Genomic DNA, 115,343 nt, shown 5'->3' on the forward strand with positions numbered 1-115,343 from the left:
TGCGACTGCGTGATGGTGGTCGCGCGGTCGGATCCGACGTTCGTCTCGATCCGCACGACCGTGACCCGCTCTTGGGTGGTGGGGTTGTGGAAGATCTCCAGGAAGCGCGCCCAGCCCTCGTCGGTCGGCACGTACACCTTCCGGGTGACCTCGAGATCGCCGAGGAGCGCCGGCCCGTGGACGAACTGCCGCCCGTCCATCTCCTCCACCCGGGCCGAGGCAGGAAAGGCGACCCCGTCCACCCGAAGCAGCATGCCGCTGTCGAAGGCGTCATCGGTCCCGTCGCTGATCACCCCCTCCGTCCCGACGTCCCACCGGAAGCTGAGACCATCGACGAGCGCCTGAACGGGCCCCGTGACGGTGCACTGCGCCGCCGCGCTCCGCGGCGCCGCCGCCAGGGCCAGCGTGGCGCCGACTGCTGTGGCCATGAGGGTTCGCTTCATCATCATCACTCTCTCGCTCCCCGGGCCGCGCCTGACGGCTTGACCGCGCTCGTCAGCGCTCGGACGTCGCCCGCCGGCTATCTCTTCTCCAGGACGAGGAGCTGCACGCGCCGGTTCTTCTCCCGCCCGGCCGCGCTCCTGTCGTCCGAGATCGGCTGGCTCGCCCCGTATCCCTTCGCGACCAGCCGCTCGGCCGCGATGCCCTTCCCGACGAGCCACCGGCGCACGGACTCCGCGCGAGCGGTCGAGAGCGTCTCGTTGAACCTGGCGTTGCCGGCGCCGTCCGTGTGCGCGGAGACCTCGATCTTCACCCACTCCGGGTGCTGCTCGATGACGTCGCGCACCTCGGCGAGCACCGCCTCGCTCTTCGGATCGATCGGCGCCGGGTCATTCTTCAGCACGCGGAACACGACGGGCTCCAGCAGCACGATCTGCTCGCCCTGCACCCGCACCCGCGTCGGGCAGCCGCTCGAGCGCGCGTCGCCGCTCGCCGGGCCCTTCTCGCGCGGGCACGCGTCGGCGTCGTCGGGCAGGCCGTCGCCGTCCTGGTCCGTGGGCTGGCGAGGAGCAGGGGGGCAGCCAGGGCGCGTCGCGCTGCCCGCTGCGTCGCCGTTCTCCGTCGGGCACGCGTCGAGCGCGTCGGGCAATCCGTCGCCGTCCTGGTCCGCGGGGCAGCCGCGCCGCGACGGGTCGCCGCCCCGGGAGCCGGCGGCCGCGTGGGGGCAGAGGTCGTCCGGATCGGCGACGCCGTCCTCGTCCTCGTCCTCGACGGGGCAGCCGTTCCTCTTCGCGTCGGCGCTGGCCGGGCCGTGCGCGTACGGGCACGCGTCCCGCGCGCCGGGGATGCCGTCCATGTCGGGATCCGCGTTCGCGCCGGCGTCCGCCGCCGCGCTGGCGGGCGGCGGCGCCGGGGGAGCCCACGCCACCGTGCCCATCGCGCGGAACGACGGCGTGCCGATCGCGTCGCCGATGCCCGGCCCGGCGGCCGCCCCGACGACGAGGCCAGCGAGGGGGCGGAACGGGCGGAACCGCGCGCCGAGCAGGAGCTCGGCGCTCGTCGTCCTCTCCACCTCGACCCGCTCGCGCGCGGTGAGCGACAGGGAGCCGCCCTGGAGCATCGTCTCGGCGTACACCTCCGGGCCGAGCTGCAGCCGCTCGTCCCAGAGGAGCACGCCCGCGCCGCCGCCATAAGCGAGCGTCGAGGGGCTCTCGGAGCTCCGCATCACCGCGCCGGCCGCGACGCTCCACACGACGCGCGCGATGCGCCCGCCGAGCAGGAGCTGCGGCGTGACGCGGACCGCGCCCTCGCCGACGTACGCGTCCGAGCTGCCCGTGGGCAGGTGCAGCGACGCGCTCGTGCCGATCTGGAAGGGGTCGCCCTCGTCGCCGAGCAGCCGGACGCGCACGCCGAGGCGCAGATCGCCGAGCGCCGGGGAAGAGGGCGCCTCGGGCGCGCCTGCGCCGGCCGCCGCGGCGGCGCCGTCGCCGCTCTGGGCGAGCGCGAGCGGCAGCGAGGCCGAGACGAGCAGCCGATCCCACAGCGAGAGGGAGCCGCCGACGTGGAGGAGCGACTGGCTGCCGACGATCGCCCGCTCGGGCGAGGCGCCGCCTCCGAGCGTGAGCGGATCCTCCGCGTGGTCGAACAGGGCGAGCCCGCGCGGGACCAGGTGCCCTCCGATGAACGGCGACGGCACACCGAAGAGCGGATCACCCGCGGGTGTCGGCTCGAACCGGCTGAGCGCGACGGCGCCAGGCCCCTCCGCGCGCGCGGAGGACGGGCCGAGGGCGATGCCGAGGAGCGCGCCTGCGAGCGCCGCGCCCACCGTGATGAGGCCTCTCATGGGCGCCGGATGGTATCCCCGCAAGCGCAAGCGGAGCAAAGGCGATTTGTCCGAGACGTTTCCAACAGTTGCTTGCGCGGCGTGTGCATCGGGTACCATCGCGGTAATCCGAGGTGGAGCGTCGGAGAGTCGGAGAGTCGGAGAGTCGGAGCACGGCCATCGCGGTGTGCCTCCGCTAGCAAGGAGCATCGATGCGAGGGAAGCAGCTGGGCCATTGGGGGCGCGCCATCGCGGCCGCGCTCGGCGTGGGGCTCGCGGCGGGGGTTGCCGCGGCCCAGCCGGCGCGCTCCGCGCCCGCAGGGACGCCGCCCGCCGCGACGCCGCCCGCGGAGACCCCGCTCGCGGAGTCGCTGACCGGGATGGCCAGGGCCGAGCACGGGGCGGGCGCGGCGCTGTTCGACGACGGCGACTACGCGGGCGCGCTCGCGCGGTACGAGCGCGCCTACGAGCTGTCGCGCGATCACCGGCTGCTCTGGAAGGTCGCGCTCTGCCAGAAGAACCTGCGGCGCTACGCGAAGATGATCGCGACGCTGCGCCGGATGGAGGCCGAGGCAGGCGCCGCGCTGTCGGCCCGCGACAAGCAGGACATCGCCGACCTGATCAAGGCGGCCGGGGCGTTCGTGTCCTTCCTCGAGATCACGTCGAGCGAGCCGGGGGCCGCGGTGTTCGTGGACGACGAGCCGGTCGGGACGACGCCGCTCGCGGCGCCGGTGCCGATCGACATCGGCGAGCGCCGCATCCGCGTGTCGAAGCCGGGCTTCGTCGATTTCGTCCGGCAGGAGAAGGTCGTGGGCGGCGGCAGCGTCGCGCTGGTGGCGCGGCTCGACCGGGCGGTGCACCGGGGGCGGCTCGCCATCGCGGCGGGGCAGGACGATCTCATCGCGATCGACGGCAAGGTGGTGGGCAAGGGCCGATGGGAGGGCTCGGTGCAGAGCGGGACCCACGCGCTGCGGGTGACGGCGCCGGGGATGACGCCGCACGAGGCGCAGATCCTGGTCCGGGACGACGAGCGCCGCCGGATCGACGTGTCGCTGGAGCGCGCCGCGCAGCGGGGCGGCGCGAGCAAGTGGCTCTGGATCGGCGGCGGCGCGGCGATCTTCGCGGGCGCGCTCGTCGCGGGCTCGCTGCTCTTCGAGCCGGGGACGCCGGCGGAGCAGGGCAGCCTTGGCACGGTCCCGCTCGGCTTCGGAGGGAGACGTTGATGCGGATGAAACGGACGAAGCGGACGGGGCCGATGTCGGCGGTGGTGTTGCTCTCGCTCGCGGCGGTGGTGGGGGGTTCGGCCTGCGGCGGGGAGAAGGGGCAGCTCATGGTCGTCTTCCAGACGGACATGTCGCTGCCGAAGGACATCGACACGGTCCGGATCGAGGCGACGCTCGACGGGTCCGTCGTCTACGACGAGACGTTCGAGCGGCTCGGGAGCGAGGGGTCGATCCTCCTGCCCGCGACCCTGGGCTTCCTCACGCCCGACGACCCGTCGCAGGCGCTCCGGGTGCGCGTCATCGCGAGCCGCGGCGGGAAGGACGGGGTGCGCCTGCTCCGCGAGGTGCTGACGACGGTGCCCGAGGGGCGCACGGCGACGCTGCACATGCCCATCCAGTTCCTGTGCGACGGTTCGGCCGAGGTCGAGCGCGACGCCCAGGGCAACGCGCTGCGCGACGCGGAGGGCAACGTGCTCGTCAAGAACAGCTGCCCCGAGGGCCAGAGCTGCGTCGCGGGCTCGTGCGTGCCGCGCGAGGTCGACTCGCGCGCGCTGCCCGATTACGAGGCCGTGGCCGTGTTCGGCGGCGGGGCAGGCGACGGCGACGGGCTCTGCTTCGACACCCTGCGGTGCTTCGCCACCGCCGCGTCGGCGCCGGTCGATCTCGAGGCGTTCGCCGCGGACGGCACCGTCTGCCGGGCCGCCGCGCCGAGCGGCGACGTGAACGTCGCGCTGCTCACCCAGGGCGGCGGGATCTGCGGCGAGAGCGCGTGTTTCGTGCCGCTCGACGCGGAGAGCGACGCGGGCTTCCGCGTCGAGGAGGGCAACGTGCTCCGGCTGCCGGTCGAGGTGTGCCGGCGGGCGCAGAGCGGCAAGCTCGCGGGGCTCGCGATAGCGGCGGCGGGCGAGGGGCAGTGCCGCAGGAAGGGCACGGATCTGCCGACGTGCGGCCCTTGGTCGGCGCTGCTGGGCGGCGAGTCCACGAGGCCTGACGCGTCGGCGCCCGTCCCCGTGGCGGTGGCGCAGGTCCACCCGGTGTCGCTGCAGGTGGCGGCGGGCGGCGTGACGTGGATCGCGGGCGCCACGTTCGACGGCGAGGGGATGGCCCAGCAAGACGGGGAGCTGAAGACGGCGCCCGTGGACGGCGGCGAGCCGCGGATCCTCGGCGCGACGCAGGCCTCGCCGCGGGATCTCGCGATCGACGAGGCGCGGCAGGTGGCCTTCTGGACGAACGCGGAGGACGGCACGCTGAGCGTGGTCCCGCTCGCGGGCGGCGATCCGCGCGTGCTGCTCGCCGATCTGGAGCAGCCCGAGGGGCTCGCGCTCTCGGGCGACGCGCTCGCGTGGACCGAGCTCTGGGGAGGCGGCGTGTTCCGGGCGCAGCTGAGCGGCAGCGGCGCGGAGGTCGCGCTCGGCGCGCCGGAGGAGCTGACGCCGCCCGGCACGGCGTTCTCGTCGCCCTACCGCGTGGCCAGCGCGGGGGACACCGTGTGCTGGACGTACCAGGGCACGCTGGGCAGGACCGACGGGGCGGTCGCGTGCCGCGTGGGAGAGGCCTCGGTGACGATCGCCGCGGAGCAGCTCACCCCGCGGGAGATCGCGCTCGACGTGGACGGGGAGGGGAACGCGGCGGCGGTCTACTGGGCGAGCTTCGAGGGCGGCAGCGTCTTCCGGGCGGATCTGAGCGGGGCGGAGATCGGCGCGCCCGAGGAGATCGCGTCGGATCAGGGCCAGCTGAACGGCCTCGCGGTGGACGAGGGGCACGTGTACTGGACGCGGCGCGACGCGGGGACGGTCGTGCGCATGCCGAAGGGCGGCGGGGAGCAGGAGGTGCTGGCCTCGGGGCAGGCGCGGCCGGGCGACATCGCTGTGGACGAGGCGACCGTCTACTGGATCAACGAGGGATCGCCGGACGGCAGCGACGGCGCGCCGGTGAGGGACGGGGCGGTGCTGAAGCGCGCGAAGTGACGGGGGCGACCTGAGCGCCTGGCCCGCGCTGGCCAGCGCACTGGTCGCCGGACCCCAGCTGTCCAGCGGGCTCGACCCTACCCTGCGGAGGCGAGCCCGCGCTGCGCCTGCTCCGCGCGTCCGGAGAGGTGACGGATCCGACCCGGTGTCATGGCCTCAGGTACTTGTCTATCGTGTCTCGCACCACGTGGCCGACCGGATCGAACCCGGAGGACTCGAAGAGGAAGTTCTGCCACACAGCGACGAACTCGCGGCCCGACGCGTGTTTGAGGATCGAGCCCTCCGAGTAGACGTTGCTGCCGCCGTTCACCGGCTTGAGCTGGGCGAGCCCCACCTTCGTGTGGGTCACCGTGAAGTTGAGGGGCGGCGAGGCGCGGTCGATGAAGACCTCCGGCACGGCGACCGCCTTGGCCAGGAGATCCCGCATCTCACCGCTGCTGATGCCGCCGACCAGCGTGCCGTCGTACATCAGCGTGTACATCCGCGCGAGGTGAATCGCGGTGGTCGCCTGGGCGACCTTCCCGTCGTTCACGGAATCGATGCGGAAGTAGGGGTACTTCGCAGTGTAGTCCCCCGCCAGCCAGATACCGCTGTTGGTGCCCGCGTCGAGGAACCCTCCCGACACGAGCGCGCCGTTCAGATAGCCGTAGCCGGATCCGTGCACGCACTGAGCGGCGCTGGCGTTGTCGCTGACGGCGATCATCTTCTCGAGGTGGCCCTCGAAGGCGCTCGAGAAGTTCACGGTGAAGCCCGGCCCCGGGGGGCTCACCGGGACCACGCCAAACGTGCTGGCGTACTGCGGCACCGCGTGGAGCTTGAGGACGCCCTTGAGCGCCGGTATCGATGAGACCCGCGTCAGGATCGCGGGATCGAGGTACAGCGCGGCGTCCTTGAGCAGAGCCGTCTTGGTCGTGCTCCCGCCGAGCTCCGCCGCGATGTCCCGCAGCGTGCGGCGGAGCTCGAAGGCCGAGTACATCGCCGCGACCTTGAGCAGGCTGGCCGAGAAATGTACCTCGTTGCCTTTGAAGTGTGCCATCGGGCGAGAGCCATCGGGCTCCAGCGAGACGATCGCCACGGCCGTCCGCCAGCTCGTGCCGGGCCCGGCCGCGACGGCGTCGTCGAGCGCCTTCTGGAGCTTGGCGTTCGGCCTCAGCGGGTCCGCATACGCGCTCGGGAAGGGTGGCGTCTTCAGCGCCAACACGCGCGCAGGCACGGTCGGCCTCGTCGAGCGATGCCACCGGCGTCGCGAGCGTGCCGTGCGCCGCGACGAGCGCGAGGTGCGTCGACTCGTCGAGCGTCCCGGTCGCGGAGAGGCCGATGTCCCATTGAAATGCGCGTACCGCGGCGTCAAGAGGATCGCTGTCAGGATAGCCGATGTTGTGCAATCGCTTTCTGGCCTGCTCCTCGATCGTGCCGATATCGTAGTTCACGTACAGCTCCAGGCGGAAGGGCGGTGGCCCCTCCACCTGGTCCATGCCCCGGTCCTCGGTGCGGCCCCACTCGACGAGGCAGCGCTCCGGGACGCCTGGCACCGTGATCGTCACCACCCCGTCAGGCGCGCGACCGACGCGCGAGCGACCGGCGGCCTGGATCCGGTAGGGGGCGTCCGCGATGAGCTCCGCCCAGCGGTTGCGGAGGGTGACCGTGATCTGGGTGTACGTCCGACCCTCGCACGGCGAAAAGCGCGCGAACCGATCGTACCAGGTGCACGCCATGGTGCGGTGATCGTTTCGATACTCGCGAGCTTCGAGGCCCGGGCGGCGGCGCTGGTCTCCGTCGGGCCAGAACATCGTGCGGCAGGCGGCGGAGCCCTCGTCGGCGCGGGGGCACGGCCAGGCGCTGGCGGTCACCGGAATATCGCCGGGGAAGAGGAACACCATCGCGCGGCGGTTCGACGCGTTCCGCGCGTCACGCTCGGCGCGAGGAGCCGCACCGGAGTCGTACTTCCGCTGATCGGCTTGAGAGAGGACGAGCACCGGGTTGAATTCGCTGCACCCCTGGTGCGCGCCCTTGCCCAGCGGATCCTCGCCCCTGCCGACGAACCTGTCGGGCGTCATCGAGAACGGCTGTCCGGCGGCATCGGTGCATACCGCATCCATGTAGGCCGCGAAGAGCTCTGCGCGCGTCTTCGGCCCGGCGTCCCCGTCCGTGGCGAGCCCACGATCGGCCTGGAAGCGCCGCACCGCGGCGATGGTGGGGCCGTCTTCGATGCCGCTCGGATCTCCCGCGTAGTAAGGACGCTCGGGATCGACAGCGGGATCGAGCAGCGCGCCCAGCATCATCTGCACCGCGCGCGTTCCCCAGCGGTCGTTGCCGAGCGGCTCTTTATAGAGCTTTTCCCAGAGGGCCACGTCGCGGGTGAGGAGCCCGTAGAGCGCCTGGGCGCGGCGAACGCTGAGGCCTCGGTTGTAATCGTCGAGGCCTGACGCGTCGGCGTGGCCGAAGACCGCCGCGAGCGATCCCTCGTTGGCGCGCAGGGGCGCCGCGAACCGAGGTGCGCTCGCCCGCACCCCCGGCTTGAGCAGCGAGGAGTCGAGATCGAACAGCGCCTCGTTGAGGCGCCAGCACGCGATGGGCGTGACCGATGGGCGCACTGTATTGAACCGCGTGTCGGTCGCTGGCGCCACGTGGAACGGCAGCCTCACGCGAGGGCCCTGGGTCGAGACCAGCGCGTCCTGCGTTGCGAAGCCTTCCGGATCGTCGTCGAGCCACTCGGATTTGTGATTCAATGCGGTGCCGGCATCCAACGGTAACCGCCCTCCTGGACGACCTGATCCGAGTTTTCATGGGCCCACTCGATGCCGGGCGCGCCCTCCCTCGGAGCGGCAAACACGAGCGGCCATTCTCGCGCCGAGTAACGGATTCGCCAGCTCGCCGGGGCGCGATCCAGCGCGAGATCGCAGCGCAGCGCCTCGACCCGCGTCCGCGATGAGGGCTGCCATCGCGCTGTCGTCTTTTCGTCTCCGTCCGTCTTCTTACCTGGCATCAGGGCCGCGCCCGCTGAAAGAACCGAGACATGTTCGGGGCGGCATTGGAGGCCCAGGGCACCTGGCATCACTCCGCACGCGGTCTCAGTGGGGCCGGCCGTTGCGGAGAGACGATAGGAGCGTGGGTCCTCGGAGGCGCGCGCGCCGGTGTATACGGTCATGGTGGGTGCAGGCCACCGCGTCTCGTCGTTCTCGTCACCGTTGAGTGACATCCCGAGCTGCGTGGGAGGCCTGCCCACCTGGCAGAATACCTTCAATCGCGCGCGCGTCGCGCCGCGGAAGAGGACCCACGTCAGTCGAGTCGGCGGGTAGCGCAGCGCTCCGACCAGGACCTGCCGGAAGACCCGGCGATCGAGCATCGCGTCGTCGAGTGCCTCGGCCGCCACGCTCGGCTCCGCGGTGAGACCGGCCCCCGCACCCGTCGCGGTCGTCGATGCGGGCGGCGCCGACGCGTCCGGCACAGCGTCGCCCGTCGAATCCGGGGGCGCCGGAGACACGGCCGCCGGCTGCGATCCTCTGCCGCTGGGCGGCGGCTCCGATCGCGTGCTGCCGCACGCACCGAGCGCGGCCAGGGTGATCAGGACAGAGCAGCGAGCGAGACGTCCTCCCGCGCCCCGGCGTCCGGACGCCGAGCCGCGCCGTGCGCCGCCCTCAGCACCCATAAGCATCTTCGACGGCTGCCTCCAGCGACGGCGTGCGCTCGCCGTCGACCGTCAGCCCGTGATCGTACTGGAAGAGCTCGATGGCGAACCGGAGCATGTCTTCGTCCGCGTCGCCAGGATCGCCCGCCCAGTAGCCCATCGCGTTCAGCCCCGCCGGCGCTTCGACCGGATCGAGGTGTCCGATCGCGAGATCGTAGCCCACCCCTCCGTACGTGAGCGTTGCCCGCCGGGCGTCGCGCGGGATCCGCTTACGAACGATGCCGTCACCGTCCGTCGTCATCTCCTCGGAGGTGCCGTCGATCGCGAGCTCGCAGCGAGCGCCGTGAAGCGGCTGATCTCGCCAGTCGAGCAGGCGCACGGCGAGCTGGAGCCACGCGCGTTTCAGGACGAAGCGGTGCATCCGCCCTGTGCTCGCCTCGACCTCCTTCGCATCAGCGTCGGGGATCGCGAGCGTGTCGCCCGGCGCGAGGACGTACGGCGATCGCCGTTTCCGCCTGAGCTCCGCGTTGTCCGGGTGCTGCCAGATCACATCGTCGTTCGCGAAGCCGTAGCGCGCTGCGATGGACGCCAGGTGCTCTCCCTGGCGGACGACGTGCTTCTGAGGCATTCGGCCGAACCTACCAGGGCCATTTCGGAGCGGCAACCCTGCACGTCCGGCTCTCGGGCCCTGCCTCGGCGCTTTACCCCGCAGGCACAGCCAGATACATCTGTGCTTCGGAGTGAGCTGATTCAACAATGCATCCTAGCTGGCATGTCGGCTGCTTCCCTGAGAAGGTGTGGATCGTACGGCGCCTCGGTGGGTCGCTGCACGAGGGGGCTGAAGTGCTTTCGGCGCTGGAAGCGACGTGGCGGCTGGACGCGTGGTTCGCCGATGAACCCTGGGGCAGGCTGCTTCTCATCGACATCTGCGAGGCGCTCGGCCATCCGGTGGCCGTGGGCGTCGGGCTCGATCCGGGCAGGCTGCGAGCGCGGCTGCGGGAGGCGTTCGTCGACGGCAGGCTCCACGCGTACCGCGTGCGACGCGTCTCGGCGGGCGCGCCCCTCGTCACGAAGCCCGAGTCCTCCAGGGGCGAGGGGCCCGAGCCCCCGGCCAAGGGAGACAAGGACTGGATCGCGATCCAGCTCATGGACGACGGAGCTCCGCCGAAGCCTGTACCGTTCATGAAATATCGTATCGAGCTACCCGATCAGTCGGTTCGTGAAGGGCTGCTCGATCAGAATGGGCAAGCGTTGCTTCAGGGGATCGATCCGGGCACATGCAAGGTGTCGTTCCCTCAGCTCCACGGCGGCGACTGGCGACCCGTCGCCTAGGTCCGCCCGCCCGAAGTCCGGCCAGGGATGTCCGGCCGTGCAGGGTCTGCGCGCTCGCCGCCGCGTGTGCTATGGCGCGATCCGTGAAACGCACGGCGCTTCTCCTGCTCGCCCTCGCGCTCCCGGCGTGCGGATCGAGCTACGCACAGCAGGGCCCGAGCGACACGCTCCGGGCCTACGCGCAGGCGCTCCAGGAGGGGCGCGTCGACGCGGCCTACCGGCTGCTCTCGGACGAGGCCAAGCGGTCGATGTCGCTCGAGGCCTTCCGGCGCGCGGTGCGGGACAACCCGGACGACGCGCTCGAGATCGCCCGGGCCATCGCGCGGCCCGCGGCCGATCCGGTGGTGACCGCGACGGTCACCATGCCGAACGGCGAGGAGCTCCTGCTCGTCTTCGAGGGCGGCCGCTGGCGGCTCGACGCGGCGGCGGTCGATCTCTACGGTCAGGCGACGCCCCGGCAGGCGCTGGTGGGGTTCCTGCGGGCCTTCGAGCGCAGGCGCTACGACGTGATCATGCGCTACGTTCCCGACGCCGAGAAGGAGGGCCTCGTCGAGCCCGCGGGCGCCGCGCCCGATGAGGCAGGCGCGCCTGGCGAGGCCGGCTCCGCGCGCGCCGGCGGCGAGGGCCCGGCGCAGCCGGCCGGACCTGGAGCCGCGCCGGGGACCGCGGGAGCTGACGCGGCGCAGAAGCCTGGCGGTCGGCCCGGGACGGTCAAGGCCGCGGCCGACGCGGGGCAGCTCACGCCCGAGAAGCTGAAGAGCGCCTGGGAGGGGCCGCAGAAGGAGCAGATCAACCGGGTCGTCCAGGCGATCAAGGCGGCGCTGCCGACCGCGACCATCGAGGAGACCGGGGACAGCGCGTCCATGGCCTATGGCGCCGGCGGCACGGTCGCTTTCACGCGCGAGCACGGGGTCTGGAAGATCAAGGACTTCTAGCGGCGCGCCCGCGTCATGGCTTCGAGAAGAGCGCTGTACTAGGGTTGTCTGCATGCCGACCGGCGATCCTTCTTCGCGAACGCCCCCCTCGCCCGACGCGGATAGCGTCCCGATCCTCCCGCTGCGCAACTCGGTGCTGTTCCCGATGTCGGTCGTGCCGATCAACGTCGGCCGGCCGCGGAGCGTGCGCCTCGTCGAGGATCTCCTCGGCCGCGAGCGCGCGCTGGTCGGCGTGATCAGCCAGAGGTCGCCCGACGTGGACGAGCCGACGTTCAAGGAGCTCTACTCCGTCGGGACCGTCGCGCGCGTGGTGAAGGTCATCCGGCTCGGCCCGAACAACTACTCGGTCGTGCTGAACGGGCTCGGCCGCTTCCGGGTGAAGTCGGCGTTCTCGCTGGAGCCGTACATGCGCGCGCGGATCGAGCGCATCCCGGAGTCGCTCGTGCGCGACGTGGAGCTCGAGGCGCTCGGCGCGGGGCTGCGCGAGGCGACGCGCGAGGTGCTCGGCCTGATGCCGAACCTGCCGCGCGACACGGCGGGCATCCTCGACAACGTGCGTGAGCCGGGCGCGCTCGCCGATCTGATCGCCTCGAACTTCCCGCAGGCGCAGGCCTCGGTCGGCGACAAGCAGGAGATCCTCGAGGCGTTCGACGTGAAGGCGCGCGTCCGCCTCGTGCTCGCGATGGTCGGCCGCCAGCTCGAGGTGCTGCGGGTCAAGAAGGAGATCTCCTCCATGGTGCAGGAGGAGATGGGCAAGTCGCAGCGCGAGTACATCCTCCGGCAGCAGATGAAGTCGATCAAGGAGGAGCTCGGCGAGGGCGGCGACGACGACGAGATCGAGGAGCTCCGCGAGCGCATCCGGCGCGCCAAGGTGCCGGCGGAGGTCGACAAGGTGGTCCGCAAGCAGCTCAGCCGGCTGCGCTCGATGGCGCAGCAGTCGGCCGAGTTCAACGTGACCAAGACGTACCTCGAGTGGATCGCGGATCTGCCGTGGTCCAAGACGACGGTGGACAAGCTGAGCGTCGAGAGCGTGCGGCGCTGCCTCGACGAGGATCACCTCGGGCTGGAGAAGGTGAAGAAGCGGATCGTCGAGTACTCGGCGATCCGGCAGCTTCGCACGGACAAGAAGGGGCCGATCCTGCTCTTCATCGGGCCGCCCGGCGTCGGCAAGACGTCGCTCGGCAAGTCGATCGCGCGCAGCATGGGGCGCCGCTACGAGCGGATCGCGCTCGGCGGCGTGCGCGACGAGGCCGAGATCCGCGGGCACCGGCGCACCTACGTGGGCGCGCTGCCCGGGCGCATCCTGCAGGCGCTGAAGAAGGCGGGGACCAGGAACCCGGTGCTCGTGCTCGACGAGGTCGACAAGATGGGCGTCGACCTGCGGGGCGATCCGGCGGCGGCGCTCCTCGAGGTGCTCGATCCGGAGCAAAACTCGACGTTCCAGGACCACTACCTCGACCTGCCGTTCGATCTGTCGCAGGTGATGTTCCTCGCGACCGCGAACAACTGGGACGGGATCCCGGGGCCGCTCGTCGACCGCATGGAGGTCATCGAGGTGCCCGGCTACACGCGGACGGACAAGCTGGGGATCGCGCGGGAGTTCCTGGTGCCGAAGCAGCTGTCGGCGCACGGGCTCACGGACGAGCGCCTGGAGTTCACGGAGCCGGGCATCGAGGCGGTCGTCGACCACTACACGCGCGAGGCGGGCGTGCGCGGCCTGGAGCGGCAGATCGCGGCGGTGTGCCGCGCGACGGCGGTGAAGGTCGCCGAGGGCAACGACGTGCGCGAGGTGGCGACGCCCGAGCACGTGGAGCAGGTGCTCGGCCCGCACAAGCACCGCCCCGAGATCGCCGAGCGGACGCTCCAGCCCGGGGTCGCGACCGGCCTCGCGTGGACGCCGGCGGGCGGCGAGATCCTCTTCATCGAGGCGACGAAGATGCCGGGCAAGGGCAACGTGGTGCTCACCGGCAACATGCGGAACGTGATGCAAGAGTCGGCGAGCACGGCGGTGAGCTTCGTGCGCAGCAAGGCCGATCGGCTGCACCTCGATCCGGAGTGGCTCAAGGAGATCGATCTGCACGTGCATATCCCGCAGCACGGCACGCCGAAGGACGGGCCGAGCGCGGGCGTGACGATGTTCGCCGCGGTGGCGTCGCTGCTGCTCGGGGCGTCGGTGCGCAGCGACGTCGCGATGACGGGGGAGATCTCGCTGCGCGGGCGGGTGATGCCGGTCGGCGGCGTCAAGGAGAAGCTGCTCGCGGCCCACCGCGCCGGGATCCGGCACGTGCTCATCCCGACGAAGAACCGACGCGACCTCGAGGACGTGCCGCAGGACGTCAAGGATCAGATCAAGATCACGATGGTGTCGTCGATGGAGGAGATCCTGCCGCTCGTGCTGGAGCCGCCGCGGCGCGCTCCGGCGCAGAGCGCGTCGCAGGAGGAGCTCGAGGAGCAGGCGGGGGTGTAGCGGGCGGGCGCTCCACGAGCGCCTTCCCGCCTTCGTTCGATTTCGAGCGCGTTCCGGGGCCGCGGCGACGCTAGCCGTGGCAGGCCCTCACGAAGCCGCAGCGCAGCTTGCGGCACGCCTCGACCGGGACGCCGTCGAAGCGATCCTCGGCCCTCGCCTCGGCGAAGCGATCGGCGAGCCGGGCGAGCTCGCGCTCGAACCGCGCGTGCTCGTCGTCGGTGAGGGTCCCCATGGGGCCCGAGGCCGCGAGCCACACGGGCTCGACCTCGGCGCCGATGAAGAGCACGCCCGCGCGGACGGGGCGGTCGGGGTGGCGCCTCCTGAGCGCGAGCGCATACGCGCGCAGGCGGAGCTCGTACGGCGAGAGATCCGCCCGGGGGCGCGCGCGCTTGTACTCGACGACGTCGATGAGGCCGCCCGGGTGCAGTACGGCGAGATCGACGGCGAGCGAGAGCGCGAGCCTCGCGCCACGCCGCCGTCCGGAGCGCTGGGGCTCGACGTCGAGCACGAGCGCCTCCTCCCGGATGAGCGACGCCTCCTCGGCGCGCACCTGCCGCGCGTAGGGGCCGTCCAGGAAGCGCGCGACGCGCTCCGCGGTGCGCAGCACGTCCGGGCCGTGCGGCGGGAACCCTTCGAAGGTGAGGCGGGCGACGACCTCCTCGGCCTCGGTCGGCTCACCCCAGCGCGCGCGCGGCCAGCGCTGGAGCACCCGGTGCACGGCGCGGCCAGGGGGGCGAGGATCCGCGCCGTCCTCCAGCTCGACGCGCTCCTCGCCCGGGAGCTCGGGCGGGCCCTCGACGTCGAACAGGCCGAGCTGGCCCTCGCCGGGAGGCTCGCCGATCCCGAGGAGGTGGCGCAGCCGGAAGCGGCGCGGGCACGCCTGGAACGCCGCGAGGGACGCGGCCGCGACCAGCACGGTCTGCGCGCGCGCGGGCCCCGTCGCCGGCGGCGCCCGGGGGGGCGGCGCGGCGCGCGCGTACGCGTCGGTGCCAGGCGCGGGCGCCTTCGCCCCGGCGAGCAACGAGCTGGCGTCGAGGGTCGCGCGGATGGCGCCGGCGAGCGGCGTGGAGGCCTCGAGGCCGAGGTCCGCCGCGGCGCTGCGGGGCTCGCCGTCGGCCGCCGCTGTGGCCCGGGGCTCGGCGTCGATCGCCGCCTTCAGCGTGAGCCACGCCGAGCCGCTCCGCGGCTTCGCCTCGGCGCCGACGAGCACGAGCTCGCGGCGGGCGCGCGTGATCGCGACGTACGTGAGCCGCTGCCGCTCGGCGCGCTCCCGCGCCCGCACCTCGGCGCGCGCCGCCTGGAGCGCGGGCGTGCTGACGGGCAACAACGGCCCGCGCGCCGACGCCTCGGCGTCGTGGAGCGAGCCGGTCCGCGACCACCCGTCGATGACCCGCGCGAAATGGCGCACGAGCAGGGCGGCAGGCCGGTCCCCCGCGGCGGGGACGTAGCTCAGGCCAGGCTGAGCCGCGCGGGGCTCCGCGTTGAGATCCAGGAGCACGACGGCCGGGAAATCGAGCCCCTTGCTGGCGTGGATCGTCGTGAGCCGCACGGCGTCGTCCTCGGGCGAGAAGACAGCGGCCTCGGGCTCGTCCGCCTCGTCGCGGATGCGGCGGTCGAGCCAGCGGACGAAGCTCGCGAGCGAGCCGCCCCGGCGGCGGGCGATGGAGACGAGGCGGTCGACGTTGCCGAGGCGGGCCTGGGCGCGAGGGAGCGCCGCGATGACGCGGTCGAGATCGAAGGCGGTGACCGCGGCGCGGATCGCCTCGCCCGGCGTCGAGCGGAGCGCCGCGCGGCGCAGGCCGGCATAGCGGGCGCGGAACGCCTCGAGCCGCTCGCGATCCCCCGCGGGCAGGCGCGCGAGGACGGGGAGCGGGCGCCCGTCGTCGAGCTCGGCGTCGTCGGGCGAGGGCGACCAGACCCCCTGCGCCAGCGCGGCGGCGGGCCAGCGGCCCAGCAACGGGACCGCGAGGCCGCGGCCAGGAGGCGCGAGGAGCGCGAGCGACGTATCGGAGAGCGCCACCACCGGGCCGCGGAGGACGGTCGCCAGGGCCAGGCGATCGCGCGGATCGAGCAGGAGGCGGAGGATCGCGGCCAGATCGCGGACCTCGGCCGCGTCGAAGAGCGCGCGGCCGGCCACCACGTACGGGATCTCGAGGCGCGCGAGCGCCAGCTCGACGAGCGGGATCGTGCTCCTCCGGCGGGTGAGCACGGCGACGTCGCGGAAGCGCAGGTCGCCGGTCGCGGCGCCGTCCCCGCCCGCGGCGCCGTCGCCGCCCGCACCGCGGACGCGCCGCGCGATGTACGCGGCCGCGATCAGCGCCTCGCGCAGCTGTCCGCGCGCGTCCCGGACGAGGGCGTCGACCCCGTCGGGAGCGCCGCCGCCGTCGCTGACGAGCACGACGTCCGTCGGGCCCTCCGCGGCCCTGCCCGGCGCCGCGACGAGGTGCTCGGCCGCGCTGTAGGCGATCTCGAACTCGCGCGGCGAAGCGTGGGGCGCGCCCGCGTCGCCGTCGCCCGCGCCGCGATCCTGGGCGAAATCGCGCGCGGAGAAGGCGTTGATGAACGCGAGCAGCTCGGGCGTCGACCGGCGGCTCTCGCGGAGCGCCACGAAATCGGCGCTCGGATCCGGCGACCAGAGCGCGGGCGCGAGCTCGAGCGCGCGGCCCGCGGCGGCGCCGGCGAGCTCCGCGCAGACGCGGCAGAAGATGGAGACGTCGGCCCCACGGAACCCGTAGATGGATTGCTTGCGATCGCCGACGAGGAACAGGCCATGACCGGACAGGCTGGCCGCCGTCGGGGCCACGCCGGCCGGGCGCGCGAGGGCGGCGTCGTCCCGCTCGCGCAGGAGGTACACGAGATCGCGCTGCACCGCGCTCGTGTCCTGGAACTCGTCGACGAGCAGCACGTCGACCGAGCCGCGGACCGCCGCGCCGATCGCCGGATCGTCCCGCAGGCCGTCGCGGGCGGCGCGCAGGAGGTCCCCGAACCCGAGGCCGCCCTCGGTGCGGCGGATCGCCGAGAGCCGCTCGCGGATCTCCTCCAGCAGCTCGACGATCCGCGCCTCGCGGCGCGACAGGGCCGGGGCCTCGCGGAGGAAGCCGAGCAGCTGCTGCGCCTTGTCGCGGTGGGTCTCGCCCGGCAGCGCCTCGCGGAAGGCGATGAGCGCCTCGTCGGCCGGCGTGGACTTGCTCTTGTGCGGCTTGCGCTGCGTGAGGAGCTCGATGAGCGGGGCGCTCGCCGCGCTCGCCGGGAAGGGCGCGCCGCCGTCCTCGCGGCCGAGCGCCGCCACGAGCGCCGCCGCCGGCGCGCGGAAGGCGGCGCTGCCGAGCGAGGCGCTCCCGGCGGCGAGGCGGCGGAGCTCCCGCGCGAGCGCGCCGGCCTCGGCGGCGTGGTCGGACACGGCGAGCCGGCGCGGCGCGAGGCCGTCCTCGTCGAGCCGGTCGAGCAGCCGCGTGACCTCGCTCCGCGCGGCCTCGACGCCGCCCGTCGCGGCGATGAGCGCGCGCGCGGCCTCGGCGCGCTCGCCCCCGTCGGCGAGCGCGCGGCTCAGCGCCTCGTCGACGGCGAGGTCGCTGAGCGCCTGCGCCTCCTCCTCGTCGAGGATCCGGGCCGATGGCGAGAGCCCCATCGCGATCGCGTGCCGGTCCACGATCTGCTTGGCGACGCCGTGGAGCGTGTCGATGCGCGCGGCGGGGAGGCGGGTGAGCGCCTCCTCCGCGCGCTTGCGCAGCTCGGCGGCGGGCAGCGACGCGCCGGCGAGGCCGGCGACGGCCGCCTGCCGCGCCCGGAGGATGTCGGCGAAGGGGATGTCCGCCTCGCCGTTCCAGCGGGCGATCTCGCGGAGCGATCGCTCGACGCGGTGGGCGATCTCCCGCGCCGCGGCGCGCGAGAACGTCGTCGCGACGATGCGGTCCGGCGGCACGGGCGGCGCGGCGGACGCGGCGTCGGGCAGGCCGAGGGAGGTGAGGCCGAGCGTGAGCAGCACGTAGAGCGCCGTGAGGCGGTGGGTCTTGCCGGTGCCGGCGCTCGCGGCGACCACGACGTTGCGGCGGAAGGCGTAGATGAGCGCGTCGCCCTCGGCGAACTCCGCGCCGCGCGGGGCGGAGCTCACGCGACCTCCTCCGCGGCCTCGTCGCTCGGCACGACCGCGGGGCGGCGGCACACGTCGCGCGCGTCGCACCGCGCGCACATCGTCGAGAGCGCCGGCCGCGGCGCGGCCTTGCCCTCCCAGAGCGCGACGACCGCGGCCCGCGCCGTGCGCGCGGCCTCGGCCCAGCCCTCGGCGAGCGCGCGCTGCTCGTCCGCCGTGCGCGGCCACAGCTCGATGAGCCCGCGCTGGCGCACGCCGATGTAGACGGCCCGCACCTCCTCCGCGCCGAGCGCGCGCGCCGCGATGGCGCTGTACAGCGGCAGCTGGAGCGCCCTCCGCCGCTCCTTGGCGTCGGGGAGCTTGCCGGTCTTGTAGTCGACGACCCGCACGACGCGCTGGTCGGTCGATCGATCGAGCCTGTCGATCTGGCCGTCGACCCACAGGCTCGGGCCGTCCTCCTCGTCGGACAGCGGGGGGAGCTCGAGCGGCTGCCACGGGGGCGGCTCTCCGGCGCCGAAGCGCCGCTCGGCCAGGAAGAAGCGGAGCTCCGGCGACGCGTCCTCCCCGTCTCCGTCGAGCGTGCGGGCCACGACCTCCATCACGTCCGCGATCGCCTTCTCGACGGCCTCGCGGCGGAGCGGGGCCATGGGCGCCGAGGCGCCGAGCGCCGCCTCGGCCGCGGCGCGCGCCGCCGCGAGCTGCTCGGCCGGATCGCGCTCCGGGCCGAGCTCGCGCAGCGCCTCGAACGAGGCCTGCAGGGCGCGGTGGATCAGCGTGCCGCGCTCGCGCGCGTCGGCCGACTCGGCGAGATCCTCGGCGCGGCGCACGTGCAGGACGCGGCGGGCGAACGCGGCGAAGGCGCAGCCCACGGCGCGCTCGATGTGGGTGACGGCGATCGGCCTGCCGGGGTGCGCCCCGCCGATCGCGGCCCTGAGCTGCGCGGCGAGCGCGGGGTCGCGGTCGACGAGGACGCGGCCCGTGTGGAGGTCGATCGGCGCGCGCGGATCGAGGAAGAAGTCCGCGCGGGCGCGCTCGATCCGGATCCGCTCCGCGAGGTCCGCCGCCGGCCGCCCTCCGCCCGCGAGGGCGATGATCTCCGCGTCGCGCGGGCCGAGGGGCGCCGCGTCCGGGGCGACGCGCGAGGCGGGCTCCGTCCGCTGGGGCGCGCCGGCATTCCCGGCCGCGGTGAAGAGCGGGTGCGGCTCGTTCGGCTCGCTGTCGTCCCCGCGCGTGAAGCAGAGGGCGACCCGGCGGGCGCCGGCGAGCGTCCAGCCGAGCTCCGCGCGCTGGGCCGCCTGGCGCTCGCGCCCCGACGCGGGGCGGCTCGGCGCCGGCAGCCTCCCGCGGAGCGCCTCGCCGAGCAGCGTCTCGTCCGCGCCCGGGCTGCCGCCGTAGGCGCGCGCGTCGAGCCCGGTCACCACCACCACGTCGTGCTCGAGCGCCGTGAACCCCGCGGCGACGTCGATGCGCACCGCGCCGGCGCGGCCGGCGTCGCCGCGCGGCCCGGCGCCCTGCTCGGCCGCGGCCCGCTCGAGCTCCGCGTAGATCTCGGCCGCGGTGGCGGGGCGCTCCTCGCAGCCGAGGTCGTACGCGGCCCGCGCGAGCGCCTCGGCCTGCTCGCGGATCGCGCGCGCGGCCCGCGCGCCTTGACCCATCGCGCCCACCGCCTCGAGCGCGAGCGCGCCGCCGCTCCGCCGCTCGCCGCGCAGCGCGGCGCGGAGCTCCTCGATCCCGGGCTCGCCGAAGCCCAGCTTGTCGAGGAGCGACAGGAAGCGCCGCACGATCTCGGGCCGCGTCGTCGCCTCGCCGATCCAGCGGGCGCTGGCGAGCAGCCGCTCCAGCGCGTGCGGCATCCACGCCTCGTCGTCGCCGTCCTCGTCGCCGTGCGCGCCGCCCAGCACCGAAAGGCCCAGGGCGAGCTCCGCGTCGCTCAGCTCCTCCTGCGCGGTCGCCGGCGGCGTCCGCGCCGTCCCTGCGCGGCGGTCCGCGCGGCGGGCCGCCACGACCGAGATGAGGCCGTCGATGAGCAGCCGGCCCGTGCGATCCACCTCGACCGGCACGTCGCGCAGCCGGTGGGCGAGGTCGGCCGAACGCCGCTCCGCCTCGGAGGCAGACGTGCGATCCATCCAGGCGCCGGCGTGGACCCCGGGGGCGCGGAGGATCTCGATCGCCTGCTCGCGGCGCACCGGCCCGACGGCGAGGCGCAGGATGGCGAGCGCGACGCGCCCGTCGGGGCAGCTCGCGGCGGCGCGGCCGCGCGGCTCCGACGAGCGGACGCCCGCGTCGGCGAGGGCGGCGCGGAGGGGCTCGAGCGCGGCGTCGTCGAGCGCCGGCACGACGAGGGCGATCCGCTCGGGCGGGATCCCGCGGCCGAGCGCGGCGGCGACCTCGGCGGCGGCGGCGCGCGCCTCGCCCTCCGGGGTCCTCGCCGCGATGGCGGCGAGCGGCTCCGCTCCGCCGTCGGGCACCCACGCGATCTCGGGCGCGTCCCCGAGCGAGGCCCAGCGCCGCTCCAGGGCGTCGGCGACCGGCGCCGCGCCGTCGTCCGGCAGCGCGGGCAGCTCGACGGTGACGCCCGCGCCGCCGCGGGCGCGGACCGCGGCGTGGAGCGCCTCGACCCAGGCGAGATCGTCGGGCTCCCAGGCCACGGCGCCGCGGATCGTGACCTTGTGCGGGAGCGGGAGCGCGCCGGCCGAGCGGAGCGCCCGCGCGAGCAGGAACCCCGCGCAGCGCGGGTCGACGAGGCGCGCTGCCCGCAGGGCGGCGTCCGCCCGATCGAGGACCTCGGCGATGGCGATCGCGTACGGGGTCCCGAGCGCCCGCAGATCCGCCGGGGAGGTCCCGGCGCGCCGGAAGCTCCCGAGGGCGCGGTCGAGGGCGTGCGCGAGCGCGACGCGCGCGGCAGGCTCGGCCGGCTGCCGCAGCCGATCCGGCGGCAGGGCGTCGAGAGCGAGCCGGGTGGCGAGGCGGGTTGTGTGAGGGCTCGCTATGGCGGCGTCCGGCGCCAGCAGGGCGAGCGCCTCGGAAACGAAGCTCCACCGTGAGCGGATTTCCTGATCCGCGGTGCGCGCGTCGCGCAGATCGAGAGAGGCGAGCTCGCGTTCAACGTGCCGCTCGGTCGGGACAATGAGCAGCGATGTTCTGCTCACCACCGCGAGACGGCCGAGCGCCGCTCCCGGGAAGCGCAGGCGCCCGCCACGGCAGGGGGCTGAGAGGGCGCCGGCGCATCTGAATGCACGTCCAGCAAGGGGTACCTCACGGCAGACCCTTTACTTCATGCATCCGTCCCCTCGCAACCTCCGCCGGGGGCTCGCCTTGTTGAAAAAGTCTCGCGGAATGTGGGAATTCTTGTGGGGAAATCGGAATGCGTGTTGAAAAACCTGTTGGGAACCCTGGACGGTCCGGGCCGTAGCCTCCGTAGATCTGCGGAATTGCACCCAGCAAGCGCGCGCCGGAGCACGCCCGGGGCGCTCCGGGGTTTTCAACAGGCTCAGCGGTGAATGGAGGCGCCCGGAGGCGACCGGGCGTCACGACGGGCGCGTGAGCCGCCCCGGTAGAATCGAGCGGGGAAGGGCGGACGGAAGGGAAACGGAGGAGGGGTGGTTGGACCCTCTGTCGCGAGGCGCCCTGTCGGTTGGGTCGGTTGCCAGGAGAGCTAGCGGCGCGCCACGTCCTTGTCGCGGCGGACGCTTGTGTCGTCGGCCGGCGGCAGATCGGCCACGCTCGCCGGCAGCACGGCGGGGGCTGCCGTCCCGCTGCCCTGGTCGTCGCCTCGCGCGGCGGGAGCCGAGCCAGCGGACGCGGCGGCGGACGTGCTCGCTGCGGTGCCCGGCGGAACGTCGGTGGCGGCGGCGGTGGTTGCCCCGGCGGGGGGCGCCTCGGACTGTGCGCGATTCCGCACGGCGGTCACCGCCTTGTCGGCCGCCTTGACGAGCTGTGTCGTCACGACCGAGGGCGGGAAAGGGAGCTTCGGGGCGACGAAGATCTCGAGCTTCAGGATCGTGTGGTGCTCGTCGACGGCGCGGAGCCGCCAGCGGGCGCGGAAGTCGGCGACGTTGCCGCGCTTGTGGCGGCCGGAGATCACCTCGTCGGCGCCGTCCTTGGTGGGCGGCGACATGTCGGCGACCGTCCAGATGTGCGCGGCGCCGTTCAGGATCGGCACCTGGAGATAGACCTCGCTCGTTCCCTTGCGCTTCGTGAGCACGCGGCTCTGGTCGAAGGGGCCGATGAACGTCTTGTAGTTGCCGTAGGAGGTGACGATCTTCCGGACCGTCGACAGGGGCGCTTTCACGAGGATCGCCGCGCCCCCGGTGTCGATCGCGGCGACGGGCCCGGTGGTCTTCAGCGTGTACCGGAGCGCCTTCCCGAGCGACGCGAGCTTCTCCGACTCGGCGTCGGCGGCGCGGGCCGCGCGCGGCGAGAGGGAGAGGGCGAGGACGGCGAGCGAGAAGGCGATCAAGGACAGGGACCACAGTTTCTTCATGGACTCTCCTGTTCGAGCGACGTCCGTCAGCGCGGGCTCCCCCCCACGTCGCGGACATGCGCCTCGGGCGGCGAGACCGCAGCCCCTCGCTAGATGTAACTCCGTCAGCACGCGGCCGCACGCCTGCGCACTACAGAAAACATGCTTTCTTCGGACGAGGTCGGAATTCAGCGGTCGGCGTCGGCGCGCTCAACGCTCACGTGTGCGTTGCGCGCTGCCGCCGCTGTCGTCGATCGTGGGCGTCGTGGGCGCGGCGCTCGCGGCCTGTCCGGCAGCGTCGGCGTCGGGCTCGGACGACGCCGCGGGCGGCCGCAGGGGCCGCTCGCCTGGCTCCTCGTCGAGCGGGGCCATCTTGCAGGAGCCGTCGAACTGCACGCCGCGGTCGATGAAGATGGCGGGCGCGTGCAGGGCGCCGGTCACCTTGGATGGAGCGTAGAGCTCGATGGCATCGCGGGCGCGGATGCTCGCCTGGACCTCGCCGCCCGTGACGATGCACGTGACGACGTGGATCTCCCCGATCACGAGCGCCCCTTCGCCGATCACGAGCACGTCCTCGCCGCGGATCTCGCCGCGGAAGCTGCCGTCGATGCGCACGCGGCCCTCGAAGAAGAGCTTGCCTTCGAAGTGCGTACCGCGGCCCAGGAGGGCGTTGATCTCGGTGGGCCGGTGGCCCCCGCCGTCGTCGCCGCGGGGGCTTCCTGGGGATCGCGGCGAGAGGGGCGAATCCCTGTCGCCCGGGAAGGACATCGGCTCCATCGCCCGCTGGCTTACTTCAGGCATCGTCACATTCGCAACGGGGGTGCGCGTCAGCCCCGTAACGGGCGCGCGGCGGCGGCCGTGGTTGTTGAATGATTACCAATGCTTGGGTGGTCTTTGCGGCAGGGTACGTTTTCTGCAGAGGGGCGGACCGAGCAGGTGTCCCGGCGCGCTGACCGCCGGGGGCGCGCGGAGCGGGGCCGACGTTTGGCCAAGCGCGCGGTGGAGCGTGAGGGTCCGAGGCGACCAGGAGAGGGAGTGGAGATGACGTTCCGATCGTTGCTTGTGGCTGCCGGTGTCCTGGGCAGCATCTCGGTAGCGTCCGCGCAGACGCCGCCCGCCCAGCCGACAGCTCCGCCGGTCGATCCCACGCCGCTCCAGCCGACCGAGCAACCGGCCGCCCCGGCGCCGGCAGCGCCCGGCGCTCCTGCCGCTGCGCCCGGCGCTCCTGCCGCGGTTCCCGGCGCTCCTGCTGCTGCGCCGGTTGCCGCTCCGCCCGTGGAGCCAGCGCCCCCCGCGCAGCCTCCGGCGGAGGCGCCGTCACCCCCGGAGACTTCGCGGCCGGACTCAGGCGCGGTCTCCCCGGTGGTGCAGTGGAATCAGGCCACCGCAGCGGACTCGATGCAGGAGGAGGACGAAGAGACGAACCTGCGCTGGCGGGGGACGACGTTCACCTGGAACCAGGCCGGCAGCACGACCCTCTTCGGCGTCGGCGGCGAGTACGCGCCCGACATCCAGGTCTACGGCTGGGACTTCACGCTGAGGCCGAGCTACTACCTGCTCGACCGCCCCAAGGACAAGGTGTCCCTGTCAGCCGAGATCGGCTGGCTGGTCGAGCTCACGAACAGCGACATCACGGCGGACCGACGGGAGACGCAGCTCAAGGACACCTCGCTCGGCGCCCAGTACAGGCGCGAGCTCTGGCAGAGCGGCGGCGCGAACAAAGGCGATTACAAGACGGACGCCGCCATGCGGCTGCGCGTGAGCCTGCCGACCTCGCCGGCGAGCTGGAACTCCGGCAAGTACTTCACCCTGTCGCTCGGCCCGCAGATCACGCAGAAGGTCAAGCTGCTCGGCTCGAAGGCCAGCGGGCTCAACGCTGTGACGGCGAGGCTCGGTGTGACGTATGCGCACCTGTTCTCGAGCTCATTCACGCCGGTGAACGGCGACCTCAACCGGCCCCGGATGAACCCGAGCGGCGAGGTGGCCCCCGATGAGCAGCTGAGCGGGACCTCCTTTGTCATGGACCGATTGACCATGAGCCTCGACTTCGACCTGCCGCTCTACAAGGACCTCTCGATGGCGACGAGCTTCGCGCTGCTCCCCCAGTGGAAGCACGGGTTCGAGGACCTGTGCGCCAAGATCGCTACCGGCTGCGCCCCGGTCGAGTCCCGCGGCGAGACCTACCATCCGAGCACGTCGTTCGACATCAACCTGAGCTACCCGGTCTACGAGGTTGTCGACCTCACGCTCGGCTACAACAACACAACGAGGCAGCTCGGGGAGGGCGGCCAGCGGAGGAACTTCTTCTACAGCCCTGACGCTCAGTTCTATCTCGACATCAACGCCAACCTCGACGTCATCTACTCGAAGGTGACAGGCCGCGGGAAGAAGGCCAAGAAGGCGGGCACCGCCGGCGCTCCGCGCCGGCAGGCGCTCTGACGCGCGCGAGCCGTCGCGGCCCGTCAGCGTCCCGTCACGCGCGCCCGCGGCTCTCGCCGGTGGTCAGCCCGCCGGCGATGAGGTGCGCGGCGCGCAGGGGCTCGGGGAGGTGGCCGTTCACGGAGAGCCGCGCGATGAGCGCGCTCGCGTCGTCCAGCGAGATGCCGGCGCGCTGCACGTGCACGCCCGCGACCGGCTCCATCGGGCCGGCGCGCTGGATGAGCGCCCACTTGCGGCGTCCCCCCCGGACGCGCGAGAGCAGCGCGTCGCGGATCGCGTCGAGGTCGGGGAGGCGCCGCGCCACCACCACGACCGGCAGGGCGAGGGCTTCGTGCAGCGCCGCGAGATCGACGACGTTGAAGCCCGCCACCGCGATGCCCTGGAGCATGACCACCTGCGCCTGGGCGTAGAAGCGGGAGCCGCGGATCATCGCGGCGATCGCGGGCGTGGCGTTCCGCCCGTCGCGCCTCACGCGGGTGGAGAGGACGCCCTCGAGGCGCAGCCCCGAAAAGACGGTCCCGACGACCTGCACGTCGCCGCGGTGGTCGCGGGCGAACGGCGCGTCGTCGACGCCGATGACATGCGAGAAGCGTGGAGCGCGGGCCGGCACACGCGGAGCTTACCGTGCTGCCGCCTTTGCCGGGCCAGGCGGTCGTGCTGTACTGCTAGGATGCGACCTTCCAGGCACCTCTCGCTGAGCCTCTCGCTGGCCCTCGGCCTCGCCTCGTCGCTGGCCCTCGCGCAGGGCGCCACCGCCCAGCCGGCCCCGAAGGCCCCCGCGGCGCCGGAGAAGGCCGCGGCTCCGCAGAAGCCGGCGGTCAACAAGCCGCGCGGCGGCACCGCCGGCGCGCCGAAGCGCCCCGGGCGCGCGCGCAAGCCCAAGAAGGACGCGCAGGCGAGCCTCGCCGGGCGACCGGTCGCCACCTTTCCCGGCTTCCGCATGCTCCCGACCGGGGGCTCGCGCGTGTTCGTGCAGATCCACGGCGGCAAGGTCGACGTCGCCGAGTCGAAGGCCGCCGGACGCCTCGTCTACCGGCTGAAGGGCGCGGGGGCGATCCAGACGAACCGCTTCCCGCTCGTGACGTCGTTCTTCGCGACCCCGGTGACCCAGGTGCAGCTCGTCGGCCAGGGCAACGATCTCGACATGGTGATCGACCTGCGCACCCAGGCCGACGCGACCTACCGCGTGCTCGAGACCGATCAAGGGATGGTGCTCCAGGTCGACTTCCCCCCATCCGTCCCCGAGCAGCGCTCCGCGGCGCCGGCCGAGGGAGCGCGCAAGCGCTCCGAGCGCCGCACGATCTCGCAGGACCCCGGGAGCGACGAGGAGAGCTCGGATCTCTAGGGCTCCGGCTGGCCGCGGCGGGGGCCCGGGCCGCGGCCGAGCTCACCGCTTCAGGGCAACTAGAGGGCGACCGCCTCCCGCCGGGCCTTCTCCCCGGGCGGGCTCGCGTCCGCCGGCGAGGCCGACTCGCTCATCGCCGCCGCGGCGAACGTGACGAGGACCATCCACAGGAGATCGGCGAGCAGGAGGTGGACGAGCTGCATCCACACCGGCGCGAGCAAGAAGAGGTTGAGGACCCCCGCGCCGATCTGCACCAGCACGAGCGCTCCGGTCGCCGCCGAGAGCCGCGCGATCTCGGGCGAGGGGCGCCGGGCAGCGACGGCGCCGCGGGCGAAGAGGAGATAGACGCTCACGGCCGCCGCCACGGTCGGGTGCAGCACGCGCAGCTGCAGCAGGAAGTGCGCCGTGGGCGAGAAATCCTGCGCCAGGCCCTCGCGGAGCGACGCCGCGGCGAAGAGCGTGTCCCCGAGCGCGGCGATGGCCCCGGTCACGCCCACCGCCAGGACCCCCGCGAGCCCGGCGCCGAGCAGCGCGCCCGTCACCCCCTGGCCGCGCAAGCGCACGCGCCGGCCCCCGCGCGCCCAGTAGAGGGTGCAGGTCATGGCGCCCACCAGCAGGAACGTGTTGATGAGGTGCACGGCCATCCAGATCGCGCGGGCCGCCGACGCGTCGTGGGCGACGTACTCGAGCAGGACGATCCCGGCGCCGACCGCCGCCTCGGTGATCATGAACAGCATCGACGCGGCCGCGCCGCCGCGCACGGGGTGGCCCGACGGATACGCGACGAGGGCCCAGACGAGCTGCAGCGCGACGAGCAGGAACGCGACGCCCGAGGTGGCGCGGTGCGTGAACTCGATGAAGGTCGCCGCGCTCGGAGAGCGCGGGATGACGTCGCCGTTGCACGTCGGCCAGTGGCTGCCGCAGCCGGCCCCCGAGCCGGTCGCGCGCACGAACGCGCCCCACAGGATCACGCCGAGCGTGAAGGCCAGCGCGAGCGCCGCGAGCTTCCAGAACCGCGCCTGAGTCATGCCGGGTCCTTACCGCGAAACCAGCGCGACGGCAGCCCGCGCGAGATCGGCGACGCAGGGGCGACTTGCCCGGGCAACTCCCGCGATTGCCTTCGTGATTGCGCGCGACCGCGCGCGACCTTCGGCGAGGCGGCGTCCGCCGCAGCGCGATCTCGTTGCGCCCGGCCCCGGCTGAAGGGAGGATGTGCCGGTGCCGAACAGCGACGACCTCCGAAGCGCTCCGCTCTCCGCGCCGATCGAGCTCCCGAGCGGTCGACCGGCCAGGATCGTCGTCGCGGACGACGACCGCCTCGCGCGCCAGATGCTGGCGAGCATCCTCCAGAAGGCCGGCTTCCAGGTCGAGGCGGTCGACGACGGTCAGGAGGCGATCGAGCTGATCGGGCGGGGAGGGGTCGATCTCGTGCTCCTCGACATCGTGATGCCCCGGCTCACCGGCCTCGAGGCGTGCAGGCTGCTCAAGAGCATGACCTCCGAGTCGTTCCTCCCCGTCGTGCTGGTCACCGTGAAGAGCGACACGGCGAACCGGGTCGAGGGGCTCAAGATCGGCGCCGACGACTACGTCTGCAAGCCGTTCGAGGAGGAGGAGCTCCTCGCGCGGGTCGGCGCGATGCTCCGGATCAAGCGGCTGCACGACCAGGTCGCGGCGCAGCGCGCCTACCTGGAGCAGCTCTCCATCCACGACGAGATGACGGGGCTCTACAACTACCGTTACCTCTTCACGCGGCTCAACGAGGAGTTCAAGCGCGCGGAGCGCTACCACGAGCCGTTCGCCTGCGTGCTCGTCGACATCGATCGGCTGAAGGTGATGAACGAGACCGGGGGGCGCACGCTCGGCGACGCCGTGATCCGGCGCGTGGCCGATGGGATCCGCCGCTCCGTCCGGGAGGTGGACGTGGTCGCGCGCTACGGCGGCGAGGAGTTCCTCATCGTCCTGCCGAGCACCCACTTCGCCGGGTCGCTGACGGTGGCCGAGCGGATCTGGCGCGAGGCCGCCGGCAACCCGGTCGAGTTCGGCGGAGAGGCGAGGCCGTGCAGCGTCTCGATCGGCGTCGCGCTCTACCCCTCGCGCGACGTCCGCTCCAAGGACGGGCTGATCCGCGCCGCCGAGAGCGCGCTCAACCAGGCGAAGCGCGAGGGCGGCAACCGGATCTGCGTCTTCCAGCAACACGGCCAGATCTACACGCCGGCGGCGAGCGGCGAGCCGCAGTCCTCGCCGCCGCCGGGGAAGCTCCGCCGCTCCAGCGATCCCGCCTTCGCCGCGACGCACGCGGGGCATGCGCCCACGGACGAGCCGAGGGAGCCGCAGACGCGCCGGGGCACCGACCTCCCGCCCTTCGCCTCACGCAAGCCGCTGTAGTCCCGCCTCGCCGCTCCGCCTCGTGAACGCCGCAGATCGCGCCCGTATCCTCCTCGTCGACGACGAGCCGGCCCTGCGCCGCGGCCTGGCGCGCGCGCTCGTGCGCGACTTCGACGTCCTCACCGCGGAGGACGGCCCCGCGGCGCTCGGGCTGCTCGCGACGACCCGCGTCGAGGCGGTGCTGCTCGACCTCGCCATGCCGCGCATGAGCGGCGCCGAGGTGCTGGATCGGATCAGGGCCACGTACCCCGACGTCGAGGTCGTGGTGATGGCCGGCCACGCCGACCTCGACGCCGCGATCGCGGCCGTGCGCGCCGGCGCGTACGGGTTCGTGACGAAGCCCGTCGACGCGGAGGCCGCGGTCTCGATCGCGATCGAGCGCGCGATCGAGCGCCGGCGGCTCGAGGGCCGCGCGCGGGCCCTCGAGGAGCGGGTCGACGAGCACGAGCAGCTCGGCGAGGTGATCACGAGCTCGGCCGCGATGCAGGACGCCTACAGGAAGGCCCTCGGCGTGGCGGCCGTCGGCGCGCCCCTGCTGCTGATCGGCGAGCGCGGGACGGGCAAGGAGCTCGTCGCGCGCGCCGTCCACCGGCGCGGCCCGCGCGCCGCGCGGCCGTTCGTCGCCGTCGACTGCAGCGCGCTGCCGGGGTCGCGGGCCGAGGACGAGCTCTTCGGCGAGGGCGGCGACGCCTCGCCGGACGGGCGCGCCCGCGGGGGCCTGATCGAGGCGGCGGACAATGGCACGCTCTTCCTCGACGAGGTCTCGGCGCTGCCGCCCGCGGCCCAGGCCAGGCTGCTCCGGGTCCTCACGCACGGCGAGATCGCGAGGGCGGGGGGCGAGCCGCGCCGCGTCGACGTGCGCGTGATCGCGTCGGCGTGCGAAGGCCTCCGCGAGCTCGCCTCCGCCGGCCGGCTCCGGGAGGATCTCGCGTACCGGCTCGGCGTCATCGTCGTCGAGCTGCCGCCGCTCCGGCGGCGCAAGGAGGACGTCGCGCTGCTCGCGAGCCACTTCCTGAACCGGTGCGCGCGCAGGCACGGGCGCGACGTCAAGCGGATCGGCCCCGAGGCGGCGCGCCTGCTCCGCGAGCACGCGTGGCCGGGCAACGCGCGCGAGCTCGAGAGCGCCATCGAGCACGCCGTGATCTCCGCGCGCGGCGAGGCGATCTTGCCCGCGGATCTGCCGCCCTCGGTGTCCGGGCGCTCCGGGCCGCCGCTTCGCCCTCCGAGGGACGCGCTCGTCTTGCCGGCCGAGCTCTGCGATCTCGCCTACGCGGAGGCCAAGGAGCGCGCCGTCGACGCGTTCGATCAGATCTACGTCGGGCGCCTGCTGGAGCGCACGGGCAACAACCTCAGCGAGGCGGCGCGGCAGGCGGGGATGGATCGCTCGAACTTCCGGAGGCTGAAGAAAAAGGTCGCGTCGCGCGGAGACGAGCCGGCGCAGGGGGAGAGCGACGGGGCGGGGCCGAGCAAGGGCGGCGCGGGCTGACGCGCGGACACGTCGCGGCCCACGTCGCGCGCGCACGTCGCAGAAGCGCGCGGCCGGCTCGTGCTACGTTGCGCCGAAAATGGCCCGACGCGCTGCACGAGCTGCCCTTGCTGCCGCCGCCGTTTCCCTCGCGGTCCGGCTCGCGCCGCTCCCTGCTGCCGCCGCCGACACCGGCGGGGCGCCCGGGCGGCGAGCGGCGGTGGTCCACGATCTCCCCGGCGTGCTCGCGCTCGCCGACCGCAATCACCCGAACGTCGCCGCCGCGCGCGCGAAGCTCGACCAGGTCCGCGCGCAGCTCGACGAGGCCCGGTACGCCCCGTTCTCGCAGTTCAAGCTGACGGGCGGCGTCGCGCTCGCGCCGACCGTCCGAGGGAACAACGTCTTCAGCCCGAACACCGACGTCTCGCTCACCTCGAGCCTCGGGGTCGGCTGGCGCGTGAACATCGACGGCGTCGTCCCGCTCTGGACGTTCGGGAAGATCACGAACCTCTGGGACGCCGCCGAGGCGAACGTCCGGGTGAACCAGGCGAGCGTCGAGAAGGAGCGGGACGCGGTGCGGCTCGACGTCCGCAAGGCCTATTTCGGCCTCCAGCTCGCGCGCGACTCGCGGAGCCTGCTCGTCGACGTGAGGGCCGAGATGGACAAGGCCCTCCGGCGCCTCGAGGAGCAGGTCGAGCGCGAGGAGGGCGATCCCATCGAGCTGCTCAAGCTGCAGACCTTCGGGGCCGAGCTCGAGGCGCGCGGGGCCGAGGTCGACAAATACATCTCGGTCGCGCTGGCGGGGCTGCGCTTCTACACGGGCGTCGCGGAGCTCGACATCCCCGACGTCCCGATCCGCCCGCCGAACCACCGGCTCGGCCACGTCACCCGTTACCTGACCGCGGCGCGCCTGTACCGGCCGGAGCTCGCGCAGGCGCGCGCCGGCTTCGACGCGAGGTCCGCGCAGGTGCGGCTCGCGCGCGCGCAGCTGTTCCCCGACATCGGCATCGCCCTGCAGGTCGGGGTGAGCGCCGCCCCGGAGGTCGCGGATCAGCTGAACCCGTTCACCAGCGACCCCGGCAACTTCTTCCACTACAGCGCGGCGCTCGCGCTGCAGTGGAAGCTCGACCTCTTGCCGCAATCGGCGCGCATCCGCGCCGCCGAGGCGCAGCTCGAGGAGATGGCCGCGACGCAGCGCTTCGCCATGGGCGGGGTCGCGACCGAGGTCGAGACCGCCTATGCCGAGGTCGTGGAGGCCCAGAAGCGGCTCGACGCGTACACCAAGGCGGCCAAGTACGGGAAGCGCTGGCTCGTGATGGTGCAGCAAGGAATCGACGTCGGGACGATGGCGGACAAGGATCTCATCGATCCAGCCAAGGCATATGCCACGAACCGATTCAACCAGCTGAACGCGACGATGGATCTCGACATGGCGATGTCGCGGCTGGCGAAGGCGACCGGCTGGGACGCCATCGCGCCGGACGGCACCTGAGCGAGGGGGCGGCCGCGCTGAGGCACGCGCTGCGTCGCTCGGGCGCCGCTCGGCTCCGCGTCACCCCGGCTTGAACGCGACCGTCCTTGGCAGTACGGTGCGCGACAGCATGGGAGCCAACGTCAACGTCGAGCGGGCGCCGCACAAGGTGGCTTTGGCAGCGAACGGTGATGCGGCGCGGCGCGCGGCGAGCGGCGCATCCGCGGGCGCCAGCATCGCGTTTTACGTCCTGCTCGCGGCGTCGGCCCTCGCCGTCATCGGCACTCTCCACTTCGTGGCGTACGTCGTGCCGACCGAGGCCTCGATGGGGATCGTGCAGAAGATCTTCTACTTCCACGCCCCCGCCGGGTACGCGATGTACATCGGCGCGACCATCTGCTTCATCGGCTCCGCCGGCTACCTCGCGCGCGGCACCCAGCGCTGGGATTCGCTGGCGAAGGCCGGCGCCGAGGTCGCCGTGGCGATGGGGCTGATCGTCCTCGTCACCGGTCCGCTGTGGGCCGCCAAGGCGTGGGGCGTGTACTGGACGTGGGATCCGCGCCTCACGACGTCGCTGCTCAGCGTGCTTATCTACATCGCTTACGTCGTGCTCCGCGCCTTCACCGGCGACAGCGACGCCGAGCGCAAGTTCGCGGCGGCCCTGGGCGTCCTCGGCGCGGCCAACCTGCCGATCATCCATTATTCGGTGAAGATGTGGGGCGGTAACCACCCCACGGTCATCACGGGCAAAGGCGGCGGCCTCGGGCACCCTGACATGAAGATGGCGCTCGGCTTCGGCTTCCTCTCGTTCACCCTGCTCACCCTCGCGCTCGTGTGGGCGCGTTACCGCGTCGATCTCGCGTCCGCGCGGCTCGCGGAGCTCGAGCAAGAGGCCCTCGAAGCCGGCATCGGAGAGGACTGACAACATGCAATCCAATCATTCCTTGTTCTCCCATGCGGCGTTGCAGCAGCCGACGAGCACCACGACGGACGACCGAGCGCAGGCGTTCCGCCCCGTTCAGGGGGGGAACGACATGCAGAGCGGAGAGAAGCTGCTGGTCGAGGCGTACGCCGCGATCTGGCTCATCCTCTTCGCGCTGGTCTTCGTCTCCTGGCGCCGCCAGAAGCAGATCGACCGGCGCATCGACGCGCTCGAGGCCGCCGTGCAGAAGGCGCGGGCTGGAGCGGGCCAGGGGGCGAGCTGATGCCGAACCTGGGGGAGATGACCCCGCAGCACGCGCTCTACATCCCCGTGGTGCTGATGCTTGGGCTGATCGTCGGCTACATTCTGGGCAGCCGCGCCGTGCGCGCCGAGCTCGAGCGACGCAGGCGCAGAATGAAGGAGTGACGGGGGCGCAGGCCCTCGTCCCGCGTAGCTGGCGGGCCCGCCGAGCGCCGTCCCCGCCCCACTAGCCGGAGGTCACAAGGTGGTCGATTTCTCTGTGAGCGAAGAGCACAAGGCTCTCATCGATACGGCGCGTCGCTTCACGAAGGAGCGCATCCTCCCGATCGCGGCCGAGTGCGATCAGAAGTCGTACTTCCCGATGGATGTCTTCGTGGAGGGCTGGAACATCGGCCTCGTCAACCCGACGTGCCCGGCCGAGTACGGCGGCCCGGGGATGGGCGAGCTCGAGAACGCCCTCCTCGCCGAGGAGCTCTCGTACGGGTGCACCGGGATCCAGACGAGCTTCCTCGCGAACGGCCTCGCGCTGACCCCCATCAAGCTCGCCGGCAACGAGGATCAGAAGAAGAAGTACCTCGGCATGCTCACCGCCGAGCCGATCATGGCGAGCTACTGCACGAGCGAGCCGGACGCGGGCAGCGACGTCGCGGGCCTCAAGACGCGCTTCACGAAGCACGGGGACGACTACGTGCTGAACGGGCAGAAGTGCTGGATCACGAACGCGAGCTACGCGCGCTACTACGTGATCTTCGCGACGTCGAACCCGGAGCTGCGGCACAAGGGGATCGCGGCGTTCATCGTCGACCGCGACACGCCCGGCGTCCGCGTCGGCAAGAAGGAGGACAAGCTCGGCCAGCGAGCGAGCGACACCGCCCAGGTGTTCCTCGATGATGTGAAGGTGCCGAAGGCGAACCTGCTCGCGCCCGAGGGGCAGGGCTTCAAGCTCGCCATGGAGACCTTCAACCAGACCCGCCCCGACATCGGCGCGGCCGCGACGGGCCTGATGCGGCGCTGCGTCGACGAGTGCGTGGCCTACGCCAAGGAGCGCAAGACCTTCGGCCAGCCGATCGGCAACCACCAGCTCATCCAGTGGATGCTCGCGGAGATGGCGATCCGCGTCGAGGGGACGCGCCTGCTCTACCAGAAGGCCGCGTGGAACCTCGATCACGGGGTGCGCGACCCGATCGTCTCGAGCTTCGCGAAGGCCTACGGCGCTGACAGCGCCATGCAGACCGCCGTGGACGCCGTGCAGGTGTTCGGCGGCAACGGCTACGTGAAGGAGTACCCCGTCGAGAAGATGATGCGCGACGCGAAGGTCCTCCAGATCTACGAAGGCACGAGCCAGATCCAGCGCCTCGTCATCGCGCGCCAGCTCCTCGCGTAGCGCGCCGCGAGGGCGACCCGCGTCAGGTCTGCGGGTGCCAGACCAGCGTGAGCTCGGGGCCGAGCGTGAGCGCGAGGCCCTCGGCGGGCACCATCACGCGGCGGACCTTCTGGCCTGCGAACCTCGTCCCGTTCGTCGAGCAGAGATCGAGGGCCATGATCTCCGCGCCGTCCCGCAGGAGCAGCAGGTGGGTCCGCGAGATGTGCGTGCTCAGGACGGCGCGCAGGCCGCGGTCGAGGCAGTTGTCGGCGCGCCCGAGCAGCACGCCGTCGTCGAGCGCCTGCTGGGGCAGCTCGACCGCGGCGCTGCGCTCGCTCGATTGCAGCGTGAGCCGCACGTACCCGCTCTTCGCGCGCGGCGCCACCATCTCCTCGATGTGCGAGACGGGGCGCACCGACGTGATGTGCGAGATTTCTCCGCGGGCGAAGCGGTGGCTGGTCGTGATGCCCTCGGTCGCCGGGGGCGGCGCGGCGCCCTCGCTGACGGCCTTGCTCGCGACGCTCTCGAGGCCGCGCGGCGGCTCGCTCATCCCGCACGAGCTCACCTCGAGCACCCTCGACGAGGCGCGCGGCCCGACCGGGAGCCCGCCGACCACGTGCTTGCCGATGCGCACGAGCAGCGGGCCGCTGACGACGATCGACCGCCGCGGCACGTCGTCGTCCACGAAGAAGGGGATCGAGGTCTGCAGATCCATGAGCCGCAGGCCGAAGCCGCCGTCGGGGAGGTTGCAGCAGGTGGCGACCAGGTGGCGCACGCAGACGTCGTCGCCCGAGGCGAACTTCATGTCGCAGCGCGGGTGCGAGCCGAAGACGGCATATGCGCCGCTGTTCGCGGGCAGGTCCAGCCACGCGACGTCACCGCCTGACACCCGGAACAGCCGGTACCCCTCGGTCATCGGCGACTCGGGAGGGTTCAGCGCCATCACCGCCTCGGCGGTGGACAGCGCGCGCCGCATCGTGGCGACGTCGATCCGCGGTTCTACCGTCATCGCGCGCTCCACGAGCGGCGCGAGGTCGCGCGCCCCGCAGTCCGCGTCGGACCGCCGAGCTCGAGCGTGAACGGCGGAGTCGCTGCGCAGGCCTCCGGCAGAGCCGCGGCAGGAGCGAGCGTGGTGGATGTCAGGCAGCGGCGAGGCCTCATGCGGTCGAGCCGAATCCTACCGGAATTTTTCGTCTGGGGCTCTTCCGCTGCGCGCCCCGAATCTGCTGTGGCCGGCGGGGCTCAGGTCGAGACGACGGCTGTCCGGTTCAGCTCACGCCGACGCTGACCTCCGCAACGAGCTCGCCGCCCCAGCGCCAGAAGGCCACCGAGCGGCTGAACAGGACGATGACCTCCAGCCCGAGCCCTCCGCCGAATTCGAGCCGAAAGCGCCCGACGTCCACCTCGATGAGTTGCATGCTCCCCGAAGACGCGAGAGTCGGGCCAACCGTGGATCCGTGCGCGTTGCACGCTGGTGTGTCCGCCGGAGGCACGGCCTCGCCTCGGCCGGTGCGCAGGGCGCGCCGGCCCGCGTCAGCGGGGCCAGGGCGAGGCCCCGCTGCGCGCCGCCGCGCCAGGGGGGCAGCGGGGCGGCGACGTGGCGCGCGCTCGCGGCAGGGACAGGGGCGAGCGCCGGCCGACCCAGGCGAGCGGGCGTGGAGCCGCCGCGCGGTCGCCGACAGACGCGCCATTTTGACGCCGCCCGCACGGTGTCTATCCTGGTCGCGGTGTCCCGGATCCTCCCACGCTTCGACTATCGCATCGAGTTCGCCGCATCGACCGATGTCGGCCTCGTCCGCCCGAGCAATGAGGATCGGATCCTCTGTTGCCCCGAGCTCGCCCTCTTCGGCATCGCCGACGGGATGGGCGGCCACGCCGCGGGCGAGGTCGCGGCTCAGATCGCCGTCGACACGGTGCGCGGCGAGGTGCTCCGTCCGCCCGCCGCCGCCATCCTCGACGCGTACGTGGCCGACCCGAACATCGAGGCGCGGCGCGAGGTGTTCGCGCTGCTCCGGCGCGTGGCCGAGGCCGCGCACGCGGCCATCCTGGAGGCGCGCCGCACGGAGCCGAGCTACCAGGGGATGGGCACGACGCTCGATTTCGTCGTGCTCGCGCACAGCCGGGCGTTCTTCGCCCACGCGGGCGACAGCCGCGCGTACCTGGTTCGCCCGACGACCACCGTCCAGCTCACCCAGGACCACGCGCTCTACGATACGCTCCGCGCGGCCGGCAACCCGACCCCGGCCAGGAAGCCGCAACGGAACCCGCTCGTGAACGCGATCGGGCTCGCGGGCACCGTCGCGGTCGACACCGTGTTCGTCGATCTCTCGCGCGGCGACCGCATCCTCCTCTGCACCGACGGGGTGCACAACGCGATCGACAGCGAGGCGTCGCTCTCCCGCTTCTGCTCGAAGGGCGGGCCCGAGGAGGTCGCCGCGGGCCTCCTCGGCCACGCGCGCGAGCGGGGGGGCCACGACAACGCGAGCGTGATCGTCATCGACATCAAGGAGCGCTTCGTGAAGCGCGCGGACGACGCCGGCCCGTCCTCGCGCGATCTGTCGGTGCTCTCCGCGTGCCCGCTCCTCGCCGGCATGAGCCCCGCGGCGGTGCTCGGGGCGCTCGCGGCCGGCGTGGAGGTGGAGCTCGGCGCGGGGGATCGGATCCCGCGCGACGTCGCGAGCGATCTGGTCGCTTACCTGGTGCTCGACGGGGCCGTGAATCTGCCGGACGGGCGGCGCGTCGGGTCCTCCGGCCTGCTCTTCCCGGAGTCGCTCGTGGGCGCGCGGCGCAAGGGCGAGCTGCCGGTCGCCGCCGCGCGGACGCGGCTCATCCGGATCCGCAAGGACGATTTCGCCGAGGTCTGCGAGCACGACGCGGAGCTCGCAGCCGCCCTGTACCAGCGGCTCGCGCGGTACCTCGCGCTCGGGACGGGATGAGCGCGGCCGAGATGCAGCTCTCCCTGCTCCACCTGGACGATCGCGTCGCGGCCTTCGCGAAGCCGTCCGGGCTGCTCGTACACCGCGGCTGGGGCGACGCGCCGGTCGTGTTCGTCGATCTCGCCGAGCGCGCGCTGGGCCGGAAGGTCTACCCGGTCCACCGCCTCGACCGCGCGACGAGCGGCGTGCTGCTCGTCGCGCTCGACTCCGCCGCCGCGGCGCTGCTCTGCGCGCAGTTCGAGCAGGGCCTCGCGCGGAAGCGCTACCTGGCGCTCGTGCGCGGCGTCCCCCCCGAGCGCGGGTGCGTCGATCACCCGATCCCGCGGCGCGAGGGGGGGCCGCGCGTGCCGGCCGTCACCGACTTCGAGCGCCTCCATGCGCTCGAGCGCTACGCCGTCGTCGAGGCGCGCCCGCGCACGGGCCGCCTGCACCAGGTGCGGAGGCACCTCAAGCACATCAGCCACCCGATCATCGGCGACGTGAACTACGGCAAGGGCGAGCACAACCGCCTGTTCCGCGAGCGGTATGCGCTGCACCGCCTCGCGCTCCACGCGGCCGAGCTCGCCGTCGCCCACCCCGAGACGGGCGCGCCGCTGCGCCTCGCCGCGCCGCTGCCCGACGACCTGCGGGGCCCGTTCGATCAGCTGGGCGTGCCGGCGTGGATCGGCGCCGTCGGCGACGCGACCGCTAGCCCGCCCCTGGAGAACGGCGCTCCGGGGTGACGCCGTGGCCGGCGCGGATCTCCTCGAGGGAGAGCGCCGGGCCTCGCTGGACGAAGCCGCCGTCGAACGGGTTCTCGGCGAGGAACAGCGGCGTGTCGAGATCGACGAACGAGAACCCGCCGAGGCCGGCGGCGAAGCACGCCGACGCCGTCATCGCGAGCACCGACTCGACCATGCCGCCGATCATGAGCCCGAGCCCCGCGGCGCGGGCGACCGCCGCGATGTCGAGCGCCTCGGCGATGCCGCCCTTCATCAGCTTGATGTTCACCACGGTCGCCGCGCGCTCCGCCGCGACGCGGAGGACGTCCTCCGCGGAGGCTGCGCTCTCGTCGGCGGCCACGTCGACGCCGGCGCGCCGCGTGACCTCCTTCATGCCGTCCCAGTCGTCCCGCGGCACCGGCTGCTCCAGCAGCGCGACGTCCGCGCCGAGCCGGCGCGCGTGCGCGACGAGCGCGAGCGCCTCGCCCGCGGTGAGCCCGCCGTTGCCGTCGAGGATCAGCGACGCCCCGGGCGCGGCCGCGTGGATCGCCTCGATGCGCGCCGGGTCCGACGCGGCGAGGCGGCCGCCGACCTTCACCTTGAGCGCGCGGAAGCCCATGGCCGAGGCGCGCCGCGCGGCCTCCTCCGCGCGCTCCGGCGAGCCGGTGGTGATGGTGATGTCGGTCGTGAGCGCCGTCCCCGAGCCGCCGAAGAAGGCCCAGAGCGGCATGCCCGCGCGCTTCGTGAGCGCGTCGAGGATCGCGGTCTCGATCGCGCAGCGCGCCGCGCCGGCGCCGCCCCCGGACGCCTCGCGGAGCGCGCGCGCGACGGCGCGCCACGCGCGCGCGTCCGAGCCCACCGCGGCCTCGCGCAAGGAGAGGGCGGCGGCGCGCGACCCGTCCTGCGTCTCGCCGTTGAACGCGGGCAGCGGCGCCGCCTCGCCGAAGCCGAGCGTCCCGTCGGCGAGCTCCACGGTGACGAGGAGGTTCGCCGCGCGCTCCTGCGCGCCGCCGGCGATGCCGAACGGCTCGTGCAGCGGGATGTCGAGCGCCTCGACGGAGACGCGCCGGATCAGGGTGGGGGTCATCAAGACGAGCGTCGCCTCTTCGGGAGCGTCAAGGGGAGCGGGCCGCGCCCGGGCCGAGCAGCGCCTCGACCTCCCGGGAGATCTTGTCCTCCTCGCCGTCCTCGTAGCCCGCGTGGATATGGCGCACGACGCCGTCCCGATCGACGACGAACGCGGTCGGCATCCTCCGCGGCCTGTACGCCTCCTCCGCGCTCTGGTCCTTGTCCCAGAGGATCTTGAACCTGACGCCCGCCTCGTCCGCGAACCCCGCGAGCTGCTCCGTCGAGACGTCCTCGGGGGCGTCGAGGGAGACGGCGAGCACGGCGAGATTGCCGCCGAAGCGGTCGACGAGCTCCTGGTACTTGGGGAACGATCTTCTGCAGGGGCGGCAGTAGGTCGCCCAGAAATCGACGATGACCACCTTGCCGCGCGCGTCCTTGAGCGTCGAGGGCCCTTCGCCGCTCACGACCTCGGCCGCGAGCTCGGGCGCCGCCGAGCCGATCAGGCCGCCGCCCGTCTCGGGCGCCGGGGGCGCGATGGGCGCGGCGCCGCCGCAGCCGCCTGCGAGCGAGAGGGCGAGCGAGGCGCAGAGGGCCGCGAGGACACGGGCGAACGACGGCGATGAACTGGGCCTCATGACGAGATCTCCCTCCCCGATCAGGGCTCGCGATCCACGATGGAAGCGAGCATCTCTCCCTCGGCGCAGAGCGTCCCGTCGACGCTCGCCTCGCCGCGCAGCTTCCAGACGTTCGAGCGGTGGTGCAGCACCTCGGCGTAGAGATCGAGCCGGTCGCCGGGCGTCACGGTGTGGCGGAACTTCGCCTTGTCGATGCCAAGGAAGAACATGAGGTTCGACGTGGCGTCGAATGGATCCGACGCATAGGCGAGGATGCCGCCGAGCTGCGTGAGCGACTCCAGGATCAGCACCCCGGGCATGATCGGCCGCTGGGGGAAGTGCCCCTGGAACCAGGGCTCGTTGTAAGCGACGCACTTGTAGCCGCGGATGCACTTGTTGGCGGTGATCTCCGTCACCCGGTCGACCATCACGAAGGGGTAACGGTGCGGCAGGATCGACAGGATCTGGTGGATGTCGAGCGTGACGGGCGCTTGGGTTCGCTCAGGCAAGGCCGGCTCCTTTCCGCGGTGCGGAGCGCGCGGGCGGCGCGCTACTTCGCGTCGTCCTTCTTCTCTGCCTTGTCGCCGCCCGCGTCGTCCTCGCCGCCGCCGGTGTTGTAGAGCTGGATGACCTGCTCCGTCAGATCGAGATCGGCGCGGACGTACGGGGCCGCTTGCTTGTCGAAGATGATCTCGTAGCCCGACTTCTTCGCGATCCTGCCGACGATGAGCATCATCTTCTTGAGGATGGGCCCGGTGAGCTCGCCCTGCTTCTTCTGGAGCTCCTTGTTGTAGTCGACGAACACGGTCTGGAGCTCGACCATCTGGCGCTGCCAGTCCTCCATCCGCTTCTGGAGCGACTCGCGCGAGAGCACGCGCGACTGCTTCTCGATGTCCTCGCGCGCCCGCTGGAGCTCGGTCTGCTTCGCGTCGAGCTCCTGCTGCCGCCGGTCGAAGAGCTTCTTCAGCGTGGCCTGCGCCCGGATGCCGTCCTCCGTCTGCATGACGGCGTGCTGCACGTCGACGACGGCGATCCGGGTCTCGGCGGCGGCGACGCTCGGCACGACGAGGGCGAGCGACACGGCGGCGGCGCGGGCGATCCGAGCGAAGAGCGGCGCGGGCCGATGGACGGGAGAGCGGGAGACCATTGGAGGCGATTACCCGCCGCGTGACGGACGGTCAAGGTGTGCGGGGAATCAGAGGCACTTGCCCGAGATGCAGCTCTCGCCGTCGGGGCAAGGCTCGTCGAGCGAGCACTCCGGCGCGACCTCCTCCCGCGTCTTGCAGAACCCGTCCTCGCAGCCGACGAAGCGGCTGTCGATGAGCTGGCAGGCCCGGGTGTTCTCGCACGGGTAGTGGCAGTAGCCGTCCTCCATGCACTCCTGGCCCTGCGCCGCGCAGGCCTTGGCGCCGCAGCCGGGCTGAGGCGAGGGATCGTCCATGCACGCGCCGGTGGCCGCGTTGCACACCTCGCCGGGCGCGCAGTCCGCGTGCGTCGCGCAGCCGGTGGTGCAGGCGCCGTCGACGCAGACCGCGCCGCCCTCGCACGGGGCCGCGTCGCCGCACTCGGGGTTCGCGGGGTCGGGGACGCAGACCCCGCGGTCGCAGCGCGTGCCGGGCTCCGCGCAGGGCGCGGCGTTGGAGCAGCCATCGGCGCACTCGCCGTTCACGCACACCCTGCCGTCGCCGCACTCGTAGCTGAACTCGCACGCCGCGATGCAGAGCCCGTCGACGCACCGCGTGCCGTCCTCGCATGCGCCGTCGCCGTCGCAGGGACACGTGGTGAGCTCCGCGTCGCACTCGGCCTCCGCGCCCCCCGCGCCGCCCTGGCCCGCGCCGCCCTGACCCCCGCTGCTGCCGGTGTCGATGTCCGGCTCCACGGGGCGACACCCGTAACCGTCGCAGAGGAAACAGTTCTCGCCATCGGGGTCGCACTGGAGCGACGCATCGCCACAGCCGCCGCAGCCCGTCGAGGTCGCGGCGATCATCAGGAACAGCGCGCCTCGGCCCAGGATCTTCGCAAGGGGGGAATGAAGAAGCATCGAAGTCCTCCAGCGGCGGCCGGCACCGGCGCGGCCTTCCCGCACGACTACCATGACGCGCGCTAACACGCAGCGTGCCACGGGGCGGCAGGAGAGGAGCGCCGGGAAGCCCGACGAGGCGCTCATTTTGTGAACCCGCTTGTGAACCTGCGTTCACCTGCGCTCGTCGCGCGAGGTTCACTGATCCGCGGGGGTCGCGCGGTGTGAGGCGGGGGACGGCCGGCGCTCGGGGCCCGGGAGCGATGGGGAAGGCCGCAGCCGGCGCTTCCGGTCAGGGCGAAGGCGCGGGGGCGCTCCCTGCGAGCAGCCCGGCCGGTCACCCCGTGAGGATCAGGAGCGGTACCCCGCGTTCACGTCGACGTAGCCGTGTCCGAGGTCGCTCGTGAGGTACGCGAAGTCGCCGGGGCCGCCGCCGAGCACGAGCTCGATGACGTAGGTGTCGCGCGCGAGCACCTCGTTCGCCTTGAGCTCGGCTTCCGCCCCGATCGGCGCGCCGTTCCGCACGATCGGGATCCCGCCGACGAGGATCTGGGCCTCGCGCGGGTCGAAGGGGACGCCTGCGCGGCCCGCGGCGGCGAGCAGCCGCCCCCAGTTCGCGTCCTTGCCGAACAGCGCGGTCTTCACGAGCATCGACGTGGCCACCGTACGCGCGACGGCGCGCGCACCGTCGCGCGTCGCGAGCCCGCGGACGCGGATCTCGGCGACGTGCGTGCTGCCCTCGCCGTCGGCCACCATCGAGCGCGCGAGCTCGCCGCACACCTCGGTGAGGCCCGCCGAGAGCTCGTCGCGCGAGACGCGGCGCTGCGACGCGCCGGAGGACAAGAGGAGCACCGTGTCGTTGGTGCTGGTGTCCCCGTCGACGCTGCACGCGTTGAACGTCACGTCGCACGAGGCCGCCAGCGCGTCGCTCGCCTCGCCGGCGTCGAGCACGGCGTCGGTGAACAGGAAGACGAGCATCGTCGCGTGGGGCGGGCCCACGTCGGGGTGGATCATCCCGGCGCCCTTGCCGATGCCGAGCAGCGTCGCGCCGGCGCCGAGCTTGCGCTGCGCGAGCTTCGGCCAGCGGTCGGTCGTGCAGATCGCCTGGGCGAAATCGAGGTAGCCCTTCGGCGACAGGCGGGCCGACAGCTCGGGGACACGCTCGATGATCCGGTGCGCGGGCAGGACGGCGCCGATCACGCCGGTCGAGGCGGGGAGCACCTCGTCCTCCGAGGCGCCGATGGACTCGGCGACGGCGCGCGTCGTATCGAGCGTCGCCTTCCAGCCTGCCTCGCCCGTGCACGCGTTCGCGCACCCGCTGTTGGCGACGACGGCGCGAGCGCGCCCTGACCGGACGCGCTGCATCGCGATGTCCACGGGCGCCGCGCGCACCACGTTCCGCGTGAACATGCCGGCCACGATCGCCGGCTGATCGGCCACCGCGAGCGCGACGTCGATGCGCCCGTCTTTCCGGATCCCGGCGCTGACGGCGCCGAAGCGAAACCCTGCAACTGGCTCGAAGCTCATGAGGGCGCGGAGTCTACGCACGAACGCGCGCCGGGAGAAAGCGACAAGCGGAAGGCGCGCGCCCCGGCGGATGAGACGCCGGGAGGCGGCCGAGCTGAGCGCGGCATTTGCAATGCTCTGCCTCGATGATCTCGGTCCGGATTGTCGACATAAAGGGCCTGTATCTGCCGGGCTTTCCCGACAGCACGGCGCCGCCGGGGACGACGCGGGCGGCTGGATACAAGCCCGGTTACAAGAGCCTCGATAACCGGGGACGCGTCTACATCAACCGAGATCTCGATGGGCAGTGGGCAAAGAATACGCAGCTCGTCGAGATCACCGTCGAGGTGACGAGCTCCGAGGGCGAGCTGCCAGAAGGAGCCCGGATTCGCTGGAGCGCGCGCGATCCAGACGATCCCTCGAATGAGCGGCCGGAGGTGCACCCGGACTGGGCTGCCTCCCTCGACGAGAACGATTACGACGCCGCGGGGGACTATGTGGCCCCGGCTGAAGACGACAACGAGGGAACGCAGGACAGGGCACCTGGCTGGGAAGAGGTGGAGGGCTACGCGCTGTCCGACGCGACGGAGACCAGCGCGAGCACGGCGATCGTGGGGGCGCGGAGCACGATCCGGCGCCGCATGACCGATATCGCCGGAGACAACCTGATCGTGAGCGCCGAGCTCGAGGCCGATGGCATCGCCGAGGCGGCAGGCGACGAGACCGGGATCATGACGCTCTGGCGCCGGATCGACGTCGAGTACATCCGGATGGAGAGCGCGCCCGCGGTGCCCGTGGAGCAGGCGCCGGAGCACTTCGAGCCGGTCTTCACCCAGCTCGATTTCACCGAGGCGCGCGCGATCCAGGACCTGCAGCACATGGCGCTCGACGCGGGCACGCTCGGCGAGATGGCCTCGCGCTTCGTGAGCGAGCATTTCGAGCACGCCGGGGACCCTGGCTGGTTCTGCCTGATCGCCGCGCTCGAGCCGCACCCCGTGCCCGAGGTCCGGGGCGACCTGCTGTTCTCCGGGAGCGTCACGATCCTGGACGGCGGCGAGGGCGAGCGACGCGGCGAGTACGTGGAGATCCCCGGCGCCCACCCGGAAGCGAGCTACGTCACGTTTCGCTGGGACGGCTGGCAGATGAGCTTCTCGGTCGCGAGCGCGGCAGTCCTCGACGACCCGCCGCGGACCCGCCTCTGGCTCGCGCCGCACGACATCCAGAGCCAGTTCACCGCGGGCGACGGGTCCCTGGCGCACGCGTACGAGCGGCGCCTCTTCTTCTTCCCCCGGGCCCGCCGCAGGGACGGGGCGTGGGAGCCCCCGGGCTACGGCATCCCCGCGCGCGTCGAGGCCGACGTGCGGGGCCCAGGGGCCGCCTACACCGCCGGCATGAGCCCCACGATCGACATCGGGCCGGCGAGGTACTTCGCCGGCAGGACGATCCTCTTCACCCATCACAGGGCGTGGTGGGACCCCGAGGGGGCGCAGCCCCGTCGCGGCTACGAGCAAGCCACGCTCCACACCATCGTCCACGAGCTCACGCACGCGTTCGGGATGCCGCACAAGTGCGGCTACTTCGATTACCGGCAGCCGCGCCGGACGACGTGCTGCATGAACTATCGGTCCCACTGGATGGTCGACGCCGACCAGCAGCTCATCCCTGGAACCGACGGGCGGGTCGGGAACGACCTGTGCGGGCGCCACGTGAAGGAGACCCGGCGCGTGCGCCTCGAGAACAACAGGGGACTTCGATGGAGATGAGGGGCTATCATGTCCGATGAACACGCGCGGAGCGCCGGGGACCCGGTGGGCCCGCCTGGGCTGGTGCTCCGTTCACTCGATCACGATCGCCGCTATGTGCTCGGCTTTCCCCTGCACGTGGCCATCACGCTGTGCGCCGACCGCCCTGGGGCCTGCATCCTGCGGCTCCCGCGCCCGAGCTGGGCGGGTAACGCCGGCGCGATCGGCGTCCGCCTCGCGCGGGCGGGCACCGGCGAGGAGGTCGTGAGCACCGAGCCCGCGCCGGTCGTGCTCCCCGAGCACGGCACGCCGGTGTTCCGCCTGTGCCCGGGCGAGTGCAGGCGCATGCTCATCGACGTCTCGTCGTACCTCCCGGCGGGGCTCGATCCCGGGCAGTACACGCTGGTGATCGTCTACGTCGGGCCGCCGGACCGCGCGGAGAGCGCGCCGGCGCCGATCGAGCTCGCGGCGCCGAGCCCCGAGGAGCAGCGCGAGCTCGGGCGCCTCGCGCCCGAGGCCGCCCGCGCCGGCTCCTGGGGCCGCTGGACGAGCCTCCCTCCCGACAGCGGCGCGGCGGTCACGAGCCGCGTGGAGCCGGGCGACCCGCTCCGCTTCGACCACATCCTGCGTTATCTGATGTACGGGCCGCAGCCGCTCGGCGAGGTGGACCCGGCCCTCCTCGACGTGCTCCGCGGCGTCTACGAGCCGGAGGCCCACGCGCTCCGCGCCGAGATCTACGCCGCGCGGGGAGACGCGGCGCGCTTCGCGGAGGCGGCGGCGTTCATCCGGGCCACCACTCCGGGGCTCGCCTGGTGGATCGAGCGGATCGAGGCGGGGCACAGCGAGATCGGCTTCGTCCGGGCATGCCGGGCGAACCCGTGCGGCGGGTGAGCGGCGGCTCCGGTCCACGCCCGCTCACGGCCTCGCCGCCGCGCCGGCTCCACACGCAGATCACGCGATTGCAACGCGATGTTCACGTTGCGCGGGTTCAATGGTCGCCGAGCGATGCTTGACGCGATGCGAACCATGGCGAGGTGCTTCTGCAGAAGGACGCGGTCGTGAGCGCGCTGCCGCCCGACGCCGTGACGTCGCTCCCGGGCGCCGAGGCCGCCGCCGTCTCGTGGCGCACGCAGGGCCAGCGCTACATCACGATCATCGTCAAGGCGAGCTTCGCGTTCACGCCCGGCGCGGCCATGTGGCGGACGGAGCCGCAGGAGATCCTCCGCGCCGAGGTCCATCACGGCAAGAACCCCGCGCGGAGCGTGCGGTTCACCGGCGACCTCGCGCCCTACCTGGGCCGCGCGGACGTGCTCTTCACGGGCGACGCCCACGCCCCCGAGGGGGCGCATGTCGAGTGCTTGCCGGTGCGGCTCGCCGTCTTCGGCGCGGGCGGCTGCGCGCTCGACAAACGCCTCCTCGTCCGCGACAAGAAGCCGTTCCAGCGGATGCCCCTCGTGTACGAGAAGGCAGCGCGCGGCGCGAACGGGTGGGAGAACCCCTTCGGCATCGACGCGAGCGACGGTGAGGCCAGGGTCCTCGATCCCCAGGACCCCGCGCGGCCCGCGGGGCTCGGCCCGATCGCGCGGGCCTGGCCCGTGCGCAAGCGGCTTCTCGGCAAGACCCGGCGCGAGACGCTCGAGGGGCCGAACGCGGAGATCCCCGCTGGATTCGACTGGTCGTACTTCCAGGCGGCGCCCCCGGACCAGCGGATCGACTATCTGCGCGGCGACGAGTGGATCGTGCTCGAGAACCTGCACCCGGCCGCTCGCCGGCTGGAGATGCGCCTGCCCCGAGCGCGCGGCGTGGCGCGGATTCACGGGCTCGCCGCGCCTCCTGCGACAGGGGGCGACGTCATCGAGCTCAACGCGGACACGCTCAGGATCGACGGCGCCGAGCAGCGCTGCACGGTCGTGTGGCGTCAGATCGTCCCCGTACCCGACGGCCACGCCCTCGCGGCCGTGCGGATCGCCGCCGGCGTCGCGGTCGACGGCGAGGAGCTCGCGTGGCCCGACCTGCGGCCCGGGCGGGCCTCCGCCCCCGCGGGAGCGGCTCCAGGTGCGCTCCCGATCGGCCCGCGAGGGACCGTGCACATCGAGGACGCGCCCGGTCAGGCGCGCCAGCGGGACGGGGATCCGGGGCGCACCATCCACCTCTCGGACGACGAGATCGAGCTCATCGACCTGATCCAGCGCCCGTCGCCGCTGCAGACGGTCGCGCTCTCCGACGAGCAGGGCGAGGCGGCGGTGCGCGCGCCGGCGCTTCCGTTCGCGCCCGCGCCGGGATCGGCGCGGCAGGGCCGGCCCGAGCCAGCGCGACCGCAGATCGATGCCGTCGCGAGCGCGACGCTCGTGCTGTCGAGCGAGGAGGAGGTGCGCGTCGGCGAGCGGCCCGCGATCCCGTTCTTCTTCGACCCGGGGCCGGCCCCGCGCGTCGAGCTCAGGGCGCCGATCCCCGGCGCGCCCTGGTCTGGCGCGCTCGCTTCACCGGCGCCCGGCCCGCCCATGGGGCTCGCGACCCTCGCGCTGGAGGATGCTCCGCCGCCGCCCGCCGAGGTGGTGCCGCCGCCCGTCGAGTCTTCGTCTTACGCCGCCCCGGCCTCGGGCGTCCTCGCGCGCGAGCCCGAGCGACCCGCCGCGTCCCGCTTCTTTCACGTCCTCCGGCGCGAGGGCGAATCGCCCTCCGGGTCGCTCCCGCCGCTCGGCGACGGCGACGAGGTGAGCCTCGAGCGGTGCGCCATCGTCACGGCGGAGCTCGCCGAGAAGCCGGTCCCCCGCGCCGACGTGCTCAGGGCGCACGGCCTGTCGGAGGCGCGCTGGGCAGAGGCCGAGCGGCGGTGGCGGGAGTCGATGGCAGAAGAGGCCAGGCGCCGCGAGCGGGCGCTCCGCGACAGGTTCGACGCGGCCTACGTCGGCGCGTGGGAAGCCGTCTGTGGCCCGCTGCATGCGGCCGACTATGCCCGGCTCCTCGTCGCGACCGAGCGCAGCGGTGGCGCCGCGGCGCTCGGCGACCGCGCGATCCGACGCACCGTGTGGGTGCGCATGAAGCGGCTCTGGGCCAGGCGGCTCGCCGACGATCCGCGCCTCAGGGCCCGCGTCGAGGCCGAGATCGCGAGGCTGCGCGAGGCGCCCCGCCAGCGCGCGCAGGCCGGCGCACCCGCGGCGTACGCCGTCTGATCCGCGTCGCGCGCCGTGCCCCTTGACCGCGGCGCCCGGGGTTCCGAACATCATCGCTGGTGCAAGCGATGGTCCGTTCATGATCGACGCGTCGACGCTGGGCAAGGAGCTCGCGGGCCGGTACAGCGTGGAGGGGCTGCTCGGCGTGGGCTCGATGGGCGCCGTCTTCCGCGCGCGCCACCTCGCGCTCGCGCGGGTCGTCGCGATCAAGGTGCTCACCGGGCACACGGATCCGCACGCCGGGGAGCGGATGCTGCGCGAGGCGCGCATCTCGGCGCTCATCAAGTCGCCGCACGTGGTGAGCTGCTACGACTTCGGCTTCCTCTCGAGCCGATCGCCGTTCATGGTGATGGAGTACGTGGGCGGCCCGTCGCTGGCCGCGCGGCTCCAGGATGGGCCGCTGCCGCTCGACGATCTGCGGCGCTACATGCTCCATGCGGCGCGGGGGATGGCCGCCGCGACCGAGCTCGGCGTGATGCACCGCGACCTGAAGCCGTCGAACATGCTGATCGCGCCGTCAGGGGAGCTGAAGGTCGCCGACTTCGGCCTCGCGCGCCTGACCGCCACGACGGGGCCCTCGGCGCTCCGGGAGCAGCCCCTCACCGCGATGGGCACCGTGCTGGGGACGCCGTTTTACATGGCGCCCGAGCAGGCGTGGAGCCCGCAGGAGAGCGACACGCGCGCGGACATCTACAGCTATGGCGCGTCGTTTTACCACGCGGCCACGGGTCAGCGGCCGTTCGAGGAGCAGGAGCTCCTGCCGCTCCTGCTCGCGCACCGGCAGGACATCCCGGCCCGGCCGCGGGCGCTCCGTCCCGAGCTCGACGAGGACGTGCAGGCCGTCCTGGAGCGCTGCCTGGCCAAGGACCCGAAGGACCGCTTCCAGTCCTTCGACGAGATCGACGCCGCCCTCGTGGGCGCCCAGAGCACCCGCTGGGGGGACCCGCACGACCTGACGCTCCGCGTGTACATGGAGCAGTACACGCGCTTCCGGCCCGCCCTCCTGTCGGGTGGCGCTGCCGGGCTGGTCACGGCCTTCCAGTTCCACGGGGACAGGACGCTCTCGATCGTGCGCGCGAACATCGCAGGCGTGTCGGCCGACGCGCTCGTGAGCGCGGACGACGGGCAGCTCACCATGTCGGGCGGCGTGGCGCTCGCCCTGAACCACGCGAGCGGCGGCGTGTGCCACATGGAGACGCGCAAGTACGTTCCCGTGCGGCACGGCGGGGTGGTGGTCAGCTCCGGTGGCAGGTTGAACGCGCGGTTCGTGTTCCACGCGATCACGCTCGACTGGGATCACGTGGCGACCTACAGGCCGACGCGCGATCTCATCCTGCGGCTCCTGGAAGGGTGCTTCTATCACGCGGACACGATGAAGCTCCGGAGCATGGCGCTGCCGCTGCTCGGGGCGGGGCGAGCGGGCTTCTCGCCCGCCGAGTGCCTCGACACGATGGTCGAGTTCCTCGTGAAGGCGATGCTCCTCGGCGGGACAGGGCTGTCGCACGTGACGATCGTGCTCCGGGAGGGCGCTGGGCTCTGAGCGAGCGCCTTCCTCCGCGTGACGTCACGGCGCTGGCAATGCCACGATCCGTGCGCCGTCTCCGACGAGCAACAGGCGCGTCGGCGAGCCGGCGACGGCTTCGAAGCCGCCATGGATCCCTTCGGGCAACGGCACCTCGCTCCACGTCGCGCCGTCCGCCGAGGCGATGACGTCGCCGTAGGCGCTGATGGCGACGAAGCGCGTTCCGGTCCAGGTCACGGCGGTGAGCGTGTCGGTGACGCCGGTGGTCTGTGGCGACCACGCCAGGCCGTCGGGTGACGTGAAGGCGGAGCCCTGGCTGCCGACGGCGACGAGCCGTTCGCCTGACCAGGCGATGGAGACCAGGTCGAGCGTCGTGCCGGAGCTTGCGGGGCTCCAGGTGATGGCGTCGGGAGAGGTCGTGACCAGGCCACCCTGTCCGACGGCGACGAGCGTGCTGCCGGTCCATGCGAGATCGCGCCAGTCGTCGGCCGCGGCGCCGGGGTGGTGCCGCTGCCACGTCGCGCCGTCGGCGGACTCGTACACGGCGCTGTCGCAGGTCGAGGCGAACCTGCTGCCGGTCCAGACCACGCCGCTACACAGCGTTGTGACGCCGACCGACATGCGGTCGCTCCAGGTCAGCAGATCGGAGGAAGCGAGCAGGTAGGCCTGGCCGCTCACGACATAGCGAGCGCCGGAGGTGGCGATGTCGCGGCCGCTGTCGTTGGGATCGCCGGTGAACACGTGCTCCCAGCGGAGGCCGTCGCTCGACGTCGATACCACGCCGGCCTCTCCAACCGCCACGAAGCGATCGTCGAGCCACGCCACGCCCCGGTAGCGCATGCCGAACGATTCCGCACTCCAGGTCACGCCGTCCCGCGAGCTGAGCACGAGGCCCTGATCGCCCACGGCCACGAAGCGATCGTCGAGCCACTCGACGTCGTACAGGCTGAGCGCGGGCGGCGGGCGCTCGAGTTTGCTCGACCCAGGTCGCGGCATCGCTCGAGGTGAAGACCGCGCCCGACCCACCGACGGCCACGTACGTCGTGCCCGTCCAGAGCAACGCATAGGCTTCGTTCGGCAGGTGCACACCGGCCGGTTCGAAGTCCGTGCCGTCGATCGAGGTATGAACGTCGCTGAAGCCGCTGATCGCGACGAAGCGCCGGCCATCCCAGATCACGTCGTTCAAATGGCCAAAGAACGAGGAGCCGTGTGGCCGCCAGTCCTCGCCGTCGCTCGATCGCAGCATCTCGCTGCGTTCGCCCACCGCCAGAAATACCGAATCGCTGCGCGCCACGCCGTACAGCGCGTCCGGCTTTCCCTGTTGCACGACGCCGGCGGCGCCCGCGGACGTCGATGCGCCGCTTCCCCCGATCCCGCCCGAACCCGCGGCCCCACCGATGCCGAGCGTCGGCCCGTCGTCGCCGCCGCATCCGACCAGCGCGACTCCGAGCGCGAGCACGCTCGCCGTGCAAAGCAAGTTACGAGCTCCCATGCCGCGCAGGCTAACAGGCGGGTCAGACGCCGTGTCAACCGGCGCTCGCCCCGTGACTCCCCACTGCAGGCTCCGGACGCCGACTCGCCTCGGGCTAACCCATCGGATCCACGAAAACTTCGAGGGCCGGCCGCATGGGTCGATTGTGGAGGTATCGTCGATTTTTCAGGACAGTGAACGAATCAGGGCTCGATGATGGCTTCGATGAACGATGACCCACGCACGCCGCGCGACTGTGATCTTGCAAAATCTTGCGTGACACCGCTTGGCAAAGCGGCCACGATGAAGGAAGGACCCTTGACTTTCGCCTCATGGTCGTAAGAGTATTCCAAGCCCCCTTGCTCTTGCTTTCTCCGTGGGATGCCCGGCCCCACCGCACGGCGTATTCGTGTGTGGGCGTCTGTTTGATGAACGTCGTGAACGTAGGCATGTAGTCGGCGCAGGCTCGCAGGTGCATTCGTGATCGCCAGGATCATGAGCGCGCTGGCCGGAAATCTTGAATTTTAACCAATGATTCGAGGGGCACGCAGGCGTCTCGATGGTTCATCAATTCATCTCGAGCAGAGGCCTGCGGCTTCGCCTGTCCATCATGGAGAACCCTACAATGCGCGTCGCTCCCTTGCTTGGCTACCTATTCGCTTCGGTCGCATGCAGCCTGCTGGCGTGCAACCCCGAGCGCATCGTGGGCGAGGACCTCGAAGTCCTGGACTCCTCGTCGAGCATCTCGTCGTCGTCGAGCAGCAGCTCGAGCTCGTCGTCGAGCAGCAGCTCCGGGATGGGCGGCGGCGGGGCCGGCGGGGGCTCGTCGTCGAGCGGCAGCTCCGGGACGGGCGGCGGCGGGGCCGGCGGGGGCTCGTCGTCGAGCATCAGCTCGGGGACGGGCGGCGGCGGGGCCGGCGGGGAGGGTGGGGCCGGCGGGGCCGGCGGCGCACCCGACACGTGCACGACCTCCGAACAGTCGGTCTGCAGCAATCAAACCGGGGACCACTGCGGCTTCTACCATCAACTCTGGATGGACCGGGGGACCGGCTGCCTGACCAGCACCGCGGATGGCTTCAGCGTGGAATGGAGCGACATCAACAATTTGCTGGGCCGTAAAGGCCTGAGGCCCGGGTCGGGGAACCAGATCGTGACCTACGAGGCTGACTTTCAGCCAAACGGCAACGCCTACCTGGGTGTCTATGGATGGACGAAGAAGCCGGACGTCGAATACTATATCGTCGATGGCTGGGGCACCTGGCGCCCCCCTGGCGGTACAAGAACCATGGGCACCGTCACGAGCGACGGAGGCGTCTATGACATCTACAGAATCGATCGATCCGATGTGATTGGGATCGATGGCGTCAATGCCCCTCCCCAGTTCTGGAGCGTTCGCACGCAGAAGCGCACGAGCGGAACCATCACCGTCGCCAACCACTTCGACGCATGGCAGAGTCTGGGGATGAACATGGGGACCTTGAGCGAGGTCTCGATGTTCGTGGAAGGATATCAGAGCAGCGGAAGGGCTGATGTCAGCTTGTCCATGAGATGAGCGCCGGGGTTGGAGCCTCGATCCCTGCCCGCCCCCGGGCCGCTCGCCGAGCTAGCGCCCGTTCGCGCCGTCTCCCCGCGCGGCCACGGACACCCGCAGCGCGCCGATCCCGCGCGCCTCGGCCGTGGCGCCGGCGATGTCGATCACGAGCTCGTCGCCGGACACGATCGGCCCCACGCCCTGGGGCGTCCCGGTCGCGATGATGTCGCCAGGCTCCAGGGTCATCACCCGGCTGATGTACGCGACCAGCTCGGCCACTCCCCAGATCATCTGCGCCGTCATCCCGTCCTGCCGCACCTGCGAGTTCACGACTGCCCGCACGCGGAGCGCTGCGGGATCGAGCGCCGTCTCGATCCACGGCCCCACGGGGCAGAACGTGTCGAACCCCTTGCCCCGCGTGAATTGCACGTCCTTCCGTTGCAGATCCCGCGCGGTGATGTCGCCCACGCAGGTGTACCCGAGCACGTGATCCAGCGCCTCCTCCGGCCGCACGGCCCGGGCGCGGCGGCCGATGACCACGCCGAGCTCCGCCTCGTGCTCGACCCGCTGGCTCTCCGGAGGGAGCACGATGGACTGGCCAGGACCGATGAGCGCCGACGGCGGCTTGAGGAAGAGGAGCGGCTCGACCGGGACGTCGTTGCCCAGCTCCTGCGCGTGCGCGGCGTAATTGCGCCCCACACACACGATCTTCGTGGGGACCACGGGGCAGGCGAGGTCGATGTCGGTCCACGCCACGGCCTCCCCCGTGGTCTTGCCGCCGAGCCAGGGCGGAGCGTCCAGGACGAGCGCGGCTGCGCCGTCGAGGCGGGCGAAGAAGGCTGGGCGATCCTGATCGGGAGGCGCGAGGCGAGCGAAGCGCATGGCGCGAGCAAAGCGCGATCTTCGCGTCGCGGCAAGCCTCGGGACCCACGCACCGCGACGTGCGAGCGCCGGGCGCCCGCCAGCGCGGAGCTCGTGCGTCATGGTCGTCGCGCGACGTCGGCGGCGGGCCGCCGTCACGGAGGAGGCGCCGCGACGCCCCGGCGTCGCGCGACGAGGCGAGCCTCGTGATGCCCTTCCTCGAGCCACCCTTCCTCGTAACGGACCACCTCGAGCGCCTCGCCGAGGAGCCCCGGCAGCTCGCCGTCCTCGAGCAGCCAGCGCGCGCTCGGGTGCGCGTGCCGCAGCAGGTTCGACCGCGTCGGGTGCACGACGACGAGGTGGCCGCCCGGAGCGAGCTCCGCCGCGCAGGCCGCGAGCCTGCGCTCGAGGAAGTAGAAGATCACGAGGAGGTCCCACGGTCCGGCAGGGAGCGGATCGCGCTCCACGTCGAGCGCCACCGTGCGCAGCGCGAGCCCTTCTCTCGCCGCGGCGGTCCGCGCGATGCCGAGCCCGACCTCCGAGATGTCGGCCAGCGTCACGTCGAGCCCGCGCCGCGCGAGCCACAGGGCGTGACGACCCGCGCCGCCCGCCAGGTCGAGCGCGCGCCCGCGCCGGGGCAGGAGCGGATCGAGCGCCGTGAGCACGCCGGACGGCTCCCCCGGATCGCCGCCGCCCTCGCGGTAGCGGGCGTCCCACCTCGTGCGATCGTCGTCCGACACGCTGTCCTCCTGTCCTGTTGGCCGCGCCGGGGCGAACACCGGCGAGCGCCCCTCGCTGGCGCGGAGCGTACCATCCTCCAGCGGGGTCGCTCCGGCGCGGGGCGACGGCGCCGGCCGGCGTCTTCTGGACGCGCGGCATGACCTGGCCTAGCACGCCGGCGGTTTGCCATGCACGAGTGCCTGACCCTGGCCCCGACCCCGGATCCTCGCCGCTTCCGCGCGCCCGACGGCGCGCTGCTCTCGCCGCCCGAAGGCTGGGCGTGCCTGCCTCCGGGCGACGCCGGGCTCACCCGCCGGGTGAAGCTCGCGGGCCCGTCCTGGATGGTCGTCGAGAAGCGCGGGAGGAAGACGTTCTCCCGGGGTCTCTGGGCGCCGGCCGCCACCATCGAGGCCGCCCGCGCGGCGCTCGAGGCGGAGCGCAGCACGCCCGCGTACGCGAAGAAGCGGGAGGCGGACGCCCGGCGGAGGGAGCGCGACCAGGAAGAGTACGTGCGCGAGTTCGAGGCCGCGGTGGCCGCGTTCCTCCGGTTCTCGCCGCGCTACGCGGCGCTCGCGCGGGCGGTCGCGACCAAGGTGACGCTGCACGCCACGCCGGTCGGCAGCGGCACCGTCGCCCGCACGGAGCGGATCCCGGTCGCGCAGCGCGCCGAGTCGGCCGTGATCGCCTGGATGCGGCACCAGACCACGGCCTACGACTCGATGGCCATCCCGCGCGTGAAGGGGATGCGCCGCGAGGTGCGGCGCGAGCTCGCGCAGATCTCCCGCGCCATCCTCGATCTCCATCGCGGCGACGCGCCGCACGCGGGCGCGTCGTGCCCGCTCTGCGCGGCGCTCTGACGCGCGGGGCGGAGCAGAGCGAGCGCGCTACCCGCCGAGCAGCCCCTCGCCGACCAGCCGCGCGCGCAGCCCCGCGGCCCCGTCGAACACGTGCGCGCGCATCCCGACCGCGGCCGCCGCCTCGCAGTTCTCGGCGCGATCGTCGACGAACAGGCACTCGCCCGCGCCGATCCCGATGCGCGTCATGAGCCTATCGAAGAACTCGCGCGCCGGCTTGCGCACGCCCAGGTGATGGCTCGAATAGACCCCCTCGAACAGGACGTCGAGCGCGAACGCCTCGCGCACCTCCTCGACCCACACGGGGTAATTGCTCGCCACGAACCGGAGCGCGCGGCCCTCGAGCGACGCGACGATCTCCCGCACGCCGGGCAAGAAGCGATATCCCGCGCGGCGCACCCGGTTGAACGCGTCGAGGTCGAACGAGAACCCCTCGGCGCCTTGACGAAAGAACCGGCGAGCGAACTCGGCCTCATCGATTTCACCGATCTCGAACGCAGGCCAGCACGTGGGGTCGCGGTGCTTTGCAATCTCGGGGGGCGCGGGCGCGGCGGGCGCGGCGGGCGCGGCGGACCGGATCGCCGCGGCGAGCGCCTCCCGGTACGGGTCGTAGAGGACGGTATCCATCAGATCGAAACACACTGCGCGGACCATCAGTCGCGAACCGTAGCACCGGCGCGCGCCTGTGTGCGCACACAGGTCACACAGGCGCACAGGCGTGCGACCACACGGGTGAGTTGCGCTGAGGGCGCGCGAGCCAACGCGAGCCAGCGCGAGCCAACGCGAACAAACCCGATGTCACGAAACTGATACGAACTTTGAGAAAGCGCATCTCGCAATGCGCTGCGCGATGGCTTATACTGGGCATGGGTGGCGAGTTCTCAGGAGCGTGGTCCGGCGACGTGCCGGCTCCTGAGGTCGCGTGTGGTGGTCTGCTTTTCTACCGGCGCGCAGCGCCGGGACTTACTTAAAAAGGAGTCAGGCCATGAGATTGCCTGCGATGGGCATTGCCTTGTTCACGGTCGCCGTGGCCAGCGCGGCGTGCGGCGGCGGTGGTGACGACGAGAATCTCAATCAGAGCGGCTCGGGCGCCGGGAACAGCTCGGGTAATGGGAGCGGAGGCGACGACGGCGGCTTCGGTTCAGGGGGGGTGACCTCGGGCAGCGGCGCCGGCTCAGGCGGCCCCAGCAGCGGCGCAGGCCCTTCGACCGGGGCCGGCGAGGCGTGCGCCACGCAATCGGCCCAGGCCGGGCTCCAGCCCGTGTACCTGGCTGTCGCGTTCGACGTGTCAGGCAGCATGGGGATGAACGACAGGCCCTCGCACAGCAAGGAGCTCAAGTGGGATCCCGTCGTCGCCGCGACCAAGCAGTTCTTCAAGGATCCGGCGTCCGCGGGGCTCACCGCCTCGCTCACGTTCTTCCCCGGCGAGCGGCGGATGTGCGACGCCAGCACCTACCGCACGCCGGACGTCGAGATGACGCCGCTGCCCTCCGAGGCGTTCGGCGAGGCGATCGACGATGTCACGCCCGCGAACGACGACGACTGGGGCATGAGCACGCCGACGGCGTTCGTGGTCGACGGGACGGTCACCTTCATCAAGGCGCAGCGCCAGGAGAACCCCGGGAAGTACGCGCTCGTGCTCGTGACCGACGGCTACCCGCAGCGCTGCAGCAGAGACGCGGACAGCATCGAGGCCGTCGTCGAGCGCGTCGAGGGGGCGCGCCAGGACAACGTCCCGACCTACGTGATCGGGGTGGCGAACCCTCCGGAGGACGAGCCGGGGAACGTCGACAACCTGCGCGACATCGCGGTGGCGGGCGGCACGGGGAAGGCGTTCATCATCGAGACCGGCAACCCCGACGCGACCGCGACCGCGTTCAGGGCGGCGATCGACGAGATCCGCGGCGCCTCGGTGTCGTGCACGGTCGCGATCCCGGCCGCTCCCGACGGGCGGACGTTCGACAAGCAGCGGGTGCGCGTGACGTACACGAGCGGAGGGGGCCAGCCGAAGGCCGTCGCGTACGATCAGGAGTGCGCGAGCGCCGACGCCTGGCGCTACGACAATCCGTCGAACCCGACGCAGATCGAGCTCTGCGAGAGCGTGTGCGGCGCGATACAGTCGGATCCAGAGGCGTCCCTGGGAGTCGACTTCACCTGCGAGGACGTGATCGACATCCCGCAGTGATCGGCGGCGGGGGCGCTCCCTGATCCGGGCGCGCCCGCCGCTGACGTGGCGCGGGGCGCGCAGGCCCGCGTCGCGAGCGCTTCCCTCAGGGCGCGCAGGCGGCCTGAGGGCTGAAGAGCGCCGGGGCGAGGCCCCGGTAGTCTTCGTGGGGCACGCCGCCGCGGAGATCGCCGCCGAGCTTGTAATAGAAGCACCGCGAGGCGGGGATCCCGGCGGCCGTGTACGTCGCCACGTCGCTCGGCATGTTGCCGAAGCCGAAGGAGGGCACGATGCCCGTGCGCGCCTTGAGCCATCCGAGCTCGATCGTCTTGAACTCGGCCGCCGCGCCGCCGAACGCGCCGGTGACGCCGATGGTGGTGTGGAGGATGCCCGGCGGGAAGCCCTGCTCTCGCAGCCAGACCCTCGTGCTGCCGACGAGCCACTCGGGGCGCGCTGTCACATAGAAAAGGTAGATCCCGCTCTCGGCGAGGGCGCGCATCGCCTCCGCCGCGCCGGGGTGGGCGGCCGGCGGGCCGCCGCCGACGAGCTCGCTGACGACCGCCGCCTCGCTCGACGTGAGCGTCCCGTCGACGTCGGTCACGGCCACCTGAGCGCCGGACGGGAGGATCTCGATGAACAGATCCGCGCTCGTGGCGTCGCCGGCCACGGCGAGGTGGACGCGGTGCCGGCCGACCTCGAGGCGCCGGCCCGCGGCGAGGTCGATGTAGACGCGCCCGCCGGTGTCCGGGATCCCCTCCGTGGTCGGGTGCGGGTGGTCGTCGTCGCTCGTCCGGAAGGTGCCGAGCCGCTCCCAGGCGCCGCTGCAGCCGCGGAGCAGGTAGGCCTCGACGTCCTCGTCCTCGAGATCGTCGTCCTGCGGCCCGTAAGCGAGCTTCGCGATGGCCCACTGGGGCCCGTCGGCGCGGGCGAAGAGGTCGCGCCCGCGGTGGCGCGGCCACCCGGCCGCGACGAGGCGCGAGCGCGTGTGCCTGAACCCGCGCGGCAGGGCCGCCGGCGGCGGCGCGTCGCAGGCCGGACGGGCCGGGCAGGCGCCCGCCCGGGGCCGCGGCGGCACGGGAGCGTCAGCGTGGCGCGGGGCACCGGCGCAGGCGACGAACGAGACGGCGGCGAGGACCAGCGGGGCGAGCGGGGCGGGGCGCAACATGTCCACGTATACCGCGTTGGTCGTGGTCGTGAACGTGGTCGTGGTCGTGGTCGTGGTCGTGCGCCGGCCGACGTGAATCGTGGGAGTTGAGAGCGGCGATCTTCGGGTGACGTTCACGTTCACGATCGAGCCGTTGACGACCACGACCACGTTCACGACCACGTTCACGACCACGACGGTGATCGCTAAGGTTCAGGTCCAGAAGCCGGTCGGCTGCCCCAGGAGCGCGGCGCCGACCTGGCCGAACCAGCCCTCTGCGGCGGCGGCGTGCTGCGAGAAGGTGTGAATGTCCCGGAACCGCCGTTGGACGGGCGAGGCGTTCCGGGCGACTCCGCCTCCGCCCGCCTGATAGCAGGCGTCCACGGCCCGGGCGGTCACCTCCGTCACCCAGGCCAGTGCGCCCGAGATCCGCGGCGCCATCGCGACGGCGGCGCCAGGGTTGTTCACGCACCCGTCCCAGAGCTCGTCCCCCATGTCGCGCAGCAGGGCGCGCGCCGCGCGGACGCTCGTCTCGGCGCGGCCGAGGTTCACCTGGAACAGCGGTGAGTCCGCCAGCTGGGCGCGCGCATACAGCCGCTTCTTGCCCGAGCTCGCGAGCGTCACGACGTCGTCGAGCGCCCCCTGGGCGATCCCCACGGCCACGGCCCCCATGTGGAGCACGAAGTGCAGGACCGGCGCGACGAAGCCCGGCCCGGCCACCGACGGCTGGCCCCGGAAGATATCGAAGGTGTTCGCCTCGGGGCAGAAGGCCCCTTCCAGCGCGATATCGTGGCTCCCTGTGCCGCGCAGGCCGAGCACGGACCAGGTGTCGAGGATGCGCGCCTCGCTCGCCGGGAACAGCATGCCCCGCATCTCCGGAACCTCGCCCGCCTCGCCCGCCGGGCCCATCCGCGGGCGGCCGCCGTCCATGATCACGCAGTTCCCGAACAGCCAGCTGGCGTGCTCGCAGCCGCTCGCGAAGCTCCAGCGCCCGGTGACCCGGTAGCCGCCGTCCGTCGCGTGGGCTTCCCCCTGCGCGTTGAAGCCGCCGCCGATGATCACGTCCGGCCCGCCGGCGTAGATGGCGTCGAAGCGCTCGCGCGGCAGGAGCGCGAAGAGGTTCGGGCTCTCCGAGCCGATCATCACGGTCCAGCCGGTGGCCCCGTCCGCCCGGGCGAGCGCCTCGAGGACGTCCATCCCCGTGCGCAGATCGACCTCGTGGCCGCCGTGGCTCCTCGGCACGAACATCCGGAAGCAACCCGCCGCCTTGAGCTGGCCGAGGAGATCCGCGGGGAGGCGCCGCGCCTCCTCGATCTCCGCGCTCCGTGAGGCGATCGCGGGGGCCAGGTCACGGACGGCTTGCAGCACCTTCGCGGCGTCTTCGTTCTTCATCGCTCGCTCCTCGAGATGGGGGGTGGCGGAGCCCGTGAAGGCTCGGCAAAACGGCTCATCGTACGGCGGTTCTGGCGCTCCGCGCGGACTTTCGGCCCCCCTCCGCCGGGAGGAACGTCATCGCGGGTCGGTCACGCGGCCCATGAACAGCACGGTGCCTGTCGCGACGTCGCGGATCAGGAACACGAACGGGTGATCCGCGCGGAACACCTGGGGCAGCGCCGGGGCCGACCGTGTCGTCATGACGACCCCCGTGGCCGCGGCGGCCTCGGTCCCTTCCTCGTTGACCTCCACGAACGCCTTGTGGCGGACCTGGGAGATGAAGAGCGGCTCCGCCCTCGTGATCCCGGTGAAGTCGGCCTTCTTGTCGTCGAACGCGAGCGGCATGCCCAGCGCGCTCAGGGTCGCGGACAGCTCGAGCTCGGCGGTCATCTTGAAGCGCGGGAGCGCCACGTCGACCCGCGCCGGATGGAGCGCCTCCACGTACGCCTTGAGCTCCCCCGCTGCCAGGCGCTGCTCCACCTTCGCCAGCCCGTCGACCTGCGCGGGCAGGACGACGACCATGGCCAGCCGGCGCTCGGGGCTCTGCGCCTCGTACGCGAGCTCCAGCACCGACGCGTCAGCGGTCTTTCCAAAGCCCGCCTGGAGCGTCTTGCGCATCATCGGCACGGCCGGCGCCGTCCCGGGCTTGACCGTGAACGGCTCGTTCTTGGTGGCCTGCTTGTCGAAGGGCGTCGCCCACTTCCCCTTGAAGTAGACGGCGTTCGTGAGCACGAGCCGTGTGAGACCGGTGATGCTGCCGGCGGGCATCAGGTCCTTGATCTTCCCGTTCGTCTGCTGTTCGACCCATTGATTGATGCGCCCCCGCGCCGGCTCGCTCCCGCCCTTGAAATCGACGAGCTCGATCCCGGCCCCGTAGTGCTGCTGGGTGGTGCTCTGGAACGCGGGCTCGATCGGCAGCCCGGCCTGGCCCCACAGCCGGTTGGCGATCCGGAGCTCGGGCCCCTTGGGCCCGGTCGCCAGCGCCAGCTCCTTGAGGAGCCCGGCGAACGCGGGGTGGAGCGCCTCGGGCGGGAGGGTGAACTCGAGCGTCTTCGCCATCTGGGCCGCGGTCTCGCCGCGGGCGCCGGCGTAGGTCATGGCCAGCGCGGTCGAGATGCTCGCCGGCGAGAAGAAGAGCTTGTCTTTCGTGGCGGCGAGCTTGCCGTAGAGGCGCTGCGCGAACGCGGCGTTCGCGTCGGCGAGCGCCGTGGCCGGCGGCGGGGCCGGCTGCTCCGCGTCCGGCGGGGCGGGCTCGCTCGGCCCAGGGGCCACCGCCTCGGAGGCCGGCTTCGCGGCGGGACAGACGTGCTCCCACCGGCACGCCCCGCCCTCGGCGCGCGTGCACTGCGGGGTGCCGGTGGAGCCATCGTCGCAGACGCGGGCGATCATCGCGAGGGGGCCGCAGTCGGCGGGCTGGCACGCGGACGCGCTCGGGGACGGCGCGGCCGGCGGGACGCTTTCCCGGGCCTGACACCCGAGCCCCAGCAACGTGCACAGCGCGGTCGTGAAGAACGAGATCGGTCTGGCCATGGCGCTGCGGTACCAGCGCGCGAGGCCGGCGGGAAGCTCGACCGGAAGGAGGAAGGCGGCGAGGGCGTGTGCTCCTGCGGCGCCGGGCGTCGCCGCGCGGCGCGCGCCGTCAGAAGTTGTGGACGAACGTGAACCGGCCAGCGAGCTTGTTCCCGCCGATCTGGCTCTCCTCCTGCGTCTCGTAGCCGAGGTAAAGGAGCAGCTTGTTTCCCGTGCCGTAGTTCAGCCCGATCACGCCGCCGACCTGCAGGCTGGCGAGGCCGCTCTCGTCGACGTCCGCACCGGCGGTCAACGGGTCGTCCTCGAGCGTGACCTCGTTGAGGTCGACCGTGGCCTCGAGGTGCGGGCCGATGCCGAAGTCGTCGATGGGGTAGTAGAGCAGGAAGTCCCGCGTGTAGACGTAGTTCTGGACGCTCTCGTTGAACATGCTGGAGAACGACCCCAGGATCCACGACTCGAAGTAAACGGGCTTCGAGTCGACGAAGGTGAACAGCTGCGGGGCGACGAGCGCCGCCGGCTCCATCGTCATGAAGTTGAACGAGAAGCCCACCATCGGGTTGATGGTGACAGGGCCCATCGTGAAGGCGGGCCCGATGTCGAACTCCGCGGTTCCCAGCGTGGTGAGGTAGATGTCGCTCGAGAGGCTGATGGGGCCGACCTGGTGCGTGGCGCCGGCCCAGAGCTGGAGACCGAGGCTGTCTGCGTCGAAGCGGAACCAGCTCGGGATCGGCGCCGGCGCGGCGGGCTCCGCCGCGGGCGTCGGCGCGGCCGTCGCCCCGGCCGCGGCCGCTGCGCCCGGATCAGCCGGGGGCGGCGCGGGATCCTGAGCCCAGGCGGCCGGCGACGCGAGCAACCCCACGACGCAAGCGAGCGCCGAGCAACATCTCCGCATATCGTTCTCCATCATCGAATTGCCTCCTCTGCGCAGCATGAGGTGAAAGCAACATGAAACGTGAGAGCAACATGAAACGTGAGAGCAACATGAAACGTGAGAGCAACATGAAACGTAACGGCAGTCGGTCGACACTAACGTAATGGAGAGCGGTTAGGCAAAGCCGATGTGCACGGGAAGCCCCCGAGCGGCGCGCGCGGCGGCGTGGCCTGCCCGCGCCGGCGCACCTCGCTGGCCACAGGCGTCGATCGGGCAGGGGAGCGGCTTGAGCCGTCGGCGGCGCTCGACCGGGCGAGGGGGCCGTTCGCCGAGGGCCGGGGGCGCGCAGGGGGAGAGGGCCTGCGCCAGGTTGAGGATCACAGGGGGATGTGCTGGATGCCCGCGGCCGCCCCGAGCGACGCCAGCACGGCGGCCCCGACGAGGAGCAGCGTCATCTTCAGCAGCGTCCCCTCGATCTGGTCGGTGACGAGGCCGTCGACGCCCTGGGCGAGCTCGTCCCGCACCTTCAGCAGGTCGATGCCGCCTCCCTGGTTGGCCTCGTTGCGGAAGCGCGCCAGCGTCAGCGTCTCGATGGTCCCGAGCAGCTGCGCCTCGATCCTGCGCCGCAGGAACCCCCGCACGCCGCCCCCTGTCGGCGAGGCCTGCACCCTGTGGATCACGGCGAGGCGCAGGCGCTTCACCGCCTCGTTGAGCGGGACGCGCTCCACCGCCTGCGCCATCCGCCCGCCGCGGGCGCCCGCCTCGGCCTGCTCGGAGACGCCGAGCAGCCGCTCGAACACGGCGGTCACGAGCGTCCCGCCGAGGCGCTTCGCCCGCACGATCTGCAGGATGCCCGTGCCGAGCGCCCGCTTCCACGACAGCGTGAAGCCGATCACGGCGGAGAGCGCGAGCGCCGCGACGGCCGCCAGCCCCCCGCGCAGCGCCGAGCCGTCGGCCGCGATGGCATACGACGAGCCCGCGAGGACGAGGGCCAGGAACGACATGGCCGCGGCGGTCAGGAAGAAAGAGCGGAGCGCAGGTCCCAGCGCCCCGGCGACACCTTGCACGAACGGTCGAAGATCCATGACCGCTCAGCTGACCACGCCCGCCGCGCGGCGAAAATGCCGAACCTGGCGGGCGCGCGTCGATCACGTCGATTACGTCGAGCGCGGGGAGCGGGCCCGGAGGGCGCTCCTTCCGGCTCACCGGCTCACCGGCTCACCGGCTCACCGGCTCAGATGACGCCGAACTTCTTGCCGACCTTCTCGAACGCCTCGAGCGCGTGATCGAGGTGCTTGCGCTCGTGGGTCGCCATGTAGCTCGTGCGGAGGACCTGCTGCTTGGGCGGGACGCCGGGCGTGATGAACGGATTCACGTAGAGCGAGTAGTCGTCGAGGAGCGACTTCCACATCATCACGGTCTTGAGATCGTCGCGGATGTAGATGGGGATGACGGCCGTCTCGGTCTTGCCGAGCTCGAAGCCGAGCCGCTGCAGCTCCGTGCGCATGTACGTGAAGTTCTCGCGGAGCTTCTCCTGGCGCCAGGGCTCCTCCTGCATGACCTCGAGCGAGGCCATGGCGGCGGCCACGCAGGGCGGCGCGGCGCTCGCCGCGAAGAGGAAGCTGTAGGCGAAATGCTGAATGTAATCGAGCACCTTTCGCTCACCGACGAGCCAGCCGCCGATCGAGGCGAGCGACTTCGAGAAGGTGCCGCCGATGAGGTCGACCTCCTTCTCGAGGCCGAAGTGCGCGGCGGTGCCGCGGCCCCCCGGGCCGATGACGCCGAGCGCGTGCGCGTCGTCGACGAGGAGCCGCGCCTTGTGCTTCTTCACCACCTCGACGATCCCGGGCAGACTCGCGATCTCGCCCTGGGCGCTGAAGACGCCGTCGGTGATCACGAGGGCGCCCTCGGTGTCGGCGATCTCGGAGAGCGCGCTGTCGAGCGCGGCGGGATCGCTGTGCTTGTAGCGCACCATCCGGGCGCCGGACGCCTGCGCGAGCCGCACGCCGTCGTAGATGGATGCGTGATCGTCCTTGTCGATCATCGCGACGCTCCGCTTGTTGCTGAGCAGCGCCGAGATGGTCGCGATGTTCACCTGATAGCCCGTCGTGAACACGAGCCCCGCCTCCTTGCCGTGGAAGGCGGCGAGCTTCTGCTCGAGCTCGTTGTGGAGGCGCATCGACCCGTTCACGAGCCGCGAGCCGGTCATGCTGGTGCCGTATTTGTCGATGGCGTTCCGCGCGGCTTCCCGCACCTTCGGGTGGGTCGTCAGCCCGAGGTAGTTGTTCGAGCCGAGCATGATCACGGTCCGGCCCTCGAGCTGCGCCTCGGGGCCGTTGTTGAAGTCGAGCGGGCGGAAGAAGGGGTAGACGCCCATGGCGCGGGCGTTGTCCGCGGTCATGAACTTGTACGCCTTCTCGAACACGTCGCGCCCGCCGATCCGCGACAGCGACGTCCGCGCCGCCATCTGCGTCGCGAGCTGCTGCTCGGCCGCCGCGGCCACGTAGGTGCCGGCGCCGTTCGAGCCCGCGCCGTTCGAGCCCACGCCGTTCACGTGCGTGCGGGCGGCGGTACGCTCGCGCGGCGCGTCGCTGCTCGCCGTCTCCTCCACGACCGACAGCCCCGCGCCGCCCGCGCCGCCCGCGCCGCCCGCGGCGGGCTGGCGGGCCGCGGCGCGGGACGGCGTCGCCACGTGGACCCCGGCCTCGTCGTCGAGCGCGGGATCGATGTTCGGGAGCGCGTGCCCGTTGAGCAGGATGTCCCAGGCCTCGGCGGCCCGCTCCCGGGCGGCGCGCAGGCGGTTCTTCGCGTCCATGACCCCCGTGGCGAGCCGCATCACGCGATCGTTGCTGACGACACGGACGACCACGCCCGACGAGGTGAGCTTCTTTGCTTGGTCGACCAGACGATCCTTCATCCTCATGCCCTGGCTCCTCACGCGATCGAATTAAGGGGCGCGGTCCTGTCCGCGAAAGCCGCTCCGGCGTGCAGGATCGAGGCCTCTCGAGCCCCTGCTGGTTCCCTGCGCGTGTCGCCGCTAAAGCAGCCTGAGCGGGCCGCGTCAACTGCCACCACCGCGTCGCCCCGGCCCGCCGCGAGCGCCGCGAAGCGCCATCGCTGCGCACGCGCATTCCGCGTCGCGCAGGGGCGTTCGCGCGGTGCGCGGCGACGTTCGCAGAGCTCGCCCGCCGGGGGGCGCGCGCGCGCCGCGCTCGACTCCCAAACACCGCGGAGGACAGGCTGCGGCAGGGGCAAAGACGCAACTCGTTGCGGAGTGGTGCGCGCCGGTGTAGGAAAAGTTTTCAGGGTGTATGCGCCGTGTCCTAGTCGTTGACGACGAAGAAAACCTGCGCCTCGTGGTGCGCACCTTCCTCAAGCGGGATGGCTACGAGGTCGAGGCGGTCTCGAGCGGCGAGGAGGCGCTCGCGATGGTCGAGACGTTCGGGCCCGACGTCATCCTGACCGACGTCCGGATGCCCAGGATGGGCGGGCTCGATCTGCTGGCGACGCTGAAGGCCAAGGGCAACGAGGCCACGGTCATCGTGATGAGCGCCTACGGCAACGTCGACCTGGCGATCGAGGCGATGAAGGCGGGCGCGTACGATTACCTCCAGAAGCCGTTCAAGGCCGAGGAGGTGCTGCTCACGCTCCGCAAGGCCGAGGAGCGGGAGGCGCTCCGCCGCGAGAACCGCGTCCTGCGCCAGGAGATCCGGCGGGAGAACCTCTTCGAGGAGATCCTCGCGAAGAGCCCGCCGATGCAGGTGATCTTCAAGACGATCGCGAAGGTCGCCGACTACAAGACCACGGCGCTCATCACGGGCGAGAGCGGCGTCGGCAAGGAGCTCGTGGCCCGGGCGATCCACAGGCGGTCGGGCCGCCGCGGCGGTCCGTTCGTCGCGGTCAACTGCGGCGCCATCCCGGAGAACCTGCTGGAGAGCGAGCTCTTCGGGTACAAGCGGGGCGCGTTCACCGACGCGGTGAACGACAGGGCGGGGCTGTTCGAGCAGGCGAACCACGGCACGCTGCTGCTCGACGAGATCGGCGAGCTGCCGCTCCCGCTGCAGGTGAAGCTGCTCCGGGTGCTCCAGGAGGAGACGCTCCGCCGGCTGGGGGACAGCAAGGACATCAAGGTCGACGTCCGCATCCTCGCGGCGACCCACCGCGACCTGATGGCCGAGACGCAGGCCGGTCGGTTCCGTGAGGACCTCTTCTACCGGATCAACGTGCTCCCGATCGCGATCCCTCCGCTCCGCGAGCGGCGGGAGGACATCCCGATCCTCATGGATCACTTCCTCGCGAGGAACAACGCGCGGTTCGGCATCAACATCCGCGGCTTCGAGCCCGAGGCGAGGCGGCTGCTCCTGGAGTACCGCTGGCCGGGCAACGTGCGGGAGCTGGAGAACACCGTCGAGCGCGCCATGGTGCTCTGCGAGGGCGAGCGCATCGGCGAGGCCGACCTGCCCGAGCGGATCCGCGAGGCGCGCGATCCGATCCAGATGCAGCTGACGAGCGGCGAGCTGTCGATCAAGAAGACGTCCCGCGTCATCGAGGAGATCCTCATCCGGCGCGCGCTCCAGAAGACGAAGGGCAACCGGACCAAGGCGGCCGAGGTGCTGGAGATCAGCCACCGTGCGCTGCTCTACAAGATCAAGGACTACCGGATCGATCTCTGACGACGACGGGCCGGCTAGGACCACAACCGAGCGCGGGCGGCAGAACAGCTCTCTTGCGCCCGTCGCTTCAGGCGGCTACGTCGTCCCGCTCCCCCATGAAGAAGAATTACGTTCTCGACGCGAACGTCCTCCTCCACGATCCGCACGCGATCTTCAGGTTCGAGGACAACGACGTCATCATCCCGATCTACGCGATCGAGGAGATCGATCAGTTCAAGCGGGAGGGCTCCGAGCGCGGGCGCAACGCGAGGACGATCGCCCGGCTGCTCGACGAGGTCCGCGGCGCCGGGACGCTCGCGACCGGGGTGCTGCTCGAGAGCGGCGGAACGCTGAGGATCGCGATCCCGGAGCGGCGGCCGGAGCTGCTCGTGGGGCTGGAGTCCGGATCGCAGGACAACGCCATCCTGCAGACGGCGATCGACATCCGCGATCGGCACAAGGATCGGCCGACCATCTTCGTGACGATGGACACGAACCTCCGGATCCGCGCCGACGCGCTCGGGATCCCGGCGGAGACGTACGAGAACCAGCGGGTGCACGACCCGGCCATCGAGCAGTCGGTCGTGGAGCTCGAGGTGCCCGGCGCCGAGGTCGACGCGTTCTTCCAGAACGGCTTTCTCGCCGGCGCCAACCTCTCGGACTTGTTGCCGAATTCTGCGGTGCTGCTCCGCGACGCGGGGGCGCCGAGCCACACGGCGCTCGGCCGGTTCGACGCGGCGCGCGGGCAGATCGTCGCGCTCCGCGTCGGGCGGGAGGGGGTGATGGGGGTCCGGCCGCGCAACAAGGAGCAGGCGTTCGCGCTGGACCTCCTGCTCGACGATTCGGTCCGGCTGATCACGCTGATCGGCAAGGCCGGGACGGGCAAGACGCTCCTCGCGCTCGCGGCGGCGCTCAAGCGGACGACCGAGGACAACGCCTACAGCCGGCTGCTCGTGAGCCGGCCGATCATGCCGCTCGGGCGCGATCTGGGCTTCCTTCCGGGCGACGTGGACGAGAAGCTGAACCCGTGGATGCAGCCGATCTTCGACAACCTCGAGTTCCTGTTCTCGAACGGCGGCGCGAGGCCGGGGCGCGACGCGCGCGGCTTCGTGGAGCTCCTGGAGAGCGGGCAGATCCAGGTCGAGCCGCTGACCTACATCCGGGGGCGCAGCCTGCCGCACCAGTACCTCATCGTGGACGAGGCCCAGAACCTCACCCCGCACGAGGTGAAGACGATCATCACGCGGTGCGGCGAGGGGACCAAGATCGTGCTGACCGGCGACCCTCAGCAGATCGACAACCCGTACGTGGACCACGCGTCGAACGGCCTGCTCGTGGTGGCGGAGCGGTTCAAGCGCGAGCGCATCGCGGGTCACGTGGTGCTCGCCAAGGGCGAGCGCAGCGAGCTCGCGGAGCTCGCGGCGAACCTGCTCTGAGGCGGGCGGCACCGGGCGCGCGGCGCCCTCACGGGGCAAGGGCACACGGGGCGGGGGCGTACTTGGAAGGAGCGGCGGGCGGTGGCGCGGCGTCATCGAGCTAGGTCGGCTGAGCGGCCGGCGCCTCCGGCGTGGGTGCCGGACGCGGATCGGCTCCTCGGCGCCGCGGCGCGGCGGATCCGCGTCGTCGGGTCGAGCACGCCGGTGAACCTCGTCGAGGAGCTCGCGCGGCTCGCCGCCTCCTGGGCTCGGAGCGGCGGGGAGCTCCCGCGGTTCGCCTACGCGCCCGCGCAGGACCACGGCGATCTCCGGAAGGCGATGGAGGCGGCGGCCGAGCGGCTCGCGGGGCAAGGGGAGCTCGGCGCGGTCTACGCCGGCCGCGCGAGCGAGCTCGCCGCGGAGGCCGCCATCTGCGAGGCCGCGGGCGGGGCCGGGTGCTGGGCCGCCGCGCGCCGCCGCTACGCCGCGCGCGACGCGTTCGACGAGCAGGCGGACGCGCTCGCCGCGGCCTGGGTCGAGCAGGAGGCGGGCGCCGCGTCGGGCGACGAGGAGCGGGTACGGAGCGATGACGCGCGCTCGCCCCGGTCGCTCGTGTCGCGGATGCGCCGCGAGATCGGGGCGCGGCGCCTGCCCCTCCGGGTCGTGATCGCCGACATCGCGCCGCTCGCCGCGACGGGCGACGGGGTGATCCAGGTCGCGCGGGGGCGCATGCTCACGCGCGACGACGTCGAGCGCACGGTGCTCCACGAGATCGAGGGGCACGCGGCGCCCAGCGTGCGCGCCGCGGCGCTCCCGCTCGGGATCTTCGCGATCGGGACCGCGAACGGGGGCGACGATCAGGAGGGCTGGGCGCTCGCGCGCGAGCGCGCCGCGGGGTACCTGGTCGGCGCCCGCCGGATCGAGCTCGGGCTGCGCCACCTCGCCGCGCGGAGCGTCGAGCGCGGCGCGGGCTTCGTCGAGACCGCGCGGCTGCTCGAGGCGCGCGGCGCGCGCTCCACGGGGGACGCCCTGCGCATCGCGGCGCGTGTCCACCGGGGCGGCGGCCTCGCGCGGGAGGTCGTCTACCTGCCGGCGCTGCTGCGGGTCGAGGCGCTGCTCGTGGAGCAGCCAGCGCTGGGGCCGGTGCTCGCCTCGGGCCGGGTCTCGGTGGGCGCAGCAGCGTCGCTCTCGTCCTGGGCCAGGGAGAGGTGATGGATCGTGGCTGCCCAGCTCGACCGGGGTTGCCCGGCTCGATCGGGAGGATGGGAAGCCGGGAAGAAAGTCCGATCCTCGCTGAACTTCATGCCTTCCTGTGAAGCCGATCCCATGAAATGAAGGCAGCGCCGGTCGGGTGAGGAGCGGGCGAGAAAGGGGGCTGCGTGAAGGGAAGGATCACTCCAGCCGTGCGAGCACGGCATGGAACGCGCTTGACGTGGTGGCCGGCGGGCGGGCTGCCTCGCGCGTGCGGTCGCGTCCGGGTCGACCGCGCGGCGTGCGGCGGCGGTCCTGGGAGCGGATGGGCCGGGCGGAGGCGGGCATGAACTCGAAGAAGGCCATGGAGAGGGAACCCAGGCGGCCGCCGAGGGGAGGGGAGGCCCCGACGGTGGTCCTCAAGGGGGACCTCCATGTCCTGGATCTCGGCGCGGGCCTGATGCTCGACGTGTTCGTCAACGTCGAGGGGCGCCTGACGACGTTCGTCAGCCTGGAGGGCCAGCTCATCGCGGAGCTCCGCGTCGCCGGTCTCGCCTGAGGTCCGGGGCCGATCAGGGGCCCGAGAACTCCCGGACGACGCGGAGGATGCCCTCCCCGTAGCTCGAGATCTTCGCCTGCCCCATGCCGCGCGCGAGCGCGAGGTCGTCGAGCGACGCGGGCCGGATCCGCGCGATTTCCCGGAGCGTCCGGTCGTGCGCGATGACGTAGGCGGGCAGCGACTTCTCCTTCGCGAGCGCGGCCCTGTGGGCCCGGAGCGCCTCGAACAGCGGCACGTCGCGCTCCTCGAGCTCGACGCCGGGCTCCGCTTGCGCGCGCGAGGCGGGGAGGGGGGCGCCCGGCGCAGGGCGCGCCGCGTCGTCGTGGGTCGCTGCGGACGCGAACGCCTGCGGGGCCGGCTGCGCGCGCGCCCGCGGGGAGGGCGCGGCCGCCGGCGAGCGCGCGGCGGGCGACGGGCCCGCTGCCGCGCGGCGCGGGCGATGGGCCCGGCGCCGCGCCGCGGGGACCGGGAGCCGCACCCGCGCGGGCACCTCTCCGCGCATCACGCGCCAGCCCGCCGGCGTGATGAGGGGGACGGGGAACTCGCCGGTCGTGAGATCGATCCACGCGTTGGCGAGCAGCGCGCGAAGGATCGACATCGCCTCGTCGTGGCTCTTCTTCTCGAGGACGCCGAACGTCGAGAGCCTGTCGAGCCCCATGCGGCGGACGCGCTCGTTCGACTCGCCGATCAGCATCGACGCGACCGCCTGCATCCCGGCGCCGCCCTTCACCCGCGCGACGCCGGCGAGCGCGCGGCGCACGAGGTCGTTGTCGCGGGCGAGCGCGGCCGGGTCGCTCGCCTCGAGGGCGTCGACCTCCAGGCAGACGTCGCAGTGGCCGCAGCCGCCGAGCGACTCGGCCTCGTCGCCGAAGTAGCGGAGGATGAAGTCGTGCCGGCACGTCGCGGCGTCGACGTAGCGGAGCAGCTCGCGGAACAGCCCCCATGCGCGCGCGGCGTCGTCGGCGCTCGCCTCGACGCCTCCCTCGCCGAGCTGGCAGAGCCGGCGGCGCAGCGCGATGTCCGCGGGCGCGAACAGGAGGAGGCCGCGGGCCGGGGCGCCGTCCCGCCCGGCGCGGCCGACCTCCTGGTAGTACGCCTCGATCGACGACGGCGGCTGGGCGTGCACGACGAGGCGGACGTCGGGGCGGTCGATCCCCATGCCGAAGGCGTTCGTGGCCACGACCACGGAGAGGCTGCGATCGGCGAAGCCCGCCGAGATGCGCGCGCGGGACTCGGGGGCGAGCCCGGCGTGGTACGCTTCCGCGTTCCAGCCGGCGTCGCGGAGCGCCTCGGCGAGGCGCTCGGCTCCCTTGCGGGTGGCCGCGTAGACGATGCCCGCCCCGCGGGGCCGCCCGGGATCGCCGAGGGCCTCCAGCAGCGCGCGCGCCGTGCGGCGCCCCGCCTCGCGCGGGCCGTCGACCGCGGAGACCTGCAGGTGGAGGTTGGGCCGGGCGAAGCCGCGCAGGATCACCTTGGGCGGCGGCTCCTCGGGGCCGCGCCCGCGCACCGCACCGCCGCCGCCGTCGCCCGCGCCGTCGGGCGCGGGCAGCGGCCAGCCGAGCCGGCGGATGATCTCGTCGCGCGCGTCGGGGGTCGCCGTCGCGGTGCAGGCGAGGACCCGGGGCGGCCGGAGCCGCGCGAGCGCGGCGCCGATGCGCAGGTAGTCGGGCCGGAAGTCGTGCCCCCACTGGACGATGCAATGCGCCTCGTCGACGGCGACGAGCGAGAGGCGGCTCGCGGCGAGCGCCTCGAGGAACCCGTCGAGGGCGAGGCGCTCGGGCGCGGCGTAGACGAGCTTGTACTCGCCGCGGCGGAGGGCGGCGAGGCGGCGGCCGTTCTCCTCGCGCGCGAGGCTGGACGCGATGAACGTCGCCGGGATGCCGCGCGCCTCGAGGGCGCGGACCTGATCTTCCATCAGGGAGATGAGCGGGCTCAGGACGAGCGCCGTGCCGGGCAGGGCGACGGCCGGGAGCTGGTAGCAGAGCGACTTGCCGCCGCCGGTCGGGGCGACCACGAGGACGCGGCCCGCGCCCCCGAGCAGGGCCTCGATCGCCTCGCGCTGCCACGGCCGGAAGGCGGCGATGCCGAACCGCTCCGCGAGCACGGCGTCGAGCGACGGCGGCGGGCTCTCCGGCGGGCGCAGCGGGGAGGGGGCGAGGCGCTCGGTCACGATCGGCGAGGGGCGTTGAGCGAAGACCATGGCGGCGTCATCGAGCGAGCGCCGTGCCTGCCGAGAGCCCTAGCATTTTCGCGCGCTTGCGTCGCCCGGTGGGTGGCGGCGCCATGGCGGTGATCAGGCCTGGACGACGCCGATGCCCTTGGCGAGCGCTTCCATGTCGTCGAAGTGATAGACGTGGCGACCGCTGCGCCCGCCGAGCGCGGCGGCGACCATCGCGCCGGCGACCGTCCTCGCGTCGATGGGCCGGTACCTGCGCAGGCCGCCCTTCATCGTGAACCGGAGCGTCTGCGCCGCCGCGACGCCGATGGCCTCGCCCTTCCTGACCTCGCCCCGCTCGCCGAGGAGCAGGCTCGGCCTGAGCACGTGGACCGCCGCGAAGCTCGCCGCCGAGAGCTCCTGCTCCAGCTCGCCCTTCACGCGCAGGTAGAAGCTGGTCGAGCGCGGGTCGGCGCCCACGGAGGAGACAAGGACGAACTGCTTCACCCCGGCCTTCTCGGCGAGCCTGGCGACGGTGATGGGGTAGCGATAATCGATCTCGTAGAAGGCCTCTTCGGAGCCGGCCTTGGCGATCGTCGTCCCGAGCGCACAGAACACGTCGCTCACGCCGGCGAAGTCCGCGCCTTCGAGCCGGTCGAAGTCGACGATGCGCTGCGAGAGCCGCGCATCCTCGATCGGGGCCGGGCGGCGGAGCAGGGCGACGACCTTCGTGTACGCTGGCTGTTGCACGAGGAGGCGCAGGCAGTGGCCGCCGACGAGGCCCGTTCCTCCCACGATGAGAGCTGTCTTGTCGACCGTCATGTCTTCCATGTCCGTGCGGAATCACCCGCGGAGAGCGCCGCCGCGGGGATCCACAGCCGTACCACGCAGCGTAACGCAAGCGGCGCGCGAACCATAGCGGCCGGCCGCGCACGGCGCGAGCGGACCGACGGCGCGGCTCCCCCACGCTTCCTTTCCTGGTGTGTCTGGGCGCTACATGCTCTGTCGGTGTCCAGTCACGCGCCGCGCTCGCCCGGAGCAGCATAGACGGACGACCGCGGCGTTCCGTCGAGCAGCTGGCGCTGGAGATGGCTGTACGCTGAAGGGCGGATGATCACACATCTCCTGTGATCCCGCGGGCGCCTCTCGGAGCGAGCATCCGAGATGTGCCTTGAGCGGGGCCCGCGCGCGTGGCCGGGCCCCGCGTGGGTCCTCACGTGAGCGGCGCGCTGGCGACCTTCTGCGACGGCTTCGCGCGCTGGGCCTGCGAGCGCTTCGCGCGCTGGGCGTGGAAGGCCTTGACCGCCATCGGGATGACCAGCTCCCGGTGCTTGGGTACCAGGTTGTTCGGCAGCTGCTCGACTGGCCACCAGGTGCCCGTCGCCGGGACCTCGGCGAGCTTCGCCTGATGGACCCGGGAGAGCATCCAGCCGCGCGTGGCGGCCGAGAAGTAGTCGCCGACGAACGTGAAGTCGGAGATCGTCATCCCGACCCGGTGGAGGACGTGCTCGGGCTGCTCGCCCGGCGAGAGGACGCTGCCGGGGCAGCACCACTCTCCAGGGCCTGCCGCCGACGCTCCGCGCTGGGTCAGGAGCACCTCGAGGGCGCCGGAGTCCGCGTTCCTCCGGAGGCATACGGCGTCCGCGGCGAGGTGGATGGGGAGCCTGGAAAGAGCGTTGATGAGCGAGCTGCCGAGCGGCTCCCGTGGATCGACGTACCCGAGCAGCCAGCCGGCCATCGACTTGATGAGCCTCATCTCGGCACCCTCCGCGAGGGCGTGCGGCGGGGCTGCTGGAGCACCGCCTGCCGGGCGTTCAGGCGAGCGCGCTGGCGCTGCTCAGGGCTGGACGTCGTGCCAGGGTCGTCCTTCGCGCTGCTGCCGGGGCGGCGCGGCCGGGTCGACGGGATCGAGGTTCGAGTTGGATCTTTCATAGAGGTTGCTGCGTTGGTGTCGTTGTGCGTTGTTGCGTGATGTTGCGCGGGTTCAGATCTTCATGTCGTTTCTCCTGAGATGTCGGGCTGCGCCGACGACGTTGATGAGCCTACAATGCGCTCTGTTTCTTTGTCGTTTCAGTCGTGCAGCTCGGACGTGAATCATTGTCCTGCGTCGTTGCTCGCGTGTCTCGCCGAGCTCCTGACGCCGGTGTTCGGGTGTCGTGCGTGAGAGTCGCTGGTGCTCCGGGCAGCGAGCGCGCATGCGTTCGCCGGGGCATCGATGACATCGGGGTGTCAGCCGGGCAGTCGTCGCGTCGTCCGCGCTGGCCCGCCGGCTTCATCCTCCTCGGCGCCCTCGGTCACCTCCGCATCGACGTCGATGACCTGCCACGACGCCTGTTGCCCGCGGGACGCGCCAGCGCGCCCCTCGGCGCGCTCGCCGAACGGCCCGCCGCCCAGGTCGATGACCCTCATGCTGAAGAACGCGCCGTCGCCGGGGCCGCCAACGCCGATGCCGGCGGCGCTCGCCGCGGCCACCCGCCGCTCGAACCGCTCCCGCACCACCGCCGCGACGCGGCGGCGCACCGGCGGGAGCAGGAGCAGGAGCCCTGCCACGTCGGTCAGCACCCCCGGCGTGACGAGCAGGGCCGCCCCGAGGAGCACAAGGAGCCCTCCCGTGAGCCCCTCGTCCGGGACGCGCCCCGCGGCCATCGCGCCGCGCCACGAGGCGAGCACCTTGAGCCCCTCGCGCTTCGCGAGCGCTGCGCCGAGGACCGCCGTCCCGAGCGCGATCGCCACGGTAGGCCAGAAGCCGATGACGTCGCCGATCGACAGGAGGAGCCAGAGCTCCAGGATCGGGAGCGCCGTGAAGAGCAGGATGAGCTTGCCCATGACCCCCGTCGTCTAGCGCCCCCGGCCGCGCCGCGCACGCGTGAGGCCGCCCGCCGCCGGCGTCGCTGCCGAGCGCCGAGCGCCGTGCGCCGTCACCACGCGCCGCGCCGCGCCGTCATCGGCCACCGCTGAGTCCCGCGAGGCCGGCTGTTCCATGCTTCGCCATGGATCCTGCGCCGGAGTACCGGCCGCGGTGAGAGTGCGCTAAGAGCGCTTGCCCCGGAGAAATCCATGACGACTGTCCCCGTGGAGCAGGAAAAGGTGGAGGCGTGCCGCGCGTTTGCCGCCGACATCGCCGACGAGGTGCAGCGCTTCATCGACCGCCACACAACGGTCGGCGTCGAGCGCACCGTCGCCCGCGCCTACGGCGTGGTCGGCGCCGACGCCGAGGGGACGCCGCTCGTGAACGCGCTCGTCGATCGCATCCACAGGGCGGGGCAAGCGGGCCGCGGCGTCGCATACCACCTCGGCCGGGCGCTCTGCGAGGGCGCCGGCTCGGTGCAGGAGGCCGCGGAGATGCTGGCGTTCAGCGAGGCGGCCGACCTCGGCCCGGGGCCCTCCGCGGCCGAGGCGCGCGGCGCGCTCGAGGCCGCGACGCGGGAGGCGATCGCCCGGATCGACAGGGCCCGCGACGAGCGCGAGGCCACCAAGGCGGCGCACCGGGTCGGCGTCGCGCCGCTCAAGTACGTCATCGTCGCGACGGGCAACATCTACGACGACGCCGTGCAGGCCAAGGCCGCCGGGTTCGCCGGCGCCGACATCGTCGCCGTGATCCGCGCGACCGCCCAGTCGCTCCTCGACTACGTCCCGGAGGGGCCGACCACCGAGGGATACGGCGGCACGTACGCGACCCAGGAGAACTTCAGGATCATCCGCCGCGCCGCCGACGAGGCGACCCGCGACACCGGCACCTACCTCGCGCAGACGAACTACTCGTCCGGCCTCTGCATGAGCGAGATCGCCTGGATGGCGGCGGTGGAGCGGCTCGACATGCTGCTCAACGACGCGATGTACGGGATCCTGTTCCGCGACATCAACATGCAGCGGACGTTCATCGATCAGTATTTCTCCCGCAGGATCATCGCGAGGAGCGGCATCGTCATCAACACGGGAGAGGACAACTACCTCACGACCGCCGACGCGGTCGAGAAGGCCCATACGGTGCTCGCGTCGCAGTTCATCAACGAGGCGTTCGCGCGGCGCGCGGGCCTCCGCGAGGAGCAGATGGGGCTCGGCCACGCCTTCGAGATCGACCCCTGGCTCGAGGACAGCCTCCTCTTCGAGCTCGCCCAGGCCCAGCTCGTCCGGCAGATCTTCGACCGACACCCGATCAAGTGGATGCCGCCCACCAAGTTCAAGACAGGCGACATCTTCCACAGCCACGTCCACGACGCGATGTTCAACCTGGTCGGGATCACGACCGGCCAGTCGATCGAGCTGCTCGGGATGTTCAGCGAGGCGGTCCACACACCGCTCCTCATGGACCGGTATCTCTCGCTGAAGAGCGCCCGTTACATCTTCACGGCGGCGCGGCACCTCGGCGACGAGATCCAGTGGAAGCCGGGTGGCATCGTCGAGCGGCGCGCCCGCGAGGTCCTCGACAAGGCGCACGAGCTGCTGCGGGAGGTCGAGCAGGAGACCGTCTGGGACGCCATCGGGCGTGGCGCGTTCGGCGACGTCAAGCGCACGCGCACCGGGGGGAAGGGGTACTCGGGCGTCGTGGTGCGGCACCCGGAGTATCTCAATCCGATCCTCGACGTGCTGGAGCGGCCATAAGCCGACCGGAATCTGCGAGCATGGGCGCATGAGCGGAAGGACGCCCGAGGAGACACGGCGCCGCGGTTCGCCTTACCGGAGCGACGCGACCGATGCGGTGCGGCTCGAGATCCTCGAGGATCGGGTCGCGGAGCAGCGGCAGGCGCTCGACCGACAGCAGCGCGCGATCGACGAGCTCAGGGAGGAGCTCGAGCGGATGCGCGCTCAGCTCGCTCACCTCCCGGCGCCCGCGCCCCCCGCGAAGGCGAAGCCGCCGCAGAGGGACGACGTCCGCCGCGCGGCCGAGGATCTCCTGCGCCGCGCGGGTCGCCTTCCCCCGTCCGAGGTGTTCTCCGAGCTGCGCAAGCTGGTCGACGCCCACCCGTCGCACGGCTTCATCGAGGAGCTCGTCGATCGGGTCCACTGCGCCCGCTGCGCGCGGCGGATCCGACGCCCGGACCCCAGCGAGCCGTCCCACCACGAGCGGTACTGGTCGGGTCGATGCCCGCGCTGCAACGAGCCCCTCTCCTTCCAGCGCTGACGCGCCGATCGAGGGGAACGGAACGATCGGAGAAGGGACCGCCGAGCCGCCATGGACGCCAGGAACTCCTGGATCTCTCCTCCTTACATCCTGGCGTCTCACTCCCTTCTCGTCCCAGCACAGCGCCAGAGTCGGGCTCGAACCGCTCCGGGAAGCCGCGTCACTGGAGTCTTCAAAAGGCATGCTCTCTGAGCTTTCGTGTCGTTTTCGCTCGCTCTCTGCGGCGCGATCGCCCTAGCCGCGCGAGGCCGCCTGGCGCTACTGTCAACCAGGGATCGGCGCAGTCCGCCCCCTGTAGCCTGTAGACGGAGGTGAGCATGACACCGCGAAACATCCTGCGTGCGTATGGCGACCGCGAGGGCGACGGGATGGTCCAGATGTCGTTCACGCTCCGCGTCCTGCCGGGCGACCGCGCGCGCGAGGCGGCGAAGCGCTTTGCCGAGTCGCACGGCCTGCGCGAGCCGCTGGTCACGGCGATGGAGCAGGCCAGCCGGGAGCACACGTATTTCGTCGTTTACGGGCACTCCCAGCACGGGGTCGACCTCTCGGACATCGAGGTCCAGGAGCTCGCGGCCCAGCCGCTCACGCGGGACGACATCGAGGCACAGGCGAAGAAGCTCGGCCGGAAGATCGTGGTCGTCGGGGCGTGCACCGGCAGCGACGCGCACACGGTCGGCATCGACGCGATCCTGAACTACAAGGGGTTTGCCGGCGAGAAGGGGCTGGAGAGCTTCAAGTGCTTCGACGCCCACAACCTCGGCGCGCAGGTCGAGAACGCCGAGCTCTGCGAGAAGGCCAAGGCGCTCGGCGCGGACGCGATCCTGGTCTCGCAGGTGATCACCCAGCGGAACTGCCACAAGGAGAACGCGGCGGCGCTCGTCGACCTGGCGACGCGCCAGGGCTTCCGGGACAAGGTGATCCTGCTGCTCGGCGGCCCGCGCATCGATCACAACCTGGCCGTCGAGCTCGGCTTCGACGCTGGCTTCGGCCCGGGAACGAAGCCGATCACCGTGGCGTCGTTCCTGATCGAGCGCCTCGTGGGCCGGGCGTAGGCGGTCAGGCGACGAGCAGGTGGTAGGCGGCCGAGAGCTCGGCGAACCGCGCGGTGCGCTGGGCGCCGTCGCCGGCGTACGCGGCGGCGCGGTCGGGGTGCATGGACGCGGCCAGGCGGCGGAATGCGCGGCGGATCTCGGCCTCGCTCGCGCCCTCGCGCAGGCCCAGCACATCGAGCGCCCGGCGGCGCGGCTCGTCCGCCCGAGCGGCGCGCGGCGGCGCGCCCGTCGGCCCGCTGTGCGCGGCGCGCGCCGACGAGCCGGCGCGCCGCTGCCGATCCCGCGCGCGCGGGCGGCCGTGGAGGAAATCGCTCGGCGGGAGCGGGCCGGTCTGCCGCAGCGACCCGGCGAGGGGCCTCGCCGTGTGGAAGCAGATGGTCGCCTCCTCGATGCTGAACAGCGCCTCGAGGCGCGCGCGGAGCTGGATCCGGAGCGCGCGGTCGACCGCGGTCGCCGGGATGAGCCCCGCCGCCACGAGCACCTCGCCGGTCCGGCGCCCCCGGTGCGCGGCGACGAGCGCGGCGAGCCGCTGGATCGACGGCTCGGGCGCGGAGCCCTCCTTCGCGAGGATCTCGCCGAGGCGGGGCACCCGGAGCGGCGTCTCGACGGCCGTGACGAGGCCGGAGAAGAGCTGGATCCGGTGCTGGCGGCCTGGCACCGTCGAGCCGCTCGGCGTCCGGAGCTCGCAGAGCTCCAGGAGCCCGGTGGTCTTCTCGCGGTGCAGCGCGCCGAGCAGGTCTCCCAGGGTCGACGTGGAAAGGCGGCTGGGCAGTTGCATCGAAGGCGGCGTTATCACTGCCGCGCTCGATCGGCCAAGGAAGCGGCGCGGGCGCTCGGGCGCGCGGCAGTCACCCTCGCCGGACGGGCCCGCTCGCGCGCACCGTCGCTCGGCGCTCGTTCGGCGCTCGCTCGATTGCGCTGCGCGCGCCTGCGCGCACGAATGTGTGCCCGGGCCGAGGCCCGCCGTGCGAAGCTCCGCGCGAAAACGGCACGGCGCACCGCGCCGGCGCGCGGATCAGGAGGAATCTGCGATGGGCTTGCTCGACGGAAAGGTCGCGATCATCACGGGAGCCGGCGGCGGGATCGGCCGCGAGGAAGCGCTGCTCTTCGCCCGGGAGGGCGCGAAGGTCGTCATCAACGACCTCGGCGGGACGCGCGACGGGTCGGGCTCGAGCGACGCGATGGCGGCGCAGGTCGCGGAGGAGATCAAGGCCGCGGGCGGGCAGGCCGCGCCGAGCTTCGACAGCGTGGCGACCCCCGAGGGCGCGGCGAAGATCGTGAAGACCGCCGTCGATGCGTTCGGCCGGGTCGACATCCTGGTGAACAACGCGGGGATCGTCCGCGACAAGACGCTCCTCAAGATGGATGAGGGCATGTGGGACGCCGTCATCGCCGTTCACCTGAAGGGAACGTTCCTTTGCACGCAGGCCGCTGCGAAGCAGATGGTCGCGCAGGGCGGGGGAGGGCGGATCGTCAACACCACGAGCGTCTCCGGGATGCTCGGCAACTTCGGGCAGGCCAACTACGCGGCTGCCAAGGCCGGCATCTACGGCCTCACCCGCACCGCCGCGATCGAGCTGCAGAAGCAACGGATCACCGTCAACGCGATCGCGCCCATCGCCAAGACCCGTATGACGGAGGATCTGCCCATGTTCCAATCGGCGGGCGACACGCTCACGCCGTCGCACGTGGCGCCTGCGGCGCTGTTCCTCGCGTCCGACCTGTGCGCCGACAAGACCGGCAACGTCCTCGCCGTCGCCGGTGCACAGATGTACATTTACAAGGTCGTCCAGAGCCCCGGGAAGTTCAAGGACGAGGGCGGCGTCTGGACGGCGCAGGAGATCGCGGATCACTGGGACGCGATCATCAAGCTCTGATCGTGGCGACGGCGCAGGGCGGCCTCGCCGAGGGCGGGCGCGGCCGGGAGCGCCGGCGCGGACGATGCGGCTGCGCGTGAGCCGACCGTTGCTGCGCTGATCCCTGGATGCTAGGTTCGAACCGCTTCCGGGGTACGTTTGGCGCATCGGCGCACTGTTCGAGCAGGTCGTTCACGCGGAGTCTGGAGGTGCCACCGGTGACCGTCTTTCGCTGCTGTTACGCCTGCGCCATGTCGCGCGGTGCGGCCTCTGCAGCGCGGAGGCGTTGAGCGCCGTGTCGCGTGACGCCCACATCCCGCTCGCCCTGTGGATCTGCGCGGCGATCGTGGCGCACATGGCGGGCGGCGGCGGCGCCGTCGAGGTGGCGCAGGTCATCGAGGATCGCGCCCAGCTCCGCCAGATGGTCCACGCGGTGAGGGATGGCCTCCGGCCGGGCGACACGACGTTCGAGATCCTGACCGACGGCGCGGCGCTCACGCCGCCCCCCGCCCCGCTCGCGCCGCCCGAGCGACCGTCGGACAGCGAGCCGGACAAGGACGCGACGCCCGATCCGCAGCAGCCGAACCCCGAGCCGACCAAGGCGGCGACGATCCCGCCGCGGAAGCCGCCGAAGGTCGAGCCGCCGCGCCAGGCGAAGGCGCCTCCGCCCGCGCCGCCAAAGCCCGAGCCGCCCAAGGAAGAGGCGGCCAAGATCGTACCGGTCCAGCCGGCGCCGCCGCCGCCGCTGCCGCCGGCGGATCAGCGGATCGCCGTCCGGCAGCACGTCCAGAAGGACCAGCAGGACAACCCCGAGGCGAACCGGATCGCGGACGACGCCAACAAGGTCGACGAGGAGACCATGGCGCAGATCCGCTCGAAGGATCAGGACGACCCCGAGCCGACGCCCGGGACGCCGTCGGGACCGAAGGCGCCGACGGACAGGGTCGGCGACAGCGACCACGATCACAGCGGCCACAGCGAGGAGCGCGCCGGCAACGAGAAGCACGCGCCCGGCGAGGGGAACCCCGAGAGCGAGAGCGCGGAGCACCACAGCCCGGCGTCGCCGGCGCAGGCAGCGCAGGCCTCCCGGGCGGCGCCCCCCCCGAGCGTGCCGGGCGCGAGCGGCGGCGCTCGCGTCGCGCAGGTCTCTCCCGCGCTTCCGCCGCCGGAGAAGGGCGCCGCGGGCGGCTCCGGCCCGGCGTCGCCCGAGGTGATCGACGGCGCGCGCGGCGGCTATACCCTCAATCCGGCGAACCCGGGCGGCGACGGCAAGAGCCGCGTGGCCGGCAAGAAGGCGACGCCGCAGCCCTACCAGAGCCCGGTCCGTGTCGGCTCGATCGGCCTCGGCGCGCCGGGGCTCCCCGGCGGGCCCAACCTCAACCTGGACATGGCCGGCGTGCAGGCGGCCGTCGGCAACGAGAAGCTCAGGGCGGAGCGGGCCTCGGACGGCGCCTCCCGCAGGAGCGCGCACCGGGGCTCGTGGGAGACGACGGACAAGTGGAAGAAATGGCGTGCCGCGATCGAGAACTACGACCCCTCGGTCAAGCCCGGCAACCAGACCTCGCTCAACGCCGCGCGGGTGCCGTTCGCGACGTACATCAACATGATCCACAACCGGCTCCACCCGATCTTCGCGGAGGAGTTCCTGGCGTCGCTCGAGAGCTTGCCCTCCGGGCACGCGTTCAACCAGAACCGGGTCACGCACGTGGAGATCGTCCTGAACAAGGACAGCGGCAGCGTCGTGCGCCTCGGGGTCACGAGGCCGAGCGGGATGACGGCCTTCGACATCGTCGCGCTGAACTCGGTGCACCGCGCGTCGCCCTTCGGCAAGGCGCCGGACGCGATCGTGTCGCCGGACGGCAACGTGTACTTGCATTGGGAGTTCCACCGGGATCCGTACGACGCGTGCTCGACCCGCAACGCTCGCCCGTTCCTGCTGAAGGCGCCCTCCGGCGCCGCCCCGATCGAGCCGGCGCCTGTGCGCAAGGGGCCGCGGCCCGTCCCGGGCGACGAGGGGGCGCCAGCGCCGCCAGGCCCGCTGCTTCCGCTCAGGCGTTAGGTCCCGGCTCTGCACCGGGACCGCGGCGATGTATCCTCCGCGTCATGCCGAAGGATTCCGACGAGGCCGTTCGAGTGACCAACGCGCGCATCGAGGCGGCGCTCGCGGATTCCCCGGCGTTCACCCGAGTCGAGCCGCAGTTCTACGTCGTTCGCCAGGGGACAGCGTACGTCTACCTTCATGTCCTTCCCTGGGCGCCCGATCGCGCGCTCGTGCGGCTCGTCGCGCAGCTCGCCCGCGGCGTCGAGATGACGCCGGACCTCGCGATGAAGCTGCTCCGCCTGAACGCGCGCATCCGCTTCGGCGCCTTCGGTTACGTCGCGCAGGGCTCGTGTGTGGTCATCGTCCACACGCTCCTCGGCGGCGAGACGCTCGACGCCGACGAGATCCTTGTCGCCCTCCGGGATCTGTCCGTGCTCGCGGACGAGTACGACGATCGCATCGTCGAGGAGGCCGGCGGCCAGCGGATGCAGGACCTGATCGACGCCTCGGCGACCGCCGCGGTCTTCACGGATCTCGAAGCTCCCCGCGCCTGGGACAAGGGCTGAGCGACGGGCGCTGTTCTTCATGCTCCTCACCATCGATCTCCCACCCGAAGGCCCTCCTCCCTCCGCCGCGCCGGACACCGCTGCCTCGCCCCGTCGCGAGGAGGGCGGCGAGCCTCCGCCCGCCGAGCGCCGGTCCTCCGCCGCCGGGCGGCCTCCGCTCGCCGGCCTGCCTGTGCTCGCGCTCATCCGGCCGCTCGCCGTCCTCGCCCTGCTCGCGATGATCCTCGGCCGCATGGTCGCGCCGGCGATGGTCGGCCTGGCGGTGGGCATCGAGCGCGCTGTCCACACGATCGAGCTCGCCGGCGCCGGCGCCTCGCAGCTCTTCGCGATCGGCGCCATCGTCGTCGCGATGGCGCTGATCAGCGCGGTCGTGCGGAGCCGCGTCCCGTACGCGCTGCGGATCGGCGCGATCGTCGCGGGCAGCTTCGTCATCCTGGTCGTGCTGCACGCGACCGTGCAGCGCGTGCCCGATCTGTCCGCCGCGCTCATCGGCGTGAGCGCCGCGATCCTCGCGCTCGGCAGCGCGTGGGAGGCGCTCCGCGTCCCGTTCGTGCGTCCGGTCGCTGCCGCGCTCGGGCTCATCGGCGCCTCCGCGCTCGTGCGGCTCGCCGGCGTCCTCCTGGCCGTCTGGGCGAACGACCGCGGCTCGAAGGCGCTCGCCGGCGCGACGAGCTCTGTCGCGACCGCCGCGTTCGCCCTCGATGCGCTGGCCGTCCTCGCGGCGACGGTCGCGCTCGGCGCGGGCCGCGAGGCGCGGCCGCGTGACGCCGAGCCGCCGCCGCCGCGCCTCGTGAGCCCGCTCTCGCTGGTGGCGCTCGCGTCGGCGCTGTTCGCCACGCGGGCGGCGCTCGCGGGCGCCGCCGACGACGCATCGATGGTCGAGGCGCTCTTCCGCCGCGCGCTCGACCGGCTGCTCACCCGCCCCGCTCCGGTCGTGCCGCTCTCGATCCAGCTCTTCGTCGCCGCCCTCTCGGTGGTGGTCGTCGCGCTCGCGCTCGTCGCCCCGCCGCGGCTGCCAGCGCTGGGCGGCGCGCTCGCGCTGCTGCTCGTCGCGGGCAGCGCCCCGGAGGTGCCGCTCGGCGCGCTGTCGCTGGTGATCGCCGCCCTCTGCATCGCGCTCGCGGCCCGCGACGAGCGCGGCCTCTGGGCGGCCATGCTCGCGAACGAGCGCGAGCGCACCTCGAGCTCGCTCCCGGGCGCCGGGAAGCCGGACATCACCGGCGGCGCGTCAGGTTGACGCGAGCGACGACACTCGTTAAGCACGCCCTCGCTGTGCGGAAGAACAGCGCGCGGCATTCCACCCGCTGCTCGCCAGAAGGACGCGGTGGGAGCCGCCGCCCGGTCCAGACGGTCCCTCCTCAAAAGGCCAGGTCAGGCTCGGAGGGGCGCGAACCAGGCTCGCGTGGCGCGCCGCGGGCGCGGGAGAGTCCTCATGCATCGTCGCGATCTCGCCTCGCTCTCTGCTCTCGCGCTCACCGCGCTGGCGCTCGCAGGGTGCCCCGAGGAGCCCTCGAGGCCCAGCGGCGGCACGGCCGCGACCGCCACCACGGCGGCGCCCCCGGCGGCCTCGGTCGAGAAGCCCGCCGCGGCCCCGCAGGGGTCTGAAGCGCCGAAGGCCACGGCGCAGGAGGCCGCCCCGGCGGCCCCCGCGGGCAAGGGGATCATCAAGGGGATCGTCAAGTTCACCGGCAAGCCGGTAGAGATGAAGGTCCCCACCGCGCGCAAGGACGCCCCGGTCTGCCAGGACAAAGATGTCCTGTACAACGCTGTTGTCGTCAACGATGGCAAGCTCAAGGACACCTTCGTCCGCATCGCGGTCGGAGGCGTGCCGGGCAGCTGGAAGGCGCCCGACGCGCACGCGGTGGTCGACCAGCAGGACTGCATGTATGTGCCGCGCATCCAGGGCGTGGTCTCCGAGCAGCAGGTCGACATCAAGAACAGCGATCGGACGCTGCACAACGTGCACACCTACAAGGGCTCTGAGACGCTGTTCAACCAGGCGCAGCCGGGGGGCGCCGCGCCGCTGACGAAGGCGTGGAAGGACGGCATCATCAAGCTCACCTGCGACGTCCACCCGTGGATGCGCGGCTTTGTCGTGGTGACGGATCACCCCTTCTTCGCGGTGAGCGGCGATGACGGCTCGTTCACGATCGAGAAGGTCCCTGCCGGCAAGTACAAGCTCGAGGCGTGGCACCCGCACCATGGCCTGAAGACGGCCGACGTCACGGTCACGGACGACAAGCCCGCCCAGGTCACGTTCACGTACGCCGGCACCGAGCCTGAGCCGGCGGAAAACAAGGACGAGCTCAAGGGCCTTTGGTGAGATCCATGGCAGCGCCTGCAGCAGGCGTCGCCCCGCCCCGGGCCGCCCGGCTGGCGGCGAGCGGCGCGGTGGAGCGACCTTTCCAGGCTCACTCGACGCGCAAAGAACGGATGAGCACGCCACGACGGTTGCCGCAAGGCGACTCGTGCCCTAAAGGGAGGCGGGCGACAACTGACGAACTCGACTCCCCGAGCCGTGTTGTGCGCGCTAGTCTCCCGGCCCCGATGCTGTTTTCTCCCGCCTCCCGCGCTCCGGTGATGACGTCGTTTTTCAGTGTAGCTGTCCCGAGACCAGGGATCTTCGGAGATGTCGCGCGAGCGCGCGGCGCGGGCGCCGGGTACAGCAGCGAGGTGCGCGCGTGACCATGAGCGTCGAGCCGGCCGCCGAGCGGGCCCCGGTCCCTTACGTTCGCCAGGCCGAGCCATCCGAGGGCGGCGGCTGTGCGGTCCCCACCAGCGCGCGCCCGCTGCTCAAGGGAGCGGCCGATCTCGTGAGCCTCACCAAGCCGCGCATCACGAGGATGGTGGTCGCGACGATGCTCGGCGGCATGTGGGTCGCGAGCCGCTATCTCCGCGCCGGACTGGCGGGAGAGGCCGCGATCGAGCGCGCGGCGGTGCCGCCGGCGCAGCTCGCGCTGGCGTTGCTGGGGACGGCGCTCGTCGTGTCCGGCGCCAACGCGCTCAACATGTACATCGAGCGCGACACCGATCTGCTGATGGCGCGGACGCGGAGCCGCCCCTTGCCGGCGCGGCGGCTTTCGCCGGAGCTGGCGCTCTGGTTCGGGATCGCGCTCTCGGCCGCCTCGATTCCGGTGCTGTTTCTCGGGGTGAACGCGATCACGGGCGTGCTCGCCGCGGTGGCGCTGCTCAGCTACGTCCTCGTCTATACCCCGCTCAAGCGCAGGACGACGCTGTCGCTGCCGATCGGCGCGATCCCCGGCGCCATCCCGCCGCTGCTCGGGTGGACGAGCGTCACAGGGCAGATCGACGCGCCCGGCTTCCTGCTCTTCGCTGTCATGTTCCTCTGGCAGATCCCGCATTTCCTCGCGATTTCGCTCTTCCGTCAGGACGAGTACCAGCGCGCGGGGCTCAAGGTGCTGCCGCTCGAGAAGGGCGATCTCACGACACGGCGCCACATCGTCGGCTACCTGGCGCTGCTCGTGCTGTCCTCGGTGCTGTTCGTCCCGCTCGGCGTGGCGGGCCCTGTCTACCTCGGCGCCGCGATCCTCCTCGGCGGGGCGTTCTTCGGGCTCGGCGTCTACGGTCTCCGCGCGGGCACCGGCGCTCGCTGGGCGCGTCAGGTCTTCTTCGCCTCCATGGTCTACCTGGTGCTCCTCTTCGCTGCGCTGATGATCGGCGCCTGAGCGGCGCCTCGTCGCCTTGACTCACTGGCGACAGGCCCTTAAGCGTCACCGGATGGTCTCAACGGAGCCCACGCGCCACACGAACGGCGCTCTGTCGCCTGCGGAGCCGACCGGCCAATCGCTTCCGTCCGACCGCGGCGACGCGGGGAGGACTCGGCGCCGCGGGCTCGTGGGCACACCGGTGTTCTGGGCCGCGCTCCTCGCGCTGGTCGGGCTCGTGGCGCTCATCACCATCGGGGTCGCCGGGCGCGCGCTCCACGGCCAAGCGGCGGAGACGCCCGCGATCCGCATCCCTCTGCCCGCCTTCGAGCTCACGGATCAGCGGGGCGCGCGGTTCGGGCTGGAGCAGCTCCGGGGCCGCGTGTGGATCGCGGACTTCATCTTCACGACCTGCCCGACCGTCTGTCCCAAGCTCACGCAGCGCATGAGCGAGATCGAGCGCCGAGGCCGCGATCTCGGTGACGCGCTCCACCTCGTGACATTCACCGTCGATCCGGAGAACGACACCCCGGCGGTGCTCGCGGCCTACGCGGCGTCGCAGCGGCTCCCGCTCGAGCGCTGGACGTTCCTGACAGGCCCCCTCGATCAGATAGAGTCGACGGTCCTCGACGGCTTCAAGATCGCCATGGGCAAGAAGGAGTCGAGCCCTGGCCTCTTCAGCATCTTCCATGGCGAGCGCCTCGTGCTGGTCGACCAGCAGGGCGTGATCCGCGGCTACTACGAGGCGAACGACGACGGGATCGACGCGGTCTTGCGCGACGCGGGCGCCCTCGTGAAGTCGAGGTGACCCGCTCGCGCCCTCCTCACGCCTCGATGGCGAGCCGCTTGATCATCTTCTGAAGGCCGAACCTGGACAGGCCCAGCAGCTTGGCGGCCTGCGTCTGGTTCCCGCGCGTGCGCTCGAGCGCGTCGCGCACGAGCTCCGTCTCCAGCGCGTCGATCCTCGCTCGGACGTTGAGGCCGAGCTCGCGGGGCGTCGCGTTGCCGCCGTGCGCGATCTCCGGGGAGAGGTGCTCCCGATCGATGGTCCCGTCGCAGAGCACGATCGCCCGCCGGATCTCGTTCTCCAGCTGGCGCACGTTGCCCGGCCACGCGCAGGCCGAGAGGCGCTCCATCGCCCCGCGCGTGACCCGGACCGAGCCGCGGCTGTGCTTCTCGACGAGGTGCTGGACGATGAGCGGCACGTCCGTCGCGCGCTCGCGCAGCGGCGGAACCCGGATCGTGATGATGTTCAGCCTGTAGAGCAGATCCTCCCGGAATGCGCGGGCCCGGACGAGCGCCTCCAGATCCCGGTGGGTCGCGGCGATGACGCGCACGTCGACCTTGCGCGCCCGCTCGGAGCCGATCGGCCTCACGAGGCCGTCCTCGATGACCCGCAGCAGCTTCGTCTGCATCGCGAGGCTCATCTCGCCGATCTCGTCGAGGAACAGCGTGCCCCGATCGGCCACCTCGAAGAGCCCGGCGCGCGGGCGATCCGCGCCCGTGAACGCGCCGCGCACGTGCCCGAAGAGCGCCGACTCGAGGAGCCCTTCGGGGATCGCGCCGCAGTTCTCGCTCACGAACGCGTGCGCGGCGCGCGGGCCGTTGTGGTGGATGGCCCGCGCCACGAGCTCCTTGCCGCTGCCGGACTCGCCGCACACGAGCACCGGCACCTCGGAGGCGGTCACCCGATCGACGAGGCGCAGCATCGCGCGCAGCGGCTCGCTCTCGCCGATGATGGCGTCGTACCGGTAGCGCGTGTCGCGGCCGCCGCGCGCCCTGGCGAGCTCGAGCGCCGCGGCGTCGAGCTCCGCCTCGCGCCGCGCGAGCTCCTCGGCGAGGCGCGACGAGGCGCGCTCCGCGCGGCGCGCCGCCCGGCGCAGCTCGACCTGCGCGCGCGCGTCGGAGATCGCCAGCGCCGCGACCGACGCGATGGCGCGCGCCCACCGCAGCTCCTGCGCGCCGAACGCGCCGCGGCGCACGCGGTCGTCGAGGTAGACGACGCCGAGCGCCTCGCCGCGCGCCACGAGCGGGACGGCCAGCACGCTCCGCAGCTTCAGCGCGTGCACGCTGTGGTGCACGCTCGGCAGCTCCCCCGCCGCGTCGACCGCGACCACCGGCTCGCGCGCCTCCAGGGCGCGGCGCGCGAGCGTCTCCGACAGCGCGAGCTGCTCCGCGCCGAGGCTCGAGCGCGCCAGGTTGCGCGCGGCCCGCGGGACGAGGCGCCCGTTCGGGGCGCGCAGGAGCAGGAGCCCCCGCTCGACCCCCGTCCAGAGCACGAGCGCGTCGACGACCCGGTCGAGCAGCGGCGCGAGCCGCTCGCGCTCGCCGAGCGCGCCGACGAGGGCCTCCAGATCGCGCGCCTGCTCGGGCCGAAGCCCGCTCTCCTGCAGCGCCCGCGCGCGGACGACCCACGGGAGCGACCGGACCGCGCCGGAGAGCGCCGACGCCCCTGGCGACGCAGCGGAGGCGCCCGCCGAGCCTGCGCCGGCGGTGCGCCCGCAGAGCTCGCGCGCGGCGTCGGCGAGCGCCGCGAGCACCCGGTGCGCGACGTCCGTCTGCCCGGCCCTGACGGCCAGCGCGTGCGCCGCGGCCAGCGCTGGGCCGCGCGCCGCGATCGAGGCGCGGGCGCCCGCGATCGCGGCGATCGCGGCGAGGATGCGGTCGCTGCGGCCGCGCCACGCCGACGCGCCCGCCGGGCCGCGCGGCGCGTCGTCCGCGGCGGTCGCGGCGCCGACGTCGTCCGCGGCGCCGACGTCGTCCGCGGCGAGCGCGATCGCGGCGCGCGCTCCCCACCAATCGAGCCGCGACGCCGCCGCGGGCTCCGGGCCGTTGGCGAGCTCGTCGAGCTCCTCGACGCGGGCTCCATCGAGCTCGCCCGCGCCGTGGCGGAGGAGCCGCGCGGCCGCCCGGAGCGTGTCGTCCGCGGAGCCTCCGGCGAGGAGCGCCGCCGCGCGCGCCGCCGCCGCGCGCGGGTCGACGTGCGATCCGGCGTCCGCGCTCACGACGCCGTCGCCCCGCGCGGCGACCACGTCGGCGATGGCCCAGAGCGCGTAGGCCTCCGCCTTCGCGTCGCCCGCGTCGCGGGCCCGCGCGATGGCGTCCTCGGCGGTCCGGCAGGTCTCGTGCACCAGGCCCGCGGTGGCGTAGGCGGCGGCGCAGGCGAGCAGCGCCCGGGAGCCCTGCGCCGGCCGGCCGAGGTGCTCCCAGAGCAGCGCCGCGCGGGTCGAGGTCGCGATCGCGCCGTCGAGATCGCCGAGATCCACCGCCGCCGCCGCCTCGCCGGTCCGGTAGGTCGCCTCCTCGACCACCGCGCCGGCGCGGACGGCGTAGTCGACCGCGGCGCTGAACGACGCGTGCGCTCGCTCCGGATCGCTCGCGTGCCACGCGTAGCCGCGCACGGCGGCCATCCGCGCCAGCTCCTCGACGGAGCTCGCGAGCGCCTCGCCGCGCGCCACCTCCGACAGCGCCCGCGCGGTGTCGCCGCGCAGCACGGCGAGCAGCGCGCGCACCTCGCAGAGCGGCGCCGTGACCGCGTCCCCGGCGAGCGCGTCGGCCGCCTCCAGCGCCCCCGCGTCGATCGCGACGCGCGCGAGCACCGCGCGCGCGCGCCCCTCCGGGTCCGCGCCGGCGTCGATCGCGGCGCGCGCGCGCTCCTCCGCGAGGGCGCGATCGCCGGCGCGCCGCAGCACCTCCGCCGCGAGCGCCGCGGCCTCCGTCGCGCCGCGAACGCACGAGCGCAGCATCAGGCTCCGCGCGCGCCCGGCGTCGCCGTGCAGCCGGAGCGCGTTGGCCGCCGCGACGACGAGGCTGGCCGGCGCGTCGTCGCGCTGCTCGATCGCCTCGAGCGCGAGCGGATCCGGCGGCACCCGCGCGATCGCGAGCGCCAGCGCCGCCGCCTCCGCCGCGCCGAGGGCGTGCGCTTCGGCGGCGCCCTCGGCCGCTCCGCGGTCCTTCGGCGCCGCGCTCGCCCGCCGCCGCGCGCTGCTCCCCGGGGTTCCCAGCACGGCCGCCTCGATGTTCGCGAACGTCCAGGCGCGCGGCGAGACCTGCCGCGCGAGCGCGACGAGCGCGTCCGCGAGCGCCCTCTCCGGCGCAGACGCGAGCGGCCCCATCGGCCACGCCGCCGCGCTCGTCCCCGCGAGCGCGGTGAGCCACCGCGCGACGCGGTCCGGCCCGAGCCGCCCCAGCCACGCCGCGTCGCTCTGCGGCGGGCCCACGCGCGCCGCGCCGTCGCTCGCGCGGAGCGACGCGCCGGAGAGCGCGCGCACCCGCTCGACCACCGCGAACGCGTCCACGAGCCAGGGGGCGACATCGTCGCGCACCCCGAGCGCCGCCTCGAGCTCGTGTCGCCGCAGGCGCAGGTAGGCGGCGCGCACGCGGCGCGCGTCGCGGTCCTGTCGATCGCGCTCTGCGCCGGGCGCCCCCGCGTCGCGGCCGGCGCGCCCCGCGGCGGGCGCGGCGAACGGGGGCCGCGCCCGCTGCGCGCCGGCGATCGCGGCGCGGGCCGACTCGGTGACCCACGCGGACGACGGGCGCGCCGCGGGGGAGGGCGAGAGGAGCGCCCGGCAGATCGCGTCGAGCGGCGGCCCGGCCGCGCTCTCCGCGGCCGACGCGGCCCGCGCCGCTCCGATCGGATCGTCCGCGTCCGCCACGCCGGGGAAGGCGATCTCGGCGAGCAGCGTCCCCAGCGCGAGCAGGTCCCTCGCCCGCGCGTCTCCGAGCTCCGCGTCTCCGCGCGCGATGTACCGCAGCGTCGCCCCGTCCACGGACGTCTCGTGGATCGAGCAGGCGAGCCCCAGGTCGATCACCGCGATCCGCCCCTCCGGCGTCAGGATCAGGTTCTCCGGCTTGAGGTCTCCGTGCGCCAGGCCGATGCCGTGCAGGTCGGCGAGCGCCTCGCCCGCGTCGCGCGCGGCGGCGAGCGCGAGCGCCGCGCGCTCGCCAGGGGGCAGCCCGCGCAGGGCGTCGGCGACGGCTCGCCCTTCGATCCAGCGCATCGCGACGAACGCGCGCCGCTCCTCGCCGGCGGCGCCCTCGACGCGCGCGACGCCAGGTGGCGCCGCGAGCCACCCGACGTCGACGAGCTCTGGCAGCCGCGGCGAGAGCGCCAGCGCCGCGTGCAGCGCCTCGCGGCCGAGCACCCGCCGCACGGAGGCGCGCTGCGCCGCGGACGCTCCGCGCCCGCGCGCCTCGAGCTTGAGCGCCACCAAGCCGCCGCGCTCCTGATCGACGGCCCTCCAGACCTCGGCCGACCCGCCGGACCCCGCGGCGTCCAGCAGCCGGAAGCGCTCTGCCAACCGAGGTGTCACGGTCGACGGCTCGCTCATCCCCGGAATGCTCCCGGGCAAGGAGCCACCTGTCAACCCGGTTACGGATCCGGCGCAGCGCCCCCCGCCGCGCCTGCCCCGCCTGCCCCGCCTCCGCCCGATCCGTCACCGCAGCTCGGCGCGCCGCCGTCTGGCAGATCGATATCGACGGCCCCCGCGTCGCTGCAGGTGTCTTCCGGGCCCTTGCCGTAGTGGTCCGCCACGAAGCGCGCGAGCGACGCTTTGTCGAGGCACGTCGCGGTGTACGTCGCGCCCCAGGCCGCGGCCGCGACCGGCGTGTCCAGCGCGCTGTCGGGCGTCATCACGAGGCGCGCCTCCGGCCCTCCCGGCACCATGAGGCACTTCGGATCGGAGGCGGCCTCGGCCCGCACCTCGTCGAGCACCGCCTTCACCTCTGCGCAGCCGGACGAGGCGCACCGGTACGCGAGGACGATCGCGCCGTGCTCGAGGTTGTGGACGTACACCTCGCGCGGGACCTCGGACTCGAAGCGCTTGTACTCGGCCCACAGGCCCCAGTGATCTCCGCCGCTCGGCGGGTTGGTCGCGTACTGGACAGGCGCGCACGTGGCCACGTGTTGCGCCGACGTGACGGGGATCCCCGTCGTGACGACGACCTTGCACTCGGTCTCGCCCGGGAGCGGCGGAGCCTCCGGAAAGCTCGTGACGGTCTCGGGTTGTTGCGGCGCGGGCGCGGCGTCGCCCTCGTCGATCGGGGGCGAGCTCGTGCCACACCCGCTCAGAGGAACGGCGAGCCCGGCGACCATCGTGGCAGCGACACACATCTGCGCGAAACCGCAGTGTTTCATGGCCGAAGCCTACCATGTCCGACGCGCGACGCGCGTTGCCCTAGCACGTCGGCTCTGGTGTACTTGGGTCCCCTAGCGTGGCGAAGCAAGAGAACGATCATCGGCAGACGCTCGTCACCTGCACCGCGATCGCCCCGCCGGTGCTGCCGGCGGCGCCGGGCACCGCGTGCCTGGTGGTGATCTACGGCACCGAGCTCGGGCGCCGCATCGCGCTAGGGACCGGGGCGATCGAGTGTGGGCGCGCGATACAGACCGATATCCCGCTCGACGACGACGCGGTGAGCCGGCGCCATGCGCGCATCTCCTGGACGGGGATGAGCTACGTTGTCCGCGATCTCGGCTCGACGAATGGCACCTATGTGAACGACGTCTCCGTCGATGAGCGCGCCCTCAAAGACGGTGACCAGGTGAAGATCGGCCGGACGATCTTCAAGTTCATCCAGGGTGGGAACGTCGAGCTCTCGTATCACGAGGAGATCTACCGGCTGATGACCTTCGACGGTCTGACGCAGGTCCACAACAAGCGCTCCTTCGAGGTCGCGCTGGAGCGCGAGGTGTCGCGGGCTTGTCGCTACCATCGCCACCTCGCGCTTATCATGTTCGACATCGATCACTTCAAGAACATCAACGACACCCGCGGGCACCTCACGGGCGACGCCGTGCTCCGCCAGATGGCCGCGCTCGCCGCGGCGAACGTCCGCCGCGACGACATCCTCGCGCGCGTCGGCGGGGAGGAGTTCGCCCTGCTCGTGCCGGAAATCGCCGTCGACGGCGCTCGCCTGGTGGCCGAGAAGCTGCGCGCGCTCGTGGAGCGCACGCCGTTCCGCTTCGAGGAGGGCGAGGTCGCCGTCACCGCGAGCTTCGGGGTCGCCGGCGTCACGCCGGACGCGCCGGTCTCGCCGATGGAGCTCTACCGCCGCGCCGACGAGCGGCTCTACCATGCGAAGAAGGCCGGGCGGAATCGCGTGATGTGACGTTCCGCGAGCGCCGTCAGGGCGAGGCAGCCGGGGCGGAGCAGTCTCGCGGCGCGGCGCCGTTGAGGATCCACGCGGACAGGATGTCCATGCCGTCCACGTAGGGCGTTGTGTTCTGATCGTCCGGCCCCTGGGGATGGAACCAGAATATCGGGTTTGCAGGCGGGGGCGGCATCGGCATCCCCACCACGAACGCCGCCTGCAGCCGCTCGTTCTCGTGGCGGAGCTTCTCCGCCGCATCGGCGGGCAAAGAGGGGTCGACCGCGCTCTGCCCGATGAGGATCTTGTAGAGCAGGTAGCTGTTCCCCGGGTTTCCCGGGTCGATGAGCGGCATGGCCCTGCCGAAGCGCTCCGGGGATGCCTCCCCCACGTGCGCCTTCTCGCCTATCTGGGTCTGGTGCGCGGTGCGCCCGATCGCGGTCTCGAGCAGCGGATCGAGCTGGTTGAACGCCGTGCCCAGGTTCAGGTCCAACCCTGCGGCGGCGCTCGCGCCGTTGTGGCACCCGAAGCAGCCGTAGAAGAGGTAGTACGCGGCGCCCCTCACGCAGGTGACGCACGTCGGATCCATGGGAGCGTCTCCCTGGCAAGCCGCCGTGGCCGTGACGCACTCGAGGTCTCGCTGGCAGAAGAAGTCGCCGCTCGGCGGGCGCTCCGGCATCGCCTGAGGCGGGTTCGTCGCCGCGACGGAGAACTCGATGCGCGTGTTGCCGCCGAGGGGCGCGCCGTCGAACGCGCGGATGCCGGACGGCGCAGCCTCGTCCGCCGGCTTGAAGACCGTCAGCGCATACCGGGTCCCGGGAACCAGGCCCGGCGTGCCTTCGATCTGGCGGAAGATGACCTCCCGCTGGACAGGGTTGTACGTGGGCGCCAGGGCGATCGGATTGACGCAGTCCGCGTAGGTCTGGACCGTCGCCAGATCGCCCGAGACGCACACGGATTCGGCGCCGACCGTGGCGCTCACCGAGCTCGGCAGCAGGTAACGATCGAACTTCAGCACGAAGCTAGCGGTCGACAGGACCTCGGTCGTGCCGGCGGGATCGAGCGCGGTGCGGACGGGCTGGTAGTTCTGGTCGAGGCTGGTCGTGGCGCGTGCCTCGATCAGCTGGACAGGAGGGGCGTCGATCGGCTGGAGCATGGCCTCCCCCACGTCGCAGCCGGCCGTCACGAGGGCCGCCTGCAGGCAGAGGGGGAGGGGGGTGAGGCGTGTGGCGCGAGCCAGCGTGCTCAGCTCTCGGAGTAGAGCGAGAGCTGCTCGCGGACGACCTTCTCGTTTACCCCGGACTGAATGTGCTCCTTGAGACAGTCGGCCAGCGTGATCAGCATGTCGTCTACCCCTTTCTCCTCGATGAGCTTCGACAAAAGTTGGCGTGCCTCCCGTCCGTCGTCCTCGCGGAGGAAGCCCCGCACTGTCTCCAGCGTGATTTCCCCTTGGAAATCGAGATAGAGGTTGTCGATCAGGTACTTGATCAGCTCCTTCACGCCCGTTCTCCTTGGCGTTCGCGGCGATCGTTAGGGAAGCCGCGCGCACTTCGCTATACCCGTCGCTGGAAGGCCAGGGCAAGGAATATACTGACGGATTTTGACTTTTCATTGGCACCGCTGCACGAACCTGTCGCTCGACTGATGGCACACCAGGCACGGACGCGGGTTCCGGGAGAACGCCGTCTTGCACTTGCTCTCGAACCCGAGCGGGTGCGGGTTCAGCCCTTGCCCGCCTGACGCCCCGCGCGTCGCGTGGCAGGTCGCGCAGTCCCGCTCGGTGTGGCAGGAAACGCACGCATTCAGGTTTCGCTCTGCTTCCCAGGCGTGGTGCTTCGCGCTCCGCGGCGCCGTGGTCCACTCCGCCGGCGGGGGATGGAAGCGGCGTCCTGCAGGCCGCGCTGCGCTCGGCGCGTCGCGCGCCACGCCCGTCCGCCGGTGACAGTCCGCACAGAACGTCTGCTCCTGATGGCAGCTCACGCAGCGAGGATTGTCCTGCCGGGCCGCTTGCGGGTGCATCGAGAGGAAGTCGTTCGGGTGGACGTTGCGCGGACGGATCTTCCCGTCGTGGCAGTCGGTGCAGTAGTTCGCGCTGTGGCATGACCCGCAGAAGGCGCTGTCGTTGGCGGCGATCTGCTTGTGCCGCTCGAGCCAGTCGGGCGTGTGCCCCGCGCTGTGCAGCCACGCGGGCGGCAGCAGATCGCCCGTGGCGAACGCCGTCACGAGCCGCCCGTCAGGGCGCGTCAGGTGGCAGACGTCGCAGTCGCTCTTCGCCTCACCCTGGGCCGCGCCGCTCATGTTGTGGCACGTGAAGCAGCCGGCCATGCGCGGCAGCTGATCACGGGTAGCGAGCTCGATCCGGTCGACGCGGCCGTGGCACTGGCTGCACTTGATGTTCCGGCTCACGTGCTTCGCGTGAGGGAAGCGGAGGTTCGCGTGCGGCAGCACGAGCGGCGCCACCTTTCCGTCGCTGCCAGCGTTCTCCCCGATATGGCAGTACACACACTGTCCGTTCTCGTTCGTCCCCGCCTTCACCTGGGTGAGGTCGGAGTGATCGACATCATGACAGTTGTCGCACGTCTCGCTCGGCTTCGGCAGCAGCCGGTCCGTCACCGCGCCGCTCGTGTAGGCCGCGCCGTGGCACGATTTGCACGTCTGCTTGAGCCCCTTGACGTGCTTCTTGTGGTTGAACCGGATCGTCAGCGTCTGCGGGGGGTAGATCTCGTCGCTCGGGACCGGGGTCGCGCTCGTCCCAGGCGGCATCCACGCCAGCGGCACCTCCGCGTCGTCGGGCATCGGGTGGAGGCCCGACGTGTACCCGCCGCGCGGCGCCTTGGCGGGCGCCTCTCCCTCGGCGTCGCCTTCCTCCGCGTCATCCTCTGCCGCCTCGGCGCTGTCGTCGCCTGCTGCCGCCGGCGGCTTCGGCTGGGCAGCCGCCTCGGGGCCCACGATCGCGAGCGCCAGCGCGCCAAGGCACGCGACGATCGCGACCCACCCAGGGACGAACCTCGCCTCGTCTCGCCGAGCGCGGCGGCGTCCGTCCTGTCTTGCGTCCATGCGATCCTCGCTCACGGCGCCACCCGCAGGTTCACGAGGCCGACGACCCGGAAGCGCTGGCCCACCAGCCGATTCATGTCGTGCTCCCACTCGAGCTTGAAGTCCGCGGCCTCGCCCGGCCGATACCCGGCCCCGAGGACATATCCGAACGACGTAGCGCCCCGGTCCGGCCTGAGCGGATCCTCCCAGTTGTACAGCGACATCCGCGCTCCGAGCGCGTAGCGCTGCCCGCTCAGCCGCTTCTCTCCCGAGAGATCGGCCCCCGTCCGCCGCCCGCGCTCCCCCGTCTGCAGCATCCCGCGGAGCTCGACCGACGTCGTGCGCGTGCGGTAGCGGCCCGCGAGGTTCGCGAGCACATCGGTCGAGATCGTCGTGGCGCGGTTCTCCTCGTCGCGCGCGTAGTCGCGGAGATCGCCGTCGTTCGGATCGAGCGACGTCACGCCGACGCAGCCCGGTCGCTCCACCGCCTCGCACTGGCCAGCGCCGAACTCCTCCGGGTTGCCTTCGGCGATCCACATCCGCGTGCCGCCCCAGGCCGCGACATCGATCTCGCGGGTGATGTCCACCGCCGCCCGTCCGGTGATCGTGGTGATGGGATCGTGGGTGAACCAGTTCCAGATCGAGTCAGCGTCGAACGTCGGAACGAAGTAGTCGACGTCCGCCCCCAGCGTGACCCGGCTCCCGGCGTACACCTCCAGGCCGCCGTAGAACGAGCCGACGAGCTGGTTGTAGAAGTCGTAGGTCACTCCGCCCTTGATGCCGCCGAGATCGGGCTTGTTGAGGTTGGCGGCGTACCCGAGCCGATCCTGCGAGATGCGCGACGCATCGGACGTCCGGACGCCTCCGTCCGGATCCGGGAACTGCTGGGTGACAGAGGTTCCCAGGTTGTAAACGCGGCGGTAGGTCAGGCGACCGTGGATGTAGTTCGGACCGGCGCTCTCGAGCGCGACGCCGAACGCCGGCGCCAGATCGGCCTCCTGGTACGACGGGAAATCGGCTGCGCTCCCGGGCTGCGTCCGGTCGTCACCGAATCCCCGGTGGCTGCCGCGCCAGATCCCTTGCCGCTCGAAGCGCGATGTCGAGAGCGGGAGGCCGCCGCGCTGCTCGAGCCCGCCGTACGCCTCGAGTTGAACGTAGTAGGGCGTCGTCACCCGGACGAGCGCGCCGTCGAACGACCACCACCCGAGCACGTCGCTCACGTACTGGCGGCCGACCCGGAAGCCGAGCCACCCGCTGGCGACGTTCCGCCCTTCGACGTACGCGTACATCAGATCGAGGGGCGCCTCGCGCAGCCCAGGGATGTAGCGCGAGCCGCCATCGATGCTGTAGTCGGTCTCGCCGCCCCGCTGCGCGCCGTCGAGGTGGCCATTCATCCCGAAGTCCGCGTCGAGCCGGAGCCGCACGGTCGCCGAGTAGTCGGCCTCGCCTGGGGCGGAGTCGCCCTGGAGGTTGTAGACGGCGAGCCCCAGCGTCTGAAGGAGCCGCCGCCGCTCGATGTTCGTGTCGCCCCAGGGGCCCGCGACCTCGTAGGCCTGGACGCCGGTCGTCGACTCGACCTCGAAGTCGGCTGCGGCCGCGCTGCGCGCGGCGAGCGCGCAAGGCAGCAGGCACGCCGCGGCGAGCGCGCGTGACAGGGGGAGGCGACAGAGGAGGACGCGACGGGCGCTCCCCACGAGCGTGCCTGGGCGCGCGTCGCAGGAGCGCCGGGGACGAGGTCGTGACGGAAGCTCCGCCATCCATGAGCGGTGCTCAATCACGGACTGCGCTCGCTTTCGTCTTGTGCGGGCCGGTCTGCGCGGCTTCGCTCTCAGCTGCCGCCGAGGGCTGAACAAGCATGGCGTGGAGTTTCGTCCACGTGCGGTGATGCTGTCAACCTGATCGCAGGACGAACGGACTTGTCACGGCGCGCGCCGGGTCAGCTGTATCCAGCGCCCTTCCGGAGCTTGCCGTCCGAGCCCACGCTGAAGCCGTTCGAGTCCTGGAGCGCCTGGCTCGCGCTGCTCCGCAGCTCGGCCGGCACCGTCCAGCCCCGGGTCATCAGCCCCTCGGCGACCTTGTTCTTCACCCGGACCGACTCCTCGGTCGCGAGCATCTTCACCAGCGCTGGCACGCTCGCCTCATCGCCCTGGGAAAAGATGGTCTGCACGGCGTGGAAACGGACCGTCTCGTTGACGTCGTCGAGGAACCGCTCGACCGCCACCCGCACGTCGTCGCCCTTGATGTCGCCCAGCGCCATGATGAGCTGCTGCTTCGGCTCGACGTTGCGCGCATACTCCGTGTCGAAGCGGTCGAGCAGCTGGACGAGCTCGGTCCGGTACCCGGTGTCGTCGAGCAGCGCCCGCAGGATCTTGAGCGGCCAGGTGAGCGCCTCGGCCTTGATGCAGAACTCGACCACGGCGGGCACCGCGTCCTTGCCCGCATCGACGATCCCCCGGAAGGCCAGATCCTTCTCCTCTTGATCCGTGATGGAGGGGTCGATCGAGAACGTGAAGCGCCTGAGCAGCGCCGCCGCCGCATCCGCGCTCTTCATCGCGGCGAGCGACTGGATGGCGTCAAGGCGGTCGTACGTCTGAGCGCGCTTGTCCGCGACGACCTTCGCAGGCCCGGCCACCTTCTTGTCGGAGGGGGCGCCCCCGGCAGGGGGATTGCTTTTGCGGAGAAAATCGAAAATACCCAACGCTGACCTCTGGTGGCTGTCCCCGCCGCCCGGTCCGAGCTACCCGGCGATCGTGGCCCGATCTATAGCGGGGCGCATCTTCGTGCGCTACGGGCTCATCCGCGTAGTTCGGCTCGCTGCGGCGCACTTTCGTACGTCCACGCGCTTGCCTAGCGGCTGAGCCCGTATCACGCGAACCTGCACCCCGCCAGAGTGGCTCCCGGTAGAGGGGGCCTCCCGCCCGAGCTATCCCGGGCGGACCGGCTCGGTCACCGCGAGCCGGCGCAGCCGTCTACTCGGTCGTCTTGATGCCGGTGGGGAATTGAATACTCAGGCTCACGGTGACCATGCTCGTGAAGTGGAATTCGCGGTCCTTGTCGTCCACCTTGCGGTCAGGGAACGCCTCGTCGGTTCCGAGCCCGTGGTTGTCGAAGCCCGAAGTATTCCATGCGAACGGCAGGGCGCGCCACTCCGCGCCGAAGCCGATGAAGTCCGACGGGTAGAAGTTCCAGCCGAGGCCGAAGGTCGGCGCGAAGGCCATGCGGCTCTCGAGCCCGAAGGTCTCCGCGCAGGCGTTCTGGTTGGTCGTGCCGCACTCCTTGCGCTCCTTCACGCCGATCGCCGCGGCTCCCGCGAAGAAGCTCACGTCGGTGTCAACGAAGAGCTCGGCGAACAGCGCGAGCTTTCCGCGGAAGGGAACGACCGTGACCTGTGGCGCTGCGACCCACTGGATCTGTCCGAGCTGATCCTTCGTCAGGTCGCCCTTGGTCAGGTTGACCCTGGTCAGCTGGCACGCCTTCGTGAACGGCTGGGTGTCGCAGTTACGCCCGTCGATCGCGACGCGCTGGAGCTCGTCCGTCAACCCGGTGTTGTACTGAAACCCGTACCCGCCCCAGGCGCCGAAGCCGAGCCAGTCCGTGAAGTGGTAGGTGAGCCGCAGGCCCGGCATGATCGTCCGCCGGTACTCGTCCAGCAGCGTGAACGATGCGCCTGGAGCCACCTCGAACCGCCCGTCGCGGTGGAGCCGGAGCTTCCGCACGGCCGGCGCGCCGGCCAGAGGGCCCGTGAGCTGAATCTCCTGCGCCTCAGCGGGCGCAGCCGTCATCAGAAGTGCACAGCCGGTAAGCCCTGCCACCACGGTGCAGAGGCTCTGGACGAATCGACGCATCATGCCTGTCCCCGTCTTTGGCTGAATCATCCTATGTCTCGCGCTCGGCGTCTGCGCGTCCCCGCGTCCAAAGTCCTCACTTCGGCAGCCGGTATTCCCAGGAGAACGGCAGGAAGACCGACAGCCCGACCTGCGCCTGTACGTTGTTGGTGAAGCTCTTCCCCTCGGCGAGCCAGGTGCTCTTGTCCTGAGGGTTGTTCGTGTCGACGCTGGGGTTCTCGAGCTCGTCGAAGAAGATGTAGTCGCTGACCTCGAACATCGCCGCAAACCAGCGGTTGAAGAAGATGCGGAGGCCACCGCCGACGTGGAACGAGAGCTTCGGCTTCCAGTCGAAGGTGCGGTTGTCGGGATCGACGACGGCCATGGGCCTCGTCGAGATCGCGCCGACACCGCCCAGCACGAAGAAGTCGTAGTGGAAGATGAAGTCGCTGAACCCGGCGAACTTGCCGTACGCGGGGACGTACGTGAAGTTCGCATTCGCGTTCCACTGATACTCGGTGATCGGCTCGCCGATACGCGCCGCCCTGCTCGTCTGGAAGTTGAAGTCCGACGGCGTGTTGAGGGCACCGTACCAGTTGCCGTTGACCCCGATCGCGAGGACGTTGGTGAGGTACCAGTTGACCGCGAGCCCCGGCCCGTTGTGGCCGACGAACTGATCGTTCATCGTCAGCCCGAAGTACGGGTTCACCTCGAAGCGGTGGTAGCGCAGCGCGTAGATCTGCTGCACCGCGTAGGTCTCGTTCCTGAGATCCTTCGCCGCTTCCTTCTCCAAATTGATCGTGGGACACGCCGTCGGATCGATCGCACAGATGTCCCCAAGCCCCGTCGTCTCGCCGCCCTCGGCAGGGGCTGCGGGCGCCTCCACCGGCTCCGTGCCTTCGGCAGGAGTCTCTGGCTCGTCGAGGTTGATTTCCTTGGGTTGCCCTTTTGGCTGAGCTGATGCCGTAAGCGGCATCGCGACCAGCGCAGCCGCAACGAGAAGCCCCACGCGAGCCTGGTTCATCGCCATCCCTTCCGAAGTCCGTGCGATGCGAGCGATCGATCGCCCAGGTAGTACAGCTTCCTAACTACTCGAATTCATTAAATAATTCGGTCAACCGCCAAGCCCGACGGACTATATCACGTCGAAAATAAAAGGATCAACAACCAAATCCTTTTGCCACGGACGACCGGCGGCGTCGCAGAGGGGACCCGCCGGGTGGACACGCGGCGAGCGGCAGACTCGCTGCACAATCACCGCGGGCCCGGATCGCCGGTGTGCTTGCGCCGAGGGCGCGACGATGGTGGCGCCTGACGGGTTCAGCGGCAGAGGCGCGGCGTGCTGAGACATCGGAGCCATCGCCCGTTGGTTGGACCGGCCTCGAGCCGCGCGATTGGGTGGTTGAGGAGAGATCGAGCGCCGCCGGCGCTCACGCCGCGGACCGCGCGTCAGGCGGCCGCGTCTTCGGAGCCGCTGGCGCGGCCGAGCATCGCCTCGACGAACTCGTCGGGCTCGAACTCGCGGAGGTCTTCCGCGCGCTCGCCGATGCCGACGTACCGGACGGGCAGCCCGTGCTCGGCGCAGATGCCGAGGATCACGCCGCCCTTGGCGGTGCCGTCGAGCTTCGTCAGCACGATGCCGGTGATGGGCAGCGCCTCCTTGAAGAGCGCGGCCTGCTGCATGGCGTTCTGGCCGTTCGTCGCGTCGAGCACGAGCAGCGTCTCGTGAGGCGCTCCCTCGAGCGCCTTGTTCATGGTGCGCGCGACCCGGGACAGCTCCTCCATGAGGTTCGTCTTCGTGTGCAGCCTGCCGGCGGTGTCGGCGAGCACCACGTCGGCGCCGGTGTCCTTCGCCTTCTGGATCGCGTCGAAGATCACCGCGCCGGGGTTCGCGCCGTCCTTGCCGCGCACGACCTCGCAGCCGACGCGCTTGCCCCAGACGTTCAGCTGCTGCACCGCCGCCGCCCGGAACGTGTCGCCCGCCGCGAGCACCACCGTCCGGCCCTCGGCCTTGAGCTGCGTCGCGAGCTTGCCGATCGTGGTCGTCTTTCCCACGCCGTTCACGCCGACCACCATCACCACGGTGGGCTGCGCCTTCAGCGGCAGCCCGCCGCCGGCGCCGACGCGCAGGATCCGCTTCGCGTGCTCGCGCAGCGCGTCCCAGACCTTGTCGGTGTCGGCGAGCTCGTTCCTGCTGAGCGCCGACCGGATCTCGTCGAGGAGGAGCTCTGTCGTCTTCACGCCGACGTCCGAGGTGAGCAGCACCTCTTCGATCTGCTCGACGACGTTGGGATCGATCTCCTTCTTGCCGGCGAACAGCGCCTTCAGCCGGCCGAAGAACCCCTCGCTCTCCCGCACCTTCGTGAGGCCTTTGCGGAGCCCCTCGATGTCTCGCTTGCGCGCGGCCGGAGGCGCGGTCTCCCGCGCTGGCCTGGCGGCCGGCTTGACGGCCGGCGCCTCGATCGCGGGCGCGATGGGCGCCTCCGCGGCCGCGGTCGCCGCCGGCTCGATGGCGGGCGGCGGTGCGACGGGCGCCTCGACAGGGGCGGGCGCCGCCGCGGGCGGCTCCTCCTGCGGCGCGGGCTCCTTCGCCTTCGCCGGAGGAGCTTCCTCCGCCGGAGGCTTCTTCGGGGCACGCGGCTTCTCGGTCGGCTTGTCCGCCGGCTTCTCGGAGGGCTGCTTCGCCTTCTCCTGGAGCTTCTTCGGTTCGGGGGGCGCTGCGATCTCCGGTGGCGGCGCCTTCTTCGTGACGAAGTAGACGATCGCCGCCACCACGACGAGGCCGACGATAATTAGGGCGATTTCCACGTTGGCGTTCTCCGGCGAGGGAGCCGACTATATGGGACGCACCCCATACGTCAACGTGCGGTCGCGCGGGGGCGCGATCCGACCAGCGAAACGGCAGATCGGCGCGGCGACGGGGCCGGCGCTCCGCGGGCCCCTTGCGCCTGGCTCACGGGGCCAGCGGCGCGGCGCCCGGCTTGGGCTCCGACGCCCCGAGGTCCTGCTCGATCCGCTCGTCCACGGGATCGGGACCGAAGGCGGCGTGCTCGATCCGGCTCGCCCAGAGCTCGACCTCGCGCTGCTGAACCCTGCTCGCCACCCGGCGCACGTGCCCGGGCGTCGGCTCCGGCGGCCCCTCGAAGGGCGCCCCCTGGCGCCGCGCCCAGCGCACGAGGCGATCGAGGACGGCGCGGCGCCGCGTGACCAGCGCGATGCCCAGCTTGCTCGGCGACGGGAGCGCCTGCTCATGGCTGCTGTGCATCGGCGCGCGGACCACGAGCCTCGCGTCGCTCCGGTACGGCGCCTCGATCGAGAACTCGCCGACGTCGTCCGTCTGCGCGCGGGCGATGACGCCGCTGCCGTCGAAGGCGGGGACGACGATCACGAGCTCGGCGCGCGCGATGGGCGTTCCGTCATGCGCGTCGGCGACGGCGCCACGCCAGCCGGTCGCGCCCTCGAGCGGTCCCATGACGCGCACGCCGGCGCGGCCGGGCGGCGCGACGGGCCGCTCGTCGCCCGCGCGCGTCGTTGCGGCGCGCTTCGGCGCCCGCCGCCAGCCGCCGAGCACCCAGCCCGCGATGGCGAGGACGGCGGCGCCGAGCGCGATCTGCCGCCACGCCCCTGGGCCGGCGACGGGCACGTCGATCGCGAGCTCCGCGCCGGGGATCCACCAAGGCGAGGCGGGCACGTAGCGGAGCGAGATCGGGACCGTCCCCGCTCGCTCGGCGGTGAACGCGGCGATCACCCGCGCCTTGCCGCCGGCCACGGTGGCCGCCCCGACGGGCTCGCCCGCGCGCAGCGCCTCGACCACGCCGCCCTCGACCGGGCCGCGGGACGAGCGCACCTCGACGTCGATCGGCACGCCGTCCTCCGCGCGCGCCGGCTCGACAGGATGCGACAGATCGAGCGTGACCTGCGCGTACCGGACGACGCTCTGGCTGACGCTCGCCTTCGCCAGCGTGGCGGTGCCATCGAAGCGCGCGCGCAGCACGCCCTGGCCGGCGCCGTCGAGGCGCTCGGTCGGGAGCTCGAAGCGCGCGCGGCCGTCGCCGCCGGTCGGAGCCTCCGCGAGCCGCGCGCCGCGCTCGTCCTCGAGCACGACCGGGAGGCGCTCGCGCTCGAACGGCGCGCCGCTCCCGACGCCGCGCGCGCCGCTGCGATCGAGCCGGAGCGCCACGGTGACGTTCACCGTCGGGCGATCGAGATCGACCGCGTCGACCGGCGGATCGAACCGGAGGATCACCGGCGCGAGCGGGGCCGCGCGCGCCTCGAGCGGGATCTTCGCCTCGACCGCGTCGTAGAGCTTTCCCCCTGCGAACCGGATGCGCAGCGTCGCGTCCGCGAGCGGCGCGCGCCCGCGGAGGCAGAACCCGCCGCGCTCGTCTGTCGCGATCACGTAGCCGCCTTGCGAGGGGCGGGGCTCGCGTGCGCGCGCCGCGCCGTCGGCCGCGCACCCGTCGACCGCCGGCAGGACCGCGGGGGCGCCGGCGCTCGTGAGGGCATCGAGGGAGAGCGGCGCCTCCGCGATCGCGCTCCGCGCGTCGTCGACCACGCTTCCGCGCACGACGAACCCGTCGGGCTCGGTCCATGCGACCGCCTCGATCTGCGCGCTTCCGCGCACATGGATGCGGAGCGGCGCACCTTGCGTCTGCGCGTGCGCCGCGGGCGCCGCCGCGAGCGCCGTGGCCGCGAGGAGCGCCCACGGCAGGCATCGTCTCAGTCCGCGCATCTCCCGAACGCCTCCGGCGAGCTCCTCATCATGGTCGCGCATTATCGGTCACGCCGGCGCGGCACGGGCAAGAGGAAGCCGATCCGAAGTCGTGCCGAGCTCGCGCTCGCCCGGCGGGCATCGTGTGCGTGTCGCGAGCGAGCGAGCAAGCGGCGAGTGCGGACGTACGCGGACGTGAGCGGACGTGCACGCGAGCTCGCGGCAGCGCGTCGGGTCGATGGCGGCAGCGGTGGGTAGATAAGCGGATGGTGAAGCCGTGTTCGCCGTGAGCCCAACATGGTTCACGGGTTGAAGCGCCGCGAGCAGGCCGCGTCAAACCGTCCAGTCTGGTCGCAGCGAGGAGCGAGCGAATGCAAGGCAAAAGTGCGAGCGTGTGCGCACCAATTTTCGGGTGTAGACCCGCTGATCCGATCGCCACGGCGGCGATGCGCTCGTGTATCGTCGGACGTGGAATGCGTCGGCCCTTTTCAGTGCTCGTGTTGCTGGTTGTGACGCTTGTACTCTCGCTGATACCCACGAGGCTCTACGCGGATCAGCGCACGAGCTACCTCGCCGACCAGCTCAGGACCAACGAGGACTATCGCGTCCGCACGCAGGCGGCGCTCGCGCTCGGCGCGTCGGGAGACGACGCCGCCACGAGGCCGCTCTGCGACGCGCTCACGGACGGCAACGCGTCCGTCAAGGTCGCGGCGGCAGCGGCGCTCGGCAAGCTCGGTAAGCCCGCGGGGCTCGCGTGCCTGGAGCGCGCCGAGGGCCGCGAGCAGACGCCGGCCGTCAAGTCGCAGATGCAGAAGTCGATCGCCGCGCTGTCCGCTGGCGGCGGCGGCGGCGGGAGCGGCTCGGCGGCGCCGCCGCCTCCGGGCGCGGACACGAAGTACTACGTGGCCATCGAGATCACGAACAAGAGCGGCCGCCCCGAGTCCGAGATCGAGCCGCTCGTGCGCGCCGCGATACAGTCGAAGATCCTCGCGAAGGCCGGCTACGCGGTCGCCCCCAAGGGCGAGACGGTGGCGCAAGGCAAGAAGATTCTGAACGGCAAGAAGCTGAAGGGCTTCTATCTCCTCGCCACGGTCGAGCCCGCCGTGTACCAGGGCGGCAACCTCACCCAGGTGGTCCGCGTCAGCATGTGGACCTATCCGTCCAAGTCGCTCCAGGGTGAGTTCGCGCCGAAGCTCACGCAGAGTGGCACCCCGAAGAAAGACGTCCAGAGCGAGAACATCCTGATGAAGATGTGCGTCGAGAACGCGGTCGAGACCTTCCACAAGGTCGTCGCCTCGCTGTGACGCACCTTCGCTGCTCGATATTGGCTTTTCCAGTGCATCACGACCCTTGTCATCTCCAGCCAGCTTCGAGGATCCCATGAGCGACGCTTCCAGCACGGCCCCGCAGACCTCCGCGCCGGAGGTCAGAGCGCGCTACCAGCGGAGCGCGCGGAACTACCTGCTCGACCAGAACTTCCAGCTGAAATACACGGGGTTCCTCGTGGGGATCAGCCTTGCGCTCTCCGTGGCGCTCGGGATCCTCCTCTGGAACGCGAGCTCGAAGATCATCGAGCAGAGCCGCAGCGCCGTGCAGCAGGGGCAGGAGACCGTCCGTCAGGGTCAGGAGACCGTCAAGCGCGGCCAGGAGGTGCTCGTCCAGAGCCGTCGGGTCAGCGAGGTCGTCGCGATGAACATCGCGAAGGAGTACAAGGACGACCCCGAGCTCGCGAAGACGTTCGGCGAGGCGGCGCAGCTCGACGAGAGCAAGCTCAAGGACGAGCAGTCGCGGCTCGAGCGCGACGCGGCCACGCTGCAGCAGCGGGCGGAGGCGCTCGAGCGGCAGGCCGCCGACGTCGCGAACAACCAGCAGATGCTGCTCCGCCTCATCGTCGCGCTCCTGTCGTTGCTCGTCCTCGGCGTCGGCGTCGCGGGCATCGTCTTCACGCACAAGATCGCCGGGCCGATCTTCAAGATGAAGCGGCTGCTCCGTCAGGTCGGCGAGGGCAAGCTGATCGTGCGCGAGAAGCTCCGGAAGGGCGACGAGCTCCAGCACTTCTTCGAGGCGTTCGAGAAGATGGTCGAGGACCTGAGGGCGCGCCAGCAGGGCAAGATCGCCAAGATGGATGCGATCCTCGAGAAGCTCGAGGCGGGGGCGCACGCCCAGAAGGGGACGATGGAGATCGACCCCGAGGGCCTCTCCCAGCTGAAGCGACTCCGCAGCGAGATGCAGGAGCAGCTCGACGCGTGATCGCGCCCGCGCGCGGTCGAACGATGCACGCGCCATCCGATTCCAGCGCGAAATCAAGCTAAAAATAGGAAGAGTTCAGGCCGCGCTAAAAGGCGGCCTTGACGATCTCGACGGTCGCTTCTCCGCTCGGGAGGAACGTCACGGACGCGGCGTCGAAGCGCATCCGCTCCACGCCCCGCACGCGCGAGAACGTGGCGCGCCAGAGCCTCTCGCCCGCTCGCCGCACGCGGGCGCGCTTGCTCGCGTCGATGCTGTCGAGGGCGCGGACGTAGGAGCCGGCGCCGCGCGTCCGCACCTCGATGATCACGATGACGGGGCCGTCGCGCGCGACCACGTCGATCTCCAGCCGCCCGACCCGCGCGTTGCGCGCGACGATCTCCACGCCTTGCGCGGCGAGGTGAGCGACCACCGCGTCCTCCGCGCGCGCGCCGAGCGCTCGCCGCGCGTCGGCCGCCGGAGCGCCAGCGCGCCCGATCGCGGTCCGGCTCGTCGCCGAAGCCGCCGGCGCGCTGCGCGTCGCGGTGCGCCCGGGCGGACGGCCGTCGTGTGAGCCCGAATCGTCGCTGGGAGGGAGGGAGAGGGAGGTGCCGGCCAGATCGGCCGTCGTCGGGCGAGGGCTTCGCGAACCGCGACGGCCGGTCACCCGACGCCTAGAAGCCTTCGCACTGGTCCGAGTTGGCGCGGCCCTGCACGTCGCCGCAGGCCCCCTCGTTCTCGAACCCCGTGTTCTGCTTGATGCAGTACTTGCCGGTGATGTTCGGGTCCCCGAGGCCGACGTTCGGCCGGATCTCCGAGCAGGTGAAGCCCTGAGGGCACTCGCAGAAGTTGAAGTTCGGGTCGTCCGGCTCGCCGTCGGCCACGCCGCACCGGCACGAGCAGTACACCGCCTGCTGCGCGTTCCGGTTCGAGTTGGCGGCGCACTGGCCGCACACGGGCGACGCGACCTGGTCGTCGGTCCCCGGCACGCAGCAGGCTTTGCCCTCGTTCTCTGCCGCCGACTTGGTCGGGTCCTGGCAGCCGGTGAAGCCGTCGCGGCAGAGGTAGAGCTTGCAGACGCCCTCCTGGCACATCCAGCCGCTGCCGGGGCAGTCTGCGTCGCCGCCGCAGCGACAGAAGGCGCCCGCGGGGTCGCACATGCCGCTGAGGCACTGGCTCTTGCCGCCGTCCGGCCTCGACGGTTCGCAGTCGGGCGCGTAGGTCCCCGACTCCTCGCAGGTTGTGCACCCGGCCTGCCCGGGGACACACGTCGCGGGCGCCTCCTGGCCGAGCGGGCAGCTCACGCGCCCCTGGAAGTGGTTCACCAGGCAGATCCGCGTCTGGCACTGGAAGGATCGCGATTCGATGTTCTCTTCCGTCACCTTGAAGCCAGCGAACTGCGAATCGTACTCGTCTTCGGGCAGACACGGGTCGCCGACGCCGCCGCTCTCGCACGCGGAGGGCAGGCTCGCCATTGCGACGACGCTGAGCAGGCCGAGCAGGCCGGACAGAATGGAACGGGTCATCAGAACGTGCTCCTTCGGCGGCGGTGCGCGCCACCGCTTCGGCAGAGGCGCGCGGACGGGAGGCAAGAAAACGCTCAAGTCGAGGTGCTCAAAGGCACAACGTCAGCGGTTGGACCCTAGACGAAGCGCGCCTCGAGCGTCAACAGCCGGATGGGGCGCGCCCGTCCACGTCGCCGAGGTGGGCGGGCGCCGCCGGTGCGAGGCGTTCGACCCTGCGCGCGCTGGTCCCTTGGCAGCGGACGGTCAGGCTGCCGCCTGGGCGGCAATAGTGCGGCGACGACGCGGCGACGGCGCGGCCCCGGCGCGACGATCGCGTTTAAGGAAGCGAGCGCGCCTCCGTTCGATAATTCCACCGTCGACTCCTACGCAGTGCGCAACCCCAAGGTCGGCCCGGCGCCCGGTGTCTCAGGACGGGAATGCAAGAGGGGGCCCCTCGCCCGGCATCGCTTGACAAGCTGCGCGCCACAATCCTACCATCCCCCGCCACACGCAAGTATCCGTTGATTCTCATTGAACTTTTTGGTTCCTGACCGAGCTGCCTCGGGGGTCTACGGCGCGCGTTCTCCGTGTGTGGAGCCGCGAACGGGGCGAAGGGGCCACGATCTTTACGTCGCCGAAAGCGAGGAACGACGATGCGGAACCGGGTGGCGAGTATCTGCCTTGTAGCTTCTGCCCTGTTGCTATCCCCCGCCGTGGGGCATGCGCAGCCCGGCAAAGGTAAGCCCGTCGCGGCTGAAAAGGCGGACGCCAAGGGCGACAAGAAGCCCAGCAAAGAGGTCAGCGCCGACGAGGATGCGGGCCCCGTGACCGCGGGGCAGATGACGGAGGAGGCGGCGCAGGGCAAGCGGCTCTTCGACAGCGAGCGGTGGAGCGACGCCGCGCGGCAGCTGAAGCGCGTCGTCGACGGCGACACCGGCGATGACGATGGCAACAAGCAGATCGCCCAGTACCACCTCGCGATCGCGCTCTACCGCATGCAGTTCTACCAGGCGAGCTACGCGATCTTCTCGCAGATCGCCGACAAGCCGAACCACCTCAAGTTCAACGAGACGCTGCTCTGGCTGTCCAAGCTCGCGACGCAGCTCCCGGAGCCGGCGGACATCATCGAGCGCGTCGGCAAGTACAAGACCGAGCAGATCGCGCGGTTCAACAACCCCCAGCAGCGCGACCTCTACTGGCAGCTCAACTACCTGCTCGGCCGCTACAAGTACCGGAACCGGAACTACGAGGAGGCCATCAGCCTCTTCGCCAAGGTCGACCCGAACAGCAAGTACTACGTCCAGGCCCAGTTCTTCAGCGGCATCTCGTACGTGCAGCTGCGCAAGTCGGTGCCGGCTGTCAAGTCGTTCCAGCGCATCGTCCAGGCGATCGACGAGGGCGTCGAGGGCCTCGAGGACGAGGCGCGTATGCGCGACCTCGCGTTCCTCTCGATGGCGCGCACCTACTACTCGGCCTCCGTCCGCCTCGACGACAACAACGTTCCGACGATCGACGCCGCGAAGCTCTCGGCCGCCGTCAAGTACTGGAACCGCGTCGACGTCGCGAGCGAGTACTGGTTGGACAGCCTCTTCGAGCAGTCCTGGGCGTACTTCATGGCCGGGCTGTACCCGCAGGCGCTCGGCAACATCCACACGATCGAGTCGCCCTACTTCCCGAACTCGTTCTATCCCGAGGCCGACATCCTGAAGGCCGTCGTCTCGTTCACGATCTGCCAGTACGGCGACGCGACCACGATCGTCGCGAAGATGAAGAAGAAGTACGAGCCGATCAAGAAGGACCTCGAGTCGATCCTTACGCGGTACCAGGGGGAGGGGAACGAGGAGCGCTTCTTCCAGTTCCTGAAGGACGTGGGCGCCGGCAAGGGCGACATCCCGCCGAGGGTCCGGCCGATCGTCGAGAACGCGCTCTCCGACCGCCAGCTCCGCCGCAACATGGAGTACGTGCGCATCCTCGATGAGGAGGCGGACCGGTTCAAGAAGGCGCCCGCCAACTTCCGCAACTCTCCGGTCGGCAGCGACGTGACCGACGCGCTCGAGTTCGCGAGGAGCCTCGCGATCCGGAACGCCGGCACGCTCGGCCGGGAGCGCTACCAGCGCAACCTCGACGAGCTCAACGAGCACCTCCGCGACTCGTCGAAGATCCTCATCGACATCACCGCGGCCGAGAGGAACAAGCTCGATCAGCAGGTCGTCAGCGGCCAGCTGTCGAAGGAGGACGCGCTCACGTACGGCGTCGTCAAGCCCGACGACGAGCACGTGCTCTGGCCGTTCGACGGCGAGTACTGGCGCGACGAGCTCGGCTTCTACCGGCAGGTCGTGACGTCGAAGTGCAGCAAGTGAGCGATTTCATCATGGTTGGCCCCGCGGCCATAGGTCGCGGGGCAGGCAGCGCTTCCTCACGGGGGTCCGTGGCGGAGGGACGGAGATGGAGATGAAGCAGTCGAAGTTCGGTGTACTGCATGCGCTCCGCGCGGCGGCGGGTACGTTGGCCGTGGCGGCGTGCGCGGTCACAACGAGCCCCGCGTCGGCGGCCGACGCGTGCATCACGCAGCCGGCGAAGGATGCGATCGCCGCCTGTCCGGGCGGCAAGCTCCAGGTGTCGGCGGGCAAGAAGCCGCAGGTTAGCTTCAAGTCAGCCCCGCAGGGGATCCAGCTGAAGAAGCGCGAGGACTTGACGAAGCCGGCCAATCCGACCGCTTCACAGGCCTCGGCGCAGCGCGACGAGCGGCGCAATCGCCTCGCCCCGAAGGTGAGGAGCCTGCTCGTGACGGAGATCCAGGGGCTCGAGGGCCTGTACTCCTCGACGCCGAAGAACGCGCCGGACCGGCCGAAGCTGATGCGGCGCCTCGCCGAGGGCTACGTCGAGCTCGAGTCGGCGGCGTTCCGCGACAAGACCGAGGGGCAGATCAAGGCGGACGAGGCCAAGCGGAAGAACCCGAAGGCGGTCGCCGGGATCCGGGCCGAGATCGCCAAGGCCGACAAGATCCTCGTCCTCGCGCGCAAGCAGGCGATCAAGTACTACACGGACCTGAAGACGCAGTATCCGAAGTACTGCCAGAGCACCAACGCGGCCGACCCCGCGAAGAGCACGGGCTGCACGGACGAGGTCCTCTACTACCTCGCCTATGAGTACGAGCAGGCTCAGCAGCTCGAGGACGCTCGCAAGGTCTACTTCGAGCTCATCAAGAACTGGCCGAACTCGAAGTACATCCCGAACGCGTACCTCGCCTTCGGTGAGCTCTTCTTCAACGAGGCGCAGGGCGACCCGTCCAAGTGGGACCTGGCGGAGCAGTCGTACGTCAAGGTCACCCAGTACCCGCCGCCCGAGAACAAGGTCTGGGGCTACGCCCACTACAAGCTCGGGTACGTCTACTGGAACAAGGGCGACTTCGCCCGCGCCATCAGCGAGTTCAAGAAGACGATCGAGTACGGGCAGCAGTTCCAGCAGATGCCGAACGCTGCGCAGCTCGCGGTCTCTGCGCGGCGCGACATCATCCCCGTCTACGCGCTCGCGGGCGACCCGCGCAAGTCGCACGACTTCCTCCGTCCGCTCAGCGGCGACGCGGGCGGCAGCTCCGAGAAGACGTTCAAGATGATGGACGACCTCGGGCAGAACTACCTCGACACCGGTCATTACAAGGAGGGCATCGAGCTCTACACCGACCTGATGACCCGCGATCGGGGCCCGAGGTACTGCGTCTACCAGGGGCACATCGCGGAGGCGACGCTCGCCATGAAGTCTGGCAACAAGGACCAGATCATCGGCGAGCTCGGGCGCCAGCTCGACGTCCACAACAAGTTCCAGGGCGAGGGGCACCCGGCGGACGCCAAGCTGAAGTGCTCTAACATCACCGCCGGTCTGCTGACCGAGACGGCGATGGCCTGGCACCTCGAGGCGGTGGGCTCGGGCGGCGTGCGCGGCACCGGCGACAAGAAGACGATGCAGCTCGCCGCGCAGCTCTACGACAAGGTCGTCAACAACTTCAAGCAGGAGCAGTTCGCCAAGTTCGAGTTCCCCCGCATCCTGAAGGAGGACTGGCCGAACATCTTCAAGATCAAGTACGCGATGGCCGACCTTCTGTACTTCCAGAAGGACTGGGCCAAGTGCGGTCCCGCGTTCGACTCGGTCGTGGCCGAGGATCCGAACGGCCCGCAGGCGGCTGAGGCCGCGTACGCCTCGGTGCTCTGCTACCAGAACATCTACACCGAGACCCACAAGGACGGCTCCGACAAGAAGGGGTCCGGCAACCTCCCCGACGGGGGGACGGGCAAGAAGGGCGACAAGAAGGCGGAGAAGGCGAAGTTCCAGCCGAAGGACTTCAGTGACAGCCAGAAGGGCATGATCACCGCCTTCAACCGGTACGTCTGCTACATCAAGCCCGCGGCCAACGACAAGGAGGCCCAGGAGCAGTACGTCGAGGTGAAGTACGCGCGCGGCCGCACGTACTTCGAGGCGCAGCACTGGGAGGAGGCCGCGCTCGCGTTCCGCGACGTGGCGCTGAACCATGCCGACAAGGAGGTCGGCATCTACGCGTCTCAGCTCTACCTCGAGTCGCTCAACGTCCTCGGCGCGAACATGGATCCGCCGCGTCCGTCTTGTTACGACGACATGGCCGCGGACGTGCCCAAGTTCATCGATCTCTACTGCAAGGGCGGCAAGGAAAAGGAGAACGCCGAGCAGTGCGGCATCCTGATCCGCATCCAGCGCGACATCGAGCGCCTGCGCGCGCAGAAGCTCGTCGAGGCTGCTGACGCGGCCGGTGGCGTCGAGGCCCTCAAGAACTATGAGAAGGCCGCCGTCGCTTACATGGACATGTGGAAGAAGTACGGCGAGGCCGCTTGCGAGGCGAAGCAGCCCGCGTGCGAGAAGAGCGAGGAGGTCCTCTACAACGCCGCGAAGGCGTTCCAGGCCGCCCGCCTCATCGCCAAGTCGATCTCGGCCCGCAAGATCCTGCTCGACCCGCGGTACAACCTCCACAACACCGAGCTGGCGAAGACGTCGATCTACGAGATCGGCGGCAACTACCAGGCGATCGCGGTCTATGACGAGGCGGCGAACTGGTACGAGCGCTACGCCCGCGAGAACCCGAAGGGGGAGAAGGCCGCGGAGGCGCTCCAGGACGCGGTCGTGCTGCGGCTCGGCCTCGGTCAGGAGGACCAGGCGATCAAGGACGCCGACCTCTTCAACAAGAACTACGGCAAGGCGAAGCCGGCGCAGACCGCGCAGATCGCGTTCGCGATCGGCGCGCACTACATCGACCGTGAGGACTGGGATCAGGCGCGCCGGCGGCTGTCGACGGCGATGCCGCAGATCGATCGCAACGCGACGTTCGACGTCCAGGTGCAGGCGCACGCGATGTACGCGCGCGTCCTGCTGCAGACGAAGAGCGTGACCCCGGCGAACGGTGAGTACAACAAGGTCCGCGGCTACTGGAAGGACCCTGCGGCGGCGCTCAAGAAGCTCGACGCGATCGGCGGCGAGGAGCCGGAGAAGCTGCGCCGGCTCGGCAAGGTGCTGACCGCGGTCGGCGAGGCCTACTTCCACTTCGCCGAGCAGAAGCGGAAGGACGTCGATAAGATCAAGTTCCCCGAGTACAAGGGCTCCGGGAACCGCGAGGACGTCCTCAAGCACATCAACACCAAGGTCGCCGACTGGGTGAAGAAGAAGCGCCCGGCGATCGAGGCGGCCGACGTCGAGTACCAGAAGATCCTCAAGCTGGAGCCGACGCCTCCGCCGAAGTGGGTCATCGCGGCCGGTGCGCGCGTCGGTCAGATGTGGGGCAAGTTCGTCGCCGAGTTCCGGGCCGCGCCCATCCCGAAGGAATGGAAGGGGCACGGCATGGTCCCGGGCACCGACGTCTCGTACGACGAGATCCGGGGTGAGTACTACTCGCGCCTCGACGAGGCGAGCGAGCCGCAGAAGCAGATGGCGAAGGGCGCGTTCAAGACCTGCCTCGACCTGTCCGTGAAGTACCAGTACTTCGACGACTACTCGCGTACCTGCGAGGTGTGGCTGTCGAAGAACTACGGCGCCGAGTACCACCTCATCGACGAATTCCGTGGCTCGCCGTCGCGGGTCAACTCCGGCATGAGCGAACGCCCTGCGCCGCTGAACCTCGACGGGACCGCCTTCCGAGAAGCGCTGACCGCGACCGACAAGCCGGCTGCGAGCAAGGACAAGGAAGAGGGCGAGGACAAGAAGGCGGGCGAGGACAAGAAGGCGGCGCCGGCGGCGGCTGGCGCGTCCAAGGAAGGCTCGGCGCTCGATCGGGCCACGACCCGACCCAGGAAGTGATGGAGCGAAACATGAGAAGCATCACCTCATTGGCAGCGGTTGCGGTGCTCCTTCTGGCTGCGACGGGTTGTGGCGGCGGCACCACCGGCGGCACGGCTCACGGGGCGAAGGACCCGACGACGGGCAAGGCGATCACGGACAGCAAGGGTCAGGCCGTGTCGGTCGAGGCGGCCAACAAGTTCAAGACCGCCATGGACACCATGGTCCAGCACGACAAGGCTGGGGACTGGTCCGAGGCGACTTGCAGCTCGACGGCCCAGCTGTTCCTGGACGCGGCGGACGAGCAAGGGGACACGACGTTCGCCGAGGCCATCTACAACGCGGGGCTCGCGTACCAGCGTTGCAAGAAGGACTCGGAGGCGAAGAAGTACTTCACGCAAGCGCTTCAGAAGAACCCGAAGTTCCACCCCGCGCGGGTCCAGGTGGCGCTCTACAACCTGGCGGAGTCGGGCGAGAGGAACCTCGACGCGGCGATCAGCGAGA

91 protein-coding genes and 1 pseudogene (2 of these 92 cut by a window edge) are annotated in these 115,343 nt (G+C 71.9%); 43 read left to right on the forward strand and 49 right to left on the reverse strand.

Annotated features, from left to right (window positions below; genetic code table 11):
* A protein-coding gene (locus WME97_RS15545) for a thrombospondin type 3 repeat-containing protein (RefSeq protein ID WP_437552693.1) crosses the window boundary here: on the reverse strand, nucleotides 1-428 show its 5' portion. Its footprint begins 1,669 nt before the window's first position; 428 of the gene's 2,097 nt are visible here — the first part of the coding sequence; it begins with the start codon at nucleotides 426-428; its stop codon lies beyond the left edge, outside the window.
* A 92-nt stretch (nucleotides 429-520) separates the two neighbouring features.
* Nucleotides 521-2,284 (reverse strand): OmpA family protein, encoded by a 1,764-nt coding sequence (locus WME97_RS15550; RefSeq protein WP_437552694.1) that lies wholly within the window; start codon nucleotides 2,282-2,284, stop codon nucleotides 521-523.
* Between the two features lie 191 nt (nucleotides 2,285-2,475).
* On the opposite strand from WME97_RS15550, the gene WME97_RS15555 reads away from it, so the two are divergent.
* Both WME97_RS15555 and WME97_RS15560 read left to right on the forward strand, forming a co-directional pair.
* On the forward strand, nucleotides 2,476-3,486 hold the full coding sequence (locus tag WME97_RS15555; RefSeq protein ID WP_437552695.1) for a PEGA domain-containing protein: 1,011 nt from the start codon (nucleotides 2,476-2,478) through the stop codon (nucleotides 3,484-3,486).
* On the forward strand, nucleotides 3,486-5,453 hold the full coding sequence (locus tag WME97_RS15560; RefSeq protein ID WP_437552696.1) for a hypothetical protein: 1,968 nt from the start codon (nucleotides 3,486-3,488) through the stop codon (nucleotides 5,451-5,453). Before WME97_RS15555 ends, WME97_RS15560 begins: the two co-directional genes overlap by 1 nt.
* 148 nt (nucleotides 5,454-5,601) lie before the next feature.
* Here the strand turns inward: WME97_RS15560 and WME97_RS15565 are convergent, their stop codons facing one another.
* From WME97_RS15565 to WME97_RS15580, 4 genes and pseudogenes are all read right to left on the reverse strand, one after another.
* Nucleotides 5,602-6,666: a hypothetical protein gene (locus WME97_RS15565; protein ID WP_437555709.1), complete on the reverse strand. Its 1,065-nt coding sequence runs from the start codon at nucleotides 6,664-6,666 to the stop codon at nucleotides 5,602-5,604.
* 955 nt (nucleotides 6,667-7,621) lie between these two features.
* Nucleotides 7,622-7,735 (reverse strand): annotated as a pseudogene (locus tag WME97_RS15570) (hypothetical protein); the annotation flags it as partial.
* A 443-nt stretch (nucleotides 7,736-8,178) separates the two neighbouring features.
* On the reverse strand, nucleotides 8,179-8,826 hold the full coding sequence (locus tag WME97_RS15575; RefSeq protein ID WP_437552697.1) for a hypothetical protein: 648 nt from the start codon (nucleotides 8,824-8,826) through the stop codon (nucleotides 8,179-8,181).
* A gap of 265 nt (nucleotides 8,827-9,091) precedes the next feature.
* The gene (locus WME97_RS15580; RefSeq protein ID WP_437552698.1) at nucleotides 9,092-9,709 is read right to left on the reverse strand and encodes a hypothetical protein; all 618 of its coding nucleotides are present in this window, start codon (nucleotides 9,707-9,709) and stop codon (nucleotides 9,092-9,094) included.
* A 128-nt stretch (nucleotides 9,710-9,837) separates the two neighbouring features.
* On the opposite strand from WME97_RS15580, the gene WME97_RS15585 reads away from it, so the two are divergent.
* The 3 genes from WME97_RS15585 (at nucleotide 9,838) to lon (ending at nucleotide 13,815) form a co-directional block, all read left to right on the forward strand.
* Nucleotides 9,838-10,413: a hypothetical protein gene (locus WME97_RS15585; RefSeq protein WP_437552699.1), complete on the forward strand. Its 576-nt coding sequence runs from the start codon at nucleotides 9,838-9,840 to the stop codon at nucleotides 10,411-10,413.
* Between the two features lie 83 nt (nucleotides 10,414-10,496).
* A complete protein-coding gene (locus WME97_RS15590; RefSeq protein ID WP_437552700.1) occupies nucleotides 10,497-11,348 on the forward strand; it encodes a hypothetical protein in 852 nt (283 codons plus the stop codon).
* Between the two features lie 52 nt (nucleotides 11,349-11,400).
* Nucleotides 11,401-13,815, forward strand: coding sequence for an endopeptidase La (gene lon, locus WME97_RS15595; protein WP_437552701.1), 2,415 nt, complete (start codon nucleotides 11,401-11,403; stop codon nucleotides 13,813-13,815).
* Between the two features lie 70 nt (nucleotides 13,816-13,885).
* Here lon and WME97_RS15600 read toward each other — a convergent pair whose 3' ends face one another.
* The 4 genes from WME97_RS15600 to WME97_RS15615 all read right to left on the reverse strand — a co-directional run bounded on the left by WME97_RS15600 (nucleotide 13,886) and on the right by WME97_RS15615 (nucleotide 23,168).
* Complete coding sequence (locus WME97_RS15600; protein ID WP_437552702.1) at nucleotides 13,886-17,926, reverse strand: UvrD-helicase domain-containing protein; 4,041 nt, start codon at nucleotides 17,924-17,926, stop codon at nucleotides 13,886-13,888.
* Complete coding sequence (locus WME97_RS15605; RefSeq protein ID WP_437552703.1) at nucleotides 17,923-21,054, reverse strand: PD-(D/E)XK nuclease family protein; 3,132 nt, start codon at nucleotides 21,052-21,054, stop codon at nucleotides 17,923-17,925. Before WME97_RS15605 ends, WME97_RS15600 begins: the two co-directional genes overlap by 4 nt.
* 506 nt (nucleotides 21,055-21,560) lie before the next feature.
* The gene (locus WME97_RS15610) at nucleotides 21,561-22,388 is read right to left on the reverse strand and encodes an SRPBCC family protein (RefSeq protein WP_437552704.1); all 828 of its coding nucleotides are present in this window, start codon (nucleotides 22,386-22,388) and stop codon (nucleotides 21,561-21,563) included.
* Nucleotides 22,389-22,577: 189 nt separating this feature from the next.
* Entirely contained in the window at nucleotides 22,578-23,168 is a 591-nt protein-coding gene (locus WME97_RS15615; RefSeq protein ID WP_437552705.1) for a bactofilin family protein, read from the reverse strand.
* A 240-nt stretch (nucleotides 23,169-23,408) separates the two neighbouring features.
* Between WME97_RS15615 and WME97_RS15620 the strand changes: the two genes are divergently transcribed.
* Entirely contained in the window at nucleotides 23,409-24,806 is a 1,398-nt protein-coding gene (locus tag WME97_RS15620) for a hypothetical protein (RefSeq protein WP_437552706.1), read from the forward strand.
* 34 nt (nucleotides 24,807-24,840) lie between these two features.
* Here WME97_RS15620 and WME97_RS15625 read toward each other — a convergent pair whose 3' ends face one another.
* Entirely contained in the window at nucleotides 24,841-25,416 is a 576-nt protein-coding gene (locus tag WME97_RS15625; protein ID WP_437552707.1) for a DUF99 family protein, read from the reverse strand.
* Between the two features lie 60 nt (nucleotides 25,417-25,476).
* Between WME97_RS15625 and WME97_RS15630 the strand changes: the two genes are divergently transcribed.
* A complete protein-coding gene (locus WME97_RS15630; RefSeq protein ID WP_437552708.1) occupies nucleotides 25,477-26,151 on the forward strand; it encodes a hypothetical protein in 675 nt (224 codons plus the stop codon).
* A gap of 59 nt (nucleotides 26,152-26,210) precedes the next feature.
* Here WME97_RS15630 and WME97_RS15635 read toward each other — a convergent pair whose 3' ends face one another.
* Nucleotides 26,211-27,179 (reverse strand): COX15/CtaA family protein, encoded by a 969-nt coding sequence (locus WME97_RS15635; protein ID WP_437552709.1) that lies wholly within the window; start codon nucleotides 27,177-27,179, stop codon nucleotides 26,211-26,213.
* Nucleotides 27,180-27,369: 190 nt separating this feature from the next.
* Between WME97_RS15635 and WME97_RS15640 the strand changes: the two genes are divergently transcribed.
* The 7 genes from WME97_RS15640 (at nucleotide 27,370) to WME97_RS15670 (ending at nucleotide 34,039) form a co-directional block, all read left to right on the forward strand.
* A complete protein-coding gene (locus WME97_RS15640) occupies nucleotides 27,370-28,536 on the forward strand; it encodes a diguanylate cyclase (RefSeq protein WP_437552710.1) in 1,167 nt (388 codons plus the stop codon).
* A gap of 22 nt (nucleotides 28,537-28,558) precedes the next feature.
* Complete coding sequence (locus WME97_RS15645) at nucleotides 28,559-30,022, forward strand: sigma-54-dependent transcriptional regulator (RefSeq protein WP_437552711.1); 1,464 nt, start codon at nucleotides 28,559-28,561, stop codon at nucleotides 30,020-30,022.
* Between the two features lie 79 nt (nucleotides 30,023-30,101).
* The gene (locus WME97_RS15650) at nucleotides 30,102-31,493 is read left to right on the forward strand and encodes a TolC family protein (RefSeq protein WP_437552712.1); all 1,392 of its coding nucleotides are present in this window, start codon (nucleotides 30,102-30,104) and stop codon (nucleotides 31,491-31,493) included.
* 109 nt (nucleotides 31,494-31,602) lie between these two features.
* On the forward strand, nucleotides 31,603-32,394 hold the full coding sequence (locus WME97_RS15655) for a cytochrome c biogenesis protein (protein WP_437552713.1): 792 nt from the start codon (nucleotides 31,603-31,605) through the stop codon (nucleotides 32,392-32,394).
* 4 nt (nucleotides 32,395-32,398) lie between these two features.
* Complete coding sequence (locus WME97_RS15660) at nucleotides 32,399-32,677, forward strand: CcmD family protein (protein ID WP_437552714.1); 279 nt, start codon at nucleotides 32,399-32,401, stop codon at nucleotides 32,675-32,677.
* Nucleotides 32,677-32,820 (forward strand): hypothetical protein, encoded by a 144-nt coding sequence (locus WME97_RS15665; RefSeq protein ID WP_012235483.1) that lies wholly within the window; start codon nucleotides 32,677-32,679, stop codon nucleotides 32,818-32,820. The genes WME97_RS15660 and WME97_RS15665 overlap by 1 nt, the downstream gene beginning before the upstream one ends.
* A gap of 79 nt (nucleotides 32,821-32,899) precedes the next feature.
* Nucleotides 32,900-34,039 carry an acyl-CoA dehydrogenase family protein gene (locus WME97_RS15670; RefSeq protein ID WP_437552715.1) on the forward strand — a complete coding sequence of 380 codons (1,140 nt, stop codon included), beginning with the start codon at nucleotides 32,900-32,902 and terminating at the stop codon, nucleotides 34,037-34,039.
* Nucleotides 34,040-34,061: 22 nt separating this feature from the next.
* Here WME97_RS15670 and WME97_RS15675 read toward each other — a convergent pair whose 3' ends face one another.
* Nucleotides 34,062-35,027: an FHA domain-containing protein gene (locus WME97_RS15675; protein WP_437552716.1), complete on the reverse strand. Its 966-nt coding sequence runs from the start codon at nucleotides 35,025-35,027 to the stop codon at nucleotides 34,062-34,064.
* A gap of 259 nt (nucleotides 35,028-35,286) precedes the next feature.
* Nucleotides 35,287-35,436, reverse strand: coding sequence for a hypothetical protein (locus WME97_RS15680; RefSeq protein ID WP_157906681.1), 150 nt, complete (start codon nucleotides 35,434-35,436; stop codon nucleotides 35,287-35,289).
* Nucleotides 35,437-35,745: 309 nt separating this feature from the next.
* On the opposite strand from WME97_RS15680, the gene WME97_RS15685 reads away from it, so the two are divergent.
* Together WME97_RS15685 and WME97_RS15690 are read left to right on the forward strand one after the other, a co-directional pair.
* A complete protein-coding gene (locus tag WME97_RS15685) occupies nucleotides 35,746-36,954 on the forward strand; it encodes a protein phosphatase 2C domain-containing protein (RefSeq protein ID WP_437552717.1) in 1,209 nt (402 codons plus the stop codon).
* Nucleotides 36,951-37,676: a pseudouridine synthase gene (locus tag WME97_RS15690; RefSeq protein ID WP_437552718.1), complete on the forward strand. Its 726-nt coding sequence runs from the start codon at nucleotides 36,951-36,953 to the stop codon at nucleotides 37,674-37,676. Before WME97_RS15685 ends, WME97_RS15690 begins: the two co-directional genes overlap by 4 nt.
* Here the strand turns inward: WME97_RS15690 and WME97_RS15695 are convergent.
* From WME97_RS15695 to argJ, 6 genes are all read right to left on the reverse strand, one after another.
* Nucleotides 37,642-38,742 (reverse strand): dipeptide epimerase, encoded by a 1,101-nt coding sequence (locus tag WME97_RS15695; RefSeq protein ID WP_437552719.1) that lies wholly within the window; start codon nucleotides 38,740-38,742, stop codon nucleotides 37,642-37,644. The two genes, WME97_RS15690 and WME97_RS15695, sit on opposite strands and share 35 nt — an antisense overlap.
* Before the next feature lie 28 nt (nucleotides 38,743-38,770).
* Nucleotides 38,771-39,358, reverse strand: a complete 588-nt coding sequence (locus WME97_RS15700) for a TlpA family protein disulfide reductase (protein WP_437552720.1) — start codon at nucleotides 39,356-39,358, stop codon at nucleotides 38,771-38,773.
* Between the two features lie 20 nt (nucleotides 39,359-39,378).
* Nucleotides 39,379-39,846, reverse strand: a complete 468-nt coding sequence (gene fabZ, locus WME97_RS15705; RefSeq protein WP_437552721.1) for a 3-hydroxyacyl-ACP dehydratase FabZ — start codon at nucleotides 39,844-39,846, stop codon at nucleotides 39,379-39,381.
* 41 nt (nucleotides 39,847-39,887) lie between these two features.
* The gene (locus tag WME97_RS15710; RefSeq protein ID WP_437552722.1) at nucleotides 39,888-40,484 is read right to left on the reverse strand and encodes an OmpH family outer membrane protein; all 597 of its coding nucleotides are present in this window, start codon (nucleotides 40,482-40,484) and stop codon (nucleotides 39,888-39,890) included.
* Nucleotides 40,485-40,532: 48 nt separating this feature from the next.
* On the reverse strand, nucleotides 40,533-41,378 hold the full coding sequence (locus WME97_RS15715) for a hypothetical protein (protein WP_437552723.1): 846 nt from the start codon (nucleotides 41,376-41,378) through the stop codon (nucleotides 40,533-40,535).
* A 330-nt stretch (nucleotides 41,379-41,708) separates the two neighbouring features.
* Nucleotides 41,709-42,884, reverse strand: a complete 1,176-nt coding sequence (gene argJ / locus WME97_RS15720) for a bifunctional glutamate N-acetyltransferase/amino-acid acetyltransferase ArgJ (RefSeq protein ID WP_437552724.1) — start codon at nucleotides 42,882-42,884, stop codon at nucleotides 41,709-41,711.
* 125 nt (nucleotides 42,885-43,009) lie between these two features.
* Here argJ and WME97_RS15725 point away from each other — a divergent pair, with 125 nt between their 5' ends.
* From WME97_RS15725 to WME97_RS15740, 4 genes are all read left to right on the forward strand, one after another.
* Nucleotides 43,010-44,626, forward strand: a complete 1,617-nt coding sequence (locus tag WME97_RS15725; protein WP_437552725.1) for a hypothetical protein — start codon at nucleotides 43,010-43,012, stop codon at nucleotides 44,624-44,626.
* Nucleotides 44,627-44,635: 9 nt separating this feature from the next.
* Complete coding sequence (locus WME97_RS15730) at nucleotides 44,636-45,496, forward strand: hypothetical protein (protein ID WP_437552726.1); 861 nt, start codon at nucleotides 44,636-44,638, stop codon at nucleotides 45,494-45,496.
* Between the two features lie 143 nt (nucleotides 45,497-45,639).
* On the forward strand, nucleotides 45,640-47,778 hold the full coding sequence (locus WME97_RS15735; RefSeq protein WP_437552727.1) for a DUF2169 domain-containing protein: 2,139 nt from the start codon (nucleotides 45,640-45,642) through the stop codon (nucleotides 47,776-47,778).
* A gap of 79 nt (nucleotides 47,779-47,857) precedes the next feature.
* On the forward strand, nucleotides 47,858-49,318 hold the full coding sequence (locus WME97_RS15740; RefSeq protein ID WP_437552728.1) for a serine/threonine-protein kinase: 1,461 nt from the start codon (nucleotides 47,858-47,860) through the stop codon (nucleotides 49,316-49,318).
* A 24-nt stretch (nucleotides 49,319-49,342) separates the two neighbouring features.
* Here the strand turns inward: WME97_RS15740 and WME97_RS15745 are convergent, their stop codons facing one another.
* A complete protein-coding gene (locus WME97_RS15745) occupies nucleotides 49,343-50,296 on the reverse strand; it encodes a WD40/YVTN/BNR-like repeat-containing protein (protein ID WP_437552729.1) in 954 nt (317 codons plus the stop codon).
* Between the two features lie 1,123 nt (nucleotides 50,297-51,419).
* A complete protein-coding gene (locus WME97_RS15750) occupies nucleotides 51,420-51,737 on the reverse strand; it encodes a hypothetical protein (protein WP_437555711.1) in 318 nt (105 codons plus the stop codon).
* Here WME97_RS15750 and WME97_RS15755 point away from each other — a divergent pair.
* Nucleotides 51,658-52,323, forward strand: a complete 666-nt coding sequence (locus WME97_RS15755) for a glycoside hydrolase family 11 protein (RefSeq protein WP_437555398.1) — start codon at nucleotides 51,658-51,660, stop codon at nucleotides 52,321-52,323. The two genes, WME97_RS15750 and WME97_RS15755, sit on opposite strands and share 80 nt — an antisense overlap.
* A gap of 51 nt (nucleotides 52,324-52,374) precedes the next feature.
* Here the strand turns inward: WME97_RS15755 and WME97_RS15760 are convergent, their stop codons facing one another.
* Both WME97_RS15760 and WME97_RS15765 read right to left on the reverse strand, forming a co-directional pair.
* A complete protein-coding gene (locus tag WME97_RS15760) occupies nucleotides 52,375-53,184 on the reverse strand; it encodes a fumarylacetoacetate hydrolase family protein (RefSeq protein ID WP_437552730.1) in 810 nt (269 codons plus the stop codon).
* A gap of 134 nt (nucleotides 53,185-53,318) precedes the next feature.
* A complete protein-coding gene (locus WME97_RS15765) occupies nucleotides 53,319-53,903 on the reverse strand; it encodes a class I SAM-dependent methyltransferase (RefSeq protein WP_437552731.1) in 585 nt (194 codons plus the stop codon).
* A gap of 168 nt (nucleotides 53,904-54,071) precedes the next feature.
* Here WME97_RS15765 and WME97_RS15770 point away from each other — a divergent pair, with 168 nt between their 5' ends.
* The gene (locus WME97_RS15770) at nucleotides 54,072-54,740 is read left to right on the forward strand and encodes a DUF2293 domain-containing protein (RefSeq protein WP_437552732.1); all 669 of its coding nucleotides are present in this window, start codon (nucleotides 54,072-54,074) and stop codon (nucleotides 54,738-54,740) included.
* Nucleotides 54,741-54,767: 27 nt separating this feature from the next.
* Here WME97_RS15770 and WME97_RS15775 read toward each other — a convergent pair whose 3' ends face one another.
* Nucleotides 54,768-55,391: an HAD family hydrolase gene (locus WME97_RS15775; protein ID WP_437552733.1), complete on the reverse strand. Its 624-nt coding sequence runs from the start codon at nucleotides 55,389-55,391 to the stop codon at nucleotides 54,768-54,770.
* A 331-nt stretch (nucleotides 55,392-55,722) separates the two neighbouring features.
* Between WME97_RS15775 and WME97_RS15780 the strand changes: the two genes are divergently transcribed.
* Entirely contained in the window at nucleotides 55,723-56,922 is a 1,200-nt protein-coding gene (locus tag WME97_RS15780; RefSeq protein WP_437552734.1) for a vWA domain-containing protein, read from the forward strand.
* Nucleotides 56,923-57,007: 85 nt separating this feature from the next.
* Here the strand turns inward: WME97_RS15780 and WME97_RS15785 are convergent, their stop codons facing one another.
* The 6 genes from WME97_RS15785 to WME97_RS15810 all read right to left on the reverse strand — a co-directional run bounded on the left by WME97_RS15785 (nucleotide 57,008) and on the right by WME97_RS15810 (nucleotide 64,797).
* A complete protein-coding gene (locus WME97_RS15785) occupies nucleotides 57,008-58,240 on the reverse strand; it encodes an LNS2 domain-containing protein (protein ID WP_437552735.1) in 1,233 nt (410 codons plus the stop codon).
* An 18-nt stretch (nucleotides 58,241-58,258) separates the two neighbouring features.
* Nucleotides 58,259-59,437, reverse strand: a complete 1,179-nt coding sequence (locus WME97_RS15790) for an acyl-CoA dehydrogenase family protein (RefSeq protein WP_437552736.1) — start codon at nucleotides 59,435-59,437, stop codon at nucleotides 58,259-58,261.
* 117 nt (nucleotides 59,438-59,554) lie between these two features.
* Entirely contained in the window at nucleotides 59,555-61,009 is a 1,455-nt protein-coding gene (locus WME97_RS15795) for a serpin family protein (protein ID WP_437552737.1), read from the reverse strand.
* A gap of 109 nt (nucleotides 61,010-61,118) precedes the next feature.
* Entirely contained in the window at nucleotides 61,119-61,916 is a 798-nt protein-coding gene (locus tag WME97_RS15800) for a hypothetical protein (RefSeq protein ID WP_437552738.1), read from the reverse strand.
* A 341-nt stretch (nucleotides 61,917-62,257) separates the two neighbouring features.
* Nucleotides 62,258-62,965, reverse strand: a complete 708-nt coding sequence (locus tag WME97_RS15805; protein ID WP_437552739.1) for a hypothetical protein — start codon at nucleotides 62,963-62,965, stop codon at nucleotides 62,258-62,260.
* 149 nt (nucleotides 62,966-63,114) lie between these two features.
* A complete protein-coding gene (locus WME97_RS15810; protein WP_437552740.1) occupies nucleotides 63,115-64,797 on the reverse strand; it encodes an aminotransferase class I/II-fold pyridoxal phosphate-dependent enzyme in 1,683 nt (560 codons plus the stop codon).
* Nucleotides 64,798-65,191: 394 nt separating this feature from the next.
* On the opposite strand from WME97_RS15810, the gene WME97_RS15815 reads away from it, so the two are divergent.
* The 4 genes from WME97_RS15815 (at nucleotide 65,192) to WME97_RS15830 (ending at nucleotide 69,697) form a co-directional block, all read left to right on the forward strand.
* Nucleotides 65,192-66,553 (forward strand): sigma-54-dependent transcriptional regulator, encoded by a 1,362-nt coding sequence (locus tag WME97_RS15815; RefSeq protein WP_437552741.1) that lies wholly within the window; start codon nucleotides 65,192-65,194, stop codon nucleotides 66,551-66,553.
* 95 nt (nucleotides 66,554-66,648) lie between these two features.
* Nucleotides 66,649-67,968: a PhoH family protein gene (locus tag WME97_RS15820; protein ID WP_437552742.1), complete on the forward strand. Its 1,320-nt coding sequence runs from the start codon at nucleotides 66,649-66,651 to the stop codon at nucleotides 67,966-67,968.
* A gap of 135 nt (nucleotides 67,969-68,103) precedes the next feature.
* Nucleotides 68,104-69,159 (forward strand): tyrosine/phenylalanine carboxypeptidase domain-containing protein, encoded by a 1,056-nt coding sequence (locus WME97_RS15825; protein ID WP_437552743.1) that lies wholly within the window; start codon nucleotides 68,104-68,106, stop codon nucleotides 69,157-69,159.
* 325 nt (nucleotides 69,160-69,484) lie between these two features.
* Complete coding sequence (locus WME97_RS15830) at nucleotides 69,485-69,697, forward strand: hypothetical protein (RefSeq protein ID WP_437552744.1); 213 nt, start codon at nucleotides 69,485-69,487, stop codon at nucleotides 69,695-69,697.
* Between the two features lie 13 nt (nucleotides 69,698-69,710).
* Here WME97_RS15830 and WME97_RS15835 read toward each other — a convergent pair whose 3' ends face one another.
* From WME97_RS15835 to WME97_RS15850, 4 genes are all read right to left on the reverse strand, one after another.
* Nucleotides 69,711-71,897 carry a RecQ family ATP-dependent DNA helicase gene (locus WME97_RS15835; RefSeq protein WP_437552745.1) on the reverse strand — a complete coding sequence of 729 codons (2,187 nt, stop codon included), beginning with the start codon at nucleotides 71,895-71,897 and terminating at the stop codon, nucleotides 69,711-69,713.
* A 93-nt stretch (nucleotides 71,898-71,990) separates the two neighbouring features.
* The gene (locus WME97_RS15840) at nucleotides 71,991-72,683 is read right to left on the reverse strand and encodes an oxidoreductase (RefSeq protein ID WP_437552746.1); all 693 of its coding nucleotides are present in this window, start codon (nucleotides 72,681-72,683) and stop codon (nucleotides 71,991-71,993) included.
* Nucleotides 72,684-73,065: 382 nt separating this feature from the next.
* The gene (locus WME97_RS15845) at nucleotides 73,066-73,608 is read right to left on the reverse strand and encodes an NUDIX hydrolase (RefSeq protein WP_437552747.1); all 543 of its coding nucleotides are present in this window, start codon (nucleotides 73,606-73,608) and stop codon (nucleotides 73,066-73,068) included.
* Nucleotides 73,609-74,081: 473 nt separating this feature from the next.
* Complete coding sequence (locus WME97_RS15850) at nucleotides 74,082-74,678, reverse strand: FxsA family protein (RefSeq protein WP_437552748.1); 597 nt, start codon at nucleotides 74,676-74,678, stop codon at nucleotides 74,082-74,084.
* Nucleotides 74,679-74,909: 231 nt separating this feature from the next.
* On the opposite strand from WME97_RS15850, the gene WME97_RS15855 reads away from it, so the two are divergent.
* The 3 genes from WME97_RS15855 (at nucleotide 74,910) to WME97_RS15865 (ending at nucleotide 78,026) form a co-directional block, all read left to right on the forward strand.
* Complete coding sequence (locus tag WME97_RS15855) at nucleotides 74,910-76,454, forward strand: lysine 5,6-aminomutase subunit alpha (RefSeq protein ID WP_437552749.1); 1,545 nt, start codon at nucleotides 74,910-74,912, stop codon at nucleotides 76,452-76,454.
* A 28-nt stretch (nucleotides 76,455-76,482) separates the two neighbouring features.
* Entirely contained in the window at nucleotides 76,483-76,974 is a 492-nt protein-coding gene (locus WME97_RS15860; protein ID WP_437552750.1) for a hypothetical protein, read from the forward strand.
* Between the two features lie 317 nt (nucleotides 76,975-77,291).
* On the forward strand, nucleotides 77,292-78,026 hold the full coding sequence (locus tag WME97_RS15865) for an OAM dimerization domain-containing protein (RefSeq protein ID WP_437552751.1): 735 nt from the start codon (nucleotides 77,292-77,294) through the stop codon (nucleotides 78,024-78,026).
* Between the two features lie 4 nt (nucleotides 78,027-78,030).
* Here WME97_RS15865 and WME97_RS15870 read toward each other — a convergent pair whose 3' ends face one another.
* Nucleotides 78,031-78,804: a J domain-containing protein gene (locus WME97_RS15870; protein ID WP_437552752.1), complete on the reverse strand. Its 774-nt coding sequence runs from the start codon at nucleotides 78,802-78,804 to the stop codon at nucleotides 78,031-78,033.
* A 253-nt stretch (nucleotides 78,805-79,057) separates the two neighbouring features.
* Here WME97_RS15870 and WME97_RS15875 point away from each other — a divergent pair, with 253 nt between their 5' ends.
* The 7 genes from WME97_RS15875 (at nucleotide 79,058) to WME97_RS15905 (ending at nucleotide 86,962) form a co-directional block, all read left to right on the forward strand.
* Complete coding sequence (locus WME97_RS15875) at nucleotides 79,058-79,903, forward strand: SDR family NAD(P)-dependent oxidoreductase (RefSeq protein WP_437552753.1); 846 nt, start codon at nucleotides 79,058-79,060, stop codon at nucleotides 79,901-79,903.
* 274 nt (nucleotides 79,904-80,177) lie between these two features.
* On the forward strand, nucleotides 80,178-81,941 hold the full coding sequence (locus tag WME97_RS15880) for a hypothetical protein (protein WP_437552754.1): 1,764 nt from the start codon (nucleotides 80,178-80,180) through the stop codon (nucleotides 81,939-81,941).
* 44 nt (nucleotides 81,942-81,985) lie between these two features.
* Nucleotides 81,986-82,489: a T3SS (YopN, CesT) and YbjN peptide-binding chaperone 1 gene (locus WME97_RS15885; protein WP_012235526.1), complete on the forward strand. Its 504-nt coding sequence runs from the start codon at nucleotides 81,986-81,988 to the stop codon at nucleotides 82,487-82,489.
* Between the two features lie 19 nt (nucleotides 82,490-82,508).
* Nucleotides 82,509-83,726, forward strand: a complete 1,218-nt coding sequence (locus WME97_RS15890) for a hypothetical protein (RefSeq protein WP_437552755.1) — start codon at nucleotides 82,509-82,511, stop codon at nucleotides 83,724-83,726.
* Between the two features lie 195 nt (nucleotides 83,727-83,921).
* Nucleotides 83,922-84,812: a carboxypeptidase regulatory-like domain-containing protein gene (locus WME97_RS15895; protein ID WP_437552756.1), complete on the forward strand. Its 891-nt coding sequence runs from the start codon at nucleotides 83,922-83,924 to the stop codon at nucleotides 84,810-84,812.
* A gap of 364 nt (nucleotides 84,813-85,176) precedes the next feature.
* Nucleotides 85,177-86,175, forward strand: coding sequence for a heme o synthase (cyoE, locus tag WME97_RS15900; RefSeq protein ID WP_437552757.1), 999 nt, complete (start codon nucleotides 85,177-85,179; stop codon nucleotides 86,173-86,175).
* Nucleotides 86,176-86,227: 52 nt separating this feature from the next.
* Nucleotides 86,228-86,962, forward strand: a complete 735-nt coding sequence (locus tag WME97_RS15905; RefSeq protein WP_437552758.1) for an SCO family protein — start codon at nucleotides 86,228-86,230, stop codon at nucleotides 86,960-86,962.
* Between the two features lie 16 nt (nucleotides 86,963-86,978).
* On the opposite strand, the gene WME97_RS15910 is transcribed toward WME97_RS15905, so the two are convergent.
* The gene (locus WME97_RS15910; RefSeq protein ID WP_437552759.1) at nucleotides 86,979-91,484 is read right to left on the reverse strand and encodes a sigma 54-interacting transcriptional regulator; all 4,506 of its coding nucleotides are present in this window, start codon (nucleotides 91,482-91,484) and stop codon (nucleotides 86,979-86,981) included.
* 41 nt (nucleotides 91,485-91,525) lie between these two features.
* Nucleotides 91,526-92,290, reverse strand: a complete 765-nt coding sequence (locus tag WME97_RS15915) for a DUF3105 domain-containing protein (RefSeq protein ID WP_437552760.1) — start codon at nucleotides 92,288-92,290, stop codon at nucleotides 91,526-91,528.
* Nucleotides 92,291-92,367: 77 nt separating this feature from the next.
* On the opposite strand from WME97_RS15915, the gene WME97_RS15920 reads away from it, so the two are divergent.
* Nucleotides 92,368-93,264 carry a diguanylate cyclase gene (locus WME97_RS15920; RefSeq protein WP_437552761.1) on the forward strand — a complete coding sequence of 299 codons (897 nt, stop codon included), beginning with the start codon at nucleotides 92,368-92,370 and terminating at the stop codon, nucleotides 93,262-93,264.
* Between the two features lie 16 nt (nucleotides 93,265-93,280).
* Here the strand turns inward: WME97_RS15920 and WME97_RS15925 are convergent, their stop codons facing one another.
* The 9 genes from WME97_RS15925 to WME97_RS15965 form a co-directional block, all read right to left on the reverse strand.
* A complete protein-coding gene (locus tag WME97_RS15925; RefSeq protein ID WP_437552762.1) occupies nucleotides 93,281-94,429 on the reverse strand; it encodes a hypothetical protein in 1,149 nt (382 codons plus the stop codon).
* Between the two features lie 59 nt (nucleotides 94,430-94,488).
* Entirely contained in the window at nucleotides 94,489-94,743 is a 255-nt protein-coding gene (locus tag WME97_RS15930) for a hypothetical protein (protein WP_044964942.1), read from the reverse strand.
* Nucleotides 94,744-94,851: 108 nt separating this feature from the next.
* Nucleotides 94,852-96,300 carry a cytochrome c3 family protein gene (locus WME97_RS15935; RefSeq protein WP_437552763.1) on the reverse strand — a complete coding sequence of 483 codons (1,449 nt, stop codon included), beginning with the start codon at nucleotides 96,298-96,300 and terminating at the stop codon, nucleotides 94,852-94,854.
* A gap of 11 nt (nucleotides 96,301-96,311) precedes the next feature.
* Nucleotides 96,312-97,973: a hypothetical protein gene (locus tag WME97_RS15940; protein ID WP_437552764.1), complete on the reverse strand. Its 1,662-nt coding sequence runs from the start codon at nucleotides 97,971-97,973 to the stop codon at nucleotides 96,312-96,314.
* Nucleotides 97,974-98,215: 242 nt separating this feature from the next.
* The gene (locus tag WME97_RS15945) at nucleotides 98,216-98,977 is read right to left on the reverse strand and encodes a HEAT repeat domain-containing protein (protein ID WP_437552765.1); all 762 of its coding nucleotides are present in this window, start codon (nucleotides 98,975-98,977) and stop codon (nucleotides 98,216-98,218) included.
* A gap of 271 nt (nucleotides 98,978-99,248) precedes the next feature.
* On the reverse strand, nucleotides 99,249-100,127 hold the full coding sequence (locus WME97_RS15950) for a hypothetical protein (protein ID WP_437552766.1): 879 nt from the start codon (nucleotides 100,125-100,127) through the stop codon (nucleotides 99,249-99,251).
* A gap of 73 nt (nucleotides 100,128-100,200) precedes the next feature.
* Nucleotides 100,201-100,989 (reverse strand): outer membrane beta-barrel domain-containing protein, encoded by a 789-nt coding sequence (locus WME97_RS15955; RefSeq protein ID WP_437552767.1) that lies wholly within the window; start codon nucleotides 100,987-100,989, stop codon nucleotides 100,201-100,203.
* 563 nt (nucleotides 100,990-101,552) lie between these two features.
* A complete protein-coding gene (gene ftsY / locus WME97_RS15960; protein WP_437552768.1) occupies nucleotides 101,553-102,911 on the reverse strand; it encodes a signal recognition particle-docking protein FtsY in 1,359 nt (452 codons plus the stop codon).
* Nucleotides 102,912-103,056: 145 nt separating this feature from the next.
* Nucleotides 103,057-104,835 (reverse strand): carboxypeptidase regulatory-like domain-containing protein, encoded by a 1,779-nt coding sequence (locus WME97_RS15965; protein WP_437552769.1) that lies wholly within the window; start codon nucleotides 104,833-104,835, stop codon nucleotides 103,057-103,059.
* 488 nt (nucleotides 104,836-105,323) lie between these two features.
* Between WME97_RS15965 and WME97_RS15970 the strand changes: the two genes are divergently transcribed.
* Nucleotides 105,324-106,118 (forward strand): HEAT repeat domain-containing protein, encoded by a 795-nt coding sequence (locus tag WME97_RS15970; RefSeq protein ID WP_437552770.1) that lies wholly within the window; start codon nucleotides 105,324-105,326, stop codon nucleotides 106,116-106,118.
* A gap of 76 nt (nucleotides 106,119-106,194) precedes the next feature.
* A complete protein-coding gene (locus WME97_RS15975) occupies nucleotides 106,195-107,064 on the forward strand; it encodes a HAMP domain-containing protein (protein WP_437552771.1) in 870 nt (289 codons plus the stop codon).
* An 85-nt stretch (nucleotides 107,065-107,149) separates the two neighbouring features.
* Here WME97_RS15975 and WME97_RS15980 read toward each other — a convergent pair whose 3' ends face one another.
* Both WME97_RS15980 and WME97_RS15985 read right to left on the reverse strand, forming a co-directional pair.
* On the reverse strand, nucleotides 107,150-107,473 hold the full coding sequence (locus tag WME97_RS15980; RefSeq protein ID WP_437552772.1) for a YraN family protein: 324 nt from the start codon (nucleotides 107,471-107,473) through the stop codon (nucleotides 107,150-107,152).
* A gap of 241 nt (nucleotides 107,474-107,714) precedes the next feature.
* A complete protein-coding gene (locus WME97_RS15985; protein WP_437552773.1) occupies nucleotides 107,715-108,566 on the reverse strand; it encodes a hypothetical protein in 852 nt (283 codons plus the stop codon).
* Between the two features lie 692 nt (nucleotides 108,567-109,258).
* On the opposite strand from WME97_RS15985, the gene WME97_RS15990 reads away from it, so the two are divergent.
* The 3 genes from WME97_RS15990 to WME97_RS16000 all read left to right on the forward strand — a co-directional run.
* Nucleotides 109,259-110,905 carry a tetratricopeptide repeat protein gene (locus WME97_RS15990; protein WP_437552774.1) on the forward strand — a complete coding sequence of 549 codons (1,647 nt, stop codon included), beginning with the start codon at nucleotides 109,259-109,261 and terminating at the stop codon, nucleotides 110,903-110,905.
* Between the two features lie 91 nt (nucleotides 110,906-110,996).
* Complete coding sequence (locus WME97_RS15995; RefSeq protein ID WP_437552775.1) at nucleotides 110,997-114,860, forward strand: tetratricopeptide repeat protein; 3,864 nt, start codon at nucleotides 110,997-110,999, stop codon at nucleotides 114,858-114,860.
* 11 nt (nucleotides 114,861-114,871) lie between these two features.
* On the forward strand, nucleotides 114,872-115,343 hold the beginning of the coding sequence (locus tag WME97_RS16000) for a tetratricopeptide repeat protein (RefSeq protein WP_437552776.1). 1,010 nt of this gene lie beyond the right edge of the window; only the first 472 of its 1,482 coding nucleotides appear in the window; the start codon lies at nucleotides 114,872-114,874; the stop codon falls past the right edge of the window.

Origin of the sequence: Sorangium sp. So ce367 (assembly GCF_051520455.1) — a bacterium.
Classification (GTDB): domain Bacteria; phylum Myxococcota_A; class Polyangia; order Polyangiales; family Polyangiaceae; genus Sorangium; species Sorangium cellulosum_B.

Bases quoted from the DNA above. Each gene is read 5' to 3' on its own strand.
- WME97_RS15860 (WP_437552750.1), top strand. From the start codon at position 76,483: ATGAGCGGAAGGACGCCCGAGGAGACACGGCGCCGCGGTTCGCCTTAC.
- WME97_RS15845 (WP_437552747.1), bottom strand. From the start codon at position 73,608: ATGAGGCTCATCAAGTCGATGGCCGGCTGGCTGCTCGGGTACGTCGAT.
- WME97_RS15795 (WP_437552737.1), bottom strand. From the start codon at position 61,009: ATGGCCAGACCGATCTCGTTCTTCACGACCGCGCTGTGCACGTTGCTG.
- WME97_RS15910 (WP_437552759.1), bottom strand. From the start codon at position 91,484: ATGAGCGAGCCGTCGACCGTGACACCTCGGTTGGCAGAGCGCTTCCGG.
- WME97_RS15895 (WP_437552756.1), top strand. From the start codon at position 83,922: ATGCATCGTCGCGATCTCGCCTCGCTCTCTGCTCTCGCGCTCACCGCG.
- WME97_RS15715 (WP_437552723.1), bottom strand. From the start codon at position 41,378: ATGCTTCTTCATTCCCCCCTTGCGAAGATCCTGGGCCGAGGCGCGCTG.
- WME97_RS15950 (WP_437552766.1), bottom strand. From the start codon at position 100,127: ATGATGCGTCGATTCGTCCAGAGCCTCTGCACCGTGGTGGCAGGGCTT.
- WME97_RS15885 (WP_012235526.1), top strand. From the start codon at position 81,986: ATGCCGAAGGATTCCGACGAGGCCGTTCGAGTGACCAACGCGCGCATC.
- WME97_RS15870 (WP_437552752.1), bottom strand. From the start codon at position 78,804: ATGCAACTGCCCAGCCGCCTTTCCACGTCGACCCTGGGAGACCTGCTC.
- WME97_RS15835 (WP_437552745.1), bottom strand. From the start codon at position 71,897: ATGGTCTTCGCTCAACGCCCCTCGCCGATCGTGACCGAGCGCCTCGCC.
- WME97_RS15995 (WP_437552775.1), top strand. From the start codon at position 110,997: ATGAAGCAGTCGAAGTTCGGTGTACTGCATGCGCTCCGCGCGGCGGCG.
- WME97_RS15680 (WP_157906681.1), bottom strand. From the start codon at position 35,436: ATGCAACTCATCGAGGTGGACGTCGGGCGCTTTCGGCTCGAATTCGGC.
- WME97_RS15730 (WP_437552726.1), top strand. From the start codon at position 44,636: ATGTCCGATGAACACGCGCGGAGCGCCGGGGACCCGGTGGGCCCGCCT.
- WME97_RS15890 (WP_437552755.1), top strand. From the start codon at position 82,509: ATGCTCCTCACCATCGATCTCCCACCCGAAGGCCCTCCTCCCTCCGCC.
- WME97_RS15865 (WP_437552751.1), top strand. From the start codon at position 77,292: ATGACACCGCGAAACATCCTGCGTGCGTATGGCGACCGCGAGGGCGAC.
- WME97_RS15790 (WP_437552736.1), bottom strand. From the start codon at position 59,437: ATGAAGAACGAAGACGCCGCGAAGGTGCTGCAAGCCGTCCGTGACCTG.
- WME97_RS15560 (WP_437552696.1), top strand. From the start codon at position 3,486: ATGCGGATGAAACGGACGAAGCGGACGGGGCCGATGTCGGCGGTGGTG.
- WME97_RS15985 (WP_437552773.1), bottom strand. From the start codon at position 108,566: ATGACCCGTTCCATTCTGTCCGGCCTGCTCGGCCTGCTCAGCGTCGTC.
- WME97_RS15615 (WP_437552705.1), bottom strand. From the start codon at position 23,168: ATGCCTGAAGTAAGCCAGCGGGCGATGGAGCCGATGTCCTTCCCGGGC.
- WME97_RS15745 (WP_437552729.1), bottom strand. From the start codon at position 50,296: ATGCCGCGACCTGGGTCGAGCAAACTCGAGCGCCCGCCGCCCGCGCTC.
- WME97_RS15585 (WP_437552699.1), top strand. From the start codon at position 9,838: ATGCATCCTAGCTGGCATGTCGGCTGCTTCCCTGAGAAGGTGTGGATC.
- WME97_RS15905 (WP_437552758.1), top strand. From the start codon at position 86,228: ATGGTCTCAACGGAGCCCACGCGCCACACGAACGGCGCTCTGTCGCCT.
- WME97_RS15975 (WP_437552771.1), top strand. From the start codon at position 106,195: ATGAGCGACGCTTCCAGCACGGCCCCGCAGACCTCCGCGCCGGAGGTC.
- WME97_RS15965 (WP_437552769.1), bottom strand. From the start codon at position 104,835: ATGCGCGGACTGAGACGATGCCTGCCGTGGGCGCTCCTCGCGGCCACG.
- WME97_RS15700 (WP_437552720.1), bottom strand. From the start codon at position 39,358: ATGAGGCCCAGTTCATCGCCGTCGTTCGCCCGTGTCCTCGCGGCCCTC.
- WME97_RS15675 (WP_437552716.1), bottom strand. From the start codon at position 35,027: ATGACGGTAGAACCGCGGATCGACGTCGCCACGATGCGGCGCGCGCTG.
- WME97_RS15820 (WP_437552742.1), top strand. From the start codon at position 66,649: ATGAAGAAGAATTACGTTCTCGACGCGAACGTCCTCCTCCACGATCCG.
- WME97_RS15760 (WP_437552730.1), bottom strand. From the start codon at position 53,184: ATGCGCTTCGCTCGCCTCGCGCCTCCCGATCAGGATCGCCCAGCCTTC.
- WME97_RS15810 (WP_437552740.1), bottom strand. From the start codon at position 64,797: ATGAAGGATCGTCTGGTCGACCAAGCAAAGAAGCTCACCTCGTCGGGC.
- WME97_RS15915 (WP_437552760.1), bottom strand. From the start codon at position 92,290: ATGAAACACTGCGGTTTCGCGCAGATGTGTGTCGCTGCCACGATGGTC.
- WME97_RS15725 (WP_437552725.1), top strand. From the start codon at position 43,010: ATGATCTCGGTCCGGATTGTCGACATAAAGGGCCTGTATCTGCCGGGC.
- cyoE (WP_437552757.1), top strand. From the start codon at position 85,177: ATGAGCGTCGAGCCGGCCGCCGAGCGGGCCCCGGTCCCTTACGTTCGC.
- WME97_RS15815 (WP_437552741.1), top strand. From the start codon at position 65,192: ATGCGCCGTGTCCTAGTCGTTGACGACGAAGAAAACCTGCGCCTCGTG.
- WME97_RS15620 (WP_437552706.1), top strand. From the start codon at position 23,409: ATGACGTTCCGATCGTTGCTTGTGGCTGCCGGTGTCCTGGGCAGCATC.
- WME97_RS15780 (WP_437552734.1), top strand. From the start codon at position 55,723: ATGAGATTGCCTGCGATGGGCATTGCCTTGTTCACGGTCGCCGTGGCC.
- argJ (WP_437552724.1), bottom strand. From the start codon at position 42,884: ATGAGCTTCGAGCCAGTTGCAGGGTTTCGCTTCGGCGCCGTCAGCGCC.
- WME97_RS15770 (WP_437552732.1), top strand. From the start codon at position 54,072: ATGCACGAGTGCCTGACCCTGGCCCCGACCCCGGATCCTCGCCGCTTC.
- WME97_RS15850 (WP_437552748.1), bottom strand. From the start codon at position 74,678: ATGGGCAAGCTCATCCTGCTCTTCACGGCGCTCCCGATCCTGGAGCTC.
- WME97_RS15655 (WP_437552713.1), top strand. From the start codon at position 31,603: ATGGGAGCCAACGTCAACGTCGAGCGGGCGCCGCACAAGGTGGCTTTG.
- WME97_RS15875 (WP_437552753.1), top strand. From the start codon at position 79,058: ATGGGCTTGCTCGACGGAAAGGTCGCGATCATCACGGGAGCCGGCGGC.
- WME97_RS15630 (WP_437552708.1), top strand. From the start codon at position 25,477: ATGCGACCTTCCAGGCACCTCTCGCTGAGCCTCTCGCTGGCCCTCGGC.
- WME97_RS15935 (WP_437552763.1), bottom strand. From the start codon at position 96,300: ATGGACGCAAGACAGGACGGACGCCGCCGCGCTCGGCGAGACGAGGCG.
- WME97_RS15830 (WP_437552744.1), top strand. From the start codon at position 69,485: ATGAACTCGAAGAAGGCCATGGAGAGGGAACCCAGGCGGCCGCCGAGG.
- WME97_RS15805 (WP_437552739.1), bottom strand. From the start codon at position 62,965: ATGGATCTTCGACCGTTCGTGCAAGGTGTCGCCGGGGCGCTGGGACCT.
- WME97_RS15580 (WP_437552698.1), bottom strand. From the start codon at position 9,709: ATGCCTCAGAAGCACGTCGTCCGCCAGGGAGAGCACCTGGCGTCCATC.
- WME97_RS15775 (WP_437552733.1), bottom strand. From the start codon at position 55,391: ATGGTCCGCGCAGTGTGTTTCGATCTGATGGATACCGTCCTCTACGAC.
- WME97_RS15695 (WP_437552719.1), bottom strand. From the start codon at position 38,742: ATGACCCCCACCCTGATCCGGCGCGTCTCCGTCGAGGCGCTCGACATC.
- lon (WP_437552701.1), top strand. From the start codon at position 11,401: ATGCCGACCGGCGATCCTTCTTCGCGAACGCCCCCCTCGCCCGACGCG.
- WME97_RS15650 (WP_437552712.1), top strand. From the start codon at position 30,102: ATGGCCCGACGCGCTGCACGAGCTGCCCTTGCTGCCGCCGCCGTTTCC.
- WME97_RS15660 (WP_437552714.1), top strand. From the start codon at position 32,399: ATGCAATCCAATCATTCCTTGTTCTCCCATGCGGCGTTGCAGCAGCCG.
- WME97_RS15635 (WP_437552709.1), bottom strand. From the start codon at position 27,179: ATGACTCAGGCGCGGTTCTGGAAGCTCGCGGCGCTCGCGCTGGCCTTC.
- WME97_RS15800 (WP_437552738.1), bottom strand. From the start codon at position 61,916: ATGATGGAGAACGATATGCGGAGATGTTGCTCGGCGCTCGCTTGCGTC.
- WME97_RS15690 (WP_437552718.1), top strand. From the start codon at position 36,951: ATGAGCGCGGCCGAGATGCAGCTCTCCCTGCTCCACCTGGACGATCGC.
- WME97_RS15710 (WP_437552722.1), bottom strand. From the start codon at position 40,484: ATGGTCTCCCGCTCTCCCGTCCATCGGCCCGCGCCGCTCTTCGCTCGG.
- WME97_RS15665 (WP_012235483.1), top strand. From the start codon at position 32,677: ATGCCGAACCTGGGGGAGATGACCCCGCAGCACGCGCTCTACATCCCC.
- WME97_RS15555 (WP_437552695.1), top strand. From the start codon at position 2,476: ATGCGAGGGAAGCAGCTGGGCCATTGGGGGCGCGCCATCGCGGCCGCG.
- WME97_RS15740 (WP_437552728.1), top strand. From the start codon at position 47,858: ATGATCGACGCGTCGACGCTGGGCAAGGAGCTCGCGGGCCGGTACAGC.
- WME97_RS15550 (WP_437552694.1), bottom strand. From the start codon at position 2,284: ATGAGAGGCCTCATCACGGTGGGCGCGGCGCTCGCAGGCGCGCTCCTC.
- WME97_RS15840 (WP_437552746.1), bottom strand. From the start codon at position 72,683: ATGGAAGACATGACGGTCGACAAGACAGCTCTCATCGTGGGAGGAACG.
- WME97_RS15855 (WP_437552749.1), top strand. From the start codon at position 74,910: ATGACGACTGTCCCCGTGGAGCAGGAAAAGGTGGAGGCGTGCCGCGCG.
- WME97_RS15610 (WP_437552704.1), bottom strand. From the start codon at position 22,388: ATGAAGAAACTGTGGTCCCTGTCCTTGATCGCCTTCTCGCTCGCCGTC.